The sequence below is a fragment of the Hyphomicrobium sp. B1 genome (assembly GCF_049532635.1).
In the GTDB taxonomy this organism is placed as follows: domain Bacteria; phylum Pseudomonadota; class Alphaproteobacteria; order Rhizobiales; family Hyphomicrobiaceae; genus Hyphomicrobium_B.
On the sequence record NZ_CP134871.1, the window covers coordinates 2,611,927 to 2,727,269 of the forward strand.

General features: G+C 61.0%; 101 protein-coding genes and 2 tRNA genes (2 of these 103 only partly in view). 59 read left to right on the forward strand and 44 right to left on the reverse strand.

All coding sequences use genetic code 11. The features are described from left to right. Nucleotides 1–510, reverse strand: partial view of a flavodoxin family protein gene (locus RLW55_RS12455; RefSeq protein ID WP_409560505.1) — the 5' portion only. 75 nt of this gene lie to the left of the window's left edge; the window shows 510 of its 585 coding nt (coding positions 1–510); the start codon lies at nt 508–510; its stop codon lies beyond the left edge, outside the window. Between the two features lie 94 nt (nt 511–604). On the opposite strand from RLW55_RS12455, the gene RLW55_RS12460 reads away from it, so the two are divergent. The 9 genes from RLW55_RS12460 to RLW55_RS12500 all read left to right on the forward strand — a co-directional run bounded on the left by RLW55_RS12460 (nt 605) and on the right by RLW55_RS12500 (nt 8,231). Beyond that, entirely contained in the window at nt 605–1,045 is a 441-nt protein-coding gene (locus tag RLW55_RS12460; RefSeq protein WP_409560504.1) for a winged helix-turn-helix transcriptional regulator, read from the forward strand. Between the two features lie 112 nt (nt 1,046–1,157). Then, nucleotides 1,158–1,685, forward strand: coding sequence for a transcriptional regulator NrdR (nrdR, locus tag RLW55_RS12465; protein ID WP_013948389.1), 528 nt, complete (start codon nt 1,158–1,160; stop codon nt 1,683–1,685). Nucleotides 1,686–1,690: 5 nt separating this feature from the next. Then, the gene (gene ribD / locus RLW55_RS12470; RefSeq protein ID WP_423414358.1) at nt 1,691–2,815 is read left to right on the forward strand and encodes a bifunctional diaminohydroxyphosphoribosylaminopyrimidine deaminase/5-amino-6-(5-phosphoribosylamino)uracil reductase RibD; all 1,125 of its coding nucleotides are present in this window, start codon (nt 1,691–1,693) and stop codon (nt 2,813–2,815) included. A gap of 4 nt (nt 2,816–2,819) precedes the next feature. Beyond that, entirely contained in the window at nt 2,820–3,413 is a 594-nt protein-coding gene (locus RLW55_RS12475) for a riboflavin synthase (RefSeq protein ID WP_013948387.1), read from the forward strand. Next, nucleotides 3,413–4,561, forward strand: a complete 1,149-nt coding sequence (gene ribB, locus RLW55_RS12480; protein ID WP_423414359.1) for a 3,4-dihydroxy-2-butanone-4-phosphate synthase — start codon at nt 3,413–3,415, stop codon at nt 4,559–4,561. Before RLW55_RS12475 ends, ribB begins: the two co-directional genes overlap by 1 nt. A gap of 8 nt (nt 4,562–4,569) precedes the next feature. Next, nucleotides 4,570–5,073, forward strand: coding sequence for a 6,7-dimethyl-8-ribityllumazine synthase (gene ribH, locus RLW55_RS12485; protein WP_013948385.1), 504 nt, complete (start codon nt 4,570–4,572; stop codon nt 5,071–5,073). Next, on the forward strand, nt 5,070–5,573 hold the full coding sequence (nusB, locus tag RLW55_RS12490) for a transcription antitermination factor NusB (protein WP_013948384.1): 504 nt from the start codon (nt 5,070–5,072) through the stop codon (nt 5,571–5,573). The genes ribH and nusB overlap by 4 nt, the downstream gene beginning before the upstream one ends. 57 nt (nt 5,574–5,630) lie before the next feature. Next, nucleotides 5,631–6,641 (forward strand): thiamine-phosphate kinase, encoded by a 1,011-nt coding sequence (gene thiL / locus RLW55_RS12495; RefSeq protein WP_423414360.1) that lies wholly within the window; start codon nt 5,631–5,633, stop codon nt 6,639–6,641. Between the two features lie 231 nt (nt 6,642–6,872). Beyond that, nucleotides 6,873–8,231 carry a L,D-transpeptidase family protein gene (locus tag RLW55_RS12500; RefSeq protein ID WP_409560500.1) on the forward strand — a complete coding sequence of 453 codons (1,359 nt, stop codon included), beginning with the start codon at nt 6,873–6,875 and terminating at the stop codon, nt 8,229–8,231. 112 nt (nt 8,232–8,343) lie between these two features. Here RLW55_RS12500 and RLW55_RS12505 read toward each other — a convergent pair whose 3' ends face one another. Further along, nucleotides 8,344–8,823: an Lrp/AsnC family transcriptional regulator gene (locus RLW55_RS12505; RefSeq protein WP_423414361.1), complete on the reverse strand. Its 480-nt coding sequence runs from the start codon at nt 8,821–8,823 to the stop codon at nt 8,344–8,346. Nucleotides 8,824–8,964: 141 nt separating this feature from the next. On the opposite strand from RLW55_RS12505, the gene ald reads away from it, so the two are divergent. The 3 genes from ald to RLW55_RS12520 all read left to right on the forward strand — a co-directional run bounded on the left by ald (nt 8,965) and on the right by RLW55_RS12520 (nt 11,152). After that, nucleotides 8,965–10,089: an alanine dehydrogenase gene (gene ald / locus RLW55_RS12510; protein ID WP_423414362.1), complete on the forward strand. Its 1,125-nt coding sequence runs from the start codon at nt 8,965–8,967 to the stop codon at nt 10,087–10,089. Nucleotides 10,090–10,374: 285 nt separating this feature from the next. Then, complete coding sequence (locus RLW55_RS12515) at nt 10,375–10,734, forward strand: hypothetical protein (RefSeq protein ID WP_423414363.1); 360 nt, start codon at nt 10,375–10,377, stop codon at nt 10,732–10,734. A gap of 178 nt (nt 10,735–10,912) precedes the next feature. Continuing rightward, complete coding sequence (locus tag RLW55_RS12520; RefSeq protein ID WP_423414364.1) at nt 10,913–11,152, forward strand: cysteine rich repeat-containing protein; 240 nt, start codon at nt 10,913–10,915, stop codon at nt 11,150–11,152. 82 nt (nt 11,153–11,234) lie between these two features. Here RLW55_RS12520 and RLW55_RS12525 read toward each other — a convergent pair whose 3' ends face one another. From RLW55_RS12525 to RLW55_RS12570, 10 genes are all read right to left on the reverse strand, one after another. Continuing rightward, nucleotides 11,235–12,839, reverse strand: a complete 1,605-nt coding sequence (locus tag RLW55_RS12525; protein WP_423414365.1) for a methyl-accepting chemotaxis protein — start codon at nt 12,837–12,839, stop codon at nt 11,235–11,237. A gap of 156 nt (nt 12,840–12,995) precedes the next feature. Beyond that, on the reverse strand, nt 12,996–14,492 hold the full coding sequence (locus RLW55_RS12530; RefSeq protein WP_423414366.1) for a CoA-acylating methylmalonate-semialdehyde dehydrogenase: 1,497 nt from the start codon (nt 14,490–14,492) through the stop codon (nt 12,996–12,998). Nucleotides 14,493–14,573: 81 nt separating this feature from the next. Continuing rightward, the gene (locus tag RLW55_RS12535; protein WP_409560495.1) at nt 14,574–15,896 is read right to left on the reverse strand and encodes an aspartate aminotransferase family protein; all 1,323 of its coding nucleotides are present in this window, start codon (nt 15,894–15,896) and stop codon (nt 14,574–14,576) included. Between the two features lie 69 nt (nt 15,897–15,965). Further along, the gene (gene gabT, locus RLW55_RS12540) at nt 15,966–17,261 is read right to left on the reverse strand and encodes a 4-aminobutyrate--2-oxoglutarate transaminase (protein WP_423414367.1); all 1,296 of its coding nucleotides are present in this window, start codon (nt 17,259–17,261) and stop codon (nt 15,966–15,968) included. A 93-nt stretch (nt 17,262–17,354) separates the two neighbouring features. Next, a complete protein-coding gene (locus RLW55_RS12545) occupies nt 17,355–18,809 on the reverse strand; it encodes an NAD-dependent succinate-semialdehyde dehydrogenase (protein WP_423414368.1) in 1,455 nt (484 codons plus the stop codon). 18 nt (nt 18,810–18,827) lie between these two features. Then, nucleotides 18,828–20,315 (reverse strand): aldehyde dehydrogenase, encoded by a 1,488-nt coding sequence (locus tag RLW55_RS12550; protein WP_423414369.1) that lies wholly within the window; start codon nt 20,313–20,315, stop codon nt 18,828–18,830. A gap of 12 nt (nt 20,316–20,327) precedes the next feature. Continuing rightward, a complete protein-coding gene (locus RLW55_RS12555) occupies nt 20,328–21,674 on the reverse strand; it encodes a glutamine synthetase family protein (protein ID WP_409560491.1) in 1,347 nt (448 codons plus the stop codon). Further along, on the reverse strand, nt 21,671–22,423 hold the full coding sequence (locus RLW55_RS12560; RefSeq protein ID WP_414463141.1) for a gamma-glutamyl-gamma-aminobutyrate hydrolase family protein: 753 nt from the start codon (nt 22,421–22,423) through the stop codon (nt 21,671–21,673). The genes RLW55_RS12555 and RLW55_RS12560 overlap by 4 nt, the downstream gene beginning before the upstream one ends. Then, the gene (locus RLW55_RS12565; RefSeq protein ID WP_409560489.1) at nt 22,420–23,805 is read right to left on the reverse strand and encodes an aspartate aminotransferase family protein; all 1,386 of its coding nucleotides are present in this window, start codon (nt 23,803–23,805) and stop codon (nt 22,420–22,422) included. Before RLW55_RS12565 ends, RLW55_RS12560 begins: the two co-directional genes overlap by 4 nt. Nucleotides 23,806–23,881: 76 nt before the next feature. After that, a complete protein-coding gene (locus RLW55_RS12570) occupies nt 23,882–24,031 on the reverse strand; it encodes a hypothetical protein (protein WP_013948367.1) in 150 nt (49 codons plus the stop codon). A 130-nt stretch (nt 24,032–24,161) separates the two neighbouring features. Here RLW55_RS12570 and RLW55_RS12575 point away from each other — a divergent pair, with 130 nt between their 5' ends. The 3 genes from RLW55_RS12575 to eutC all read left to right on the forward strand — a co-directional run bounded on the left by RLW55_RS12575 (nt 24,162) and on the right by eutC (nt 27,122). Next, nucleotides 24,162–24,851 carry a TetR/AcrR family transcriptional regulator gene (locus RLW55_RS12575; protein ID WP_423414370.1) on the forward strand — a complete coding sequence of 230 codons (690 nt, stop codon included), beginning with the start codon at nt 24,162–24,164 and terminating at the stop codon, nt 24,849–24,851. 107 nt (nt 24,852–24,958) lie between these two features. After that, entirely contained in the window at nt 24,959–26,344 is a 1,386-nt protein-coding gene (locus RLW55_RS12580) for an ethanolamine ammonia-lyase subunit EutB (RefSeq protein ID WP_409560487.1), read from the forward strand. Between the two features lies 1 nt (nt 26,345). Next, a complete protein-coding gene (gene eutC / locus RLW55_RS12585) occupies nt 26,346–27,122 on the forward strand; it encodes an ethanolamine ammonia-lyase subunit EutC (protein WP_423414371.1) in 777 nt (258 codons plus the stop codon). A 27-nt stretch (nt 27,123–27,149) separates the two neighbouring features. Here eutC and RLW55_RS12590 read toward each other — a convergent pair whose 3' ends face one another. The 3 genes from RLW55_RS12590 to RLW55_RS12600 form a co-directional block, all read right to left on the reverse strand. Beyond that, complete coding sequence (locus tag RLW55_RS12590; RefSeq protein ID WP_423414372.1) at nt 27,150–29,471, reverse strand: TonB-dependent receptor; 2,322 nt, start codon at nt 29,469–29,471, stop codon at nt 27,150–27,152. Between the two features lie 342 nt (nt 29,472–29,813). Beyond that, nucleotides 29,814–30,581 (reverse strand): SDR family NAD(P)-dependent oxidoreductase, encoded by a 768-nt coding sequence (locus RLW55_RS12595; protein WP_013948362.1) that lies wholly within the window; start codon nt 30,579–30,581, stop codon nt 29,814–29,816. 115 nt (nt 30,582–30,696) lie between these two features. Beyond that, complete coding sequence (locus tag RLW55_RS12600) at nt 30,697–31,941, reverse strand: PQQ-dependent sugar dehydrogenase (RefSeq protein ID WP_423414373.1); 1,245 nt, start codon at nt 31,939–31,941, stop codon at nt 30,697–30,699. A 256-nt stretch (nt 31,942–32,197) separates the two neighbouring features. On the opposite strand from RLW55_RS12600, the gene RLW55_RS12605 reads away from it, so the two are divergent. Continuing rightward, complete coding sequence (locus tag RLW55_RS12605) at nt 32,198–34,381, forward strand: CHASE2 domain-containing protein (RefSeq protein WP_423414374.1); 2,184 nt, start codon at nt 32,198–32,200, stop codon at nt 34,379–34,381. Nucleotides 34,382–34,413: 32 nt separating this feature from the next. Here RLW55_RS12605 and RLW55_RS12610 read toward each other — a convergent pair whose 3' ends face one another. Continuing rightward, nucleotides 34,414–35,409 carry a FecR family protein gene (locus RLW55_RS12610; RefSeq protein ID WP_423414375.1) on the reverse strand — a complete coding sequence of 332 codons (996 nt, stop codon included), beginning with the start codon at nt 35,407–35,409 and terminating at the stop codon, nt 34,414–34,416. Between the two features lie 226 nt (nt 35,410–35,635). On the opposite strand from RLW55_RS12610, the gene RLW55_RS12615 reads away from it, so the two are divergent. The 3 genes from RLW55_RS12615 (at nt 35,636) to RLW55_RS12625 (ending at nt 38,932) form a co-directional block, all read left to right on the forward strand. Beyond that, the gene (locus RLW55_RS12615; protein WP_423414376.1) at nt 35,636–36,016 is read left to right on the forward strand and encodes a hypothetical protein; all 381 of its coding nucleotides are present in this window, start codon (nt 35,636–35,638) and stop codon (nt 36,014–36,016) included. Nucleotides 36,017–36,140: 124 nt separating this feature from the next. Then, nucleotides 36,141–37,112, forward strand: a complete 972-nt coding sequence (locus RLW55_RS12620) for an SMP-30/gluconolactonase/LRE family protein (protein ID WP_423414377.1) — start codon at nt 36,141–36,143, stop codon at nt 37,110–37,112. Nucleotides 37,113–37,168: 56 nt separating this feature from the next. After that, the gene (locus RLW55_RS12625) at nt 37,169–38,932 is read left to right on the forward strand and encodes a c-type cytochrome (protein ID WP_423414378.1); all 1,764 of its coding nucleotides are present in this window, start codon (nt 37,169–37,171) and stop codon (nt 38,930–38,932) included. Nucleotides 38,933–39,087: 155 nt separating this feature from the next. On the opposite strand, the gene RLW55_RS12630 is transcribed toward RLW55_RS12625, so the two are convergent. From RLW55_RS12630 to RLW55_RS12675, 10 genes are all read right to left on the reverse strand, one after another. Continuing rightward, nucleotides 39,088–39,459, reverse strand: a complete 372-nt coding sequence (locus tag RLW55_RS12630) for a tRNA-binding protein (protein WP_409560479.1) — start codon at nt 39,457–39,459, stop codon at nt 39,088–39,090. Nucleotides 39,460–39,469: 10 nt separating this feature from the next. Beyond that, nucleotides 39,470–39,874 carry a tautomerase family protein gene (locus RLW55_RS12635; protein WP_423414379.1) on the reverse strand — a complete coding sequence of 135 codons (405 nt, stop codon included), beginning with the start codon at nt 39,872–39,874 and terminating at the stop codon, nt 39,470–39,472. A gap of 31 nt (nt 39,875–39,905) precedes the next feature. Further along, nucleotides 39,906–40,889 carry an MDR family oxidoreductase gene (locus tag RLW55_RS12640; RefSeq protein ID WP_423414380.1) on the reverse strand — a complete coding sequence of 328 codons (984 nt, stop codon included), beginning with the start codon at nt 40,887–40,889 and terminating at the stop codon, nt 39,906–39,908. Between the two features lie 129 nt (nt 40,890–41,018). Then, nucleotides 41,019–43,370, reverse strand: coding sequence for a DUF1989 domain-containing protein (locus RLW55_RS12645; protein ID WP_423414381.1), 2,352 nt, complete (start codon nt 43,368–43,370; stop codon nt 41,019–41,021). An 86-nt stretch (nt 43,371–43,456) separates the two neighbouring features. Next, a complete protein-coding gene (locus RLW55_RS12650) occupies nt 43,457–44,821 on the reverse strand; it encodes an NAD(P)-binding domain-containing protein (protein WP_409560475.1) in 1,365 nt (454 codons plus the stop codon). A gap of 55 nt (nt 44,822–44,876) precedes the next feature. Beyond that, nucleotides 44,877–46,004: an aminomethyltransferase family protein gene (locus RLW55_RS12655; RefSeq protein ID WP_409560474.1), complete on the reverse strand. Its 1,128-nt coding sequence runs from the start codon at nt 46,002–46,004 to the stop codon at nt 44,877–44,879. A 63-nt stretch (nt 46,005–46,067) separates the two neighbouring features. Next, nucleotides 46,068–47,108, reverse strand: a complete 1,041-nt coding sequence (locus RLW55_RS12660; protein WP_423414382.1) for a heme-dependent oxidative N-demethylase family protein — start codon at nt 47,106–47,108, stop codon at nt 46,068–46,070. A 36-nt stretch (nt 47,109–47,144) separates the two neighbouring features. Next, nucleotides 47,145–48,110: a PDR/VanB family oxidoreductase gene (locus tag RLW55_RS12665; RefSeq protein ID WP_409560472.1), complete on the reverse strand. Its 966-nt coding sequence runs from the start codon at nt 48,108–48,110 to the stop codon at nt 47,145–47,147. Continuing rightward, nucleotides 48,107–48,709, reverse strand: a complete 603-nt coding sequence (locus RLW55_RS12670) for a dimethylamine monooxygenase subunit DmmA family protein (protein WP_409560471.1) — start codon at nt 48,707–48,709, stop codon at nt 48,107–48,109. The genes RLW55_RS12665 and RLW55_RS12670 overlap by 4 nt, the downstream gene beginning before the upstream one ends. A gap of 100 nt (nt 48,710–48,809) precedes the next feature. Continuing rightward, a complete protein-coding gene (locus tag RLW55_RS12675) occupies nt 48,810–50,603 on the reverse strand; it encodes an APC family permease (RefSeq protein WP_423414383.1) in 1,794 nt (597 codons plus the stop codon). 486 nt (nt 50,604–51,089) lie between these two features. Between RLW55_RS12675 and RLW55_RS12680 the strand changes: the two genes are divergently transcribed. Next, nucleotides 51,090–51,815, forward strand: a complete 726-nt coding sequence (locus RLW55_RS12680; protein ID WP_423414384.1) for a hypothetical protein — start codon at nt 51,090–51,092, stop codon at nt 51,813–51,815. Continuing rightward, entirely contained in the window at nt 51,812–52,585 is a 774-nt protein-coding gene (locus RLW55_RS12685; RefSeq protein ID WP_409560468.1) for a FadR/GntR family transcriptional regulator, read from the forward strand. Before RLW55_RS12680 ends, RLW55_RS12685 begins: the two co-directional genes overlap by 4 nt. Here the strand turns inward: RLW55_RS12685 and RLW55_RS12690 are convergent. The 4 genes from RLW55_RS12690 to RLW55_RS12705 all read right to left on the reverse strand — a co-directional run bounded on the left by RLW55_RS12690 (nt 52,573) and on the right by RLW55_RS12705 (nt 56,955). Further along, nucleotides 52,573–53,883, reverse strand: coding sequence for an ABC transporter substrate-binding protein (locus RLW55_RS12690; RefSeq protein ID WP_423414385.1), 1,311 nt, complete (start codon nt 53,881–53,883; stop codon nt 52,573–52,575). The two genes, RLW55_RS12685 and RLW55_RS12690, sit on opposite strands and share 13 nt — an antisense overlap. 203 nt (nt 53,884–54,086) lie before the next feature. Beyond that, the gene (locus RLW55_RS12695; RefSeq protein ID WP_423414386.1) at nt 54,087–55,115 is read right to left on the reverse strand and encodes an alpha/beta hydrolase family protein; all 1,029 of its coding nucleotides are present in this window, start codon (nt 55,113–55,115) and stop codon (nt 54,087–54,089) included. 299 nt (nt 55,116–55,414) lie between these two features. Next, on the reverse strand, nt 55,415–55,774 hold the full coding sequence (locus tag RLW55_RS12700) for a hypothetical protein (protein WP_409560465.1): 360 nt from the start codon (nt 55,772–55,774) through the stop codon (nt 55,415–55,417). 257 nt (nt 55,775–56,031) lie between these two features. Then, on the reverse strand, nt 56,032–56,955 hold the full coding sequence (locus RLW55_RS12705) for a LysR family transcriptional regulator (RefSeq protein ID WP_423414387.1): 924 nt from the start codon (nt 56,953–56,955) through the stop codon (nt 56,032–56,034). A gap of 173 nt (nt 56,956–57,128) precedes the next feature. On the opposite strand from RLW55_RS12705, the gene RLW55_RS12710 reads away from it, so the two are divergent. Then, on the forward strand, nt 57,129–58,409 hold the full coding sequence (locus RLW55_RS12710) for an aromatic ring-hydroxylating oxygenase subunit alpha (RefSeq protein ID WP_423414388.1): 1,281 nt from the start codon (nt 57,129–57,131) through the stop codon (nt 58,407–58,409). Between the two features lie 15 nt (nt 58,410–58,424). On the opposite strand, the gene RLW55_RS12715 is transcribed toward RLW55_RS12710, so the two are convergent. Next, the gene (locus RLW55_RS12715) at nt 58,425–60,233 is read right to left on the reverse strand and encodes a chloride channel protein (RefSeq protein ID WP_409560462.1); all 1,809 of its coding nucleotides are present in this window, start codon (nt 60,231–60,233) and stop codon (nt 58,425–58,427) included. Nucleotides 60,234–61,102: 869 nt separating this feature from the next. On the opposite strand from RLW55_RS12715, the gene ilvD (RLW55_RS12720) reads away from it, so the two are divergent. After that, nucleotides 61,103–62,932, forward strand: coding sequence for a dihydroxy-acid dehydratase (ilvD, locus tag RLW55_RS12720; protein WP_423414389.1), 1,830 nt, complete (start codon nt 61,103–61,105; stop codon nt 62,930–62,932). Nucleotides 62,933–63,717: 785 nt separating this feature from the next. Continuing rightward, on the forward strand, nt 63,718–63,966 hold the full coding sequence (locus RLW55_RS12725; RefSeq protein ID WP_409560459.1) for a hypothetical protein: 249 nt from the start codon (nt 63,718–63,720) through the stop codon (nt 63,964–63,966). 95 nt (nt 63,967–64,061) lie between these two features. Here RLW55_RS12725 and RLW55_RS12730 read toward each other — a convergent pair whose 3' ends face one another. The 3 genes from RLW55_RS12730 to RLW55_RS12740 form a co-directional block, all read right to left on the reverse strand. Beyond that, the gene (locus RLW55_RS12730) at nt 64,062–64,583 is read right to left on the reverse strand and encodes an AAA family ATPase (RefSeq protein WP_423414390.1); all 522 of its coding nucleotides are present in this window, start codon (nt 64,581–64,583) and stop codon (nt 64,062–64,064) included. A gap of 307 nt (nt 64,584–64,890) precedes the next feature. Next, a tRNA-Asn gene (locus RLW55_RS12735) sits at nt 64,891–64,965 on the reverse strand. Between the two features lie 121 nt (nt 64,966–65,086). Further along, nucleotides 65,087–65,160: transfer RNA gene (locus RLW55_RS12740), tRNA-Cys, on the reverse strand. Nucleotides 65,161–65,512: 352 nt separating this feature from the next. On the opposite strand from RLW55_RS12740, the gene RLW55_RS12745 reads away from it, so the two are divergent. From RLW55_RS12745 to RLW55_RS12765, 5 genes are all read left to right on the forward strand, one after another. Beyond that, nucleotides 65,513–66,166 (forward strand): protein-L-isoaspartate O-methyltransferase family protein, encoded by a 654-nt coding sequence (locus RLW55_RS12745; protein WP_423414391.1) that lies wholly within the window; start codon nt 65,513–65,515, stop codon nt 66,164–66,166. 363 nt (nt 66,167–66,529) lie between these two features. Further along, a complete protein-coding gene (locus RLW55_RS12750) occupies nt 66,530–67,930 on the forward strand; it encodes a TolC family outer membrane protein (protein ID WP_409560456.1) in 1,401 nt (466 codons plus the stop codon). A 263-nt stretch (nt 67,931–68,193) separates the two neighbouring features. Beyond that, nucleotides 68,194–70,005 (forward strand): DUF2497 domain-containing protein, encoded by a 1,812-nt coding sequence (locus RLW55_RS12755; protein ID WP_423414392.1) that lies wholly within the window; start codon nt 68,194–68,196, stop codon nt 70,003–70,005. A gap of 330 nt (nt 70,006–70,335) precedes the next feature. Then, nucleotides 70,336–71,046: a DUF2497 domain-containing protein gene (locus tag RLW55_RS12760; protein WP_423414393.1), complete on the forward strand. Its 711-nt coding sequence runs from the start codon at nt 70,336–70,338 to the stop codon at nt 71,044–71,046. A 123-nt stretch (nt 71,047–71,169) separates the two neighbouring features. Then, entirely contained in the window at nt 71,170–73,938 is a 2,769-nt protein-coding gene (locus tag RLW55_RS12765) for a valine--tRNA ligase (protein WP_423414394.1), read from the forward strand. A 104-nt stretch (nt 73,939–74,042) separates the two neighbouring features. Here the strand turns inward: RLW55_RS12765 and RLW55_RS12770 are convergent, their stop codons facing one another. Next, entirely contained in the window at nt 74,043–74,645 is a 603-nt protein-coding gene (locus tag RLW55_RS12770) for a DUF2939 domain-containing protein (RefSeq protein ID WP_423414395.1), read from the reverse strand. A 72-nt stretch (nt 74,646–74,717) separates the two neighbouring features. Next, entirely contained in the window at nt 74,718–75,782 is a 1,065-nt protein-coding gene (locus RLW55_RS12775; RefSeq protein WP_423414396.1) for a M48 family metallopeptidase, read from the reverse strand. Nucleotides 75,783–76,268: 486 nt separating this feature from the next. On the opposite strand from RLW55_RS12775, the gene ilvD (RLW55_RS12780) reads away from it, so the two are divergent. Beyond that, entirely contained in the window at nt 76,269–77,993 is a 1,725-nt protein-coding gene (gene ilvD, locus RLW55_RS12780; protein ID WP_423414397.1) for a dihydroxy-acid dehydratase, read from the forward strand. Next, on the forward strand, nt 77,980–79,089 hold the full coding sequence (locus RLW55_RS12785) for a tetratricopeptide repeat protein (protein ID WP_423414398.1): 1,110 nt from the start codon (nt 77,980–77,982) through the stop codon (nt 79,087–79,089). Before ilvD (RLW55_RS12780) ends, RLW55_RS12785 begins: the two co-directional genes overlap by 14 nt. Nucleotides 79,090–79,157: 68 nt before the next feature. Here RLW55_RS12785 and xth read toward each other — a convergent pair whose 3' ends face one another. Both xth and erpA read right to left on the reverse strand, forming a co-directional pair. After that, nucleotides 79,158–79,940, reverse strand: coding sequence for an exodeoxyribonuclease III (gene xth / locus RLW55_RS12790; protein ID WP_423414399.1), 783 nt, complete (start codon nt 79,938–79,940; stop codon nt 79,158–79,160). Between the two features lie 84 nt (nt 79,941–80,024). Continuing rightward, complete coding sequence (gene erpA / locus RLW55_RS12795; protein WP_013948311.1) at nt 80,025–80,348, reverse strand: iron-sulfur cluster insertion protein ErpA; 324 nt, start codon at nt 80,346–80,348, stop codon at nt 80,025–80,027. Between the two features lie 120 nt (nt 80,349–80,468). On the opposite strand from erpA, the gene RLW55_RS12800 reads away from it, so the two are divergent. The 15 genes from RLW55_RS12800 (at nt 80,469) to RLW55_RS12870 (ending at nt 95,479) form a co-directional block, all read left to right on the forward strand. Continuing rightward, the gene (locus RLW55_RS12800; protein WP_423414400.1) at nt 80,469–81,698 is read left to right on the forward strand and encodes a deoxyguanosinetriphosphate triphosphohydrolase; all 1,230 of its coding nucleotides are present in this window, start codon (nt 80,469–80,471) and stop codon (nt 81,696–81,698) included. Between the two features lie 75 nt (nt 81,699–81,773). Then, nucleotides 81,774–83,534 (forward strand): arginine--tRNA ligase, encoded by a 1,761-nt coding sequence (gene argS / locus RLW55_RS12805; RefSeq protein ID WP_423414401.1) that lies wholly within the window; start codon nt 81,774–81,776, stop codon nt 83,532–83,534. Nucleotides 83,535–83,596: 62 nt separating this feature from the next. After that, the gene (locus RLW55_RS12810) at nt 83,597–85,330 is read left to right on the forward strand and encodes an SPOR domain-containing protein (protein ID WP_423414402.1); all 1,734 of its coding nucleotides are present in this window, start codon (nt 83,597–83,599) and stop codon (nt 85,328–85,330) included. 103 nt (nt 85,331–85,433) lie between these two features. Then, the gene (gene nagZ, locus RLW55_RS12815; protein ID WP_423414403.1) at nt 85,434–86,456 is read left to right on the forward strand and encodes a beta-N-acetylhexosaminidase; all 1,023 of its coding nucleotides are present in this window, start codon (nt 85,434–85,436) and stop codon (nt 86,454–86,456) included. A gap of 73 nt (nt 86,457–86,529) precedes the next feature. Beyond that, on the forward strand, nt 86,530–87,366 hold the full coding sequence (locus RLW55_RS12820; protein ID WP_409560443.1) for a segregation and condensation protein A: 837 nt from the start codon (nt 86,530–86,532) through the stop codon (nt 87,364–87,366). A gap of 39 nt (nt 87,367–87,405) precedes the next feature. Beyond that, nucleotides 87,406–88,257, forward strand: a complete 852-nt coding sequence (scpB, locus tag RLW55_RS12825) for an SMC-Scp complex subunit ScpB (protein ID WP_423414404.1) — start codon at nt 87,406–87,408, stop codon at nt 88,255–88,257. Between the two features lie 217 nt (nt 88,258–88,474). Continuing rightward, nucleotides 88,475–88,681 carry a twin-arginine translocase TatA/TatE family subunit gene (locus RLW55_RS12830; RefSeq protein WP_013948304.1) on the forward strand — a complete coding sequence of 69 codons (207 nt, stop codon included), beginning with the start codon at nt 88,475–88,477 and terminating at the stop codon, nt 88,679–88,681. Between the two features lie 47 nt (nt 88,682–88,728). Beyond that, a complete protein-coding gene (gene tatB, locus RLW55_RS12835) occupies nt 88,729–89,172 on the forward strand; it encodes a Sec-independent protein translocase protein TatB (protein ID WP_409560441.1) in 444 nt (147 codons plus the stop codon). 4 nt (nt 89,173–89,176) lie between these two features. Then, entirely contained in the window at nt 89,177–90,001 is an 825-nt protein-coding gene (gene tatC, locus RLW55_RS12840) for a twin-arginine translocase subunit TatC (RefSeq protein ID WP_013948302.1), read from the forward strand. 283 nt (nt 90,002–90,284) lie between these two features. Beyond that, a complete protein-coding gene (locus RLW55_RS12845) occupies nt 90,285–90,410 on the forward strand; it encodes a hypothetical protein (protein ID WP_423414405.1) in 126 nt (41 codons plus the stop codon). 216 nt (nt 90,411–90,626) lie between these two features. After that, nucleotides 90,627–90,782: a hypothetical protein gene (locus RLW55_RS12850; RefSeq protein WP_013948300.1), complete on the forward strand. Its 156-nt coding sequence runs from the start codon at nt 90,627–90,629 to the stop codon at nt 90,780–90,782. A gap of 487 nt (nt 90,783–91,269) precedes the next feature. Further along, nucleotides 91,270–92,550, forward strand: a complete 1,281-nt coding sequence (serS, locus tag RLW55_RS12855; RefSeq protein ID WP_423414406.1) for a serine--tRNA ligase — start codon at nt 91,270–91,272, stop codon at nt 92,548–92,550. An 18-nt stretch (nt 92,551–92,568) separates the two neighbouring features. Further along, on the forward strand, nt 92,569–92,814 hold the full coding sequence (locus tag RLW55_RS12860; protein ID WP_423414407.1) for a hypothetical protein: 246 nt from the start codon (nt 92,569–92,571) through the stop codon (nt 92,812–92,814). 3 nt (nt 92,815–92,817) lie between these two features. Further along, nucleotides 92,818–93,582, forward strand: coding sequence for a 5'/3'-nucleotidase SurE (gene surE / locus RLW55_RS12865; protein ID WP_024276096.1), 765 nt, complete (start codon nt 92,818–92,820; stop codon nt 93,580–93,582). 298 nt (nt 93,583–93,880) lie between these two features. Next, nucleotides 93,881–95,479, forward strand: a complete 1,599-nt coding sequence (locus RLW55_RS12870) for a LysM peptidoglycan-binding domain-containing protein (protein WP_423414408.1) — start codon at nt 93,881–93,883, stop codon at nt 95,477–95,479. A 173-nt stretch (nt 95,480–95,652) separates the two neighbouring features. Here the strand turns inward: RLW55_RS12870 and RLW55_RS12875 are convergent, their stop codons facing one another. Next, nucleotides 95,653–96,510: an ATP-binding protein gene (locus tag RLW55_RS12875; RefSeq protein ID WP_423414409.1), complete on the reverse strand. Its 858-nt coding sequence runs from the start codon at nt 96,508–96,510 to the stop codon at nt 95,653–95,655. 225 nt (nt 96,511–96,735) lie between these two features. Between RLW55_RS12875 and yajC the strand changes: the two genes are divergently transcribed. The 6 genes from yajC to RLW55_RS12905 all read left to right on the forward strand — a co-directional run bounded on the left by yajC (nt 96,736) and on the right by RLW55_RS12905 (nt 103,664). Next, complete coding sequence (gene yajC, locus RLW55_RS12880; RefSeq protein ID WP_013948293.1) at nt 96,736–97,074, forward strand: preprotein translocase subunit YajC; 339 nt, start codon at nt 96,736–96,738, stop codon at nt 97,072–97,074. A 110-nt stretch (nt 97,075–97,184) separates the two neighbouring features. After that, nucleotides 97,185–98,807, forward strand: coding sequence for a protein translocase subunit SecD (secD, locus tag RLW55_RS12885; RefSeq protein WP_414463096.1), 1,623 nt, complete (start codon nt 97,185–97,187; stop codon nt 98,805–98,807). 12 nt (nt 98,808–98,819) lie between these two features. After that, nucleotides 98,820–99,794, forward strand: a complete 975-nt coding sequence (secF, locus tag RLW55_RS12890) for a protein translocase subunit SecF (RefSeq protein WP_423414410.1) — start codon at nt 98,820–98,822, stop codon at nt 99,792–99,794. Between the two features lie 24 nt (nt 99,795–99,818). Next, a complete protein-coding gene (locus RLW55_RS12895) occupies nt 99,819–100,196 on the forward strand; it encodes an Mth938-like domain-containing protein (protein ID WP_423414411.1) in 378 nt (125 codons plus the stop codon). Nucleotides 100,197–100,279: 83 nt separating this feature from the next. Then, nucleotides 100,280–101,113 (forward strand): squalene/phytoene synthase family protein, encoded by an 834-nt coding sequence (locus tag RLW55_RS12900; protein ID WP_423414412.1) that lies wholly within the window; start codon nt 100,280–100,282, stop codon nt 101,111–101,113. Nucleotides 101,114–101,132: 19 nt separating this feature from the next. Next, nucleotides 101,133–103,664 carry a hypothetical protein gene (locus tag RLW55_RS12905; protein ID WP_423414413.1) on the forward strand — a complete coding sequence of 844 codons (2,532 nt, stop codon included), beginning with the start codon at nt 101,133–101,135 and terminating at the stop codon, nt 103,662–103,664. 67 nt (nt 103,665–103,731) lie between these two features. On the opposite strand, the gene trmFO is transcribed toward RLW55_RS12905, so the two are convergent. Both trmFO and RLW55_RS12915 read right to left on the reverse strand, forming a co-directional pair. After that, nucleotides 103,732–105,165: a methylenetetrahydrofolate--tRNA-(uracil(54)-C(5))-methyltransferase (FADH(2)-oxidizing) TrmFO gene (trmFO, locus tag RLW55_RS12910; protein WP_423414414.1), complete on the reverse strand. Its 1,434-nt coding sequence runs from the start codon at nt 105,163–105,165 to the stop codon at nt 103,732–103,734. 124 nt (nt 105,166–105,289) lie between these two features. After that, complete coding sequence (locus RLW55_RS12915; RefSeq protein ID WP_423414415.1) at nt 105,290–106,654, reverse strand: Nramp family divalent metal transporter; 1,365 nt, start codon at nt 106,652–106,654, stop codon at nt 105,290–105,292. A gap of 250 nt (nt 106,655–106,904) precedes the next feature. Between RLW55_RS12915 and RLW55_RS12920 the strand changes: the two genes are divergently transcribed. The 4 genes from RLW55_RS12920 to RLW55_RS12935 all read left to right on the forward strand — a co-directional run bounded on the left by RLW55_RS12920 (nt 106,905) and on the right by RLW55_RS12935 (nt 109,558). Then, the gene (locus tag RLW55_RS12920) at nt 106,905–107,999 is read left to right on the forward strand and encodes a DUF2157 domain-containing protein (RefSeq protein ID WP_423414416.1); all 1,095 of its coding nucleotides are present in this window, start codon (nt 106,905–106,907) and stop codon (nt 107,997–107,999) included. Beyond that, nucleotides 107,996–108,583, forward strand: coding sequence for a GDYXXLXY domain-containing protein (locus RLW55_RS12925; RefSeq protein ID WP_423414417.1), 588 nt, complete (start codon nt 107,996–107,998; stop codon nt 108,581–108,583). Before RLW55_RS12920 ends, RLW55_RS12925 begins: the two co-directional genes overlap by 4 nt. Before the next feature lie 67 nt (nt 108,584–108,650). Beyond that, nucleotides 108,651–108,998 carry a RidA family protein gene (locus RLW55_RS12930; RefSeq protein ID WP_024276090.1) on the forward strand — a complete coding sequence of 116 codons (348 nt, stop codon included), beginning with the start codon at nt 108,651–108,653 and terminating at the stop codon, nt 108,996–108,998. 206 nt (nt 108,999–109,204) lie between these two features. Continuing rightward, nucleotides 109,205–109,558 carry a hypothetical protein gene (locus RLW55_RS12935; protein ID WP_409560427.1) on the forward strand — a complete coding sequence of 118 codons (354 nt, stop codon included), beginning with the start codon at nt 109,205–109,207 and terminating at the stop codon, nt 109,556–109,558. A gap of 78 nt (nt 109,559–109,636) precedes the next feature. Here the strand turns inward: RLW55_RS12935 and RLW55_RS12940 are convergent, their stop codons facing one another. Continuing rightward, nucleotides 109,637–110,515, reverse strand: a complete 879-nt coding sequence (locus RLW55_RS12940) for a DUF937 domain-containing protein (RefSeq protein ID WP_423414418.1) — start codon at nt 110,513–110,515, stop codon at nt 109,637–109,639. Between the two features lie 281 nt (nt 110,516–110,796). Between RLW55_RS12940 and RLW55_RS12945 the strand changes: the two genes are divergently transcribed. After that, complete coding sequence (locus RLW55_RS12945) at nt 110,797–111,258, forward strand: VrrB protein (protein ID WP_423414419.1); 462 nt, start codon at nt 110,797–110,799, stop codon at nt 111,256–111,258. 279 nt (nt 111,259–111,537) lie between these two features. Then, the gene (locus RLW55_RS12950; RefSeq protein ID WP_409560424.1) at nt 111,538–113,697 is read left to right on the forward strand and encodes a sodium-translocating pyrophosphatase; all 2,160 of its coding nucleotides are present in this window, start codon (nt 111,538–111,540) and stop codon (nt 113,695–113,697) included. A gap of 82 nt (nt 113,698–113,779) precedes the next feature. Here RLW55_RS12950 and RLW55_RS12955 read toward each other — a convergent pair whose 3' ends face one another. After that, the gene (locus tag RLW55_RS12955) at nt 113,780–114,034 is read right to left on the reverse strand and encodes a hypothetical protein (protein WP_013948278.1); all 255 of its coding nucleotides are present in this window, start codon (nt 114,032–114,034) and stop codon (nt 113,780–113,782) included. A gap of 166 nt (nt 114,035–114,200) precedes the next feature. Next, the gene (locus tag RLW55_RS12960) at nt 114,201–114,677 is read right to left on the reverse strand and encodes an outer membrane protein assembly factor BamE (protein WP_409560423.1); all 477 of its coding nucleotides are present in this window, start codon (nt 114,675–114,677) and stop codon (nt 114,201–114,203) included. A 99-nt stretch (nt 114,678–114,776) separates the two neighbouring features. Here RLW55_RS12960 and RLW55_RS12965 point away from each other — a divergent pair, with 99 nt between their 5' ends. Further along, nucleotides 114,777–115,343, forward strand: partial view of a ubiquinol-cytochrome C chaperone family protein gene (locus RLW55_RS12965; RefSeq protein ID WP_414463085.1) — the 5' portion only. Its footprint extends 81 nt past the window's final position; 567 of the gene's 648 nt are visible here — the first part of the coding sequence; it begins with the start codon at nt 114,777–114,779; its stop codon lies beyond the right edge, outside the window.

Sequence of the window (115,343 nt, forward strand, 5' to 3'; positions counted from 1 at the left end):
TTGTGGCGGCGCTTTATCAGCGCCTTCGTCGGCATTCGCTTGCGTCATGAGGCCGAGAAACGATCCCAGGCGATTAATGGCTTCGGGCGTCGTCGTCGTTGAATTGTAACCCGGCATCATGCCCGTGCCGACCCAGACCATTCCGTGCTGACCGGCAAAAACCGCCAACTGGGTGAGCGTTGACAGCTTATCACCCGACCAGCTCGCCGAATTCGTAAAGCCGGCCGCGATCTTGTCTTTCCAGCCCCGCGTGTACCAAACCTTCGAGGAAGCATCCATGAACTGCTTCATGACGGCGGAAGCCGAGCCCATGTACGTCGGCGCGCCGAACACGATGGCGTCTGCATTCGCAAGCTCGTCCCAAGGCCCTTGTTCGGACGCGGTAAGGTCGTCAGCTTTATAAAGCCGGGCTGTGGCGCCCGCGACGGTTTCTACACCTTTGGCCACGTACTCCGCGACGACGGCGGTGTGGCCATATCCAGAGTGATAGACGACGGCGATAGTGGTCATTTAGCGTTCTCCGCACTTGCGATCTGCCGGGGTCGCATATACGGGTTAGAAACTGACGGTAAAGTACGCACCTTTTGGTAACTATGGGTCAAACATGCCAGGCGCCGATCCATTCAAGAGGTTGAAGGACGATGCGGAAAAGCGGGGTTCTCGCGCCGCGAACATCTATGCGGAAGCTTGCCCGTCGCGCGCCCTGCTTGAACTCGTGGCGGACAAATGGACGCTACTCGTCATGCCCGCGTTACGCCGCGGCCGAATGCGCAACGGCGAACTCATGCGGCTGGTTGAGGGTGTCTCGCAAAAAATGCTGACTCAAACTTTGCGTACTCTTGAGAGCAACGGGCTCGTGCGACGCATCGATCGCATGGAAGTCCCTCCTCATGTTGAATACGAACTGACTGAGCTTGGCCTCTCTCTGGCCGACGCGATGCGCAAGCTTGATTCGTGGGTTGAGACGCATATCCAGGCAGTCGAAAAGGCCCGTGAGGAGTTTAAAAAGCAGAATCGGCCTAAGAGCCGGCAATCGAAGCTTTGAGTTCTCTGAACTCTTTTACCCATATGAATTTGGTTCACAAATGCGCTTCCGTAAGGGATAACGCGCCACTCCGTGCTATACGACGCACGTATTGAATTAAGGAGCAATCGGGATGCGCTGTCCCTTCTGTGGAAGCGAGGATAGCCAGGTCAAGGATAGTCGGCCGTCGGACGAGAACTCCGCGATCAGGCGTCGGCGTATCTGTTCCGATTGCGGCGGCCGCTTCACGACGTTCGAGCGCGTGCAGTTGCGCGAGCTGACGGTTGTCAAACGTTCCGGCCGCAAGGTCCTGTTCGATCGCGACAAGCTCTCGAAGTCGATCTCGGTCGCGATGCGCAAGCGCCCCATCGAGCCCGAACGCATCGACCGCTTGGTGTCGGGCCTCGTCCGCCAGCTCGAAAGCTCCGGCGAAACCGAAATTACCTCGGCCGAGATCGGCGAACTCGTCATGGCAGCCTTGCGCGGCCTCGATCCGGTCGCATATGTCCGCTTCGCCTCCGTCTATCGCGACTTCCGCGATGCGGCGGATTTTCACGCCGTCCTACGCGAACTCGCGAGCGATACCCACGATCCGCTCGATCTTAACGAACGGTTCGGCACGCCCGTGCTTGATGAGCTTGCCGCCGAGAAAAAGCACTAAGCGACATGTCGCGAAGAAAAAGTTCTGCGTTCGACGCCGAGATGATGGCGATTGCGCTGCGCATGGCCGAGCGCGGGCTTGGTGCGACTGCGCCTAATCCATCCGTCGGCGCTGTGATCGTCAATGAAGAAACCGGGGAAGTGATCGCGCGCGGCACGACGGCGCGCGGCGGCCGCCCGCACGCAGAACCTCAGGCGATCGCGCTCGCCGGCGATAAAGCCCATGGCGCGACGATTTATGTGACGCTGGAGCCATGCTCGCATTATGGCCGTACCGCGCCATGCGCCGACGCCATTGTTGCCGCTGGATTGAAACGCTGCGTCGTCGCTATCGAAGATCCCGATCCGCGCGTAGCGGGCCGGGGGCTCAATCGTCTCCGCGATGCTGGCATCGAAGTCTTGCGCGGCGTCGGTGTGTCGGAAGCCCGCTGGATCACGCGCGGCCACATCGTCCGCATCACCGAGCGCCGCCCGCTCGTCACTCTGAAACTTGCGCTCGATGCCAACGGCGAAATCGCGCGCGGCTCGGGCTCTGCGCCCGTCTGGGTCACGGGCGAACTCGCCCGCCGTCACGGCATGCTTCTGCGCAAAGAATTCGATGCGATCCTCGTCGGCAGCGCCACCGTGCGCGATGACGATCCGGAGCTGACGTGCCGCCTGCCGGGCCTCATGGATCGCTCGCCGGTACGCGTCGTGCTTTCGCGTTCGCTCGATCTGCCGCTCGCAGCCAAGCTCTTCAAAAGTGCCCGCGACGTTCCCGTCTGGCTGATGACGTCGGCGGCAAGCGACGCTGCGAAGAAACGCGCCATCGCCGACGGCGGCACGGAGGTCGTCGACGTCGGTGTCGTCGGCGACACGTTATGGCTGCCATCGATCATGGAGGCGCTGGTCGCGCGCGGCATCACCCGCCTCCTGGTCGAAGGCGGCCCGGCAATCTGGCGCGGCTTCGCGGATGCAGCGCTGGCGGACGAGGTCGTGCTCTATATGGCGGGCAGCCCATCAGACGTTGCCGCCGACAGGGCCATGCGGCGGTGGGTCGGAGACCTTGGAATGACCGCAGTCGAACGACGGACAATCGGCACCGATACGATGTGGCGCTATCGTCGCCTTGCAGATAGGGAAGGACGCTGATCGCATGTTTACTGGATTGATCACCGATGTCGGCGAGGTCATAGCGCGCTCTGGCGGCTGCTTTACGCTGCGGACGGCCTATCCGCTGAAGCCGGAAGAAACAGGCCTTTCAATCTGCTGCAACGGCGTCTGCCTGACGGCGACGGACATCAGACCAATTTCGGCCGGTGCCGAATTTACCGTCGACGTCTCGAATGAAACTCTGGCCAAAACCACCCTCGACAGCTGGCAGCCTGGCCGCCGCGTCAATTTGGAACGGTCGCTCCGGGCGGGCGACGAGCTTGGCGGGCATATCGTCTCGGGGCACGTCGACGGCGTCGCCAAAATTATTTCAATTACCCCGGACGGTGACAGCAAACGCTTTCTTTTGGAAGCGCCCGAGCATCTTTCCCGCTATATAGCGCCCAAGGGTTCGGTCGCGTTGGACGGAACCTCGCTGACCGTCAATGAGGTTGCGGAAACCCGGTTCGGCGTCAATCTCATACCGCATACCTTGACGGTGACGACCTGGGGCGCGAAAACCCCCGGCGATCTGGTCAATCTGGAAGTGGATGTTTTCGCGCGCTACGTCGCGCGGCTGATGGAGTTTCGCCCCTAATGTCGGGTCCTTCAAACCTACGGACTGTGCGCAGCGACAGCGTCCTGTCGTCGATCGAGGAGATCATCGAAGACATGCAGAATGGCCGCATGGTCATTCTCGTCGATGCCGAAGATCGCGAGAACGAAGGCGATCTCATCATCCCGGCGCAGATGGCGACGCCCGATGCCATCAACTTCATGGCCAAGTACGGCCGTGGACTGATCTGCCTATCGCTGACGCAGACGCGCGCGACCGAGCTCAATCTCGATTACATGGTTCGCCACAACGGCTCGCGCAATCGCACGGCTTTCACCGCGTCGATCGAAGCCCGCGAAGGCATCTCGACGGGCATCTCAGCGTTTGATCGCGCCCGCACCATCGCGACCGCCATTGATCCGACGAAAGGGGCAAACGACATCGTCTCGCCCGGTCACGTCTTCCCGCTGATCGCGCGCGAAGGCGGCGTTCTCGTCCGAGCCGGCCATACTGAAGCCTCGATCGATCTCGCCAAGCTTGCCGGGCTCAATCCGGCGGCCGTGATCTGTGAGATCATGAACGAGAACGGCACGATGGCGCGTCTTCCCGACCTGACAGCCTTCGCGCAGTTCCATGGGCTGAAGATCGGTTCGATTGAAGATCTCATCGCCTATCGCCTGAAGAACGACCGCATCGTCAAGCGCGTCGCTCAGACGCCGGTGACGACCTCGGCCGGTGATTTCAATCTTGTCGTCTACGATACGACGGTCGAGCCAGGCGAACACTTGGCGCTGGTCAAGGGCGACCTCTCGAAGGGCGGCCCGGTTCTCGTGCGTGTGCATGCCGTCAATGTTCTCTCCGACGTCGTCGGCATTGATCAGCATTGCGAAGATGGCACCGCCATCGAGCAGGCGATGCGCGCCGTCGAAGCTGACGGCCGTGGCGTCATCGTTTTGATCCGCGATCTTCGTCCGAAGTCCGTTTCCGAATGGATTTCGCGTCGGTCGACGCCGGGCGCGGTGGCGGATGCGAGCAAGGAGCGCCGCCAGGTTGAAATCGGTATAGGTTCGCAAATTCTTGCCGATCTCGGCGTCAAGGACATGGTGCTTTTGACGACGTCCCCGCAACATGTGTACGTGGGCCTCGAGGCGTTCGGGCTGCGTGTCACCGGAACACGGAAAATCGAGTAGCCCGAGCCATGGTTCAGAAAACGCCAGCAGCGCCGCACGATGACAAGGGCGCCGGCCAGATTCGCGCCCACGTCCTCCTGATCGAGGCGCGCTTCTATGAAGATATTGCCGATCTGCTGATCGAAGGCGCCATTGCCGAGTGCGCCAAGCGTGGTGTCACGTTCGAGCGGGTTGCCGTTCCGGGCGCGCTTGAAATTCCGCAGGTGCTTGCTGCTGCCGCCGAAGCGCGCGCAGCCGGCCGCGCCACCTTCGACGGCGCCATCGCTTTGGGCTGTGTCATTCGAGGCGAAACGGGCCACTATGACATCGTCTGCAACAACGCCAATCACTGGCTGATGGATGTCGCGATGAAGCAGTGCATTCCCGTCGGCAATGCTATCCTCACCGTCGAAACGCGCGCTCAGGCACTGGCGCGCGCCGAAGGCGGCATCAACGGCAAAGGCGGCGATGCCATGCGCGCGTGCCTCCGCCTCATCGAGACGAAACGCGCATTCTGGGACGTGCAGGTATGACGGCCAAGGGCAAACCAAAGGTCGGAGAAATAACGCCGCGCACGGCTGCGCGCATTTCGGCTGTCCAGGCACTCTATCAGATGGACGTCGCGGGCACGGACGTAAACGACGTCATCGCTGAGTTCATCGAGCAGCACTTCGAAGGCGACAATCGCAACGAGACGCTGGCGACCGCAGATCGCGTTTTCTTCGCTGACATCTTGCGCGCGGTGATCCGTCGGCAGCGCGAGATTGATCCGATGATCGACGAGCAGCTCGCAGCCGGTTGGCGGCTCGTACGCGTCGATTCGATCCTGCGCGCCATTCTCCGCGCGGGCGTCGCGGAAATTCTGGACCGCAGCGATGTTCCCGCGCGCGTCGCCATCAGCGAATATGTCAACGTCGCGCATACCTTCTTCGACGAGGAAGAGCCACGCGTCGTCAATGGCATCCTGGATAAACTAGCGCGGCGCGTTCGCGGCCACGAATTCGTTTCAAAGCGCGTGACGCCGTCGTCCTGAGACGTCTCGCCCGCAGCCAAGCGTTGGGTTGAGAGCATGCCGCCAGCGCCGTCGAAAATGTCTGCCTCAGGCGATCGGATCGCGAACGAAACCGATCTGATCCAGACCTATCTCGCACCGCTGACGCGCGGCGCGCCGGGCGCATTTGAACTGCGCGACGACGCCGCGCTGATTGCGCCCGAGCCCGAAACCGATCTCGTCTTCACGAGTGATCCGATCATCGCGGGCGTGCACTTCGTTCCGACGGACAACCCTGCCGACATTGCGTGGAAGGCGCTCGCCGTCAACGCCTCCGATCTCGCCGCCAAGGGCGCGAAGCCCATTGCCTACATGCTGAACCTCGCGCTCCCCGAGCCGCCGATGCGGGAATGGATAAGCAACTTTGCGAATGGCCTGCACGCCGCGCAAGATCGCTTCGGCTGTCATCTAATCGGCGGCGATACCGACATGACGTCCGGTCCGCTTTCGATTGGCGTGACGATCATCGGAGCGGTGCCGACGGGCAAATTCGTTCGTCGCCAGGGCGCGGCATCGGGCGACCACGTGTTCGTCACTGGTACAATCGGGGATTCCGCGCTGGGTCTGCGCGTTCATGCCGATCCCTCGGCGTTTCCGCACCTGACGTCCGTTGAGCGCGCCTTTCTCGAAGACCGCTACTTGCGCCCGACGCCGCGGCTGGCGCTCGGCGAAGCGCTGCGCACCCACGCATCCGCCGCGCTCGATATCTCGGATGGCCTGATGAAGGATCTCACCCGGCTTGCGGGCGGCCTGGGGTTGAGGCTTCATTTCGATCTCATACCTTTGTCTAAGGCCGCAGCCTCGGCGTGGGCACATGATCCGGCCCTCGCTGAAACGATCCTTGGTGGTGGCGACGATTACGAATTGCTGGTCGCGGTAGCCCCGGCGGCGATCGCGGACTTCAGAAATGCGGCGCAAGCCGCAGGCATCGCCGTGAGTGACCTTGGTGTACTCGACGCGAACATTTCGCTGCAGGTCGTCGATGCGGACGGAACCCCGATGGCGATTGAGCGGTTTGGATACGACCATTTTTCCCGGTCGGCGCGATAGCAACACTCGGACCGCTTCCGCGCGGCATGTATGCCACATCGCATCGGCTTTCGCAGCGAGATCGAGACGGAAACGGCTTGGAAACGCGTCACTGTTTGGCCATATGCGTGATGACAGGTAAGTGGCTGAAATAGCACGACGGTGGCGTTTGAGGGCGGTGTGCGGCTGCAAGCCGACCGGGTGCGTATTATCTATTGGTGCGCGTCGAACGAGGTAGCCGGGCAAGCGGGGATGAAAGATTTGATTTCGACAACGCGGTTTGGGACTTCTGTTGTCAGAGCTGCGGTGCTTGGCGCCGTTGTTGCGTTCGCCCAATTCGTCCCAAGCTTCGTGACGACCGGCCACGCCCAAAGCCTATGGGAGCAGCTGCAGCGAAACTACGGCGCGGACACGAGCACCAACAGCGCACCGATTGACCGCGCGCCTCAGCGGCTCGACGACCTGCGGCCGGACTCGACGCCCTGGCGCAGCGACACGATGCTGAATGCGATTTCCGCGGCCATCGAACACTATCAGCAGATCGTTAGCGCTGGCGGCTGGCCGTTGGTCCCACCCGGCCGCATGATGCGCGAGGGCGACGACGACGACCGCGTGCCTATCCTGCGCAAGCGTCTTCGCATCACTGGCGATCTCTCCAGCAAAAGTACCTATTACGACTCGACGACGTTCGATTCCGAGCTGACCGATGCCGTGAAGCATTTTCAGAAGCGCAACGGTTTGCGCGAAACGGGTCGCATCGAGCGCTCCGTCTATCCGGTTTTGAACATCACGGCCGAGCAGCGCCTCGCTGAGCTGAAGCTCAACTACGATCGCATCAAGGGCCTGATGCAGAACGTCGAGGAGCGCTACGTCCTCGTCAACATCCCGGCGTTTCAGGCTGAGGCCGTCGACAAGTTCGAGGTGCAGCTGCGTTTCCGCACCATTGTCGGCCGCCCCGAGCGCGAAACCCCCGAAGTTGCGGCGATGATCCGGAACATCAATTTCTACCCATACTGGCACGTGCCGCAGAGCATCGCGACGCTGGACCTTATTCCGCGCCTCAAGAAAGAGCCGGGCTACCTCTCCGATGAAGGCATCCGCGTCTATACGGGTAATGGCCAAGAGCTTGATCCGAAGACTGTCGATTGGTCGTCGCCGCAGACGGCAACGTATCGCTTCCGGCAAGACCCCGGCGCGAAGAACGCTCTCGGTCTGCTGCGTCTCGATATGACGAACCAGTACGGCGTCTACATGCACGATACGCCGATGAAGACCCTGTTCGACCAGCGCAGCCGTCCGTTCAGCGCTGGGTGCGTGCGCGTGCAGAATGTCGTCGATCTGGCGGATTGGATCGCGCACAACGAGCCGGGCTGGGGAGAGCCGGGCAGCGTCCGCAAGCAGCTCGCCCTCGGCCAGCCGATGGAGCTGAAGCTGACGCGTCCCGTGCCGGTTCACTTCGTCTACATCACGGCCTGGGCCGAGCCCTCGACCGGCGAGGTGCAATTCCGCCAGGACATTTACGGCCGCGACGGCTCGGCGCTGAAGTCCGGCTACGAACGTGACGACGGCGACGCCCCCAATGCCGCCTCCGCTGCAGCGCTCGCGCCTTGATCTAATTGCTTCGTCCTCGGCCGAGCACGCCATAGGCGTGTCGAAGGCGGGGATCAGGCACAAAAATTACTTTGCAATATTGGGCCTTCGGCGCATCTCACGCTGGATCTTCTCAGCGCAGCAGGCTGGACACCGGCAGCGAGCGGCTCGCGACTTCGCGCAGTACAAAGCTCGAGTGCAGCCGCGACACGCCCGGCAGCCGTGAGAGCTGCTCCTTATGGATGCGTTCGAAATCCGATAGATCGCGCGCCAGCACCGTGATGAGATAATCGTCCTGCCCCGACATCATGTAGCAGGACACGATCGAGGGCGCCGCCGCGGCTGCCTTCTCGAAGGCCTCCAGCAGTTCCTGGCTTTGGCTTTCGAGGCTGATCTGGACCACGGCCATCATGCTGAGCCCCAGGGCCTTGCGGTTGACCCGCGCCTGGTAGCCGTCGATCACCCCGGACTGTTCGAGCGCCTTGATCCGCCGCGCGATGGCTGTCGGCGATAGTGGAACGCGCTCGGCGAGGTCGACTTGGCTCTGACGGCCGTCAACCAGAAGGGCCGCCAAGATGGCCTTATCCAGCGCATCCAGAGGAACTTCAGCCATTTTACTGCGCCTATCCCGCTATTTTCGCAGATTTTCGTCAAAAACGGTGTTGAGCACAACAAAAATCGCAGAGTAACAGCCGCGGGCCTGTGTCAACCTACACTGTAGAAGATCGGAAGCTGCGCTTTACAGGAGCGGATCATGCGCATCGGTGTTCCCACGGAAATCAAGAGCGATGAATTTCGGGTCGGTCTAGTGCCGGGCTCGGTTCGCGAGCTGGCAGCTCGCGGCCACGAAGTGATCGTTCAGTCGGGTGCCGGTACCGGCATTTTCGCCGACGATGCGGCCTACGAAAAGGCGGGCGCCCGCATCGTCAAATCGGCCGAAGAAGTTTTCTTCGACTCCCAGATGATCGTGAAGGTCAAGGAGCCGCAGAAAGTCGAGTGGAAGCGCCTCAAGCCCGATCAGATCCTGTTCACCTATTTGCATCTCGCTCCCGATGCGCAGCAGGCCATCGGCCTGATGGAATCGGGCGCGACGGCCATCGCTTACGAGACGGTCACCGACGCCAACGGCTCGCTGCCGCTTCTCGCGCCGATGAGCGAAGTTGCTGGCCGTCTTTCGATTGAAGCCGCAGCTCAGGCCCTGCGTCGCCCTACCGGCGGACGCGGCGTTCTGATGGGCGGCGTCCCGGGTGTGAAGCCCGCAAAGGTCGTTGTACTCGGCGGCGGGGTCGTCGGTACGCATGCAGCGCGGATGGCGGCCGGCCTCGGTGCCGACGTGTCGATCATTGACCGGTCGCTTCCGCGTTTGCGCCAGCTCGATGAGCTGTTTGAAGGTCGCGTGCGCACGCTCGCTTCGACGATGGAAACGATCGAGACCGAAGTTCTCGCCGCAGACGTCGTCGTCGGCGCGGTGCTAGTCGCTGGTGCGAGCGCACCGAAGCTTGTCAATCGTGCGATGCTGAAAGACATGAAGAAGGGCGCCGTGCTCGTTGACGTCGCGATCGATCAGGGCGGCTGCTTCGAAACGTCGAAGCCGACGACGCACGCGCAGCCGACGTTTGAAGTCGACGGCATCATTCACTACTGCGTCGCCAACATGCCGGGCGCTGTGCCCGTCACGTCGGCTCAGGCATTGAACAACGCAACGCTGCCATTCGTGATGAAACTCGCAGAGCAGGGGCTTGCAGCATTCGATCGCGATCCCCATCTCGCAGCAGGATTGAACGTCAAAGGCGGCCGTATCATGCACTCTGTTGTTGCTGCGTCGCTGGGCTTTGACACGGTAGAAGGCAGCCGGAACTTTCGTCACGCTGCTGAGTAGTTAGAACATCGAACCCCCGTGCCGCCGGATCCCTCACCGGCGGTGACCAGCCGGTCGCTTCTTCCCCCCGGAGCGACCGGCTTTCTTTTTTGTAATTTTGTAATTCACCGCAGCTTCATCGCGGAGAGAGTGTACTGCGCTCATCGCCTTCGAAATGTCGCGAAGCGAGTCCATCGTGTTCAGCAACGAATCATCAGGACTTGTGATCATTTCAGGGCAAGCGACGGATCTCTTCCGTCCACCGCGTTAGGCGGATCAGACACTTCGTTACGGTGGAAACGTAATATGACGAAATTCAAAAAAGTTATCGCTTCTTCTCTCATTGCCGCCACCATGACGGCGACTTTTGCTGCGACTGAGCAAGCTGCTGCCGCGCCGTTCGGAACCGGCGTTCCGGCGCTTTCGAAAGACGCTGGCGCCGTCACCCACGTTTATTGGCGCGGCCATGGCGGTTGGGGCTGGGGTCCTGGCGCATTGGTCGGCGGCCTTATCGGCGGCGCGATTATTGCGTCCGCTATTTCCGAGCATCGCGCAGCACCGCGCGACATGGATCGATGCGCACGTGACTTCCCGGACTTCAGCTATCGCACGGGCACCTACATCGATCGCCGCGGCGTCGAACGCGTCTGCCCCTATCTCCGCTAAATCAGATATTCGGCAGTGATGCCGAATGAGCGACTGTGCGCTTTCCTTAAAGGAAGGCGCACAGCGCGGGACGTGCGCCGCCAGCGAGGCGGTGCGTGCAGGATCTCGTGTGCTTCGCCCGCTCGGTTTCTCCGGCCTTGCCGAGACCATTGGCCATAACGATCAGCAAGGAGATGGTATGAAATTTTTGTTGGTGTTCGCCGCTGCCGCAACGCTGGGTTCTGCGGCATCTCTGGCAACCGATAGCGCCACGCCTCCCAACGGCGGGAAAGGTGCCTGCAGGGCCGACATCCAGAAATTCTGCACGAGCGTTCCACACGAGAAGAGCAAGATACGCGGCTGCCTGACGGAGCATCAAGCTGACCTTTCCGATACGTGCAAACAGCGCGTGGCAGCGTGGGCCGCAAAGGCCAAGTAACCGTTGCCGATTTTGCAAATGACGGCGGCGCCCGATCCCAAGGATCGCGGCGCCGCTTCTGTTTTTGTTCGGGTTTGTACGCTCAGCCGACGACGCGGAGCCGTGCGCTCTTTGCGGCGGCGTGACCGGAATCAGACGTCTTGAATGCCGTGGCGAGAGATTTGAGATCGCTCGTTTCCGACGCCAGCACGTTTGTCGACGACGTCAGCTCTTCGGCCATCGCCGCATTCTCTTGCGTGTCATGATCCATAGTCGCGACAGCGCTGCTGACTTCGGCAAGCGCGGATGCCTGCTCTTGTGCTCCCGCCGCGATCTCGGCCATGACCGTGTTCACCTGTGTGACGGCTTTGGCAATCTCTCCGAACACATGTCCGGTGCTCGTCACCAGCCTCACGCCGTCGCTGACATTTTGCTGCGCCGTCGAAATCAGATTTTTGATCTCGCGCGCCGACTCCGCCGACCGCTGTGCGAGTGCGCGCACTTCCGATGCCACGACCGCGAAGCCACGGCCATGCTCGCCCGCACGGGCAGCTTCGACGCCCGCATTGAGCGCCAGCAGGTTCGTCTGGAACGCGATGTCGTCGATGACGCTGATGATATGCCCGATCTGCTTCGACGAACTCTCGATTTTCGAGACGGCCTCGATCGCCTCGTCGACGATCTTTCCGCCATCGGACGCCTGGCTGCTGGCGCGCGTTATGATGTCCTGCATGCTGGTCGTCGAGGTCGCCGTGCTTTGCACCGAGACGGCGGTTTCTTCGAGTGCCGCCGCCGACTCTTCGAGAGAGGCGGCCGTGGTCTGGGCTCGCCGCGAAAGGTTCTCGGACGCCGCGAGGATCTGCTCGGTCGCTGCCGTAATGCCGCTGATGCGCTGTAGAACGACCTGCAAGGCTTGATCGAGCTGACCGCTCGCCGAATTGAAATCATCGCGCACGCGTTCGAACTGTGGCGGCAACGCCGCGCCGATGCGGTACGACAGGTTCTGCTTGGCAAGCTCTGAGAGGCCCGACGTGATCGCATCGAGGACGTGCGCGCGCTCGGCCGCAACCTCTTCTTCAACGCGCAGGCGGTCCGCGTCTGCTTCCCGCTGGCGCTTCGCGGCCCCGGCCTCTGCCTGCTGTCGCTCCGCCTCGGCTTTGAGCCGGGCGCTTGCCTCCGCCTCGATGTACGTCGAAATGGAATAATCCATGTCGAGCATCACCGCTTTCGTAAGCGCGATGAGCTTGTTGAGAAGGTTCTGATGAGACGTATGCTGATTGAAAGAGAGAAGGCTCTTCGGCTTGCTTTCCCCGATGATCGCCGCGAAGAGGTGTTCAAGCAGCAGCGTGTAGCCGCCGATGTACCATCGCGGCTCAAGTCCGATCCTGGCGTGTGTTTGGCCGATGCGGCGAACATTGCCGACATACGTCTCATCGATCTTGCCCGCGCTTATCGCGCCCCAGTGACCGAGCTGAGCGGACTTGGCGCGCGCGATATGCGCGTCGTCAGCGAAGAAGCGCTTGAGTTCCGGCGTGGCTTTGATCTTCGCATAGAATTTATCGAGAGCGACGGGGAGATGCCGCATGAGAAGCGGCTTGAGGTCGCGAAGCTGCGAGGTCGTAAGCTCATCCAGTTCCAGGAAAGAAAGGCGGCCGTCGAGATCGGCGCCGGAATTTGCCGGGTGAGCGGTCTTAGCAGGTTGGTGCATTGGCAAAGGATCTCGCGAACTTGAGTTCATGTTGCGATGAACTAAGGACGCAGGGCTTGTGCCAGCCTTAAAGTCAGGAAGAAATTTCTGATGTGCCGCAGTACTTTAGAATAAGGAGGGAGTGAGCGGGCTCATCTGCCGCTCACTCATCCAATTTTACTTCAGGCTCGGAAAATTAAACTCCGCACCCTTGCGGATGCCGGCCGGCCAGCGCGCCGTAACTGTCTTGAGACGCGTGTAGAAGTGCACGCCTTCCGGTCCGTAAATCGCGTGATCCCCGAACAGCGAGCGCTTCCAGCCGCCGAACGAGTGATAGGCAACCGGCACCGGCAGCGGCACGTTGATGCCGACCATGCCGACCTCGATCTTGTCTGCGAACGCGCGTGCCGTATCGCCGTCGCGCGTGAAGATCGCGGTACCGTTGCCATATTCGTGCGTGTTGATGAGATCGGCGGCTTCATCGTAGTTCTTCGCGCGCACGACCGAGAGCACCGGCCCGAAAATTTCTTCGCGGTAGATCGTCATGTCGCGCGTGACGTTGTCGAACAGTGTACCGCCGAGGAAGAAGCCGTTCTCGTAGCCCTGCAGCGTCAGTCCGCGGCCATCGACGACGAGCTTCGCACCTTCCGCGACGCCCTTGTCGATCAGCGAGGTGATCTTGCGCTTTGCGTCTGCCGTGACGACCGGGCCCATCTCCGATTCAGGGTCCGTTGCCGGGCCGACTTTCAGCGCACGCACGCGCGGCGCCAGAGCCTCGACGAGCTTGTCGGCCGTCTTCTCGCCAACCGGAACCGCAACCGAGATCGCCATGCAGCGCTCGCCAGCGGAACCGTAGCCCGCGCCCATCAGCGCATCGACCGCCTGGTCCATGTCGGCGTCGGGCATCACGATCATGTGGTTCTTGGCGCCGCCGAGTGCCTGTACGCGCTTGCCGTTCGCGGTTCCGCGGCCATAGATGTACTGCGCAACGGGCGTTGAGCCGACGAACGAGATGGCGGCGATATCGGGATGATCGAGAATCGCATCGACGATCGTCTTGTCGCCGTGCACGACGTTGAACACGCCGTCCGGCAGACCGGCCTGCTGGAACAGCTCCCAGATCAGCATCGGTGCCGAGGGATCGCGTTCGGACGGCTTCAGGATGAAAGCATTGCCGCACGCAATCGCGACGGGGAACATCCACATCGGCACCATGGCGGGGAAGTTGAAGGGCGTGATGCCCGCAACGACGCCAAGCGGCTGCCGGTCCGACCAGCTGTCGATGTCCGGGCCGACGTTGCGGCTGAATTCGCCCTTCAAAAGATGCGGAATTCCGCAGGCGAAATCGACGACGTCGATGCCGCGCGCCAGCTCGCCGAGCGAGTCGGCGTGCGTCTTGCCGTGCTCACGCGAGATCGCGCGCGCGATCTCATCGGCGTTCTTTTCAAGCAGCTCTTTGAACTTGAAAAGCGGACGCACGCGCTTCATCGGCGGCGTTGTGCCCCACGTCAAAGCGGCTTTCTTCGCGGCCGCGACGGCGGCGTTGAGATCGTCAACTTTCGACAGCGGCAGGCGCGCAACTTCTTCGCCCGTCGCCGGATTGAAGACGGGCTGCGTGCGCTCGGCGTGAGCAGGTGAGCGGCGCCCGTTGATGGCGTTCTCGATCATGTGCATTTGTGAAAGGAATCCTCGTTTTGACTTTCGTCATCCTCGAACACGAGAGCGCAGCGATCGCGTTCGGGGACGACAAGTGAATTAGTTCGTCTCCTTCAACACCTTCGTGAAGGTGTCGAACAACTGGTCGATCTCGGACTTCGAAATGACGAGCGGCGGCGACAGCGCGATGATGTCGCCCGTCTGGCGAACCAGAATGCCCGCCTCGAATGCCTTGACGAAACGGTCAAACGCCCGCTTGCCGGGCTGCTCCGGATCGGGTGCGAACTCGACCGCGCCGATGAGGCCGATGTTGCGCACATCGATGATATGCGGCAGGCCCTTTAGCGCGTGGACGCGTTCTTCCCAGTAGGGTGCCAGCTCTGCGGCGCGCGTCAGCAGGCCTTCTTCCGCATACGTGTCGAGCGTGCCGATGGCGGCTGCCGCGGCGACTGGATGGCCCGAATACGTATATCCATGGAAGAAGTCGATCATCCAATCAGGGCCGTTCATGAAGGCGTCGTGGATGTGCGATTTGACGAACACGGCGCCCATCGGAATCGTGCCGTTCGTCACGCCCTTCGCCGTTGTGATGATATCCGGCGAGATGCCAAAGTAGTCCGAACCGAACGGCACGCCGAGACGGCCGAAGCCCGTGATGACTTCGTCGGCGATCAGCAGAATGTCGTGCTTCTTGGCGATGGCTTCGAGGCGCTTCAGATATCCCTTCGGCGGGATCAGCACGCCCGTCGAGCACGCAACCGGCTCGACGATGACGGCGGCGATGGTCGAAGCGTCATGCAGCGCAACGAGGCGTTCCAGATCGTCCGCAAGCTCCGCTCCGTGCTCCGGCTCGCCGCGCGTGAAAGCGTTCTTCGCCAGATCGTGCGTGTGCCGCATATGATCAACGCCTGCGACGAGCGCGCCGAACATCTTGCGGTTGGGGCCGATGCCGCCGACCGACATGCCGCCGAAGTTGACACCATGATAGCCGCGTTCGCGGCCGATCAGGCGCACCTTGGTGCCGTTGCCCTTGGCGCGATGATAGGCGATCGCCATCTTCAGCGCCGTCTCGACCGACTCCGAACCGGAGTTGGTGAAGAACACATGATCGAAGCCCTTCGGCGCGATGGCCGTCAGCCGGTTCGCGGCCTCGAAGGCCTTGTTGTGGCCCATCTGAAACGTGCCTGCGAAGTCGAGCGTCTCGACCTGGGCTTTGATCGCTTCGGCAATCTTCGGACGGCAGTGTCCGGCGTTTACGCACCAGAGACCCGACGTGCCGTCGAGTACCTTGCGGCCATCGTTCGTCACATAGTGCATGTCCTTGGCGCCGACGAAGAGCCGCGGGTTCGCCTTGAACTGCTTGTTGGCGGTAAACGGCATCCAGAAGGATGCGAGGTCGTTGGGCTTGATCTGTACGTTCATAGGCGAGTCCTTTGTTGGCTCCCGGCGACACCCCTGCGGGACGTCAGCCGCCGGAAGCGAGTCCAAATATCAAGCTACCTTGGCGACGGCGTCGGTGAGTGCCGATTCGAACACGTCCATGCCCTCGCGAACGAGTTCGTCGCTGGCAGTCAGCGGCACCAGGAAGCGAATGACGTTTCCGTACGTGCCGCACGAAAGAAGAATGAGGCCGCGGTCGCTCGCCGCTTTGAGCAATGCGCTCGTCAATTCCGGCGCCGGTTCGCCGCTCGCCTTGTCTTTCACAAGCTCGACCGCGCACATGGCGCCGAGGCCGCGGACGTCGCCGATGCAGTTGAGGTTCGAATTGGCCTGCAGCGCCGAGCAGCGATCCATGATGATCTTGCCGATTGCGTTGGCGCGGTCGCAGAGCTTCTCGTCGTGAATGACGTCGAGCACGGCATGGGCCGACGCACACGCAACCGGATTGCCTGCATAAGTGCCGCCGAGGCCGCCGGGATTGGAAGCATCCATGACGTCCGCGCGGCCGACGATCGCCGACAGCGGCATCCCGCCCGCGAGGCCCTTCGCCATTGTGACGACGTCGGCTTTCACGCCGAAGTGTTCCATCGCGAACATCTTGCCAGTACGTGCAAAGCCCGTCTGGATTTCATCCGCGATCAGCAGAATACCGTGGTCGTCGCAAAGCTCGCGCAGCGCGACCATGAATTCCTTCGGCACGATATTGAAGCCGCCTTCGCCTTGCACCGGCTCGATGATGATACCGGCGATGTTCGACGGATCGACCGAATGCTTGAACAGCGACTTCAGGCTGCGAATGCTTTGCCCGGTACTGCCGCCGTGGAAGACGTTCGGGAACTCGACGTTATAGACGTCCGGCGGAAACGGTCCGTAGCCCTTCTTATAAGGAACGACCTTGCCCGTCAGCGCCATGCCCATCAGCGTGCGGCCGTGGAAGCCGCCCGCAAACGAAACGATGCCGGGACGTCCTGTGAATGCGCGCGCCACTTTGACGGCGTTCTCGACGGCTTCAGCACCCGTTGATGCCAGCATCGTCTTGGCCGGACCGGCGATTGGAGCAATGGCGTTGAGCCGTTCCGCAAGGCTCACATAGTTTTCGTACGGCGTCACCTGGAAGCAGACGTGACTGAAAGCCTTGAGCTGCTCCTCAATGGCCTTGATGAGGCGAGGGTGCTGATGGCCCGTGTTGACGACCGCGATGCCCGCACCGAAATCGATATAGCGCTTGCCGTCCTCGCTCCAGATCTCGGCGTTCTTCGCGGTCTTGGCAAAGATTTGCGTCACGTTTCCGACGCCGCGTGGGACAGCGGCGATGCGACGGGCCTGAAGCTCGGCTGAGGTAGCCATGGACGATCCTTCGTGGTTCGATGGGTGAGCGAAAGAGGGTTCAATGCTTTTTCGGCGGAGCATTAATCGAAATGCCCCGCCGAAACTTGACTGCTAGGCGTTGATGCCGCCAAGGGCGATCATTTTTGTCTCGAGATATTCGTTGAGGCCTTCGTCCGCGCCCTCGCGGCCGAGACCCGACTGCTTGATGCCGCCGAACGGCGCAACCTCATTCGAGAACACGCCTTCGTTGACGCCGATCATGCCGGCTTCGAGCGCTTCAGCCACGCGCCACGCGCGAGAGACATTCTGGCTGAAGAGGTAGGCGGCGAGGCCGAACGGCGTGCTGTTGGCGATGCGGATCGCGTCGGCTTCCGTCTCGAACTTGATGAGCGATGCAACCGGACCGAAGATTTCTTCGTTCGCGATCGTCATGGCGGTGGTGACACCAGTCACGATGGTCGGCTCGAAGAAGAGCGCGCCGTGATTGTCCGGCTTGCCACCGATCTCGATCTTGGCGCCTTCGGAGACCGCACCGGAAAGCAGCGACTTCACCTTGTCGATGGCTTCCGCATTAATCAGCGGTCCGACCGTCGATTTGGCATCACGGCCGGGTGCCACGACGAGCTTCGCGGCTTCCTCTTTCAGGGCTGAAACGAACTTGTCGAAGATGCCTGCCTGCACGAGGATACGGTTGGCGCAGACGCACGTCTGGCCCGCGTTGCGGAACTTCGACGCCATCGTTCCGGCGACCGCCTGCTTCAGATCGGCATCGTCGAAAATGATGAGCGGCGCGTTGCCGCCGAGTTCGAGCGTCAGCTTTTTGATGGTGTCGGCACACTGACGATAGAGAATGCGGCCGACTTCCGTCGAGCCTGTGAACGTCAACTTGCGCACGCGGTCATCCGCCGTCAGCACCTTGCCGATGCCGGGGCCGTCCATCGTCGTGATGACGTTGAATACGCCCGCCGGAACACCTGCGTCCTGCGCGAGCTTCGCAAGCGCCAGCGCACACAGCGGCGTCTCTTCCGACGGCTTCACGACGATCGTGCAACCGGCAGCCAGGGCGCAGCCAACCTTGCGGGTGATCATCGCGATCGGAAAGTTCCACGGCGTAATCGCCGCGCATACGCCGATGGGTTGCTTGATCGTGAGGTAGCGGCGCGAAGCGACCGTCGTTGGGATCGTGTGCCCGTAGGCGCGCTTTCCTTCTTCCGCGAACCACTCGATGAACGACGCGCCATAAGCGACTTCGCCGCGCGATTCCGTCAGCGGTTTGCCTTGCTCGGCCGTCATCAACTGAGCAAGCGCTTCGGTATCCGCGATGATGAGGTCGAACCACTTGCGCAGGATCTGCGCGCGTTCCTTCGCGGGCTTCGCAGCCCACGCCGGAAATGCCTTGTGCGCGGCGTCGATGGCGCGCTTGGCGTCATCCGGTGTCAGGTCCGGTACATCAACGAGCTTTTCGCCCGTCGCCGGATCGAGAACCGGAAACGTCTTGTTCGAAGTCACCCACTCGCCGTCTATGAAGGCGGCCGAGGGGAAGGGCGTTGACGATTTGATATTCATTGCACCGTCTCCAGGGCGTCAGAGTGTGATCGAGACCGATTTCAAATCGGCATACTTATGTAGTGCGTGCAGAGAGCGATCGCGGCCGAAGCCCGATTGCTTGAAGCCTCCGAACGGCATCGTGATATCGCAGCTGTCCCAGCCGTTGATCCAGACGAGGCCGGCGCGGATCTCGCGGGCGGCGCGGTGGGCCAGCGTGATGTCCTTGGTCCAAAGACCGGCGGCTAGGCCGTAGTTCGTATCGTTGGCGATGCGGATGGCGTCGTCCGCTTCGGTGAAACGCGTGATGGCGAGCACAGGTCCGAAAACTTCTTCGCGCGCCAGTGTATTCTCAGGCGTCACGCCCGAAAACACCGTCGGCTCGACGTAGAACCCGCCGCTTCCTTCGAGCGTACGATTGCCGCCGAGGGCCAGTGTGCCGCCCTCGCGCTTCGCCGTTTCGATATAGCGGAGTGCCGTCTTCATCTGTTCTTCGCTAACCATAGCGCCCGACGTCGTCGCGGGCTCCAAGGGGTCGCCAGCAACGATTTTTCGAGCAACCGATATGAGCCGATTGGTGAAATCATCGGCTATCGCGTCCTGCACCAAGAGACGAGACCCGGCAGTGCATACCTGCCCTGAATTATAGAAGATGCCCCACGCCGCTTCCGTGGCGGCGCGGTCGAGATCGGGGCAGTCTGCGAAAACGATATGCGGAGACTTTCCGCCGAGTTCCAGGCTCACGCGCTTCAGATTGCTCTGTCCCGAATACTGCATGAGCAGCTTGCCGACCGGGCCCGAGCCGGTGAATGCAAGCATATCGACGTCATTGTGCAGCGCGAGCGCCTTGCCTGCTTCTGCGCCGAAGCCCGGAATAACGTTCAGTACACCCGCAGGAATACCGGCTTCGAGCGCCAATTCACCGAGCTTTAGCGCTGTCAGCGGCGATTGCTCCGCAGGCTTCAGAATGACGGAGTTGCCCATCGCGAGTGCCGGGGCGACCTTCCACATCGCCATGTGCAACGGGAAGTTCCACGGCACGATAGCGCCGATGACACCCAGCGGATCGTGGACGACGAACGAGAACCGGTCCGGAGCTTCCGGCGCCACTTCGCCGTAAACCTTATCGAGCGCTTCCGCATAATAGCGCAGCGAGCGGATGGCGTTCGGAACGTCGCCGCCGAGCGCGTTCGAGATCGGCTTGCCAACGTCGAGGCTTTCGAGCACGGCGAGCGTTTCGATATCGCGTTCCATCAGTTCGGCGAGTTTGAACAGAATGCGCTTTTTCTCGCGATAGTGCAGTTTGCGCCACGATCCCTCATCGAAGGCGCGGCGCGCGCTTTTGACGGCGAGATCGACATCCTCCGGCCCGCATTGGGCGACATGATTAAGGACGCGCCCGTCACGCGGAGAGACGTTGGCGAACGTTTTGCCGGAAACGCTCTCCGTCAGCTTGCCGTCGATGACGGCTTCACCCGGAATTTTGATCGATCCGGCAACGGCTTCGAAGTGTGCAAGCGATGTCATGACCGTAAAGCCTTATGCAACTTGAGCGTACCATTCATAGTCGAGCGCAGTAACGACACGCTCGAAACTGATGCGTTCGGTCTCTTTCAAGCGATAGTAGACGTCCTGGAACGCCGGGCCGAAAGACTCGCGCACGATGTCGGAGGTGCGGAACGTCTGCAGAGCGTTCACCCAGGCGGTCGGCAGTTCGTTGCCGTCGAGTTCTTCCGCATTGCCTTCCGCATGCTGCCCCGGATCGACGCCGTTGGTGATGCCATGGCGGACGCCCGCCAGGATACTTGCAATAACGAGGAACGGATTGGCGTCCGCGCCTGAGACGCGATGTTCGATGCGCGTCGCAGGCCCCGAGCAGCACGGCACGCGCAGTGCCACCGTGCGATTGTTGAAGCCCCAGTGCGCCGACATCGGCACATAGGATTCAGGCACGTAACGGCGATAGGCGTTCGCCGACTGCGCCCACACCGCCATGAAGTCCGGCATGGATGTCCGCAACCCGCCGATCGCCTGCCGGAACATTGGCGCCATTGGATCGCCCGCAAACAGGTTGTTGCCCTGCTTATCGATCAAGCTGACGTGAACGTGCATGCCGGAGCCCGTCCAATCGTGGTGCGGCTTCGCCATGAACGTCGCTTCGAGATCGTGCGCATGAGCAGCCGCCTTGACCGCGCGCTTCAAGAGCACGCCGTCGAGCGCTGCCGTCATGGCCTCGCTGTGCTTCAGATTGATCTCGAATTGACCAGGGCCGGACTCCTGCATAACCGCGTCGAGCGGCAGCCCTTGTGCCTCAGCGATGCGATAGACGTCATCGATGAACGGCCCGAGCGTGTCCATTTCCTCAAAGCCGAACGTCATGGGCCGTTCGGGATCGGCGGAGAGGCCGGGCGGCGTCACGAGGCTGAAAACGCCGTCCGGCGGGCGCTTTGTCACGTAGAATTCGAGTTCGACCGCGACGATGGGCTTCTGCCCGGCATCCGCAAATCGCGACACCTGAGCGGCAAGCACACCGCGCGGATCCATATCGCAAAGATCGACAGGCACCATTACCGCTTGACCGTGCGAGCCCTTACCGACGGGGACTGGCTTCAGCGTGCCGGACAGCACGCGGAACGGAATGTCGTGATCGCCCGTCTCCCAGAGCCGGCCTGTCTCGGCAATCGAATTGCCGCGCGGATCGAGCACGTAAACGGACGCCGGAAGCAGCAGCCCGTTCCGCGCAATGCTGACGAGATCGCCGCGCCGGATGCGCTTGCCCCGCGGCATGCCGTTCATGTCGAACAGCAGAATGTCGATCCAAGACACGCTTGGATTGGCATCAAGGAAAGCTGCAGCTTCTTCGACGGAAATGAATGTATCGGTCATGCGGCCTGGCCTTTCGCGATCATACCTCTCGCGGCGTCGCCGAAGCGGCGGAACAGCGCCAGGGATGCTGGGTTGGATGTGTATTGCCATTCGGGGTGCCACTGCACACCGAGGGAGAACGTATTGCCCGCCGCGACGCGGGCGGCTTCGACCAGGCCATCCTCAGCGAATGCCTCCGCAACGAGCGGCTTGGCGAGATCGCGGATGCCTTGCCCGTGCAGCGAGTTGACGATGATCTGATCCTGGCCGAGCCACGCCTTGAGCTCACCCTTGAGCGTCACTGGGTGGCGCGGCGCGAACATCACGTCGAAGTCCGTGACCTTCGGCTCGCGATGGTCGGCATAGCCGTCGACGGTATGAACCGCCTGGTGCAGAGAGCCGCCAAGCGCGACGTTCAACTCTTGAAACCCCCGGCAAATCGCCATGATCGGCACCTTGCGTTCGACGGCCGCGCGGATAAGCGGCAGCGTCACCGCATCCCGGTCACGGTCGATGGCGTCAGGCAGAACGGGCTCTTCGAGGCCGTAGTTTTCAGGGTGCACGTTCGAGATGGCGCCCGTCAGCAAAATGCCCGAGGCAACATCGAGAACGGAGCCGATGTCGGAAAGGTTCTTGCCGACCGGCAGCAGCAACGGCTGGCAGTCGGCGCCCTCGGCCACGGCGGCGGAATATTTCCGCCCCGCCGCGTCCGAGGTCAGTCCGCTGACCGTCTCTGTACTGCAGGGTATGACGACGACGGGCCGCCTCATGCCGCCATTTCTCCCTGGACTGCCGAAAGCGTCTGATCAAGCGCCTTCTGGATCACGCGGCCCGCTTCCTCGAACTGCTGCTCTTCCCACGTCAGCGGCGGCGCGCACACCATCGTGTCCCAGACGGCCCGCATGATGAAGCCTTCCCGGAAGAAATGATCGCGACAGATAAGACCCACACGGCCGAGATTATCAAAGCGGCGACGCGTTTTCTTATCCGCCACGAGTTCGATCGCGCCCATCATGCCGACCGTGCGAACCTCGCCGACCAGCGGATGATCCTTGAAGCGATCAAACAGCTTCGCCAGAGCCGGGCCGGTGAATTCCTTCACTTTCGGAACGAGTCGGTCGCGCTCCATGATCTCCAGGTTCTTCAGCGCGACAGCGCACGCCACCGGATGGCCCGAGAACGTGTAGCCATGGTTGAAATCGTCGTCCTTGGCCATCAGCGCTTCGACGATTTTGTCGTCGACGAGCACGCCCGACAGCGGGATGTAGCCCGACGTCGCCGCCTTCGCGAAGGTGATGATATTGGGCCGGATGCCGTAGAAATCCGAGGCGAACCACGTGCCGAGGCGGCCGAAGCCGGTGATGACTTCGTCGGCCAGCAAGAGGATGCCGTACTTGTCGACGATGCGCTGAACCTCCGGCCAGTAGGTCGACGGCGCGATTTTCACGCCGCCTGCACCTTGAACCGGTTCGCCCGCGAACGCCGCGACGTTTTCCGGACCGCAACGCAGAATTTCTTCTTCAATAGCCCGTGCAGCACGCAGGCCGAACGCCTCCGGCGTCTCGCCGGGGAAGGAGTCGCCGTACCAGTACGGGTCCATGACGTGGCGGAAGCCCTCATAGACTGGATAGCTGTGCGCATGCACGTGGCTCATGCCGCCCATCGAGCCCGCCGCAATGGTCGAGCCGTGATAGGCGTTCTTGCGGCTGATGATGATACGCCGCTGCGGCTGGCCCTTGAGCACCCAGTAATGACGGATCAGGCGGATCGCCGTGTCGTTCGATTCCGAGCCCGACGAACCGAAGAAGACCTGATTGAGATGCGCCGGTGCGATCTCGGCCAGCTTGCGCGCCAGCTCGACGACCGGCGGGTGCGTCGTCTTGAAGAAGGTATTGTAGAACGGCAGTTCGACCATCTGATCGTAAGCGGCCTGCGCCAGCTCTTTGTTGCCGTAGCCGATGTTCGTCGTCCAAAGGCCGGCCATGCCGTCGAGAATGCGATGGCCCTCGCTGTCGATCACATACGGACCTTCACCTTTGACGATGACACGGACGCTGCCGCTGCCTCTCAGCGACTGATGATCGGAGAAGGGATGCAGATGGTGCTGCGCATCGAGTTGTTGGATCTGTTGCGTCTGAATACGGTTGGACACGAGGAAGCCTCCAGCAAAAGAAAAATGGCAATGAGCAGGCCTTGAGGGCCTGCTGAGAACTGAGCGCTCGGAGAGTTCAGTGCGGCGTGTAGCCGATGCGCGCGCAGAGCTTCAAAAGCTCGCGCTTGGGATGGGGAATGCTGCACATGGGACGCGGCACCTCGCGGCAGTGAGCGATATCACCGCCATCGTAATAAGCCGGAAACCCGATATGCAACAGTGTCATACGCGACGTTCCCTGGGACAAGCACGACCCGCGCCTAGCTTCGACACTCAACCATTGACACGAAAGCGTCTTGCTTCTTAGAACGCTTCGAGTGTAAAGTCTACAGTGTAGAAGTCAAGAGGCTGGACGGATGACTGAGCCAAAATCGCGGGCACGGCGGGGCGTTGAGAAATCCGAGATCCTCCAGGCGGCGTTCGATTTGTTCGCCGAGGTCGGGGAGGCTGCGTTTTCCATTCGTAAGGTGGCGGCGATCGTCGGTGTCGATCCGATGACCGTTCTGCATCACTTCGGCTCCAAGGATGAGCTGTTGCGCGCCATCGCCGATCACGGACTTCGAAGCGTTGAGATGCCGACGGCAACAGCGAACTGGCGCGACGACTTAAGAGCCGTCGCGAAGGCCTACCGGATGCTGGCTCATCATCATCCGCGGGTTTTTCCGCTGCATTTTCGCTACAATGCAACCGGTCCTGCTGACCACATTTCGAGTGAGATCGTCTACTGTGCCCTGCGTCGTGCGGGGTTGACCGATACTGCGGCGGCAGGCCTTGGCCTTGCATTCTATGCATTCGTTCTGGGATTTGCGTTGGCTGAGGCCGAGGGCCTTCTGCGCGCGATCGGCCCGGCGGAAGAGACCGAGTTGAGTGCACTCGATCCGACTATGTATCACGCCACGCTGGACCTCATTCCTGTTCTGAAGACGCTCGATCCGAGCCTTGCGTTCGAAGACTCTATGGACGTCTTCATCGCAGGCGTCGCAGATCTCGCGAAGCTCAAACCCCGTCCGAAACCGGTCGTCGAGTGCGACGCCAAGTGTGCATGAGCGAAGCTGCTCCCTGATTGGGCGGCGGGAGGCACCATTTGATGCTTGCAAGCCGCTGATTGAAGGACATTATTGAACGAGCAACCGGCGAGATTGGGAGAGCGGCCATGTATCGGGTGCACGCGGGCGGAACAACCTACACGTTTTCATCCCTGAAAGAGCTGTTGGCGAAAGCCACGCCGCCGCGCTCTGGCGACGTGCTGGCGGGTGTCGCGGCAAAGTCCGCCGCCGAGAACGTCGCCGCCAAGATGGCGCTCGCCAACGTGCCGCTGAAGCAGTTCCTTAACGAAGCCATCATTCCCTACGAAGACGACGACGTCACGCGCCTCATCGTCGACACGCATCATGGCGCGGCGTTCGCGCCAGTTTCTCATATGACGGTCGGCGAATTCCGCGATTGGCTGCTGTCAGAGAAGGCGACGCCGGAGAAGGTCTCCGCGCTGGCGCCGGGCCTGACGCCGGAAATGGTCGCCGCCGTCTCGAAGATCATGCGCAACCAGGACCTCGTGCTCGGCGCCAAGAAGGCACACGTCATCACGAAGTTCCGCGATACGATCGGTTTGCCCGGACACATGTCCGTGCGTCTGCAACCCAATCATCCCACCGACGACAAGAAAGGCATCGCCGCGTCGATGGTCGATGGCTTGATGTACGGCTGCGGTGATGCCGTCATCGGCATCAATCCGGCGAGCGACAACATCGGCGCCATCACCGATCTTCTGGTGATGATGGACGACGTCATCCGCCGCTTCGAAATCCCGACCCAGAGCTGCGTGCTGACCCACGTGACGACGACGATCGACGCCATCGCCAAGGGAGCGCCTGTCGATCTCGTCTTCCAGTCAATCGGCGGCACGCAGGGCGTCAACGATAGCTTCGGCGTAAAGCTCTCGCATTTGCAGGAAGGCCGCGAAGCCGCTTTGAGCCTGAAGCGCGGCACCGTTGGCGACAACTGCATGTATTTCGAGACGGGGCAGGGATCGGCGCTCTCGGCCGACGCGCATCACGGCTGCGATCAGCAGACGCTCGAGGCGCGCGCCTACGCCGTCGCACGCCAGTTCAAGCCGCTGCTCGTCAATACCGTCGTCGGCTTCATCGGCCCGGAATATCTTTACAATGGCAAGGAGATCATTCGCGCCGGCCTCGAAGACCATTTCTGCGGCAAGCTGCTTGGCCTGCCGATGGGCTGCGATATCTGCTACACCAACCACGCCGAAGCCGATCAGGACGACATGGACATCCTGCTGATGATGCTCGGCGCTGCCGGCGTCAACTTCATCATGGGTATTCCGGGCGCCGACGACATCATGCTGAACTACCAGTCGACCTCATTCCACGATGCGCTCTATGTGCGCGAGGCGCTGGGCCTGAAACGCGCGCCCGAGTTCGACGCCTGGCTGACGAAGATCGGCGTCACCGATGCGAAAGGTCACCTCGCACCGCATCGTCCGGGCAATCCGCTTCTCACCCACGCTCAAGCATTGGCGGCGTAACATGACAGCGGATCCCTGGGCCAATCTCAAACAGTTCACGGACGCACGCATCGGCCTCGGCCGCTCGGGTTCGGCCATGCCGACGCACGAAGTCCTGGACTTCGCATTGTCTCACGCCATGGCGCGCGACGCCGTGACGACACCGATCGACTGGACGCCGATCGAAAAAGGCTTAGCCGATCTCGGTCTTTCCACGCTTCGCGTCGGCAGCGCCACGCACGACCGTTCGGAATATCTCCGCCGCCCGGACCTCGGTCGCAAATTGTCCGATCATTCCCGCGAGGCGTTGATGCGCGCCGCCGAAATGGAGGATGGCCGGCCCGATCTCGTCGTCCTCGTCGGCGACGGGCTGTCGTCGATGGCGGTTGCCGCCAATACCATTCCCTACATGGCGGCCCTCCTGCCGCATGTCGTCAAAGCCGGCTGGAAACTGTCGCCGATTTTGCTTGCCGATGATGCGCGCGTCGCGCTCGGCGACGAAGCCGGAGAGATCCTCGGCGGCAAAGCCGTGCTCGTGCTGATCGGCGAGCGTCCCGGCTTATCGTCGCCCGACAGCCTCGGTGTCTACATCACCTTCTCGCCGCGCGTCGGTATCAAAGACGCCGACCGCAACTGCATCTCGAATGTGCGCCAGCGCGGACTGTCCTATGAGGAAGGCGCCTTCAAGACCGCATGGCTCCTGCGCGAAGCCTTCCGTCGCGGCCTGACGGGCGTGAACCTCAAGGACGAATCTCAGTTCCTGATCGAAGGCCAGAAAGGCCCCGAGCAGATCAAGTAATTGCTGTCATCTTCGGCTTTGTCGAAGCTAGAACTCCGTCGACATCGAGAGGATGAATGTCCGCGGCGCGCCAAGGCGCAATCCCGTCGACGGATCTGCCGTTTCCCAATAGTTGGTATCGAGCACATTGTAGACGTTGGCGCGAAATTCGATTGGACGGTCTTCGAGCTTGTAGCGAACGCCGAGATCGAGCCTCGCCCAAGCGGGAAGCTCAAGCTTGTTCGCCGCGTCGGCATATTGTGTGCCGGTAATGACCGACCTGGCACTTAACGTTACGCCCTTGGCGAAGTAGGGATCCCATTCCACCCCGACGTTACCGTTCCAGTTCGCGACGCCGATCGCGTCTTTCCCGTCGTTTAGACCGCCTTGTGTCTTTGTCTGCTCCGGATCGAGATACGTCACGCCGCCAAGCAAGCGGATGCTCGGCGTCAGTTCTCCGAAGACGTTGAATTCCACGCCTTTGTTAAGTTGCTGTCCATCGATCGTGTAAATGGTCGATGCGGGCGTCGAGCCGGGGATGGTAATTGCGTTCGGCTGTTCGATCCGAAACACGCCGAGCGTCCCGGTGACCTTGCCGAAATCGACCTTTACGCCCGCCTCGGCTTGCCTCGTCTTGGTCGGTGGGAAGACTTCTCCGGCATTTTCGGTTCCCGCAGGCGCGGTCATGCCTTGGGTAAGACCCTCGATATAGTTTCCATAAAGCGAGACGTTGTGCCAGGGCTTCACCACGAGACCCACGGATGGCGTCGTCGCGGATTCGTCGTAGGTTGATGTCCGCGCACCGCTTGTGACATCGTAATTGTCTTGATCGACGTATTGGCGGCGAACGCCCAAGGTCAACCACACCCGGTCATCGGCGAACACCATCGTGTCGGCAAAGGCGACGGAGGTGAGATCGGTGCTGGCATTCTTTCGAGCGTCGGAAAGGTTCGATGTATCCGGCTTTGGGATCTCCGCAACGTGATAGAGATCGGAGAGACCGCCGCCCAGGACGTCCAGGCCGTATCCGACCTCGCTGCTCAGTCGCGTCGCGCCGATATTCCATTCGTGCCGCACGCTTCCGAAACGCAGAACGCCTTTGATGCCGCCCTGGTAGGACTCGCTGTCGGAATACTGCGGATAGTTTAGAATCTGCGTCAGAAGCGAGCCGGAATTGTCGTTCAGCCTGGAACTGGTGCGCAGATCGGCTTGGTCGTTGGTTCGCCCGCCAGCGGCGGCATAGACGGTAATGTCCCGCGTGACGTCGACCTCTCCACGGACGACACCGTAGAGATCCTCATTGTCGATATATTCCCAGAGCTGCGCCGTTCGGTTGCTGGCATCGGGGGCGTCCGGAATATGCGTGACGCCGCCACCAATTCTTAGGCCGCCACCCCAACTGCTTGGAACGTCGGTGCGATCTTTCTGGTATCCGAGATCTGCTGAAAGTCGCACGGCACTGCCGCGGAAATCCAAGCCGAGCGTCGCCGATTGGACTTCGTTCGTCTGATCGTCAACAGCGGTATCGCCATTCTGATAGAGACCGTTGAAGCGCACCCCGAATTCTTTGCCGGTGCCGTACCGCCGTCCGACATCCAATTCTGCGCTCCCCGATCCCGAACTCTCAAAGCCGGTTGTCAGGCGCGTGAGCGGTTCATCGCCCGCACGCTTCGGGACAATATTAATGGTACCGCCAACGCCGCCGCTCGGTGACATGCCGTTGAGCATGGCATTTGGGCCCTTGAATATTTCGACCCGCTCCACACCCGCCAGAGAGATGGTTCCAACCGGCAGGACGCCGTACAAACCATTGAAAGATGTGTCGCTGTTCGGAACGGTAAAGCCGCGAATGGTAAAGACGTCGCCGCCACCATTATTGCTCCCCCGTCCATGGTTGTTGATTCGCACTGAGGGATCGGTGTCGACCACATCTGCAAGGGTCGAGGCCTGCTGATCGCGCAGATAATCTTCAGTATAGCTGGTTACGCTGAAAGGCGCGTCCATGACATCCCGGTTGCCGAGAATGCCCAGTTGCGCGCCGCTCGCCACCTGACCGCCGGCATACGCGGGAGGCAAATTATCGATGATCGCCGTTCCCGGAACCGAGGGAAGCTGCTCTGTAGCAGGGGTTTTCGGTGCGGCAGCCGCAGTTTTTGTCGTCGGCTTTGCCGTATGCTTTTTCGGCTGCGGTTGTTTCTCTACAGGCTTAGCTTCGACCGTGACCTCTGGCAGCGTGGTCGCTGCAGGAGCGGTCGTCGAACTGGCTGACGGAGGCGCCGGTTCGGGTGAAACAATTTGGTTCGCTTGTTGAGCACCTGCCGTGGATGCAGACAACAAAACTTCGCCCGCCAAAACGGCGGCAACAGACACGCGCATTTCCCCTCGAGCCCCCCGGCGTCGATGATTCCCCAGGGACACGTCGCCTCTCAAGGCGAGCCGTGCCTAGACCGAATGTTAAGAGATCGAGCTATATTGTCTACGAAAAAAGTATTATATATGGCCGCGACAATTTTGATGCGGTTTCAACGAAGATTGAAAACCTGAAGATTGAAAACCTATTGAAGCCTTAAGATCGCGTGTGACGACCTTTATCTGAGGCGGTCACATCGGCAAGACGATACAAAAGGGGATCGCTCCTCCGTGCGGTCTTCCCGTCAGTCCTCAGCGTTGGCGCCCCCGCATCGCAGAACCGCCAACGCCCAAGGAACAACCTCACACCGCCGTAAAGCAGTTATCGACGAAGATGGACGCGCCGTTGACGAAGCTCGCTTCGTCGCTGGCAAGGAAGAGAGCCGCATTGGCCACTTCTTCCGGCTTGCAAAGACGGCCCTGCTGCACGGCGAGCGCTTCCTCTGATGCGTCAACGCCGAGCTTTTGCAGCTCCGCCACTTCACGCAGTCCGTGTGGCGTCGCGACGAAGCCCGGTGCAACGGCGTTGCAGCGAATGCCCTTGTCGCGATATTCGACCGCAATAGACCGCGCAAACATATGGCAGGCAGCTTTCGACGTATTGTAAGCCGTCTCGAGCGGCGTCGCCGCAATCGCCGAAATCGACGACGTGCACACGATGGAGCCGCCGCCCATCTCGATCATGCCCGGCAGGACGGCCTTCGTCATGAGGAACATGCTCGTGACGTTGATGCCCATCAGCCATTCCCATTCCTTCAGCGTCATTTCGAGGAACGGCTTGATGATGATCGTGCCCGCGTGATTGAACAGCACGTTCGCCTGCCCAATGGCCGACGTCACCTTGGCGACGGCGTCGTTGACCTGGCCTTCATCCGCGACGTCCGCAGCCGCGAACACCGCCTTGCCGCCGGCGTTGTTGATCTGATCGACGATGGCTCGTCCTTCTTCCTCCCTCCGGTCGATAACTCCGACCGTGGCGCCTTCGGCCGCGAACAGCAGCGACGACGCCCCGCCCATTCCCGTCGAGCCGCCTGAGATGATCGCAATCTTGCCTTTGAGCCGGTCTGCCATCGTCAACACTCCTTGTCGTAGTCGTTTGGCTGAGCGGGTGTAACAGAAACGGGCCGGATCGTTTGATCCGGCCCGTACGATTTCTTGACATCTGACAGCGTGCCGCGGCGCGGTCTTACTGCGGCTTCATCCTGGCGAGCAGATCGGTGGTCGGCTCGAGCCGGAAAAGGGCCGCCTCGCTGCTGTCCTGCAGCAGGTAGATATAGCCATCGGGCCCGATTGCGACGTCGCGGATGCGCCCCATCGTGTGATGCAGGTAGCGCTCTTCTTTCACAACGCGGCCGGAGTCGATGTGCAGCCGGATTAGGCATTCACCCGCGAGCGAGCCGATCAGGAAGTCGCCGCGCCAGTCGTCCGGCATGATGTTCCCGTAATAGGAAACGAGGCTTGCAGCGGCGACCGACGGCACCCAGTAGTGAACAGGGTCGATCAGCCCAGGGGCTGACGTCTTGTCTGAGATGATGGTCTCGTCGTAGTTGGTGCCGTAGGTCACGAGCGGCCAGCCGTAATTGCCGCCGGCCTTGATGAGGTTCAGCTCATCGCCGCCCTTCGGGCCTTGCTCGATCGCCCAGATCTGACCGTCGCCGACATTGCCGATGATGCCCTGAGGGTTGCGGTGGCCGTAGCTGTAGATCTCCGGTAGTGCATCGGGGCGTCCAACAAACGGATTGTCCTCGGGGATCGAGCCATCGACGTTGATGCGGATGATCTTGCCGCCGTCGTCCAGCAGGTTCTGCGCCCGCTCCATCTGGAAGCGATCGCCGATCGTCAGATAGAGCTTATGGTCGGGACCGAACGCAAGGCGGCCGCCGATCTGATCGAGGCCCTTCGCAGCCGGCCGGCTTTCGAAAATAACCCGATTGTCGATAAGCGAATTGCCATCGAGTGTGGCACTCATAATACGGATTGTGCCGGCTTCCGCAGTCCCGTGCATATAGGTCAGGAATAGACGGTGATTGTCGGAGAAATCGGGATCGACCAAAACGTCGAGCAATCCCGAATGACTGCAGCACAGAACAGTCGGTACGCCGGAAATCGGCTGCGACTGTAACTGATCGCCGATGACGACGCGCAACCGGCCGGGCCGCTCGGTGACGAGCATGCGTCCGTCGGGCAGGAAGGCCATCGACCAAGGGCTTTCGAGCTTGTCGGCAACCTTGCGTAACTCATAGGGAAAATCCTTATCCGCGACGTCGCGCGGATCTTCCGGCGGCTGCAGGGCGTCGACCCGCGGCTCGTCCGAACCAATCTCCGCCCGGCTGACGTCCGGCGTTCCCAGGAGGAGAGCTGCGAACAACGCTGTTACGAAACCGGAGTGAATTCCGAGGCGCCTTCCAAGGGCTAATGTTCTATTTTCCAATTTGCCCCATCCCACAATGAAAAATCCGCCGTATGCGGATTTGTGATAGTTTTAAGACTATTCGGAATGTGGGCGTGAGCAAGCCCAAAAAATGAACGTTCAGTCACCCGCTTAGCTTAGGAGAGTTCGCGTATCTTGCGCACGTGTCTTTCCGTCCTAATACCGCACGTGCAGACCAAAGTTCCACGTCGGATGAATGCGTTAAGCTGAGGACCATGCCGCGGCCTTTGCCGTGGAGCAAAACCTGGATCGGAGCATGACTGCCGGATCGAATCGCCTTTCGCTCGCTCTGGTCATCGCCGCGATCCTGTTAACCGCTTGCGTCGCGATTCGCATTGCCGATCCCGAGCCGGTCGCGCGGCTTCGGCTGTCGATCTTCGATACCTATCTTCGTAGTGCCCCCCGAGCCCTGGATACGTCTTTTCCGGTTCGGATCGTCGCGATCGACGAAGCGTCTCTCGCGCGCATCGGACAATGGCCGTGGCCGCGCGATCGGCTCGCCGCCATCGTCACTAAGCTCGCAGCAGCCGGATCTGCCTCGATCACGTTCGATATGGTCCTCGCCGAGCCCGACCGGCTGTCGCCCGACGTGATTGCTGAAGCCCTCGCAAGCAGCCCGCGGGCGACGGCAATCGCGTCCGAACTGGCGGGCCTGCCTTCGAACGATGAAATTCTCGCCAAGGCGATCGCCCCGGCGCCCGTCGTGCTCGGCGTCGCTGGTGACAACGGCCGCGCGCGGAAGCAGGGGATCGGCCGCTACCCCGGTGCAATATCGTTCGCGGGTGACGATCCGGCCTCTTTCGTTCACGCCTTCTCCGGCGGCGTCGAGAACCGTCCGGAGCTGACGAAAGCCGCCCGCGGTGTCGGCGCCGTCAACTGGCTGCCGTCCAGCGATCAGGTCGTACGCCGCATTCCGCTGCTCGTTTCGATCTCCGGCGCGCTTTACCCATCGTTGGCGCTGGAAGCCTTTCGCGTCGGCACCGGCCAATCCACGATTTTCATCAAGTCGTCGGGAGGCAGTGGCGTGCTGGCCTTCGGGCAACAGACCGGCATCGACAGCATTCGCGTCGGTCAGACCGTTCTGCCGACCGACGGACGCGGCGAGCTTTGGCTGAAATTCTCGCGCAGCGATCCGCGCCGCGAGATTTCGGCTCTCAAGATCTTGGACGGCACATTCGATCCGGCAGACGTGAAAGGCCGCCACGTCATCATCGGCGCAACGGCGACAGGCCTGCTCGATTTGCGCGCCACACCACTCGACGTTGCCGTTCCGGGCGTCGAAATCCATGCCCAAGCTTTGGAACAAATTCTGTCAGGTGATCACCTCGTGCGGCCGGCTTATGCGACCGGCGCTGAGATCGCATTCATCCTGCTTGTCGGCGGCTTCGTCGCATGGCTGATCGAACGTTCCGGCGCGCTTGTCGCCGCCATCGTCGGCGCAAGTGCGATCGCGCTGATCGTCGCTATATCGTGGTTCGATTATGCGTACATGGGCATGCTGTTCGACCCCGTCTATCCGTCTCTCTCAGTTGCGTTGCTCTATCTCGGTGTCTCGCTGACGAGTTATCTCAAATCGGAGGTGCAGCGCGCCGAGATTAGATCCGCATTCGGACACTACGTTGCAGCGCCTCTGGTCGAAGAACTGGCGCGCAATCGCGACAAGCTTAAGCTCGGTGGCGAGACGCGTGAGGTGACGCTGCTTTTCGCCGACGTGCGAGGCTTCTCGAAAATATCAGAAGGCATGCGCGCGGAGGAATTGATCCGCTTCGTCAATCGGCTCTTTACGCCGCTGACGGACGAAATCCTGAAGCGCAACGGCACCATCGACAAATTCATGGGCGATGCCGTCATGGCCTTTTGGAATGCACCGTTGCCCGATCCCGCGCACGCTGCGAATGCCTGCCGCACAGCGTTAGCGATGCTGGATGCGCTGGCGCGCTTAAATGAAGCGTTGGAATCCGAATGCCTGGCCGGCGGCCAACCCTTCGTCCCGGTTCGCATAGGTATCGGCCTGAACACGGGGGAATGCGTCGTCGGCAACGTCGGCTCGCCGCAGCGCTTCGACTATTCCGTTTTGGGCGATGTCGTGAACGTTGCTGCCCGGTTCGAAGAAGCTACGAAGACATATGCCGCCGGCATCATCGTCGGCGAGCGGACGGCAGCCGAAGCGCCACAATTTGCATTGCTTGAACTCGGCGCCGTAACGCCACGCGGCAAGGACAGGCCCGAAATCATCTTTGCGTTGCTCGGCGACGAAGCATTTGCACGTTCGGAAGATTTTCGTCGCTGGGAAACGGCGCATGCAGACTTTCTGTCCGCAAAAAGTGACGGCGATGGAGATCGGATGCACGTCGCTATCGCCAATTGTTTGCAGTACGCAACGGGCGGCATGGCCGACTACTACCGCAAGGCGCTCGCGGACGGCACGGCGCGCTGCTAAAGGCCAAGCCGCGCGCGCCGAGACGCTCCTGCTCAACGGCCGCGATTGCCGCCATACCTACCGCCATCGGACCCGCCGCGATGTCCGCCCCCGAATCCGCCCATGCCGGCGCCGATGGCGATGCCCATTCCGGTCATGCATCCATCGCAGCCGCCACCGTACGCGCCGTCACCATTCTTCGGCTTGCGCGTTGCGACCTTCTTCTTCGGCGGCGTCTTTCTGGGCTTCTCGGCCTTCTTCGTCTTGATCGGCTTGGTCGGGATGATCTGCAGGTGCGGATTGAGGCACTTCTGATCCGGCTCGTCCGCAAAGTTTGCTTCGATGATCTGCGCGCGTGACAGCAGCGGATTGGGATCAATCGACGGCGTGTTGATCACGAACGGGAACGCGGTGTCGAACGCAACCGCTTTACTATCCGGCATTTTCGACCAGTTGAACGGCCCGGTCACCGCGCCGTTCGCGCCGATGTGCATCATCTGGCCCGGACGGTCGAGCACGCGGCACACGTTTCTCCTTCCGGTCGCTTCGATGGCGCCTTCGTGCAGCAGCACCCACACCGATTTGTCCGGCAATACGTAAACGTCGAAGATGGTCCCGCGCACGGTGATCGACGCATTCGGCGTGTTGATGACGTATGTCGGCTTCGTCGCGACGCCGGTAATAAAGCGGAAGGCGCCCTTCGCCATGTTCAGGATGATCGAGCCGGATTTCTTGTCGCTGTCGTAGACGAACCTGTCGAGCACGAGGCGAGAGCCGGGGCCGAGCGCGAGCTTAGTGTCGTCGTCGAGCTTGAACTCGCCTTGAGCGTCGGTGTTGACCTCAATGATCTCGTCCTGCCGGACATCGTCGCCGCGCGCGAGGCGCCGCTCTTCTTTGGCGAAATCCGCCATGACGATGTTGGTGATCACGACCGCATCGCCGATCCGATCTCCGGACGCAGCGAAGGCCGGCAAAGAAAAAGCCGCCAGCGAACCGGCACTCACTGCGGTGAAGGCGAATGCAAACGACATCAACGAAGATCGCGGCATGTCACGGCTCCAGGATCAATGAATCCGAAACGCTATGCGCTTCCTGAATACCACAGTTGCGCAGCGTCCGCTCGTTTATGCCGAAGTTTGCGAAACCGCTGTGCCGGAGGTGACACGCGGTTTTCGTTCACCGGGAGCCGCGAAATTGCGATGAATTCGAGATAGTTTACAGACTATAGCAAACGCAGTCATCAATCGTAACTGAACGACGTATCGGAAGCGGCGCATGCGCATCGACGTGCAGGATCTGACGCAATTCGACGTTGAAATAGACGGCTGCAGCGTGACGCTTCATGTCATTGATACAAAGGGAATGCCCGCAGCCGTCAATCTTCGGGTGGCGCAGCTCGGAATGCTGGCCACGTCGTTGCCGAACCTCATCGATGCTGCGATCCAAGTCCAATATGGCGATGCGAGCTGCCGCTTCACGTATCCGCTGGCGTCGTGGGTGGTTGATCAGGCGCTCGATCCGTCTCTCTTGATTGTGACCTTGAAGACCTCGGACGGCTTCGGTGTCCGCTTTTCGTTGCCGCGACAGAAAGCGGACGAAATGTCGGAATCGCTGGCGATGGCGGCGCAAAAGGAAGTCGAATTGCTCACCCACTGAGGGATCGTTCTGCGAAGATTTGCGTTTTTTGTTAATCGGCTCGTTGTAGCGAATATAAATGTCGATTATAATTTAAATAAAAAGCGCGTTCCGAATGGAAACGCCACGGCTCCTTGGAGGAAGCATGAGGTCACGGAAGCGAAAGGGCTGTCTCGCAGCCCTCGCCATCGTTTGTTCATCTGCAGTTGCTGCTTCGGCGATGGCAGGGGACATGAAGCCGCTCGAGATACCCGGCGATCAAGCTTATCCGGAAAGTATGTCGGCATCGTCTGACGGCACGATCTATATCAGCAGCATCGCGTCCGGTGGTGTCGCGCGTGTCAAGCCCGGCGAATCCAAAGCAGAGATGTGGGTCAAGCCAGGCGCATTCGGCACGCGCAGCACATTCGGCGTTCTGGTTGACGAAAAAAACAGCACGCTCTGGGTCTGTTCAAACGACGTATCGGCGATGGGCGTCCCGGGCCCCAGCACGGTTCCCGGCGCTTACCTGAAGGGTTTCGATCTGAAGACGGGAGAGGGGAAATTCAGCGCCGCATTCCCCGGCAAGGCCCATGTCTGCAACGACATGGCGATTGCATCTGACGGCACGATGTACGTAACGAACACGGCTGCACCGCAAATCCTGCGCCTGAAGCCGGGCGCCAAGGAACTTGATGTCTGGCTTGAAAACGATCTGCTCGCACCGAAAAATGGAGCGGGGCTTGACGGCATCGCGTTCGGTAGCGATGGCAATCTTTACGTCAACACCTATGGCGGCAACGAATTCTTTCGTGTCACGTTGAAGGATGGCGCAGCGGGAAGCGTCACAAAGCTTGAAACATCCAGGCCCATTCAGAACCCTGACGCGCTCCGTCCTCTCGACGGCAACACGTTCCTGATGGCCGAAGGCGGCGGCACTGTCGATCGCGTAACGGTCAACGGCGATAAAGTCGATATCGAAACCTTGAAGGATGGCCTCAGCGGACCGACATCGGTTGCGAAGGTGGGCGATACGGTCTGGGTCGGCGAGGGCCAACTCGCACATCTCTTCGGCGCCAAAGAGAACGGACCGCCGAAACTGCCGTTCCAGGCCGTGCCGGTTCCTCTCGGCAAGTAAATACCGCCGAGGCTTCATGGGCCTCGGCTTCCACTCGGACTTCCAGGAGAATGAACATGCAACCTGTTGCAACCGTACGCACATGGGTGTCCGCAGCACCGATGGCGTTTGTGCTCGCGCTTGCCATGCCATTTGTCGGGGCGACATCGTCGCGTGCCGCCGAATGTCCGGGAGACAATGGCGGCCTCAATCTGCCGAAAGGTTTCTGCGCTTCGATCTTCGCCGACAAAGTCGGCCATGCCCGCCAGATGGCCGTGTCGCCAGACGGCACGCTCTATGTCAATACGTGGAGCGGGCGCTACTATCGGAACAACGATTTGCCTCCGGGCGGATTTCTCGTCGCGCTGAAGGATAGCAAAGGCACGGGCAAAGCCGATGTCATCAAGCGCTTCGGCGAAACGCAGGCCGAAGGCGGCCACGGCGGCACCGGCATCTATCTCTATAAGAATTACGTTTACGCCGAGATCAACGATCGCATCGTTCGCTATCCGCTGAAGGACGGCGAGATCGCGCCGGAAGGCAAGGGCGAAACGGTGCTGTCGGGCATGCCTATCACCGGCGATCATCCGATGCATGGATTCATCATCGACGCAAATGGCAACCTCTTCGTAGAGATGGGTTCGGCGACGAACACCTGCGAAATCAAAAATCGCATGCCGCACTCGAAAGGCCACGAGCCATGTATCGAGCAAGAAACGCGCGCCGGCATCTGGAAGTATGACGCCAACAAGCTCGATCAGAAATTTTCGCCTGCCGAGCGCTATGCGACGGGTATCCGCAATGGCGAAGGCTTCGACTTCGATGCCGCGGGCAGGCTCTACGTCACCCAGCACGGCCGCGATCAGCTACATGAAGATTGGCCCGAGCTTTATACCGCGCAGCAGGGTTTCGATCTGCCTGCTGAAGAAGTGTTGGAACTGAAAGCAGGCGGCGACTACGGCTGGCCGCACTGCTATTACGACGGCTTCCAGAAGAAGCTTGTTCTTGCGCCGGAATACGGCGGTGATGGCGGCAAGACAGTCGGCGTTTGTGCCGACAAGCTCGGTCCCGTTGCAATCTTCCCAGCTCACTGGGCGCCGAACGACATGAAGATCTACAAGACATCGGCATTCCCCGAGCCTTATCACGGTGGCATGTTCATTGCGTTTCATGGCTCGTGGAATCGCGCGCCAGGTCCGCAGGGTGGCTACAACGTTGTCTTCCAGCCGTTCGCTGACGGCAAGACGACGGGCAACTTCATCGTCTTCGCCGACGGCTTCGCGGGCACGCAGAAAAATCCGGGTAGTGCTCCGCACCGTCCATCGGGTCTCGCGGTTGCACCCGATGGTGCGCTGTACGTTTCGGATGACGTCGCCGGTCGCATCTGGCGCATCACGTACGTCGGCGATCCGAACGCGAAAGAGCTTGAGGCAGCACCCGAAGTGCAGGCTCAAGCATCGGGCGACAAGAACGTCCTGCCGCCGGAAGGCATTCATCCGGATGCAGGCGTTGCGGCATCGCTCCCCGTTCCGCCTGGTGCGACTGCCGATCAAGTCGCGCTCGGCAAGAAGATCTTCGACGGCGAGGAAGCCGGCGCAACGTGTGCAGGCTGCCACGGTGCAGGCGGTGTTGGCAGTCCGGTCGGTGCCGATTTGACGGCCGGCAAATGGCTCTGGAGCGACGGTAGCCTTGCAGGTCTCAAGAAGACGATCCTAGACGGCGTCGAAACGCCGAAAGAGCACGCCGGTGCCATGCCACCGAAAGGCGGTGTGGACTTGACGGATGCACAGGTGGACGCCGTCACCGCCTATGTCTGGGCAATTGGGCATGTGAAGAAATAGATTGCGTCATCTTCGGCCGAGCGACGCGAATGGCGCGTCGAAGGTCGGGGATCGAGCGTGAACCTCGCCGGAGGCGCGAAACATGAGGCGTCTCCGATGAACTTTATGTTGGATACTCGAATGCGCTCGCGACGCTCACGCATTCGAGGACGTGTCTAGAAAAGTCGAGCACCGTTCGGCACTTTGATGTCGGGCGCGAACAGCACGACTTCGCCGTTTGTGTCGGGAAAGCCGAGCGTCAGCACTTCCGACATGAACTTGCCGATCTGGCGCGGCGGAAAATTCACGACCGCCGCCACCTGTCGCCCGATCAGCGTCTCGCAATCGTAATGCCGCGTGATCTGCGCACTCGATTGCTTAATGCCGATACCGGCGCCGAAGTCGATTTTCAGTTTCAATGCCGGTTTTTTCGCTTCCGGATAAGGCTCGGCTGCGACCACGGTGCCGACGCGAATATCGACCGTCAGAAACTGATCGAACGTGATCGCGGGAGATATCGGCGCGTTGGGATCATGCACGAGATGCATCGTAAATTCGTTACTCCGGCTTGCCGCCAAGCTTGCCTGTTAGGAACTGCGCCTCGCCATTGCCGAACGACCAGTCGGCGTCGGTATTGGTGACGAAGTTCACCATAACGTCACTCGGCGCGATACTGCAACGCTTCGACAACGCGTCAGTCAGCAGGCGGTAGAACGTCGTCTTTTCTTCGGTCGTACGGGGCCGCGTGGTCACAGAAACGAGAACAACCTTGTCTGTGCGCGGAATGTCGAGGCCCGTATCCTCAATGCGGACGCGGCATGGCTCGTGCTCGTGCACGATCTGATAGCGGTCGCGCACCGGAACCTTGAAGGCTTCGAGCATCGCGTCATGTGCAGCATCGAGCAGCGCTGCGAGTTCGGCGTCCGTGCGTCCTTTGATGAGGTCGAAGCGAAGAAGGGGCATTGCAGTATCCTTGCGAAGCGGAGGGAGGGAGCTAGCGGGAAACGTCGATGACGACGCGGCCGCGGATCTTGCCTTCGATGAGATCGCGAGCAGCATCGATCGCGTCGGAAAGAGGGATCGTCTTGGTCATGGCATCGAGCTTGGCGAAGTCGATCTCGTCGGTGAGACGGTTCCAGGCTTCGATGCGGTCAGCGATCGAACGGTAGACCGAGTTGATGCCGACAAGCGTCACCCCTCGCAGGATGAACGGCGCGACGGTAGCGGGAAAATCCATCCCTTGCGCGAGGCCGCAGGCGGTCACGACACCCTCGTCCTTTGTTTGCGCACAGACGTTTGCGAGGGTGTGACTTCCGACGCTGTCGACGGCGCCTGCCCATCGCGCCTTCTGCAGCGGGCGGCCGGGTGAGGACAGTTCGTTGCGGTCGATGATCGTTTTTGCGCCCAGGCCTCTGAGGTAGTCGGATTCTCCGATGCGGCCCGTGGAGGCTGCGACCTCGTATCCAAGGCGCGAAAGAAGAAGCACCGCGACGCCGCCGACGCCGCCAGCGGCCCCCGTCACGATCACCTCGCCCTTCGCCGGCGTCACGACTTGGCGCTCGAGCGCCATGACGCACAACATCGCCGTATATCCGGCAGTGCCGAGCGCCATCGCGCGTGCGGCGGTCATGCCCGGCGGAAGCGGGATTAGCCAATCGCTTTTGACGCGCGCATATTCGGCGAGGCCGCCCCAGTGGTTCTCGCCGACGCCGAAGCCGTTGAGAAGCACCGCTTCGCCCTTTTTGAAGCGCGGGTTTGCGCTGTCTTCGACGATGCCCGCGAAATCAATGCCGGGTACCATCGGGAAGCTGCGAACGATCGGCATTTTGCCGGTGATCGCAAGGCCATCCTTGTAGTTCAGCGTCGAATGGCTGATGCGGACAGTTACGTCGCCGTCTGGCAGCGCCGCTTTGTCGACATCTGCGAGGCGGGGCCCTGAGTGCTCGCTGCTTTTTTCAATGAGAATGGCTTTGAACATCGATGTCTTCTCCTCAGAGTTACGGGGCGTTTAGCCCTCGAAGACGGGAGACGCAACACGGACGGCCTAAAAAAAACGCGGCCGGGAGTGATCCCAACCGCGTTTTGCATGCGTGCTATGCGTGGCGCTTCACATCCGGACGCGTTCTTTCTTTGGATCGTAGAACGGGAACGGCACGACTTTCGCCTTGAAGCGCTTCTGCAAGCCATCGAGGCGGCCGATTTCAACGGCCGTGTCGTTGGCGGCGTGAATGGCTTCGATACGTGCGAACGCCAACGTCTTCTTCAATAGCGGCGAGCGCATCGCGCTCGTCACGATGCCAATCTGTGCCCGGCCGATGAACACCGGATCGCCGTGCGACGGCTTCTCGTTGCCCTCGATTTCGAGACCGACCAGTTTGCGCAGCGGATGTGCGCGGCGGTTCTCAATAGCGGCCTTGCCGATATAGTCGTCTTCCTTCTTTGTCGGCACCGTAAAGCTGATGCCGGCTTCAAGTGGATCGGTCGTCGAGTCGAAGTCATGTCCACCAAACACGAGGCCCGCTTCGATGCGCACCATATCGAGCGCGTCGAAACCGAACGGCTGGATCTTGAATGGCGCGCCGGCAGCCATGATCGCATCCCAAACCGCAGGCCCATCTTTTGGATGGCAGAATACTTCGTAGCCGAGTTCGCCGGTATAGCCCGTGCGCGACACGAGCACCGGAATGCCCGCAACGCCGCCGATGCGTCCGATTGTGAAGCGGAAGACCCCAAGCTCCTGCATCGTCGGCCGGCTCGGCGCCGTCTCGACGATCGACGCCAGGATCTCGCGCGACTTCGGGCCTTGGACGGCGACGTTATTGAGTTCGTTCGTTGCCGTCTTGAGGTTCACCTTATAGTTCGTCTTGGCGAGTTGCTCTTTTAGCCAGATGAGACTTGCGTCGTCACCGCCGATCCAGCGGAAGTTGTTTTCGCCCAAGCGGAACAGCGTGCCGTCGTCCACCATACCGCCGTGCTCATAGCACATCGGCGTATAGTAAATTTGACCGACCGCAAGCTTGCGCACGTCGCGCGTGATAATGCCGTTGAGGAATTGCTCGGCATCCGGTCCAAGCACCTCCATCTTGCGCAGCGGCGACAGGTCCATGATGACGGCCCGCTCGCGGCACGCCCAATATTCCTCGATAGCGCCGGCGTTCGCATAGCAGTGCGGTACCCAGAAGCCGCGATAATCGCCGAAGTTGCGAGTGAGGGCTGACGTGCGCGGGTGAAATCCCGATTCTCTTGTCAGCTGCATTGGAGCATCCGGTGCCATTCTGTATCCGATCGAGCGCTTGAACGGGGTGTCCTTCGGGTAGACCCGAACTTGGATTTCAGTGAGGTTCCAGCCGTTCGAAGCGTCGATGTCGGCCGGGCAAGAGGATGTGCCGCAGACGAGATCGGTCAGCGCGCGCATCATCACGTAGTCGCCTGGACGCGACCACGGTTCGTCGGACCATATGTTGTTATGGCAGTCGACGTTGGTGTTGAAAAAGAAGTTGATCGCCGGCCAGCCTTTATAGCTGCCGATCGGATAGTCCTTCAGCGCCTCGTTGAAGTTGTCCGAGCAGTTCGGGTGGCCGAAGTAGCCCATGTCTTCATAATAGCGCGTGGTGCATGCAAGGTTGAATGTATCATGCCGTCCGACCGTGTCCTGCACGACTTCGACGAGAGGGTTGCGGTCGCGATCGAAGAACTTCGAGAACAGTCCGGGCTTCGGATAAGCCATGCCTGTCATCGTCCGCGTCGTCGTCGAGTCGAGGCCGAGCACATTGCCCTTGTCGAGCTCCTTGCGGTTGAATGCCAGGAAGTCCGAGCACTGACGGCCTTGCACGTCGATGATCTGAATATATTCGCCTTCGTGAACCTCGAAGCTTTCCGCACTTGCGATGTTGATTCGAATGTCGAGGCGCGGCTCGGCAATCGGATCGGGCAGTCTTGCTTCGTTCAGAAGTTTCGGATTGGCGCGCTGAATGAAAACAAGAACGTCGGTCGCAGGCGTCTGATCCCAGACGATCATCGGCTCCGCCGGTGCGCCGATAACAACGAGAACCGGTTTTTCAGCCTGAAGAGAAACGACGTCGCCGGGAGCGGATTCGGGGCCAAGCACGCGTGCAGCTTTGACCCGTCCGAGATCGAGGCCGCGCCGGAAAAGCCCAAAGCGCACGCGTTGTGCATCCTCGCTGTCGGCTTCAAGTGCCTTTTGGATGCCGGTCGGCGTCCCTTCGCCTTTGAGGCCGATTGCGCCGAGGTCACTTTTTCCGCCCGGTGCGAAAGCCGCGATCTCAACCGTCTGTCCGCCTTCGAGCGGACTGATTTCCACGCGGTCGCCCTTGTCGAGTTCGTAGACGGCCGTGCCACCGCCTTTCAAGACATAACGCTCGACACCGGGCAGCAGTGAGGATTGGCCCGGAACAAAAAGCTTGGGTCGTGCGGGGGACGTCAGAACATTGTCGCTCATGGTGTCCTCATCTCGCTGAAAACGATCGGTGGACTGACCGCTCCGTTGCGGCCAGTCCACGATCGGTCGTTGGCGTGTCGTAGGGCTTACTCAGCAGCCACCTTCGTGCCTGGCTGGTTGAGGAACGCTTCCATCGAGTCATCGAGTGCACGCATCCATGGCGTATGATGAACCGGTGCCTGCGTGCCCGTCAGAACCGATTTGTGCGAGCGGTCACGGTAGGTCAGGATGTCTTCCATCTTGTGATGCTCCCACTCCTTGAACATCTTCGCGACGGCGTCGACGTCGAGGCGCGGATAGTCGGTCGGAGCAAGAAGATCGCGCATGTATTCCGTCTGGAAATCGATCGCGCCTTCCGCATCCGGAATGGCTTCTTCCATCTCCGTCCACTTGTGGATGTCTGCCATCATATCCGACTTCGACGGCAGCTTGATGCGGCCAAGCACGACGTCACGCGCATACCACGCCTGAGCATCGAACATGTTGAACGTGTAGAACTGATCCTGCATGCCGATGTACATCAGCTTCGGATTGTCGATCCAGAAGATGCCCTTGTACAGGTTCGGCGGATAGAGACGGTTGCGCGACTTGAGACGCAGCGAGTCTTCCATGAACGGGTGATGGTGCAGGTAACCCGTGCACAATACGATGGCGTCGACTTCCTTAGACGTGCCGTCCTGGAAGAACGCAGTCTTGCCTTCGACCTTTTCGAGGAGCGGACGCTCGTCCATTCGCGCCGGCCATTTGAAGCCCATCGGCCGCGTGCGGAACGAGAACGTGACAGACTTCGCGCCGTACTTATAGCACTGAATGCCGATGTCTTCCGACGAGTAGCTTGCGCCGACGCACAGAACGTCCTTGCCGGCAAACTCGTCCGCCGAGCGGAAATCGTGCGAGTGCAGCGTACGGCCGAGGAACTTTGTGAGGCCAGGAAATTCCGGAATGTTCGGCGTCGAGAAGTGGCCGCTGCCGCAGAAGACGTAATCGAATTCCGACGACGAAATCTGATCGGTTACGAGATCCTTCACCGAAACCGTGAACTTCTGCGTCGTCTCGTCGTAGCTCACCCAGCGAACCGTATGGCTCATCTTGATGTAGTGCATGATGCCGCTGCGCTCGATGCGGCCCTTGATGTAGTCATGCAGCACGGCGCGCGGTGGGAACGACGGGATCGGCCGGCCGAAGTGCTCTTCGAACGAATAGTCGGCAAATTCGAGCGCTTCTTTCGGGCCGTTCGACCACAGATAGCGATACATCGAAGCGTGAACCGGCTCGCCGAACTCGTCGGTTCCGGTGCGCCACGTGTAGTTCCAGATGCCGCCGCAGTCTTTCTGCCGCTCGTAGCAGACCATCTCCGGAATGTCCGCGCCCTTCTTCCGGGCGCTTTCGAATGCGCGCAAAACTGCCATCCCGCTCGGGCCGGCGCCGATAATCGCAATACGCTCTGCCATGTGTTGGTGTCCTTCCGACAAATACTTTGGGTTCAAGTCCTGGGTCAAAATTGGGTTACGCCGCTTCGCGCGGATGCGTGCGCAAGCGGAGCGGATCGTAGAACGGCATGCGAACGACGGTCGCTGGGAAGTCGCCCTTATCGTGCACGACGAGTTGCGTTCCGAGCTTCGTATAGGCCGGCTCGACCTGCGCCATTGCCAACGATTTCATCAGATACTTGCTGTAGGTCGTGCTGGTGACGACGCCGACTTCCTTACCGTCGACGGTGATCTTCGCACCCGGCTCGATCGCGCGATCGGTATCGACTTCAAGGCCAGTCACGAACGAGCGTTCCTTGCCCTTCTTTTCTTCCAGCGCCTTCTTGCCGATGAAATCTGGCTTGGATAGATCGACAGTCCAGTCGGCGCGAACCTCCCACGGCGTCGTGTCTTCGTTCGACATTTCGTAGGGGAAGAACAACAGGCCGCCTTCGACGCGGACGATGTCGAGGCATGCCCACGAAACCGGAATGAGGCCCTTGTCCTTGCCCGCCTCAAGAATGGAATCCCACATCTTGTGCGCGTCGGATGCCTTGCAGAACACTTCGTAGCCGCGCTCAGCCGAATAACCGCCGCGTGCCAGGCGCACCGGCGTGCCGAACAGTGTCGTCGGCTCATGCTTGAAGTAGCCGAGGCCGGCGAGATCCATCGGCGTATGCGGCGCGAGGATTTCAAGCGACAGCGGACCCTGCAGCGCAAGAATGTGGACGTCGTCGTCCTTCTCGACCTTCACGTCGTACTTCGGCGCAAGCGAGAACAGAACTTCTTCGAGCTTGCCCGCGCCGTGCGAGAGCCGGAACTCCGTCGGGCTGTCGACGTAGACGAGGACGTCGTCGATTAGTCCGCCGTTTTCGTTGACGATATTGGAGATGTGCGAGTCGCCGGGCTTCGCCTTCGAGAGGTCCGACGTCAGCATGTAGTTCAGAAGCTTCTGCGCATCCGGACCCGACACGTTGATGATCTGCAACGATGAGACGTCGAACAGACCTGCGCGGTTGCGGACGGCTTCGGTCTCGAAATAGGGGTCGGTCTGATAGGTCTGCGGCAGCGGCATGTTGTTCCATGAAACCGAATCCAGATCGGCTCCGTTCGCCCGGTGGCGATCGTTCAGGATGGATTGCCGGGGCAGATGAGCGAGTGACATGAGCATTACCTCTTGGCTGTCTTTAAACTGGTTGTGGCTGACGTTTCTTTGGGGACGAAGGATTCAATCCGGGCCGCCGCCGGGCGAGGTCGGCGCGCCGTCATCGTATTTCTCCAGCCAGTCGATTGCCGTCTGGCGATAGCGGACGAGACCTTTGTACTCGACGAGCTCGGGCGGCAGCGTCTTCAGTACGCGCGGCAGACGGCGGCCCCACTTCGGCACCGTGACGATCTGTTCGAGGCTCATGAGATAGCCGCGGATTGAGAACAGGATTGCGTTCGAACGCGGCAGGCGGAAGAGGCCCTGAAGCTCGACGCGAAGATGCAGCTTCTCTCCGACGTTTTCCGGCGTGATCGTCGTCCGGTCCTTGCCCCACTTGGGATAGTTTTCCGGGCTCGTATCGAGGCGTGGATTGATGGTCATGGTCCAGTTGAGGCGGCGCACAGGACTGCCGATCTGCAGGTTCAAAAGGAATTTCAGCGCGCGTTCGAACACGCCAGCTTCATGCGCCAGTGGTACGGGACCGTGCCATTCGAAGAAGTTCATGCCGACGTCAAAATCGAGCGACCAGTCCGCCTGCGAGGTAATGATGCCCGCATCCATCCAGAGTTGATTGTCGCGCTGGTCCTGGATCGAGAAATCGCCCTGTACCTGACGGCCGATATATTCCATCGGTTCGTAAGGCAGCGAGTTGACTTCACCGAACGTGAACTTCTGGTCGATGTTGAGCGGCTTGTTGATCCAGTGCCAGTGTGCGCCGTCCCGGTGCAACGTAAAAAGATCGGGATAGTCGCGTGCAAGCGAGACCATGACCAGTTCGAGCATGTCCCATTGCGCCGTCATCATGTGCGGCATGGCCTGGCAGCGGCCGGGATCTTCCTGCAGCACCATCGCCCGATCGCGCATTTCCGAGACGTAGTGCTCGTCGATGTCGAAGGCGTTCTCGTAGACCGAACCCTTAGGGCCCGGCGTGTGCGGCTCGATGTTCACCGAATAACGGTACTTGTCTTCGATGAACGGAAACGGAAATCGACGGATGGTCGACGGGCTGTTCTTATAGGTGAAATCGTCCCGGAACGTCTCGTCTTTGAAAGTCAGCGCCATGCCGGTGCCTCCCCGAATGCGAATTGAAAGATGCCGTCAGAGGTCGAGTGTGATCGACCCGGTTTGAATGCGAGACATGCAGATCATGATCTTCTTGCCGCTGACCCGTTCGGGCTCGGTCAGGAAGTGGTCGTTGTGCTCGATGTAGCCGTCGCATGCGACCACTCCCGTTTCGCACTGGCCGCAGGCGCCGCCGCGGCAGAGGAATGGTGCGTCGACGCCGTGTTCTTCGAGCGCTTCGAGAATGCTCTGATGGCCTTTGACCATGATCTCGCGGCCGGATTTCGCGAGCTTGACGATGAACGGTTTGCCTGGCGGCGGGGCAGAGAACTGTTCCGAATGAACGTTTTCTGCAGGCCAGCCGAGCAGCTCCGCCGTCTGCAGCGCCCAGTCGATCATCGGCTTGGGGCCGCATGCGTACATGTGCGTGCCGAGCCGCTGATTGCCGAGGATGCTTTCGAGCGGGATCATCTGGCCTTGGTCCTGGCGATAAACGTTCACCCGTGCGCCGTACCGCGACTGCAGATATTTACAGTAGGCTCCTTCTTCGAGCGAACGCACGCCGTAGTGCAGCTCGAAATTCGATTTCAGGCTGTCGAGGTCGTTCATCATCGACATGAACGGGGTGATGCCGATGCCGCCTGCAATAAGAACGTGCTTCTTCGCGAGCTTCACGGGCGCAAACAGATTGAGCGGCTCGCTGATCTCAAGCTCGGTGCCGACCGAGACGTTCTCGTGCATGAACTTCGAGCCGCCGCGCGAGTCAGCACCGCAATTCAGGACGCTGATCTGGTAGCTCGATGTGTCGAACGGCGATCCCATCAGCGAGTAGGGGTTGCGCATCATGCGGTCGCCCGAATGCATGACGACGGAAATGTGCGAGCCGCCGGAGAATTCCGAAAGCGGCGCGTTGTCGATATCGACTAGGCGAAAGCGCTTGATGCGGGCGGCGACTTGCTCAACCTCGGCAACGCGGACGCGGCGAAGAGGGGAACCGCTCATTGATAAAGTGCCTCCGTCGGTGGAACATCGCCTGGAATTTCAGCGTCGATGCAGACGCCTTGGAATGCCGCGAGGCGGCGGGAATAGTGGTCGCGAACGAGAAGCGTCAGGCCGCAGTGTGTGCAGGTCACGGGATTGGTCGTGACGTTCTCGATGAAGCCTTTGCAATGCACGCATTGCACGCGGCGCATCAGCGAGCCGCGGTGTTCTGTCCGGATCGAGAGATGGTCGATTGAATAGTCGGCCGCGGTCTGTACGACCGAGCCGATCAGCGGCTCTGTTCCGGCGGCGTACAGCCGGAGACCCATCGGCGCCTCCTCGAGCAGCTCGCGAAGTCGCGTGATCGCTGGCGCAAGTGAAGGAAGAAATTCGGTTGTCGCCGGCGAGAGCTCGGACTTCGCTGTTTGCATGTCAGCGTCGCTCAGCGTGTCGGCAAGAAGCACCGTGGTGCGCTTTGCAAAGGCGGTGTCGGCGCGCGAAAACAATTCTGTGACGGCGGCCGCGCCGCCCTTGTCACATACGATGATGTTGCTGCGGGCGTTGAGGTCCGGGCTGAGGCCCGGATAGATCGGACGGCTTTTATTCGTGCTGATCGTCATCAAGTGCTCCTTAATTCCGGTGAGCTTCCTGCCGGAAACTTCCGGAAGCGATTTGACCAGACCGGAGCGGCGATGTGAACCGCTCCGGTCCGCTCTTTCTTTAGGCAGGCAACTGGAAGAACCAGTTGGAAGCCAGGACCACAAGGAAACCGGCTACGAGCACGATGTAGGGCAGCGCGCCGGCTTTCTTTTTCTTGAAGTCAGCTTCGTGCAGTCCGAGGTCTTCCAGCATGTGTGCCGGGAAAACGCCTTTGTCCTGCACGTAGTGGCGGAAGCAGAAGACCGGGATGATCAACGCTGCCGTGAACAGGCCGGCCCACAGAGCCGACGGATTCCACACCTTCGCGCCCGCTCCCATGAACACGGCGTTCACGAAAGCAAACACTGCGCCGATGGCAAGCACCCACGTCGGCGCCCGCCACGGACGCGGAACGTCGGCGTTATCGATGCGATGCAGCCAGCCCGAGTTGAGGTTCAGGAAGTTGAAGATGATGTAACCGCAGTTCGAGACGGCGAGGATGAAGAAGAAGCTCGTGGCATCCGCGCAGGCAATCGCCAGGACTGCGAGGTTGATCACGAGATCGGTCCACATCGCGCGCGTCGGTGCACCGTGCTCGTTGACGTGGCTGAGGTAACGCGGCAGCCAGCCGTCACGCGAGCCCTGATAGAGCGTGCGCGAGGAACCCGCCATCGCCGTCATTAGGCAGAGCATCAGGGCGAGGATCATGAGCATGACGAGCAGGTTCGTGACGAACGCGCTGCCATGACCCACCATGTTGGCCATCGCCGCCGCGACGCCCGAACCATCGACGATGGATGGCTCAAGCATACCCGACAGGCCGAGGACGCCCTGGAACGTGAAGGGCACCAGCGTGAAGAGCACAAGGCAAAGGAGACCCGAATAGAAGATCGCCTTGAACGTGTCGGTGCCGGGATTGCGGAACTCGCTCGTGTAGCAGACCGCCGTCTCGAAGCCGTAGGTTGACCACGCCGCGATGAACATCGCGCCGAGGATCAGCGTCCATCCGCCGATATCCCAAGAGCCCATGTCCGGCGCATACGCCGCTTTCAAGGGTTCAAGGGGGGTGAAGTTCGACCAGTCGATCTGGCCCGTTATGATTGGCACGACGCCGACGATCAGCATCGGGATGATGACCGCGAGGCCGATGTACTTCTGCACGCTCGCAGTGCCGAGAATACCCCGGTGCTGAATAGCGAAGGTAATCAGCATCAGGATTGCGCCGATGAAGAACGCGGCGTTGAACGAGAACGACACCGGGCCGAGGGTGCCGTGGAACGCCGACCAGTTGCGAATTGCAGGCGTCAGCGCCGCGACGGCATCCGACGAGAGCAGAGCGGTAACGGCGTCGGCGGCCGTTTTGCCGTGATTGGCAGCAAGCCATTCGGCGATACGCGGAGAATCGGCCGGGATCGAACCTGCGTGCGCACTGATCCAGGCCGCCACTTGCGGCGCATCTGCCGGCGGGATCGGAGCCAGTGCGTTGAGGATGTAAGCGGCGGCAATGGAGCATCCGAGCGATAGCACGGGCGACCAAGCGAACCAGTTACACCAGACGGAGAGCGGTGCGATGAGCTTGGAATAACGCACCCAGGCGGCCGCGCCGTAGACTGAGGCGCCGCCTGATTTGTTGGGAAAGAGACCGGCGATTTCTGCGTAGGTGAAGGATTGAATGAATCCCATGATCATCGACGCGAACCACACGAGAAAGGCGACCTTTCCCGCAACGCCCGCGATACCGCCTATCGAGAAAAGGACGAGAGCCGGGACGCCGCTGGCGACCCAAAACGCACCTCTCCAATCGATCGCCCTAACAAGTTGACCGGACGTGGCGCTTGGCCCGTCCGCAGTAAGCGTTCCCGTTTCTGTTGCCATGTTCTCTCCCGATTGAGCCTTATCGGTTGATGAAAAACGAGCACCTCCCGGTTTCGCGGCTCAAGCCCTTGAGGGCCTTTGCCGATCGAAGCCGAAAGAGCGGCGGACTGCCGTCGAGCGCGGGCTTGGTTTGATGCAACCGGATGAAATGCCCGGAAACCAATTTAAACCAGAAAACACCGCAATTGCCCAACGGCGGCCATGTTAGGGGAAGGTGAATTACCCGCAAGTCAAAAAAATCACCATCAAGAAACCCTAATTGATTATTTCGCAGGCACAAAAAGCATATTTTATCGCAATACTTAGATGTTATCGCGGTTATCGCAGTTGCGAAACCAAATTGGGTATTTTTGGTCAAATGCGGTTGCATTTTGGTCCGCAAAGAGCGATTGCTGTGGCATGGGAGTGAGATAGAGAAGGATTTTCGCAATCGAGATGCGAAGCGCAGCGGCCAGCAAGTCTCGGAATTTGTGGGTGGAATCGACGGTGAGTGGGTTCGATCGGATATCGCGCGCCCGGACCGAAGAGGCTGCGCGTTGCTGGCTCGAAGCCGACGCCGTGTCGGCTGAGGAGCAAAGCGAATTCGATTCCCTGCGCGCCGTCTGTCGATCCAACGCTGGCGCTGCGCGCCTGCTTCTCGGGCACGAGCACGAAGCTGGGAACTGCTTTGAGGCGGCCGAGCTAACGTGGCGAAATGTTATCGCCGGCGTCGCCACACTCGATGTGCCGATGGGCGGCGCGAGTTCGTCTTTTCATTTCCGGCTCGCCGCAAAGGCGCCGGACGTTTTGATGGGCGCGCAACGGGAGCGATATCGCCGTCTTGCAGAAGCGGCTCTCGCGATCACCCAATTCAATCGCACGCTGATCGGTCGCCGAACGCCAGACGCCGCATGCACCGCGGAGTGTGCGGCCGCGTTGAGGGCGACTTTACGAGACGTGCTAGGCTATGCGGCGCCGGAAGCGCGACTGCTCTCAGCTTGCATCGAGCCGAACGGCGACGCTGATATCTACGCGATTTATGCCGACAAACTCTACGATATTTCCACGCGTCAGCTGACGTTGTCGGCCGCGCTTTCCGAGACGTGCGCAAATTTGGAAAGCGCCGTGGCACTGACCGCACTTCTCGCACCCATGATTTTAGAGGCGATCGATCGTTCCGCTGACGACCCGTGCGGCGCCGCCAATCCGAACCAGCAGCTTGAGTTTGAATGATGTCTGATACCTACGACTTCGAAACACCGCCTTGGATCCATGACGTCTCGCGTCATCCGCTCGTCACGCCACGGGTCAAGGAGATTGCGACACGTCTTTTCGGGCGGCTCGCGTCGGGAGAATTTCCGTTCGGAACGCGAATCCCTGCCGAACGAGACTTAGCGGAAGCGTTCGGTGATAGCCGCGCAACGATCCGTCAGGCGCTCGAATTTTTGTCGGTTTACGGCATTGTTTCGCGTCGCCCTGGCAGCGGTACGTTCGTTTCATATCAGCGAAAACCACATGCGAACGGCAATGCGGGGGGACACTCCTCGTCACATATCAACGTCGATCAGCTTGCCGAGACGGCCTCGCCCTTTGCCATGAACGTCGCGGGCTCCATTCTCGCGCCCGAGATGACGCGCCTCGCGACGATCTATATGTCGACACGCGATATCGCCGACCTCCAGAGTCAGCTTCAGCGCCTCGAAGCCATCGTCACCGAAGCTGAAATATTTGCTGCGCTTGAAGAAGAATTCATGATGACGATCGCGCGCGGCACGCATAATTCGCTCATCGTCGCGATGTACGCGATCCTCCATGAAGTTCGTCGCCATCCGCAATGGGCGGCCGCCAGGCGGCAGGTGCTTACGCCGGCCAAGATCAAGAGCATCCAGTTGATGTTTCGATCGCTTTACGATGCTATTGCTCGGCGCAACGTCGAGACGGCCGTCGAGATCATCAAGCTTTACGTGGCGAACGCCCACGAAGATATGATCTACGAATCCTGAGCGGTCAGGCGTTCGAGCGTTTCCGCTGACGCCGCCAAATGCTCGCGCTGGTCCCACATCAGATCAAGCGCACGCATATGCTTGACGAGCAACGAGCGGTTCTTTGCCCACCAATCGGCAATCGAACCGAACTCCTGGATGCGTGCTTTGCCGTCAACGATGGCGACGACCGGCCAATCGCCGACTAGCGCATTGTCGATGCCGAACAGATCCTTGCCCCACCATCGCGCTTCGCCAAACGCGTGCTGGCCGATGCCGCCGATCTTCATGGCGGCGAGCACCGAGAAGGGCTCGAACGCGCGGGCGCGCTGCACGGCAGATTTCCAAAGCTCGAGCGTCGAGGCGTATTCCCACGACACCGCGCTCCATGTGCCCGGAAAGCGCCGGCAGAATTCATCGTAGAAGGCGCCGGGATCTTCGAAATTGATGTGCCCTTCGTTGAGGCGCGGATCGTCGAAATCAGGGAACTGAAAGACGAAACCTTCCATGAAATCGCTGCTCGTCCGCCGGATCAGCTCCTCGTAGTTGTCGCACGTGCACGATAGCAGCCGGCCGCGGAAGCCGCGCTTGAAGGCTTCGATCGTCAGCGCATGGACGAACGGCTCGTAGGCGGTGTCCCAGCATAGAATGTCCGGGTTCTTCGCCATCAACTTATCGACGATCGGACCGAAATCGCTCGTATCCGGCTCGAACAGGTGCTCCGCAACGAGTTCAATGCCGGCCGCCTCAAAGGCCGCCCGATAGGTCGCAATCGACGGCAGGCCAAGCAGGTCGCGCTGCGCGCAAAGGGCCGCTGTCTTGATGCCTGGATGCGTCCGCTTGAGCCACTCGACTCCCGTCACATTATAGATCGGATGCACTTCGCTCGGCGCAACGAGGGTTGGCGCATCGGGAGACAGATCGCTCGGCAACAGCGTCGCGACGAGCATGCGATGCTGCTTGATCAGCTTGCGAACGTCCGTCGTGAGATCGTTGCCGCCGATCATCAGGATGAGTTTGACGCCTTCCTCCACGATCAGCTTCTTGGCGCCCTGAAGCGCCCGGTCGGGCTGATACATCGTGTCGTAAGGCACTAGTTCGAGCATGTAACGGCGGCCGCCGACTTTCAGTCCGCCGGCAGCATTCACGCGCTCGGTCCAGATGAGGCTGCCGTTATATCCGGGAACCGCCCATGCCTTCAGCGGGCCTGTAAGAGGCGCGAGAACGCCGATCTTGAGGACGGTTGAAGACCCCAACCCTAGGTCTCTCATCGCAACCGCCAGAGCCGATACAACGGCACTTCGGGGTCTAGCGGCCATAGCTTGAAATTACCGGACTTTGAGTTTGTTGCCGCACGAGGATTAACGTCATTGCATTCCAAAAGGCCCACGCTTGCACGGCGGGCGACAACTCTTCACACGCAAGAATGTTTAGCTACGCTAAATCGCAGCACGCATCTTGTCGATAGCGCTGGATCAATGACAGACCGTCCCGATTAGAGGAACGGCCTGTTGTGCGGTCGCTATCGCGTTGCGCCGGTTGTTGCAATGGCCGAAGTTGCCAATGCCGTCGCAGGTTGCTCGGCGGGCTCTCCTGCAACCAGCATCTCGCTGCCGCGAACCGTCGTCAGAAAATGGTCCAGGCTCGTACCCCAGATGTCCCAGCCCTGGCGATCGTCCGCAATGGTGTGTCCGTCCGAGCCGTAGGGCGGCAGGATGTGTTCCTCGACGTTGCCGCCGCCGCTGCTCCAGGCGTGCGCCAGCTTCACCGCGAGGTTGGGTCCGAAATAACTGTCGTTTTCGGAATAGAACCAGATCGTCGGCTCGCGTGCCGTCTCGCCGTAGAAATGCGCCGCCGACAGAAGATCGCTTTCACCGCAGATCGCATTCGGCTGGCCATACGCGTGCCCGCCGCGTCCGCCGGCGAAATTCACGATGGCCTGGACTTGCGGAAGGTTGCGAGCCGCAACGGCCAGCGATGCCCATCCGCCGGTTGAGATGCCGGCGACGATGGCGCCGCGCTTGGCGATAAAGGGTTGTGCCGTCATGTAGTTGATCGTCGCCACGATGTCGTCGGCGGCGATGTTGCCGGATTCATAGTGATTGGGATTGGCGCAGGTGCCGACGGCCTCCGACAGTTGGCCGCCGGTGGCGCCATGTCCGCGGCGCTGCGGAAGGATGACGGCATACCCACGCTCGACGAACCACCGCGACAGCCAATAATAAACCGGCATCGAAACGGCGAGGCGCGTGGATTCATCAGTGCCGTGATTGATGACGACGAGCGGAAACTGTTTGCCCGGCGCTTTGGGATCTTCCGCGGGCCGGAAAAGGGTCGCGCGCAGCGAACGTCCGGGTTCACCGCTCGGCAGGATCCAAAGCTGCTCGCGCATGCGCGGACCTTCGGGACCAAAGCCGCCATAGGTGTTGTCCGCCGCTGATGCCGTGCCGCAAACGAGGGCGGTGAGGCCGATTACGGCGATGAGAAAAACCAATATTCGCAATCCGTCCCCCGCGTCGCGCGACACGCAAATTCCCTTCAAGAAAGCCATCAGAGGTTCCCCGTCTCGCGCAACTTCCGCGCTGCAACATTGGATGGCGGCGCGCCGCCATCGTCAAGGGCTGTAATAATGATCGCGGAATTGCGATTTATGCCTGTTTTTATTGACGAATTTTGACGTTCGCGCCGATGGCCCGCGACAGGCAGCCACCGAATTTCCCCAATTGCAATGGCCAAGCTTCGCTGTGCGCGGCGCGGCGGACGCTGCGATTCGCTTCCAATTTGCTCCGCCGACGTCAAAAAAATGAAAGCGCCGGAGAGCCTCCGGCGCTGTTCGTTCGTCAGATGTGATCACCACCAGCACAGGCCGATGCAATAGCCCGGACGATAGCGGTAGGCGTACGGGCGGCGATAGGAATTATAGTAATAGTGGCGCCGGTATACGCTGTGATGGCGGCGATAGTAGCGGTTGCGCCAGTGGCGGTGACGCCAAGCGCGATGATGACGCCAGTAGCCATGCCGGTAGCCGCAATGGCGATATCCGTTCCGCCACCAGCAGCGGTAGCGGGCCTTTTCGACGAGATTGGCCTGATCGCCTTTCAGCGCCAGCACGCCGCTCGTCAGCGCACCGGCGCGCGCACTTGGTGCGTAAGCGCCGAATGCCAAGGCCATCGCGCAGCTGAGCGCGATGATCGAAAGCAGTTTCCTCACATTGTCCCCCTTTTACCCAACACGTTCGTCCCGAAGAAATTGTGATCCGTTGTGCTCCGGGTCCGGCGATACTGCATTCGCGCCATGTCAGTACAACCCTAATCCGTCCGTTCAGCCCGCGTCGACGCGCACTTGTGGCGAGAGTGTGGCATGTGCGCGCCACCGCATGGCTCAGACGAGGGGGCTATCCACAGGCCGCGAAGTATCGCAGGGGGGCGCCGGATGGTGCTTGGCGATGTGCTGCCCCGGTTCCGGCGCTAAATTGCTCCGCCGCGAGCCGACAGCCGTCGCCGAATTTCGCGTAGAAAAATCTGCGTCGGCACGGTCTGTTGTGCCTCGGGATGCGTGATCAGGTAGAGGCAGTAATTCGGCAGCGTCGCCGACGGTAGCAAGGGCCAGAGGTGATCGCGTTCTTCGCGCGAGACGAGAATGGTCGGCAGAAAGCCAAGTCCGACGCCCATGCGGATCATGCGCTTGGCTTCATCCAGGTTTTCCGCTTCGCCTGATGGTCTCAGTCCCAGTCCATAACGCAGGCGGAAATTCTTCACTTCCATCGGCTCATCCGTGCCGGTCACAACGAAGCGTTCTGTGGCAAGCACTTCCGGACGGTTGACCGTCGCGCCATAGAGGGGGCTGGAGCGAGCGCAGTAGAGCTGCTGAAATTCGCGCACCAGCGGCTCGTGAAGCAGCTCGGCGCGCGGCGCGGCATCGAAAGAAATGCAGACTTCCGCGCGGCCCTTGGCCAAGGCCTCGACGACGATCGGACAAGGTGCAACTTCGATCTTCAGGCGGATGCCAGGGTGACGCCGCCGCATCGTATCGAGCGTTGCATCGAGTTCCGGCGAGACAACGCCTGAGACGGAGCGGATCGTGAGCAGGCCCTGCACGTCGCCGGACGTCCTGGCGATATCGTTGGGCAGGGATTGGATGGAGTCGAAAAGGGTGTCGCAAAACTTGGCCAGGACGTGCCCCGCCGCCGTCAACTCGACGCCCCGCGGTGTTCGAAGGCATAATTTTTCACCAACGTGCTCTTCGAGACGGCGAAGCGCCAGGCTCACCGTCGGTTGCTGCAGATTGAGCCTTCGGGCCGCTGAACCGATGCCTTCCGAGCGGCATATTTCGCGGAAAATCTTCAGTAAATTGAGGTCCAAGCGCCTGAAAAGCGAGGCGCCCGACGACATCGTCTTTTTCCGCACAGCCAATACTACACCACTCTTGATCGAGCCAACCCACTCATAAATTCTATTTATGTCACAGATTGTAAAGCGATGGGTTCCCGGTCTCGGCCCGGCCGCTGATGATGCGCGCGCCTTCATCAGTCGAATTCGACCTCCCGGGAAAGGATCGAAATTCCATGTCCCCTTCAAATATCGTCGGGTTTTCCTCGACGGAAACAATTGCCGACAAGCTCGCGACGATCACCGCTAAAATCGAGCAGGCGGCCGCGCAGCCGCTGGCCCGTGCGGTGACGTTTCCTCCGGCAGCCTATACCGACGAGGATTATTTCGCCTTCGAAGCCAAGCGCGTTCTTGAGACCGGCTGGCTTTGCGTCGCGCATGTCTCCGAGCTCAAGGAGCCAGGCAGCTTTCTCGCCGTCGATCTGCTTGGTGAACCGCTGGTCGTGACGCGCGACGAACGCGATCAGATCCACGTGCTGTCGCGCGTTTGCCCCCATCGCTCTATGGACATCATCCCGGAGGGCTTTGATTTTCCGCGCCGTGGCACCGCGAAGCGTCTGACGTGCCCTTACCATCTTTGGGCGTTCGATCTCGATGGGCATCTCAAGGGCTGTCCGCACATGCAGCGCGTCGAGGATTTCAAAAAGGACGACTGGCAGCTCGCGGGTTTCCGTACCGAAGTCTGGAAGGGCTTCGTCTTCGTCAACTTCGACGGCAACGCGGCGCCTGTCGCCGAGCAATATAAAGACCTCGCGACGATGCTCGCGCCATGGAACACGGAAGACATGGAGGTCGTCATCACGCTCGACTGGGAGTGCGACTTCAACTGGAAGGTGATGATCGAGAATTGGATGGAATCCTATCATCACATCGGTGCGCACGCCGAAACGCTCAATCGCACGATGCCTGGCCAAAACACCTGGAGCGAGCCCGAGCACCCGCATTTCATTCGCGCCCATCTTCCCTTCAAGGAACGCATTCGCGAGGAGATGGAGGAGGCACTGGCCAAAGGCGAAACGCTACCCGGTTTTTCGCCGATCTCCGGTCTTTCGATTGAGGATCAGGTCGAATGGGGGCTTTATGTCGGCTTTCCCTGCTTCATGCTTCTGACAACGCACGACCGCGTGCTGTGGTATCGGCTGCTGCCGCTATCGGCCGGAAAGTGCAAGCTGCAGACAATGACGCTCGTCACGAAGGCCGCGATGGCCGCGCCCGACTACGCTGAGACACTCGCTGCCGAAACCAAGATGCTGAGCGACTTTCACAAGGAAGACATGCTCGTGAACGTCGGCGTGCAGCGCGGGTTAGCGTCACGGAAAGTCGTGCAGGGGCGCCTCAGTCATCTCGAGGAACCGGTCTGGCTTATTCAGCGCTACGTTGCTGCCCGGCTGAAAGGGACGTATCCCGAACGCGCCAAGCGCGCGCCCTATAGCGGTCCGCTCGCGGCTGCTGAATAGACGATATGGTCTCGGCTAGTTGCCGAAGATCTCGCGCTGACGGGCTTCGAGCTCCTGGCGATAGCGCCGGAGCGCGAACGCTTCCGTGATGTAGCCCAAGGCGTGCCTCGACGTTTCGTTGTCGACGATGACCAGTCGCTCTGTTTCGCGCTGTTCAAATAACTGCACGAGCATGTCGAAGCGCGTCGAGGCCATCACCCAGTCATTGCTATGCTCAAGCGACGACTTCAGGTCTTCCAGCGTGCTGCCCGGATTGTCGTTCAATTGGTCGACATGCAAGGCAGCGACATCAAGGAGGCCAACGTACGCCGCCTTTTGGTCCGCGACCGCTACGTACTTCGTCGAGCCGACAGGAAAGCGTGCGCAAAAGTCGGCGAGCGACATGCTGATCGGCACTGTATTCAAATCGCGCCGCATCAGATCGCGGGCCGTCGTCTGCCGTGCCCAGCCGACGTCTTCGCCGCCGAGGATCGCTTCGCCGCGCAGATGAAAACGCCACGTCGCAAACGAGTATCCGAACACTTGCCTGACGGTCAGTGTCGCGGCCAGAACACCGAGCAGAACAGGTTCGACGACCGTCAAGTCGCCGGTAACTTCGATCGCGAGCAGCGCCATCGCCATCGGTGCTCCGACGACTGCAGCGCCAAAGCTTGCCATGCCGACAAGGCTGATGATCGCCACATCGTTCGGCGCGACCACGCCGGCCATCACGCCGACGTTTCCGGCAATGGCGCCCGTGACGGCCCCGAGGAAGAGCGATGTCGAGAACAGGCCGCCACGAAACCCCGAGCCGAGCGACAGCGCCGAAGCCACAATCTTGCCAGCCAGTACGACGGCCAACAGCTTTACCGGCCATTCGTTATTCAGGATCAGCGCCATCGCATCGTGGCCGGAGCCGAGCAGATGCGGCACGAAAATGGCCATTAAACCGACCAGCAGGCCGCCAGCCCATGGCCGGAAGACGTCACGCATTTTGCTCTGTCGGAATATGCGCTCGACACCCGTCACGCAGCGCATCAAACCGACCGACAGTAGTCCGCAAGCGACGCCGAGAAACAGTGCCAGAATGGCGTAACCATCGCTGCCAAAGCCATTTGGATTGAGCGGAATGTGATAGGAGTGGCCGACCAAAAGTCGCGACGCCAGATGTCCCGCCACGGCCGCCGCAACGACGGGTGACAGCGTCGCGACGGTATAGCTGCCGACGATGAGTTCGAAGCCATAAGCGGCTCCTGCGAACGGCGCCGCAAAGGCTCCCGCGATGCCGCCTGCGCATCCTGCGCCGACGAGCATGCGCACGTCGTGACGACGACGGTTCAAGAATTGTCCGACTTTCGAGCCGACGGCTCCGGCAGCCTGCGTAAAGCCGCCTTCGATCCCGAGCGACAGGCCGAAGCCGCTCGATAGCAGCGACTGCAAGGCCACGAACGCGCTGTCCCTGAACGACATGCGGCCGCCGTAAAGCGCGTTGGCTTCGATCGGGTCGACGATCACATGCCTCAGCCGCGACTGGTGCAAGTACGTTGCGCCGACAAGGACGCCGCCCAGGGTTACGATGAAGATCACCTGGGTGGGAGAAAGGTCCAATGCCGAGCTGAGCCGCTCTCCCGCATTAAGCCCAAAGAGATATTGGTGCGCGGTTTCCGAGATGAGGATCATCAGCGAAGCGATGGCGCCGCTGGCCGCGCCGACACACGCTGCTGCGACGACCAGGATAAAGGTGTTGTCGCGGAGAAGCTTGCGCAGGGACCCCCGGTAAACGCGGATAACGGCAACAGCCCATCTGAGCGGTCTGCGTTTCTGGCCGAAGGGGAAAAGGCGCATATGGAATTTAAATCGACATGAGGCTCCCAGCTGAGCCGGACCTAGCATACGCCGATTGTCTCTGTCATTGCAGAAGATGCCGTATTCGGGCGGGCGAAAGGCAGCCGAACTTGTACGCTGGGTCGCTTGTGCCAGTCTCCAGCAGAAGACAATGAGCGGTGGAGAGACAGCGCGAGAAGAAAAGAGTAGCTGGACAACTATGACGAGTCGTCGCACCCTGACGCTCTCTATGCAGACCATCAGGAGCCCCGGCCGAAATCCCCTGAAGTCAGGCCGGGGCTTTTCTCTGCCGATTGACGGTACGCCCCAGGACCTATTTCGTTTCCGCGCTCATCCCATAGTATTGCGCTAGAGAATGCATTTGCTCGGCCGTCAGATCTTTCGCGATCGAGCGCCTCCGCGCAAATGTATCATTGTATCTCTCGCCTCTCGCAAATTTCGGAGACGTCTTCGATCTGCCGATCTGTCAGAGCGTTGCCACCGGCGCCATGATATCCGACCGCCGTGCAGACTCCCACGACGCTCCGCCGGCGTGTCGGTGCTGTCCGAAAAGGCCGGACAGATTTTCCGAGCAGGGTACGGTAAATCCCAGAGCTCAGACGGCAAATTCGCTATGTAATTTGACCTTCCGGACGCTTCTGCTTAATGCGGCATCGCTGCAATGCATTCGGGCCTGCCGACAAGCAGTTCTCGCGGGAGGCGGCGACCGCCGCTGCGTCATTGGCGCTCGGCGCGAGACCCTGTTATCTTCGGCATTCGGCGCCAGTTATGCTATTGGCCAGCCCACGAAAAGCGGCCGGGATGGCGAGCCATCGTCCGCTTGATCTCCAGACGACCCTTACGAGCCCATTACGAGAAAGACCCTCGATATGCCTCCTTATCGTTCCAGGACGACCACTCACGGCAGAAACATGGCTGGAGCGCGCGGCCTATGGCGCGCAACCGGCATGAAGGACGAGGATTTTGGCAAGCCGATCATTGCCGTCGTCAACTCGTTCACGCAGTTCGTTCCGGGGCATGTGCATCTCAAGGATCTCGGACAGCTCGTGGCGCGTGAAATCGAACGCGCAGGCGGGGTCGCGAAAGAGTTCAACACCATCGCCGTCGATGACGGCATCGCGATGGGCCACGACGGCATGCTCTATTCGCTCCCCTCTCGCGAGCTGATTGCCGACAGCGTCGAATACATGGTCAACGCCCATTGCGCTGACGCCATGGTCTGCATTTCCAATTGCGATAAGATTACGCCCGGCATGCTGATGGCGAGCCTGCGGCTCAACATTCCGACCGTGTTCGTTTCGGGTGGACCGATGGAAGCCGGAAAGGTCGTCCACGACGGCAAGGAGACCGCGATCGACCTTGTCGACGCGATGGTCGCTGCCGCCGACGATCGCGTGTCCAACGAGGCCGTCATGGCGATGGAGCGTTCCGCCTGTCCGACGTGCGGTTCGTGCTCGGGCATGTTCACCGCGAACTCGATGAACTGCTTGACCGAAGCGCTCGGCCTTTCGCTGCCCGGCAACGGCTCAATCGTCGCGACGCATGCTGGTCGCAAGCGATTGTTCGTTGAAGCTGGCCATCTCATCGTCGATCTGACCCGCCGCTATTACGAGCAGAATGACGAGACAGCACTACCGCGGACCATTGCAGGCTTTGCCGCCTTCGAGAACGCTATGACGCTCGACATTTCGATGGGCGGATCGACGAACACGGTGCTGCATTTGCTTGCCGCTGCGCAGGAAGCCGAAGTGCCGTTCACGATGAGCGACATCGATCGGCTGTCGCGCCGCGTGCCATGCCTGTGCAAGGTCGCGCCCGCGAAGTCCGACGTGCACATGGAAGACGTTCATCGCGCGGGTGGCATCATGGCGATCCTCGGCGAACTCGATCGTGCGGGCCTGCTCCACACCGACGTTCCGACCGTCCACGCCGCCACCCTGGGTGAGGCCCTGTCGCACTGGGACGTCGCTCAGTCCAACAGTGAGACGGTCGCAGATTTTTATCTCGCATCGCCCGGAGGCGTGCCGACGCAGGTCGCATTCAGCCAGGATCGCCGCTACGCCGAACTCGACCTCGATCGCACGAAGGGGGTCATTCGCGACAAGGCTCATGCTTTCTCGCAAGACGGCGGCTTGGCCGTACTGTTCGGCAATCTCGCCGAAGACGGCTGCATCGTGAAAACCGCGGGCGTCGACGACAGCATCCTGAAGTTCACCGGACGTGCCCGCGTTTTCGAAAGCCAGGATTCGGCCGTGTCAGACATCCTCGGCGGCCGGGTTAAGCCGGGCGATATCGTGCTGATCCGTTATGAGGGACCGCGCGGCGGACCTGGCATGCAAGAGATGCTCTATCCTACGAGCTATCTGAAATCGAAAGGCCTCGGCAAGGCTTGTGCCCTCGTTACGGACGGGCGCTTTTCAGGCGGATCGTCGGGCTTGTCGATCGGCCACGTATCGCCAGAGGCGGCAGCCGGCGGCGCTATCGCGCTCGTGCAGGAAGGCGACGAGATTCAGATCGACATCCCCGAGCGCCGCATTCATCTCGCGATCAGCGACGAGGAAATGGCAAAGCGTCGGGCCGCGCAGGAGCGGATCGGCTGGAAGCCCGCAGAAGCCCGAACGCGTAAGGTTTCGAAGGCTCTGAAAGCCTACGCCAGCATGGCGACCAGCGCTTCCCGGGGTGCCATTCGCGAAATTTGAGCCTTCAAAATCGGCGCCGTCTTCCTGAGAGGGAGGACGGCCGCTCTGGGCTTGCGGGAATAGGCCGTTTGATGCCTCGACGTTCCGTTCCGTTCCGTTTCGACTGCGGCGGCAAGCCATTATGCCATTCCTATAACGTCGCCCCTTCCGCCTTCTCGATTCCAAATATGGCCATCGCTACCTCTTCGTCACGAAAGGAGATGAGCCATGACATATCCAGGCATAGTACTGATTGGGCGTAACACTTGGGATCGACAAGACAGCGATAAGGGCGCGGCCCGCAAGATCGCGTACAACTTGTTCGCGGTCGTCGCGCTGATGGTTGCGGCAGGCGTTATCACAACTGCATATCATCCAACCAACGGTTCGGTCTCAAATCCGCGCTTCGAGTCGATGGGCGTGAACCATATCCCCACAACGTTTCGAGGCGCCCCACCGCCAAAACACGGCAGCTGATTGCGGCCAAGCTTCTTTAATGGCCGCTAGCCAGAAAGGTCGGACGACTTTGCTACGAACGGCGTCCGGCCTTTTTGTGCGTTGTTATTCCGAGCGCCAAGCGGCCGCCAGGGTTCTTATGGGATCCTTAGGAGATGACCCGGTGCCCCGCATGGCTTTCGAACATTGGTCACCCGAAATGAAAGTGGTGATGATGACGCGTTCGGAGGCTGCAGATGCTATTTAAGTCTAATTCTGAAAGCGCAGATCGACATGACTCAGCCGCCCTCTTTTGCCAAGCCCGTTTGATCGAACTGACATCGATCACGGATCGCGCGAGAGGCAGTGTTGTGAACCCTCCCACGGATGTCGCCGAGGAAGACCTGCGGAATAAGGGCCATGCCATCGGTCCCACGCACGATAGTCCGGCCGCACAGATATTCCATATGATCGCTCATCGGTCGGGGTCGTGGGAAATTCGCAACGACGAAGGCAGCAAGGCAGGTCTATTTCGCTCGCGCCAAGCCGCAATCAAGTTTGCCCGCGACGAGAGCCCTGACGGACAGTTTATCATCATCGACGACACGACGTGGGCGTAGCGCCTTCCACAGGGCCACGCGGGAGGTAGCGCTGCCCCGCATCGTTATGCCGTGCTGACTTTAACCGCCGACGACGCGGTTTCTGCTGCCTAGGGCTATAAGCGGTCTACGGCGGCGACGTCGATCAACTCCCAAGCTTCGCACTCCGCTTCGGAGGGATGCTCCCAAGCGTCGGACGCTGCTTCAAACAGGGCCGGCGGGACAATCTGGGTGAAGGGCTGAGGATATTGATTGCGTCGCGCTACCCGCTCCCGCCGCTCGTTGCGCGGCGCATCCAACAAGTGAACGCGAAGAGGCAAATCCTGTGCGCGCGCTTTATCATAAAAGGCGTAGCGCTCTTTCGCGCTTACCAAGCCGATCTCAAGGAGCACATCGATACCCACGGCCAGTATGCTGACAGAAACATCCCAAAGTAGGCCACGGCAACGCTCCCGGCGCTCAATGTACCAGTCGATAACTTCGTTCGTCGGACGCGTGTCCGCGCCATACAACCGAACCATGGAGCTATCGAGATCCAAGAATACGCCGCCTGATCTTGCGACGCACTGGCAGGCGTAGGTGGTTTTGCCGGCTCCGACCGGGCCGATGAGCAGATGAAGCGTTCCGCGCGGGTTCATTTGAATCCTCCCACCTGAAACTTGGCGGTAGTGCGACGTTCGATGTCATCCGACCTAGTCCGACGAGGTCACAACGAGACCTCGTTCCCGTAGGCGCGCCTCTATCCGCCCCCATTCGAATACGGCCTCTCTCAACGAGAGCCACGATGTGACTTCGCGGGAGGCTCATACCTAGCCGATTGGATGTTTTTACCGTTAGGCCAGCCAACCAAAACTCGGCTGAACATACTTCCGGCTTGACATCGGTGCTCAGCGCCAGAGAGGCGTGATCCTGCATTCAGATAAGACGTTGAAAAATGCGATTTTTTGGCTCCGCGGGTAGGGCTCGAACCTACGACCATCCGATTAACAGTCGGACGCTCTACCACTGAGCTACCGCGGAATACCGGGGCTGTGCCCGGAAAGCGCCCCGCATAGCAGAACGAGTCTGCGCTGGCGAGAGGCTAGCTCGATTTTCTTTAGCGCATCCAACGACGCCGGACGGCGACAAGTCGAAGCACGCTTGGAGGCCACGGCCGGAATTGAACCGGCGTTCACGGATTTGCAATCCGCTGCGTCACCACTCCGCCACGTGGCCCCACTCGTATTCGTCCAACCGCCTCTCCAGACCGCAATGTGGTCGTGCAATCCGGGCGCCAATCGATCGAACGGGCCGTCTAACACAGACGCCGCGCTTCTTACAAGCCGTTACGAAGATCGATTGAAATTGTTTCGGATGAGGCTGCCTCGCCAGGGTTCGAGACGCAACCGGAGCAAGGCCCACGTGGCCGGCACGCGGATGTTTCCTCCCCCAGGGGCAAATTAGTCAGTGAGTACCGTAGATAAGCGTTGCAAACCGCCCACATGCGACCGCTTTCCAGTCGCGCTAGGCTCATGGACTGCGTATAGAAAGATTTAACACAGGCAAGAACTCGGGCGCGGAGACAAGCGTGACGAACACTGCTTTGCAACGCAAGAATATGGTCGAAAGCCAAATCCGCCCGAGTGACGTGACGGACAGGCGCATCACGGCGGCCATGACGGTCATTCCGCGCGAAGCCTTTCTGCCCGCGAAGCTCGCAGACTTGGCGTATAGCGACGAAAGTTTGATGATCGCGCCCGGACGCGAGGTGCTGGCGCCGCGCGTTCTCGCCAAGCTCATTCAATTGGCCGAGATCGAAGAGGCCGACAATATCCTCGTCATCGGTGAAGCCGGTTATGGCGCGGCACTCGTCTCGCAGTTCGCGGCCAAGGTCGTCGCACTGTTGCCTGATGAGGAAAGCGCCAAGACCGCTCAGGCGGCGTTTGCGGCGAACGGCATCACGAACGCTATCGCCGTATCTGGCCCGGCAGCCGCTGGCTGGTCGGCCAAGGCACCATATGATGTCGTCCTTGTCGAAGGCGGGATCGAGCAAGTGCCTGAGACGCTGAAACCGCAGGTTCGCGAGAACGGCCGTTTAGTCGCCATCGCAACGAATGACCGGATCGGCAAGGCCGTCGAGTTTCATAAGCGGGGAGGAATCTTCGCTCTGCGTGAGGGGTTCCAGGCGTCGGCTTTGCCGCTCGCTGGCTTCTCGGTCGAGCGGCCTGCTTTTGTATTCTAAATGGGGATTTCTGGTGCAAAGGGGGCACAGTCGGAGGTCTTTTGACCGAGCTGATGCAGAGTTGCGCTGGAAAACGGATCGCCGAAGCTTTTGAAGAAAGACAGGGAAGTGCATTTCCTGCAACGCTTACAAACAAAAGCGCAGGCGAACACTGGCGTGACGTAAATACCGCCATAGATTACGCAGTGCGTTTATGAAGGGGAAACCCTTTAGTCGGTCGGGATCGAATCGGCTAGACGGGTTACAAACGGGGGTCCGCTCGCTTGTTCGGGGCAGCGAGTGGAATGCAGGTGCACACAATTGGCTAAGACAAAATCAAATCAATTGTCCCGTCGCGACGTGACTTCGGTCCAACGTCGCGCGTTGACTACATTCATCGCTTTAGCGGCCTATGCCGCTTTTTCGACTGACGTCAGCGCCGAGACGCTGATCGATACGCTCTCAGCGACGTACCAGTACAGCCCGACGCTCGATGCGGCCCGCGCCCAGCAGCGTGCGCGAGACGAAGACATTGCTCGTGCGAACTCCGGCTATCGGCCCGACATCAACGCCTCGGCGAATGTCGGCCGTGAGCGCACGAGAACGGTCTCTCCGGTGCCAGGAGCGACGGGGACGAACGTCGGCTCGCCGCGTGGATATGCAATTGATCTCGTGCAGCCGCTGTTCACGGGGTTTCAGGTCACCAACGCCGTCAACGCGGCCGAAGCGAATGACCGCGCCGGCCGTGAAACGTTGCGGAGCACCGAACAGCAAGTTCTGCTCGATGCGGTGACAGCCTACGGCGACGTCACCCGTGATCAGGCGATCGTCAAGCTGAATGAAAACAACCTCAAGTTTCTCGACGCCGAACTGAAAGCTCAAAGAGACCGTTTCGCCGTCGGTGAAGTGACGAAGACGGACGTTGCGCAGTCGGAAGCTCGCCGCGCTCTCGGTCAGTCGGACCTCGATCAGGCGCGCGCCAATTTGAAGTCGAGCCGTGCGATCTTTGAGCAGGTCGTTGGCCATCCGCCTTACAACTTGATTGAGGCCAATCCGAACACCAAGCTTGTGCCGCGAACGCTGCAGGACGCTATCGCGATCGGTACGAAAGAAAATCCGATCGTCGTGCAGGCGCTCTATTCGGAACAGGCCGCCCGCTACACAGTCGATCAGGTTCGTGGCCAGTTGCTGCCCCAGGCGCAACTCGAAGCCAACTACACCGATCAGTACGACGGGTCGGAAGGCATCGATCAAGGAACGTCCGCATCCGTTGTCGCCAGCGTTACTGTTCCGCTTTATGCGCAGGGCGGCGAAGTCTTCGCTCAGGTTCGCCAAGCCAAGCACAACCATATTGCTGCGCTTCAGCAGATTGAGGTGCAGCGTGCTTCGGCCCAATCGCAGGTGGTTCAGGCTTGGTCGCAGCTCGTCGGCTTCAAGGCCCAGGCTGAATCGGACAAGGCGTCGATTGTTGCCAACACCACCGCTTTGAACGGCGTCCGCGAAGAAGAGCGGGTCGGTCAGCGTACGGTTCTCGACGTCTTGAACGCACAGCAGGAATTGCTGCAGTCCCAGGTCAACCTCGAGACCACGAAGCGCAACATTCTCGTCGCGTCGTATACGCTGGTTTCGGCAATCGGACGCCTCAGCGTCTCGGAAGTCGGCGCCGCAACGGCCGTCTACAATCCCGAAGTCCACTACCAGCAGGTTCGTAGCAAGTGGTGGGGTATCGATATCACCCACGGCGACGGCCGCCGGGAACACGTGGATGTCGCACCGGCCAAGTAGCCGGATAGAGTTCTCAAGGGTTTATCGAGGCCGGATTTTTCCGGCCTTGATGCTTTTTTGCATTTCAGCGTCCCCTCGCCGCCTTGAGAGTGCCGCTCTCCGGGGATAACTTCGGCGGAGATTGTTGCGGTTTTTCCGCAACCTGCCACCATTATGGCAATCGTTGATGGCGCGATGATTCTAGGCGAAACACCGGGCCTTTATGGTGCAGTCATCGCGTACGCTCGCGCATGCGGGCGGCTCAGTTGCGAAAAAGGTAGGGTATGTCGAGACTTGAATCCAACTCTGAGCCGAGCATGGAGGAGATCCTCGCCTCGATCCGCAAGATCATTGCGGAGGATTCATCCGGCCTAAGAGCGCCATCGGCGGCACCCAAACCAGGCACGCCCTATTCGCCAGCGCCGAAATCAGCCTCGCCTCAGCCGACCCAGGCTCCAGCGCCGACACCGCAGCGCGGGTTCATGTCGCGGGAGGCTTTTTTGAAATCGCCGCCGCCCTCGGAGCCTGAGACGCGGAAAGACACAGATGCGCCGTTTGGAGGTCCGCGTTCTGCTGCGGCGGAGCGCGCTGACCTTTCGCCATCGTCGCGGCTTCGTCCGCGTGATGAACCGTCGCCCTTCGACAGAGTTTCGCCCTCTCTTCGCGATCGTGACGCGGCGTCGACGCGAGAGCCCTTCCGGGCGCGCGGTGACGAACGGTTGACTGAATCTGCGCCGACGAACGAATTCAAGGCCGAGCCGCAGTCGTCCGCATCATCGCAGCCGTCCATCTCGCGCAGCGACACGCTTTCGATCGACGCTCAGATTGCGGCCGCTCGGTCCGTGACGATCGAAACGGTCGAGGTTGTGCCCGTCGAGGAGGCGCTTCCGATCGTCAAGGAAGACTCGCCTGCAATTCTCAAGGTCGAGCCTGAGCCCGCAGCCGCCAAGTCCGTCAGCAAGACCGATACCGCAAGCATTATTGAAGCGCAGTTGACGGAACTCCTGAGCGAGGACCTTAACGCGCTCCGCCAGGGCCGCGCGAAGGCGCAAGCAGACGAAACGGCCGCAAAGCCCGACGAGCCGAAAATCGAGGCAGAAGAAACAGCCTCGGCGGAAGCGGCGAAAGACACGGCGTCGAAACCAGAGACCAGCGATCCATTCGCGTTCGATCTTGGCCCATCGCCGTTTGCGCCGAAGCCCGCTCCGCCGCAGCAGAAAACCGAAACGCAGGAAGCGTCAGCGCCTACGCCGAAGACCACATCGGCTCCTGCTGCGGAGGCGGAGCCAGCTCCCGTCGCAAAGGCCACGCCGTCACCGCAAGCATCCGCTCCCGTAGAGCCCGCGCCGCTGCCGAAATTCGAACCCGTCGCTCCGGCGCCGCAGCAGCTCCGCACTTCGGAACCTGCCTCCGAAGAGCCGCCGCACCCTGCGCCGCGCGTCACATCTCCTGAACCGAAACCGGTTGAGGCAAACAATCCGTTTGGGAGCGCTCCGTATTTCGGCCCGTTCGGGCCGCAAAGCGCCAGCCCGGCTGAAAAAGCCGTCTCGCCAGCGGCGATGACGGCATCGCCAATCGCAGCGCCTCCGCCGAAGTCCGAGCCGGAAGCGCCTGCGCCGCGCGGACGGCCTACCTTCGCGGTTCCAAGCGTATCGGCGACGCTGGGTCCGTCCCGCAAGCTGGAGCCGCTTGCAAACGCCTTCCAGCCTGCGCCGCCACCGCCGCCGAGCGTGATGGAAACGTTCGCCCCGGCCGCCGAAAGCGCGCTCGAGCGGCGTTCGTCCGCGGCACAGCAGTCTGCGCCGGAGCCGCCCTGGGCCGCGATTGCTGCCCGCACGGCCTCGCCCGAGCCGCCGTCGTCATCTGCGACGCCGACTATTGACGACAAGCGCGACGAAACGGTTCTGCATTCGACGCTTCCCGCGACGACATCGGAAACAGCGCTTGACCGCCAGATAGAAGATGCCGTCGCCGATCTTCTCAGGCCGCTGCTCAAAACGTGGCTCGCCGAAAATATGCCGAAGATCGTCGAGCGCGCGCTTCGTCGTGAAATGTCTGAGCGTCTCTTGCCTGGGCAAAAGAACCCACGCGACTAGCCCATTGACCGAAGTGGAGAACGTCGTCTCGGAGACTGTGCTCTCCAGGACGCGATAACGCGCGGTTTGTCAGATCACGGGCCCTACAACAATTTTATTCTTGCACGTGACTTTCGCCACACGGTTGCCTCGACCCCGTCCTAGCGTTGCCTCCAGCGGGGGGCCGCATCGACCGACAAGTGCGAAGTTCGGCTGCCCGTGACGTCACTGGGTTGGGCACGCGCGCTGCGGCGAACATCTCCAATCCAGCTACGACGAACCGGAGGGGCAACAACGGGGCTGCCGACGCGGTTCTGCGATTTGAAGTTTGTACGCAGAAGAGGATGCGTCATGACACAGATGAACGGAGCGAAACACGACGTTGAGGACATTCTGGCCTCGATCCGCACGAGTATTGCCGATCGCGCGCCCATGTTCGAAAGCGAGAAGCGGGAGGCGCGCATGACGGCATTGCGCGGCCGAAACGCCCTCGCGGAAGAAGCTGCGGATTTCGAGCTGCCGGCGATCTTCAAGTCTTCGGCCCAACCGACCTCCGTGCGACCCAACTTACTCGGGAGGCTAAGTGAAGCTTTGGCATCAGCACCACCAGAGCGCGAGAGATCGCGCACGGTTATTCCATTCGAGCCGATCCACGGCCGCATGATCGAACCGCCGCCGGTCCGGCGCGAGCAGGCGGAGAAAGAGATTTCGTCGGTCGCAGCCGAGAAGATTGCGGCTGAAAACGACAGCCAGAGACGCAATATGCCGTCGTTCTTCGATACCCGCATGAACCGCATGAGCGCGATGTCGCAGCAGGCTGCCGAACCGCCGCCGGAACCGGAGCCCGCGCCGCGCGCTCCAATGACCGATATGGCCCAGCCGCCGCGCCTGCCGGATTTCCCGTTTGGTGCTGAATCCGGCGGCGATGTCGAAGACGCCGCGGCCCAGCTTCTGCGGCCGATCCTGCGCCAGTGGCTGTCGGAAAACATGCCTAAAATTGTCGAGAAGGCGCTTATGACGGAAACTGGCCGGCCGACCCACGTCGGCCCCGTGCGCCGCTGAGGCATGTCGCAAACGCGCGATGACAGGGTAGAAGGGAGCGAAGGTTGACAGCTGCCGAAGGTCGGCCTTACGACCGTGGTCCGAAAATCACGGCCTGACAGCTGAAAAGCGACGCTCCCTCCAATGCTTGAAAAGACATTCCGACCGGCCGACATCGAGCCGCGTATCAATTCCGAATGGGAGAAGGCCAACGCCTTCAAGGCCGGGCGCGCCGCGTCCGGCGGAAAGAACGCGGCGTACTCGATCGTCATCCCGCCGCCGAACGTGACGGGCTCGCTCCACATGGGGCACGCCCTCAACAACACCTTGCAAGACATCCTCGTCCGTTTCGAGCGCATGCGCGGCCGCGACACGCTCTGGCAGCCGGGCACCGATCACGCGGGCATCGCAACGCAAATGGTCGTTGAGCGCCAGCTCTCCGCCAACAAAGAGCCGTCGCGCCGCGAGCTTGGCCGCGAGGAGTTCTTGAAGCGCGTCTGGACGTGGAAGGAAGAATCCGGCGGCACCATCATCACGCAGTTGAAGCGTCTCGGCGCCTCCTGCGATTGGAGCCGCGAGCGTTTCACAATGGACGAGGGCCTGTCGAAGGCCGTCGTGAAGGTCTTCGTGCAGCTCTACAACGAAGGGCTGATCTACAAGGATAAGCGCCTCGTCAACTGGGACCCGAAGTTCCAAACCGCGATTTCCGATCTCGAAGTCGTGCAGGTCGAAGCGCGCGGAAAATTCTCGTGGTCGAAAGACAGCGGCGAGCCGTTCGATGCGGCGGCGCTTGCAAAGGTGCTCGCGAAAGATCCGAGCGGCCACATGTACCATTTCCGCTATCCGCTCACGAAGAAAGTGCCGGGCTACGACAAGGATTACATCGTCGTCGCCACCACGCGTCCCGAGACGATGCTGGGCGATACCGGCGTCGCGGTGCATCCGGATGATGAGCGCTACGCTGCGCTGATCAAGGCAGGCGCAAAGGTAAAGCTGCCGCTGGTCGGCCGTGAAATTCCGATCGTCGCCGACGAATACTCGGACCCTGAGAAGGGCACCGGCGCGGTGAAGATCACGCCCGCGCACGACTTCAACGACTTCGAAGTCGGCAAGCGTCACGACCTTGCGCAGATCAACATTCTCGACGCCTTCGGCAAGATCAACGACGAAGCGCCCGAAGCCTATCGCGGTCTCGACCGTTTCGATGCGCGCAAGAAAGTCGTCTCTGATATCGACGCGCTGGGCCTGCTCGAAAAGATCGAGCCGACCGGCCACACCGTTCCGCACGGCGACCGTTCCGGCGTCGTCATCGAGCCGTGGCTGACGGACCAGTGGTACGTCAACGCGGGCGAGCTTGCAAAAAATGCCGTCTCTGCCGTCGAAAACGGCAAGACCGTGTTCGTGCCGAAGAACTGGGAAAAGACCTACTTCGAGTGGATGCGCAACATCCAACCCTGGTGCATCTCGCGCCAGCTGTGGTGGGGGCATCAGATCCCGGCGTGGTATGGGCCTGACGGCAAGTTCTTCGTCGCCGCGACCGAAGAAGAAGCACAAGCTCTTGCGAATAAGCATTACGGCAGCGACGTTGCGCTCACCCGCGACGAAGACGTGCTCGACACGTGGTTCTCGTCCGCGCTGTGGCCGTTCTCGACGCTCGGCTGGCCCGACGATACGCCGGAGCTTGACCGCTATTACCCGACGTCCGTCCTCGTCACCGGCTTCGACATCATCTTCTTTTGGGTCGCCCGCATGATGATGATGGGCCTCCACTTCATGAAGGAGGTGCCCTTCAAAGACGTCTACATCCATGCCCTCGTCCGCGACGAGAAGGGGCAAAAGATGTCGAAGTCGAAGGGCAACGTCATGGACCCGCTCGTCCTGATCGACGAGTTCGGCGCCGACGCGCTGCGCTTCACGCTCGCCGCGATGGCAGCGCAAGGCCGCGACATCAAGCTCGCGAAATCGCGCGTCGAAGGCTATCGCAACTTCGCGACCAAGCTCTGGAACGCCTCGCGTTTCGCCGAAATGAACGAGTGCGTGCGCCAGCGCGACTTCGATCCGAAGACGGCGGTGCAGACGTTCAACAAATGGATCATCGGCGAAACCGAGCTGACGTCGAAGGCCGTCACCGCCGCGCTTGAAGCCTACAAGTTCAATGAAGCAGCTGGCGCGATCTACGATTTCGTCTGGGGCCAGTTCTGCGACTGGTATCTGGAACTCATCAAGCCGGTGCTCGCGGGCGATGAAGAAGACGCGAAGTCCGAGACGCGCGCCGTCACGGCCTGGACGCTCGACCAGATCTTAAAGATGCTGCACCCGTTCATGCCCTTCATCACCGAAGAGCTGTGGGCGCACATGGTCGAGCACGGCGTGAAGCGCGATGTGCTTCTCTGCCTCAGCCAATGGCCGAATCTCGATGGTCTCGTCGAAGTCGATGCCGTCAACGAGGTGAACTGGCTCGTCAACCTCATCTCGGAAATCCGCTCGGTCCGCACCGAGATGAGTGTGCCCGCTGGCGCAAAAATTCCGCTCGTCATCGTCGGCGCCGATGAGGTCACGCGTCAGCGTGTCCGCCGCAACGACGAGACGCTGCGGCGCATCGCACGCGTCGATGAAATTGACTTCGAAGACGCCGCGCCGAAAGGTGCAGCCCTCGTTGTCGCCGGCGAGACGACGGCGGCCCTGCCGCTCGCCGGCATCATCGACATGGATGCCGAAAAACGCCGCCTCGCGAAAGCGATCGAGGGCGCAGAAGGCGATCTGAAGAAGATGGACGCGAAACTCTCCAACCCGCAGTTCATCGAACGCGCGAAGGAAGAGGCGATCGAGGAAGCGAAAGAGCGCAAGGCCGAGCTTGAAGCCGAGATCAAGCGCTTCTCCGCTGCCCTCAAACGCTTGAGCGACGCGGCTTAGGTTTGCTCAATCGGTCATCCCGGCGAAGGCCGGGATCTCGAATGCGTCAGTTGGAATGCTGGCTGTTGCCGCAGGTGGCTCAGAGGTAGCCATCCGCGCAAATCTCAATTGAGATCGGTGAATTTCTGCGCCGCGCTCTTCTCTGGCGTCAGGAACTTCACGCGCAACGACGTCAGCTTCCAGCCGGTGAGGCGTAATTCCAGCTTCCCGAGATAGAGACGCGACGCATCGTGCTTGTCTTCCATGTCGATCTCGAAGCTTGTCAGGCTCGTGAACTCGGCGCGCTTTACACGCGCCCACGCTCGCGAAACGCGCTCAAAGATCGGCAGCTTGCTCGCGTCATCATCGCTCTCGACATAGCTGCGATAGGTCTGGCGAAGTTTGAAAAGTTTAGGCAGCCCTTCGGGCGTCACATACTTATCGACAAGACCATCGACGACGCCCTGGCCCCAATAAGCCTTGAAGCGTGTCCAGTACCCTGGCTTCTCCGACGCGTATTTCTCGCTATCGGGAAGGCTCAAGGCGATCTGCGCAATGGCCGGCTTTAGCGTTTCGCGCACGCTTGGCCACTCGATCGCCGTTGCCAGATAATCGGAATCGCCGTCGCGCACCGCCTCGCGAATACCCCAAGCCGTCACGAAAGGCGAGCCGACGTATGCGACCGCGATGAAGGCGAACAGAGCGGCAATGACGGCAAATGGCTTCATCGTAATTCAATACCAACCAACGCGCGGTTATCGCAAAAGTCGCAAGCAATTCCGGCCAACATCGGGCTGAAATCAGCTCTTGTCAGCATCCTCTTTTGGATCGCGCGTCACCCGGCATATGGATTTCAGGTCCTCCCATTGCGTGGCATTGAGCGCAGGCGTCGCCGGATAAGCCGCCTGCGCCCGAACGAGCCGCACGCGTTCTGCCGGGAGCGGATGCGTGCGCAGCCACGATACCGCGCCGGTCGGGCTGCCGCCCTCCGTTTCCATCTTCGTGACGCGCGTGAAAAAATCGCCGAGCCCTGTCTGAGAAATGCCCGCTGCCTTCAGAAGCTCCAGTGCGTGAATGTCGGCTTTGTGCTCGGCGCCGCGTGAATAGCCAAGCTGAGCCAGCATCAGCCCGACATTGGCGAGGCCGCCGCCCGCCGTTCCTCCGAGCATGATCTGCAGCGCCGCGCCAAGGCCGACACCGCGAATGAGGGCCGCCTCTGGGTCCGTCTCGATGCCGTGTCCCATCTCGTGCGCCAGAACGCCTGCGACTTCGTCCGCGCTTCCCGCTTTGTCGATCAGGCTTTTCGTCAGAACGATTTGCTCGCCCGCCACCGCAAACGCATTCATCAGCGGCCAGTCGTAAACGTGAATGTCGAACGTCGTTCCCGCAGGCACGCCTTTGGAAAGGCGCTCACTGAGCGTCTTGAGCGCTGCGACGCCCGCCGGATCGACGCATTCCTTGTAGCCTTCGGTCATCGAGTCGCGTGCCGCATTGCCGAGCCGTTCGCGCCAGCTGAGCGGCAAAGTCTTTGCGATCCATTTGGCTGGGCTCCAGCTCAGCACGAAGCCAGCCGCGACGAGCCCGGCGAAAAGCGCAAGCAGCGCTATCCAGATCCGCTTCCGCCGCAGTTGCCGCGCACGTTGGGACAGATGCGGCGCGCGCTCGCGCAAACCCGCCGCGAACGCCGAACCCTGCACGAACAGCGATGCATTCGGTTCATCGCGCGACGTCAACAAGACGTCGATGGCGTTGGGCCTGATCGGCTCGTCGACCTTCAGCCCCGCATAGTGCCAAATGCGCCGTGGATTTCGGTCGGCGAGATCGACCTCGACGCCCCTCAGTCCAAGATAGGCGGTGCCGTCCATCGGTGCCTGTCCACGTCCCGGCGTGAACCGGCAATAGCTTGAGGCGGGGAGGGGCACTGCGGAACGGCCAGATGACGACATAGGGCTTGGCGCTGTTTCTCGATGCGGTGATCCGCCATGTAAGCACGGTCATCGGTGAAGGAAATGTCTTGCCGGTGACAAAGTCGAGCCTTTGTGCGGACTCAGTCCTAGGCGAAATGCGCAGGAGCCCGACCAAAAATTCGCAGACCGTCAGGCTGCCGGGCAACGCAACATTAAGCATGAAGTGCCGGTCCGATGACCGATGTTGCCGTTAAGCAACTTCCCGAAAGGGCTACGCCACTTTCGAGCCACAATGACCGCGCACGTGCTGGACGTTAGTCCCGGCGACGCGGCAGCGTTTTTTTTGTTCGCTGTGCCTGTACAGCGGCTCCGCGACTGGCATCCTGGCGTCGTTTCGATCGCCGGATGAGAAACGGACATCGGCAGATGTCCGAAGAGGAATGAATGGACGCAAAGACGTTCGACAAATCGAAACTGCCGAGCCGCCACGTGACGGAAGGGCCGTCGCGCGCGCCGCACCGTTCCTATTACTATGCGATGGGCCTCAAGGAAGAGGACATCCACCGACCGTTCGTCGGCGTTGCCTCGTGCTGGAACGAAGCCGCGCCCTGCAACATCTCGTTGATGCGCCAAGCCCAGTCGGTGAAAATCGGGGTGACAGAAGGCGGCGGCACGCCGCGTGAATTCTGCACCATCACCGTTACCGACGGCATCGCGATGGGCCACCAGGGTATGAAGTCGAGCCTCGTTTCGCGCGAGGTCATCGCCGATTCGATCGAACTCACGATGCGCGGCCATTGCTACGACGCACTCGTCGGCGTCGCAGGCTGCGACAAGAGCCTGCCGGGCATGATGATGGCGATGCTACGCCTCAATGTGCCGAGCGTTTTCATTTATGGCGGCTCGATTCTGCCGGGCCGCTTCAAGGGCCGCGACGTGACCGTTGTCGATGTTTTCGAAGGCGTCGGCATGCACTCCGCGGGCAAGATGTCGGATGCCGAGCTTCATGAGCTTGAGTGCGTCGCCTGCCCATCGGCAGGTTCGTGCGGCGGCCAGTTCACCGCGAATACGATGGCCTGCGTTTCAGAAGCGATCGGCTTGGCGCTTCCCGGTTCGGCCGGAGCGCCCGCGCCGTACCAAAGCCGCGACGCGCTTGCCATAGAAAGCGGCAAGGCTGTCATGCGCCTCGTCGCCGATGGCCTCCGGCCGCGCGATATCTGCACGCGCAAAGCTTTCGAGAATGCGGCAATTGTCGTAGCCGCGACCGGCGGCTCGACCAACGGCGCGCTGCATTTGCCCGCCATGGCGAACGAAGTCGGCATCGACTTCGATCTGTTTGACGTCGCCGAGATTTTCCGGAAAACGCCGTACATTGCCGACCTGAAGCCCGGTGGCAAATACGTCGCGAAAGACGTTTACGACATCGGCGGCGTGCCGCAGATTTTGAAGGCTTTACTCGAAGGCGGTGTATTGCACGGTGATTGCCTCACCGTGACCGGGAAGACACTCGCGCAAAATCTCGAAAGCGTGAAATTCAATCGCGACCAAAAAGTCGTTTTTCCGGTTTCCAATCCGATCTCGAAAACGGGCGGTGTCGTGGGCCTCAAAGGCTCGCTCGCGCCTGACGGCGCAATCGTGAAGGTCGCCGGCCTCAAGACGCTGAAGTTTCGCGGCACGGCGCTGTGCTTTGACTGCGAAGAAGATGCGTTCCAGGCCGTCGATGACCGCAAGTACAAGGACGGCGACGTGATCATCATCCGCTATGAAGGTCCCAAGGGCGGACCCGGCATGCGCGAGATGCTCTCGACAACCGCGGCGCTCTATGGCCAGGGCGCGGGCGACAAGGTCGCACTCATCACCGACGGACGCTTCTCCGGCGCAACACGCGGACTTTGCATTGGCCACGTCGGTCCCGAAGCTGCTGTCGGCGGACCGATTGCACTCATTCGCAACGGCGACGTCATCGTGATCGATGCCGAAGCAGGAACGCTCGATCTTGAGGTGGGAGAGGAAGAGCTGAAGAAACGGCGCGAGGCATGGAAGGCGCCGTCGAACATGTATCAGTCAGGGGCACTGAGAAAATTTGCGGACCAAGTGGGACCGGCCAGATTCGGCGCCGTAACCCATGCGGGAGGAAAGGCGGAAGTTCACTGCTATGCGGATATTTAAGCTTGCAGTTGCAGGAAGCGTTGCGTCCATTCTGATGTTGGGCACGGCGATGGCGGGAACCGTGGTATTCCGCTCGTCCGACGACGCGATGAAGCAAGGCATTTCGGCGTTCAACGGCGGCTATTACGAATTGGCGCTCCCGGCGCTGGAAGCCTTGGAAGCCACCAAGCCTCAGATCGCCCACTTTTACGAGGCGCGCATCTACGCCGACAACGAGGGCGCGTACACAGATCATGGCAAGGCCTTCCATCTCTACAAGGAGCTGGCAGACGAACTGCAAGACGTCGACCCAGACGACGATGATCTGGCGCCAATCGCCGCCAAGTCTCTGACCGCGGTTTCGATGTATTTGCGCGATGGCATTCCCTCGGCGGGCATTCAGCCGGATGTCGAGGAAGCCAACCGCGATCTTCAGCGCGCCGCGCTGACCTTCAACGACGAGGACGCGCAATTCGAACTCGCCAAGGTTTATCTGCGCGGCGAGGGGCCGGACATGACCGTCACCGGTTACGACGATCCGGCCAGCAAGATCGAGAACGGCCGCCATTGGCTGTCGCGGCTTTCGCAGGCCGGCCATCCTGGCGCTCAGGCGTTCCTCGCCGACTTGATGTGGCGCGGAAAGTTCGTCCAGAAAAACCAGGCGGCGGCGTTGAACCTGATCGACGTTGCGGTGGCCAATGCACCGCCAAGCGAGCGCGTGTGGATCGAAGACATCTACCAGAACATTTTCTGTAATGCCGGTGAAGGTGTTCGCCAGCAGGCCACAGGCCGCGTCGCCGAGTGGCACAATCGCTATGGCCGCAGCCCGGATCTGCAGGAAAGCCGCGATGGTTTGGACGATCTAACGGTCGAGCCGGTGCGGACTTGCGCGAATGGCGAACTCGTCCGCCCAATGAGCGTCTTAGCGACCGATCCGAAAAAGCCTGTTCCGCAACCGCAGATGATCAGCACGCCGACGGCGCCGCAGCCCCGGCGCAGCTCGCTCATTCCAGCAGGCGCGGCCAGCATCCAGCCTGCTTCGGAGGCTGCCGCCGTCGCTGCTCCGGCACCGGCACCCGTCGTCGGCCTGACACCGAACGGAGAGACTGCGCGCTAGCTCGAACAGACTTGATCGCTTTTTCCGAATGTCATCCTCGGGCTTGTCCCGAGGACCATCGACCATGCTCAAGCGGCGAGCTTTACCCACACCGGCACATGATCGGACGGCTTTTCCTGCGCACGCGTTTCCCGGTCGATGCCGGAGGAGTGCAACAGGTCGGCGGCCTGGCTCGAAAGCAGCATGTGATCGATGCGAATGCCGTCGTCCTTCTGGAATGCGCCCGCTTGATAATCCCAGAATGTGTAGATGCCCGGCCCCGGATGGCACGCGCGCGTCGCGTCCGTAAAACCGAGATTGACGAGCGCCCGCCATGCCGCCCGGCTCTCGGGCTGGAATAGTGCGTCGTTCGCCCACGCTTGCGGCCGCTTGGCGTCTTCGGGCTCCGGAATGACGTTGAAATCACCCGCAAGGATCAGTGGCATTTCCTCGGCAAGCAGCGCTTTGGCGCGTGCCTGCATGCGTTTCATCCAGGCGAGCTTGTAGGCAAACTTCTCTGTCCCGATGGGATTGCCGTTCGGAAGGTAGAGCGACACCACGCGGACCATTTTCGGCCCGAGCGCCACCGATGCCTCGATCCAGCGCGAATGCTGGTCGCTATCATCGCCCGGCAGTCCGCGCACCACATCTTCAAGCGGGGTCTTCGACAGGATCGCGACGCCGTTAAAACCCTTTTGTCCGTTCGTCGCAACGTTGTAGCCGATGTCCTGAAAGGCTTGCGCTGGGAAGCCGTCATCGACGGACTTGATCTCCTGCAGGCAGACGACGTCGGGCGCGTGGTTGCGCAAATAGGTCAGCGCCGCTTCGAGCCGCGCCTTGACGCCGTTGATGTTCCAGGTGGCGATGATCATGCGTGCGCTACGTCCGTTGAATTTGAATACATCATGGCCGGGCTTGGCCCGGCCATCCAGGAAAATAGCGCTAAATGAGAAGGGTCAGATCGAAAAGCTCGTGCCGCAGCCGCAAGAGGCCGTCGCAACCGGATTGTTGATCTTGAACGATGCGCCGATCAGGTCATCGACGAAGTCGATCTCGGCGCCTTCCATATATTGCTGGGAAACCGGATCAATCACCACGGTTGCGCCGTTGTGCTGGATCACCAGATCGTCGTCGGCTTTGTGACCGACAAGATCGAACTTATATTGGAAGCCCGAGCAGCCGCCACCTTCAACCGAAACGCGCAACACCGGCGCGGCGGCCTCGTTGGCAACGATTTCCGCGATGCGGTTTGCGGCACGGTCTGTGACGGTGATTGTCATCGTACGATCAAATCTTGAGCGGTTAAAAAGCCCCAATCGCCGGCCGAGAAAGCTGGCATCCGGAACCCTCAAAAGATAGGAAGGCGGCAGTCGAAGTCAAATGCTTAAAGCTCGCGGATAATGGCAACCCAGGCTAAATCGCTGCCGGACCCTTTGGATTATGGGCAGAACCTCCGGCCGGGAGAGCGTAGGCCCGCGCCTTATGCCGCGAATGCTGTGCCGTCGCGGGGGCGCTACTTTCCCGAATCGGATTGCCCGACCCGCAGCCCCTTCCAGCGCGACCGCGACCGCATTTTGCACGCGACCGCCTTCCGGCGTTTGACCTACAAGACGCAAGTCTTCCTGCCGCATGAAGGCGACCATTTCCGCACCCGGCTGACCCACTCGCTGGAGGTCGCGCAGATCGCCCGCACCGTTGCCCGCCAGCTTCGTCTCGATGAAGACCTGGCCGAGACGATCGCGCTGGCGCATGACCTCGGGCATTCTCCATTCGGGCATGCGGGTGAACGCGCACTCGACGACGCTATGGAAGCCTACGGTGGTTTCGACCACAACGCCCAATCGCTGCGTATCGTGACGACGCTTGAACGCAAGTATCTGGCCTTCGACGGCCTGAACCTCACCTGGGAAACGCTCGAAGGTCTCGCCAAGCATAACGGACCGCTGTCGAAGGCCGATAGCGCGGTTGCGAAGGTCGTGCGCCACATTGAGGCTTGGAAATCGTTGCACCTCGATGCGTGGCCGTCCGCCGAAGCGCAGGTTGCAAGTCTCGCCGACGATGTCGCTTATCTCTCGCATGACGTCGATGACGGTCTGCGTGCCGGATTGATTACGTTCGACATGCTGTTCGACGTGCCGGTGGCCGGGCCGATTGCGCGAGATGTTCAGGCCGTCGCGCACGGTGCCGAACCGAGCCGGGCCATCTACGAGGTGACGCGCCGCATGATCACCGTCATGGTCGCCGACATCGTCACTGAAAGCCGCTGCCGTCTCGCGGCCATTGCTCCCAACAGCCCGGACGACATTCGCGCCGCAGGCCGAGCTGCGGTCGCGTTCTCCGCCGGCATGGCTGCCGATCTCGGCCGTCTCAAGAGCTTCCTGTTCCAAGCCGTCTACCACCACGGGCGCGTTTTGGGCGTCATGAAGCAGGCGGAGAAGGTCGTCCGTGACCTCTTCGAGAAATATCACGCCGACGCCGAAACGCTTCCCACAGGCTGGCGCGAAGCGCTTCCCGGCCTCGATGAGCGGCAGCGCGCGCGCCTGGCATGCGACTTCCTGGCCGGACAGACCGACCGATACGCGCTTGCCGAACACCGCCGCCTATTTGACGTCACCCCGGAACTGGGCTAGGCGCGAAGCCCCATTTCCGCGCTGGCGGCCGGCTCCCCGGAGGGGCGTTGCCAGCGCGCATCAAAAAGGCCTTTCATGAACGTTTTTGCCGAAGTCGCCGCCCGCGTAACGACCGCGCTCGAAGCTCTGAAATCAGAGGGCGTTCTGCCTGCGGATCTTCCGCTTCCATCCTTCGACGCCGAACCGCCCCGCGATGCGAGCCATGGCGACGTCGCCGTTAACGCCGCGATGATGCTGGCGAAGCCCGCTAAGATGAAGCCGCGCGATATCGCCGAGGCATTAAAGGCAAAGCTCAAAACCGCGCCGGACGTCGAGAAGGTCGAAGTCGCCGGTCCGGGCTTCCTCAACATCACGTTCAAGCCGGAAGTCTGGCAGCAGCTCGTCCGCACGATTTTGAAGTCCGGCCAGCGCTACGGTTCAGGCAGCGCCAGCCAAGGCGGCAAGCTCAATGTCGAATACGTGTCCGCCAATCCGACCGGACCGATGCATGTCGGTCATTGCCGCGGCGCCGTGTTTGGCGACGCGTTGGCCAACCTTCTCGTCTTTGCTGGTTTCGACGTTACGCGTGAATATTACATCAACGATGCGGGCGGGCAGGTGAACGTGCTCGCACGCTCGGCTTTCCTGCGCTACCGCGAAGCGCTGGGCGAAGACATCGGCGCCATTCCGGAAGGTCTCTACCCCGGCGAATACCTGAAGCCGGTCGGAGCTGCGCTCGCCGCCGAGCATGGTCCGTGGCTTCTCAATATGCCCGAAGAACGCTGGCTTCCGCTCGTGCGCTCCTTCGCGATCTCCAAAATGATGGAGATGATTAAGGATGATCTCGCCGCGCTCAACATCCGCCATGGAGTCTTCTTCTCCGAAGCCTCGCTCACGTCGAACGGCCGCGACCAGGTCAAGGCCGCCATCGAGGTCCTGCGGGCCAAGGGCCTCATCTACGAAGGCACGCTCGAAAAGCCGAAGGGCCACGACGACGATGAGTGGGAAGACCGCGTCCAGACGCTGTTCAAATCGACCGCCTATGGCGACGACGAAGACCGGGCGCTGCAAAAGTCCGACGGCAGCTACACCTACTTCGCGGGCGACGTCGCCTATCATTACGACAAGCTGCAGCGTGGCTTCCGCCATCTGATCAATGTTTTCGGCGCCGATCACGTCGGCTACATCCCGAGGATGAAAGCCGCGGTCGCCGCACTATCTGACGGCGAAGCCGACCTCGATATCAAGGTCGTCAATCTCGTTCGCCTGTTCAAAGGCGGCGAGCCCTACAAGATGTCGAAGCGGGCAGGCACCTTCGTGACCCTTCGCGATGTGGTGGACGAAGTGGGCCGCGATCCGGTCCGCTACATGATGCTTTACCGCAAGAACCAGGAAACGCTCGACTTCGACTTCGCCAAGGTCACCGAGCAGTCAAAGGACAACCCCGTCTTCTACGTGCAGTATGCTCACGCCCGGGCCGCCAGCGTCTTGCGGAACGCAGCCGAGCAGGTCGCCGGCATAGACGTGTCGACCCAAGCGCTTCAGAACGCTGATCTCTCGATCCTGACGGATGCGGGCGAAATTGATCTCGTCAAACGCCTTGCCGGTTTCCCACGCCTGATCGAGGGTGCCGCGGCCGCGCACGAGCCGCATCGGATCGCGTTCTACCTCTATGATCTCGCGAGCGCTCTCCACACCCAATGGACGAGAGGCAACGATTCGCCACATTTACGATTTATTCAGGCAAATGACGGGGTTGCGACTTCAGCCAGACTCGCGCTGATTTCCGCGACAAAGACGGTGATAAAATCGGGGCTTGGGATCCTAGGCGTCGAGGCGCCCGACGCAATGCGTTAAAGTCTCGACTCGACGATTAGGCGCAACCACTGCTTGCGCCCCACTCTAAGGGGGTTTCCGCGATGTCCTCGCAGAACGCATTTCCCGGGCAGAATTCCGGCAGGCCGCTTGCCCGCCCCACAACGCAGACGAGCAATTCCCAGCCATCCTGGGTCAATCCGCAGGCGCAGCCGGTCGGCCGGCCTCAGCAGCAGCCACAGCAGGCGAATGCGTGGCCACCGCAGCAGCAGCCGGCACAGAATTACCCTGATTACGGTCAGCAGGGGTTCGGTGGCCGCCAGCCCGCGCCTCAGCAGCCGGATTACGGCCAGTGGAGCGAGCCGCAGCGTGGTGGCACACAGTCCGGGTCACAGACCGGATACGGCGGCTATCCACAGGATAACGGCGGCCAGCACGACCCTTATGCGCCGCAGTTCGAGCCTTACGTTCCGCCGTCACGGCCCAATTACACCCCGCCGCCGCAACAGCGTCAGCCGCAGTCGGCGCCAAGCTTCACCCAGCCGCAGCAAACGTCGGATTACGGCACGCAGCCGCCGCAGACCCGCGCCCCGCAGTGGCCCGCCCGCGAGCCGGAGCCGCGCGGCTTCGATCCGGGCGGTTTCGGCACGCCGCAGCAGCCGTCCTATCCGGCGCAACAGCCCGCCCATTCCGCGCCGACGTTCGGCCAGCAGCAGTATCACGAGAACGAGCTGAGCGCCGCCGACTGGGCCGGGCCGCATGATTCGTTCGGTCACGATCCCTATCAGCAGCAACAGCATGGTGACCCGCAGCTCGGTTTCGCCCAGGCCGAGGGCGGCGAGCTGGAGCCCGTCTATAGCGACGAAGAGTACGAATACGAGGACGAGGAGGTCGCGCCGCGCAGTCGCCGCCCCATGTTGATTCTCGCGGCTTTGGTCGGCGCCATCGTGATCGGCGGCGGCGTCGCCTACGGCTACAAAAAATTGACCGGCGGGAGCCATCCCGAAGGCGAGCCGCCGGTGATCAAGAGCGATGATTATGCCGCAAAGACCAAACCGGCGGACGCCGGCGGCAAGCAGTTCCCGTATTCCGATACCAAGATCATGGGCCGCCTCGGCGACGGCACCTCGTCGGCATCAGCCGAGGCCGCAAACGGTTCGTCCGATGGCGGCACGTCGCAAGACCAGGACGGCCCGCGGAAGGTTTCGACACTGGTCGTAGGCCGCGACGGCAGCATCATGGCGCCTGCGACGCCGACCCAAGATCTAGCGGCGCCGCCACAGCAAGGCGGAACTGCCGTGCCCGGTACCGCCCTCGTGGATGTCTTCGGCCAGCAACAGCAGCAGGCAGCAGCCGCTCCGTCTCCGCCGCCCGCCGCAAATGACGCGCCGTCCGAACCCGATGACGCCGCTCCGCCGCAGAAATCAAAGCCGGTCAAGATTACGACGATCAATTCGCCGACCAGCGACAGTGCGCAGGCGCCGCCGAAGAAGAAATATAAGAAGGTCGCGCGCGCTGAGCCGACGGTCGAAACAGATGCGAACAGCGATGCGCCGCCCGTGACGACGCATAGCGGTACCGGCTTCGTGGCAGTTCTCGCCTCGATCCCGCACTCGTCTTCGAGCCGCATCGATGCTTTGAAGCGATTTGCGGATATGCAGCAGAAATATTCGACGGCGCTCGCCGGTAAAACACCAGACATTGCTTCTGCAAATTTGTCGAAGGGCGTTTATGATCGTCTCGTAGTCGGGCCGCCGGGCTCGCGCGAGCAGGCCAGCAACGTTTGCGTGCAGCTGAAAGCTGAAGGCTATCAAGGCTGCTGGGTAACGTCGTACTGATCTTCTGCCGCACCGAATATCCGCCCGGCTGGTGCCATCGCGCCGGCCGGTTGCGTTTCGTCTGCTGGCTTTGTTCCGAACGGCCTTGGAGGGCCAACTTGCAATGACGGCAAGTCTGATCGCCGGTCTTTCTGGTGTCACACTCACCGATGACGAGCGGCGCTTCTATCGCGACGTCCAGCCTGCCGGTGTGATCCTGTTCCGCCGCAACGTCTTCGACCGGGGGCAGATCGCGCGCCTGATCGACGAAACAAGAAACGCGGTCGGTAGCGATGATTTCCTCGTTTTGATCGATCAGGAAGGTGGTCGCGTTCAACGCCTCAGGCCGCCGATCGCACGCGCGCTGCCGCCCGCTGCGGCCTTCGCAGATTTGTTTGCAGAAGACCCAGAGGAGGGGAAAGAAGCCGCCTTCGCGGTTGCACGCTTGACCGCGGAAGAGCTTCGCGCCTTCGGCGTCACGATGAACTGCGCACCGGTCGCCGACCTGCCCGTCGAAGGCGCCCACGAGATCATCAGCGACCGTGCGTATGGCCGAGGCGTCTCCCAGGTCGTGGGGCTGGCGCAGGCGGTTGCCGACGGTTATCTGGCGGGCGGTGTCGTGCCGGTCGTGAAACACATCCCAGGCCACGGCCGTGCGACTGCGGATAGCCATCTGGCGCTGCCCGTCGTCATGACCTCGCACAAGACGTTGTCGGCGACCGACTTTGCCCCCTTCAAGGCGCTGGCCGCGCTGCCGGCCGCGATGACCGCCCACGTCGTCTATGCCGATATCGACGCCGAAAATCCCGCCAGTACGTCGGCTATCGTCACGCGTGATGTCATCCGCGGCGAGATCGGGTTCGACAACCTGCTGATGAGCGACGATCTGAGCATGCAGGCGCTGAGCGGACCCATGCGGGCTCGGGCCGAAGCTGTGATCGCAGCGGGCTCAGATCTAGCCCTTCACTGCAACGGCGACATCGACGAAATGCGCGCAGCCGCTGAGGGCGTACCGAAGCTTTCGGGCCGCGCCGCCGAAAGATTTGCCGCAGCCTGCGCTTGCGTCACGCCCCCGGAGCCTTACGATAAAGAGCGGGCTCTGCAACTCTTGGCCGCACTCCTGGACGAGCAGACTCCGACCGTTTGAATCAGTGTAGTGTCCGGCGGTGCGCCAGTGATTGGCCGCAGGCGCTTTGCTGCGACAACGAAACCGAGATCCAATGGACGAGATGGCAGCCGAGGGCGAAGGAGAGGCTCCCGAATGGGAGGCTTCCAGCCTGGATGACATGCCGGCTGCAGGCGAAGCCTTCGTCGTCGATATCGACGGTTTTGAAGGCCCGCTCGATCTGTTGCTCGCCCTGGCACGGACGCAAAAGGTCGACCTCGCGAAGGTTTCGATCCTGGCGCTGGTCGAGCAATATCTTGGCTTCATCGCCGAGGCGCAGCGCCTGAGGCTCGAAATTGCGGCCGATTATCTCGTCATGGCGGCATGGCTCGCCTACCTCAAATCGCGTCTGCTGCTGCCCAAGGAAAAAGACAGCGCCGATACGGCGACCGCTGAAGAGCTGGCGCAGAAGCTGTCTTTCCGTCTCATGCGCCTCAACGCTATGCGCGACAAGGCCGCCGTCCTGATGACGCGCCGCCGGCTCGATCGTGATGTCTTTGCGCGCGGGCTGCCTGAGCACATCAAGGTCACGCGCGATACGACCTACACGGCCGCCGTCTATGATTTACTGAAGGCGTATTCCGACCAGCGAAAGCGCACCATTCGCGTCGTTCACGTGGTGAAGGCGCGCCGCGTATGGTCGATCAAGGAAGCGCGCCTAAGGCTCGAAAAGCTGGTCGGTGCAACCGAGGGCCACTGGGCGCAGCTCGATCTCTTCCTGGAGCAATACCTGCCGAAGAACGAGGAAGAGCGCTCCGCGCTTGCAAGTTCCTTCGGCGCGACGCTGGAAATGGCCCGAGAAGGGTTAATCGAGCTTCGCCAGGACGAGCCGTTCGCGCCGATTTACATGCGCAAGCGCGAGGAAGGCGCTCAGTGGGAAAAGATCGGCTAATTGCGCCGCAAAGATCGTTATAAGGGGGCTGATAAAGCCATGGTTCCGCCGAGACTGACATTGGTGTCGGACAATACTCGCGAGAAGAAAGAAACGCCCGCAAGCGGCGCCTCGTCAGAGACGCGCGCTGACGCTCCGCCTGCCGCTTTGAGCGATCCGGAGAAGGTGGACGCGCCGGAGGTACAAAGCCGCAATCGCGAAAAGCTTCGCCATCTCGAAGCCATGCTGTTTGCAGCTTCCGAACCTCTCGATGTCAAAGCACTCCTGCGTGGCCTCGATGGTGATGACGACGTCAACGCGCTGCTGACCGAATTGCAGGCCGAATACTGCGATCGCGGCGTCAATCTTGTGCGCGTCGCCGGGCGCTGGCAGTTCCGCACGGCGGATGACCTTTCCTTTCTGCTCGAACGCCAGCAGAAGGATGAGCGCAAGCTTTCCAGGGCCGCCCTCGAAACGCTGGCGATCGTCGCCTACCACCAGCCGGTAACGCGCGCCGAGATCGAGGAAATCCGCGGCGTCTCAACGTCGCCCGGAACGCTGGACGTCCTAATGGAGACGGGCTGGATTCGCCCGCGTGGCCGCCGTCGCGCTCCTGGCCGTCCGCTGACTTATGGAACGACCGAGGAATTCCTGGTCCACTTCGGCATGGACAGCATCAAGGATCTACCGGGTCTTGCCGATCTCAAGGCATCGGGCCTGCTCGATGCCAACCTGCCGCCCGGCTTCACGGTGCCGTCGCCGACCGACGTTGCCGCCCTGATGCCGGACGAACTTCCACTGACCGACGATGGCGACGAGGAGGAGCAGGAAGAACTCGCGCTCGACGAGGCGGATGAGCCTGAGACCGACGGCCAGACCGAAGCTCAGGCGCCTGACGACAGCGAAAAGTAATCCGGCGAAAATTACTTTTCATTAATTTGCGCCGAGCGGCGCCGCAAATGGCCAAATCCACAGCAATTCGAGCGAACCTTGGCATTTCGCCTGAGCTCCCTGAGCCGCGGTGAGGCGATGCGAACCTTGCCGCGCCTTGGAGGTTCTGCGATAAAGCCTTAAATACGTTGAGCAGCAGCCTTCCATCAACTCCAGGCTGCCGCCGAAAGGTCTTACGATGGGTTTCAGCGCGCAACACATTCTTTTGCTCTTGATCATTGCCCTGCTGCTGTTCGGCCGCGGCAAGATTTCCGAGTTGATGGGCGACGTTGCCAAGGGCATCAAGAGCTTCAAGAAGGGCATGGCCGAGGACGATGAGCCTAAGCCCATGCCGCGGACGATCGAAAACGAAGCAACCAATCCGGACCGTTCGAAGGTCGGGTGACCGCTTCAGGCTCGCAGCGTTGCGGCTGATCTCGACAGGGTTGCTCGATGTTTGACATCAGCTGGAGCGAGCTTCTGATCCTCGGGATCGTGACGCTGGTTTTCGTTGGTCCAAAGGAATTGCCGGTCTTCCTGCGCACCCTCGGCCGCTACGCCGGGATGGTGCGTCGGCACGCGAACGACTTCAAAGCTCAGTTCGACGCCGCGATGCGTGAAGCTGAGCTTGATTCGATGCGCAAGGAAGTCGAGCAAATGCAAAGCTCGATCAATTCCGAAGTCATGAAGGCCAAGAGCACGATCAACGATGCGGCGTCCGCTGCGAAGATCGAAGCGCCAGCCGCGCCGATATCGGCCAGCGCCGCAGCTCCTGCCATTCGGCCCGACACCACTGCTCCGCAGATGACTCCCCTTCCATCGCCGCCGATGCCCGCATCGCCGTCTGAGATGGCGGCCGCCGACGTACGGCAAGCCGCCGCAAAAGCGGAGTCCTGACGTCATGCAGGAACGGCTGCCGACATCCGGCTCCGAGACGGAAGCGCTGCGCGATGGTCAGGATGAGATCGACGCCAGCAAAGCGCCGTTGCTCGATCATCTGATCGAACTGCGCCAGCGTCTGATCTACGCGCTCGGCGCCTTTGTCGTGATGTTCTTCATCTGCTTCTCGGTTGCGGGCCACATCTACAACGTGCTCGTCTGGCCCTACATGTGGGCGTCCGGCAACGATCACGTAAAGCTCATCGCGACGCACTTCCTCGAACAGATCATGACGCAGGTGAAGCTCGCCATGTTCGGCGCGGCGTTCCTGTCGTTTCCCGTCATCGCCACGCAGGTCTACAAGTTCGTCGCGCCCGGCCTCTACAAGAACGAGCGCCGCGCCTTCCTACCGTATCTCATCGCAACCCCGGTACTGTTTCTGCTTGGCGCGATGATGGTCTACTTCGTCGCGATGCCGGTCATCATCAAGTTCTCGATCGGCCTGACGCACACATCCGGGCCGGGCACGCCCGAGATCGAATTGCTTCCGAAAGTCTCCGAATATCTGTCGCTCATCATGACGCTGATTTTCGGCTTCGGGTTGGTGTTCCAGCTGCCGGTTGTCTTAACCCTGTTGGCGCGCACCGGCATCGTCACGTCTCAGGCTCTTGCCGCCGGACGGCGCTACGCAATCGTCGGGATATTCGCAGCGGCCGCGCTTCTGACGCCGCCCGACGCACTCAGCATGTGCATCATGGCTTTCCCGACGATCGGGCTTTACGAAGCTTCAATCCTCGCCGTGCGCTTCGTCGAGAGGCAGCAGGCCAAGGCCAAATCCGACGCATAGCTCCTATTCGCTCATGAGGGTTTATGCGCCGTCATGGCTGCGATGCGCGCTCGCTGCGCAATCTCGAAGCGTGCGCATCCCGCGATGAAACGGGGCATGCTGAGCGCCTTGTTCTGGATCAACAGAACAAGGCATATCTCCTATTCAAGTCAGCACCAAAACCTGTCGTGCGATCTCGAAATCCGAGCCTAACGGATCGAGATGACAATGCGTACATGTCTGCAAGAGCGGTCGCCAAGATGACGTCGCTAAGACAACGAACAGAATATCGAGGAGCAATCCGATGTCCGCATTTCTCAAGGTTTTTGTTGCAGTCGCTGCACTGACTGCAGCTTCGAGCGACCTCGCTTTCGCGAGCTATGAATCAAACCAGGTCTGTCAGGATCACGCCTACACGCACTGCCGTTAAGCTTTGCGTTTGATGGCGACCGCCGCCGTTACCGCGATGCGAAACTCTCCGCCCGACAGCAGAAACATTGCAGCAGCAGGAAACGAAGCCTGCTGCGGGACGAAGATTGACTTGTCGCTGAGCGTGGCAAGTTACGAGGACCGGCCGCGAGATGTTCGGCGATTGAAGCTAATTCGAATGGCTAGAGCCAAAGGCCACTACTAAGGAACAATACCAATGACCAAAACATTCAAAGCAACATTTGTTGCACTCGCGTTTCTCGTCAGCGCCACCCCGGCGACGATGGCGTTCGCCGCTACGGGCGGAAACGGTACGTATCAGGCGTGCGAGAACCACGAATATACGCCTCACGGCATCTGGGACTGCCGTTAATCGTCCCGCGGAATGATGGTGCGTGGACACCATAAGTTCGAAGACGTTGCAGTGATCCAATCGCGCGACAAAGACGCGAGGGACGCTCCCAAAAAGTAAAAATGATGCTGTACGCCGATCTTTTGAGATTGGCCGTCGGCGGGGAGCGTGACTTGCGAGTGTGAAAGGACTGCGAGGCGTTCGAACGTTTGAGACTAACGTCAACTCAAAGGACCACGCACATGTCTAAAGCTTTGAAAATCGCCGTTGCAGTCTTTGCACTGTCCATCAGCGCCGCGCCGGCCACCGTCGCATTTGCGGCTTCGGCTGGCGATCAGGCCTCATGCACTTCGAGCCAGCCCACGCCGCACGGCGTCTGGGATTGCCGATAAATTGTTGAAATTGGATGGCGCTCGAAAAACGGACGCCATCCGATTGTCCCGGACTGGACCGGGTGCAGCGCATCGTATAGGACGGCCCCACAGTTACGACCGTGAAGGGGCCACCCGTGTTCGACATCAAGTGGATCAGAGATAACGCCGAGACTTTCGATGAGGGTCTGCGTCGCCGTGGACTCGAACCGCAAGCCGGGCGCATCATCGCGCTCGACGATAAGCGCCGCGCACTGCTGACATCGCTCCAGGAAGCCCAGTCGCAGCGCAACGCCGCCTCCAAGGAAATCGGTAAGGCGAAAGCCGCCAAGGACGATGCCACAGCCTCGCGGTTGATGGCAGAGGTCGCCGCACTCAAGGATACGATCGCCAGCGGTGAAGAAGAAGAACGCGTTCTCGATGCTGAGATCCGCGATGTCCTCTCCGTTATTCCCAATACACCGCGCGCCGATGTTCCTTTCGGCACGGACGAAACCGGCAATGTCGAAGTTCGCAAGGTCGGCACGCCCGGCACATTCGATTTCGCGCCGAAGCAGCACTTCGAAATCGGCGAGGCGCTGGGCCTCATGGACTTCGAAGCCGCGCAGAAAATTTCCGGCGCGCGTTTCGTCGTACTGAGGGGCGCGCTCGCGCGATTGGAGCGCGCCATCGCGAGCTTCATGCTCGATCTGCACACGGGCCAATTCGGCTACACTGAAGTCAACCCACCGCTGCTCGTGAAAGATCAGGCCGCCTACGGTACCGGCAACCTGCCGAAGTTCGCCGAAGATCTGTTCAAAACCACCAACGACTTCTGGCTCATCCCGACAGCGGAAATTTCGCTGACGAACCTCGTCCGCGAGCAGATCCTCGATGAAGCGCAACTGCCGATGCGCATGACGGCATGGACGCCGTGCTTCCGCTCCGAAGCCGGTGCCGCGGGCCGCGATACGCGCGGCATGATCCGCCAGCATCAGTTCTCGAAAGTCGAGCTTGTCTCCGTCGTCACGCCCGAGACGGCGCTCGAAGAACATGAGCGCATGACCTCATGCGCCGAGGAAGTTCTGAAGCGCCTCAGCCTGCCATTCCGCACGATGCTTTTGTGCACGGGCGACATGGGCTTTGCCTCGCAGAAGACGTACGACATCGAAGTCTGGCTGCCGGGACAGAATGCCTATCGTGAAATTTCTTCGTGCTCTGTCTGCGGTGATTTCCAGGCCCGGCGTATGGATGCGCGCTATCGACCGAAAGACGGCGGCAAGCCCGTCTATCCCAACACGCTGAATGGTTCGGGTCTCGCGGTCGGCCGCACGCTGATCGCCGTGCTTGAGAACTACCAGCAGGCCGATGGCACCGTTGTCATTCCCGATGCACTTCTTCCCTACATGGGCGGATTGGCGCAGATCCAGAAAGCGTAGTTCTCTGAGGTCCGACGAGTGCTTCGCCCTTACGACATTGTTGTCGTCAATCAGGATGTTGATGACGAAGACATTCGCGGCCTTGAGGGCTATGTCATCGGCGAAGTGTCGCCTGAGCAAATTGGCGTCTTCGTGTATGAACGAGAGCGGGTCTGGTGCCTCCATCCATCCAGCGTCCGTGCTACAGGCGCAAGCGACGAAGGTGCACGGCATGAACGTGGAACTCCGCTTCGCGTGAATTCAAAGGGCGAGATCATCGGCTGAACAATGCGTATCCTCATCACCAACGACGACGGCATCAACGCTCACGGGCTTGAAATTCTAAAAGCGATCGCGCTGGGAATTTCGCCCGATGTCTGGACGGTTGCGCCGGAGACAAATCAATCCGGCACGGCGCACTCGATGACGCTGCACACGCCGCTGCGTCTGCGCAAACTCGACGAGCGCACGCACGCAATCACCGGTACGCCGACCGACTGCGTGATCATGGCCGTTCGTCATATCTTGCTCGATCAGCCGCCGGATCTCATTCTGTCCGGCGTCAATCACGGCTCGAATCTCGCCGAGGATGTGACCTATTCGGGCACTGTTGCTGCTGCGATGGAAGGTGCCATTCTTGGCATTCCCTCGATCGCACTGTCGCTGATGATGGGCTTCGAAGAAGGCGCCCGCCGCGCGCTATGGGATACGCCGCTTGCTCACGCGCCGTCGCTGATCCGGAAGCTTCTTGATGAAAAGTGGGATCCAAAGACGCTCATCAACATCAACTTTCCGGACGCCGCCCCCGATGAAATCAAGGGCGTGGCCGTCACTTCGCAGGGCGTACGCGATCAGGGGCTGCTCGATATCGACAGCCGGATAGATCCCTGGGGCACGCCGTACTTCTGGTTCGGTTTCGAGCGCCGCATGTCGACGCTCGTTCCCGGAACTGATATTGCCGCGATTGCCGAAGGCAAAATTTCCGTCACACCACTGAGCATTGATCTCACCGAATATCGTGCGTTGGACGCGCTGAAGGGCAAGCTGGCCTAAGGCGCTCGTCGCCCGCGCGGCGATACCACTTCAAGCGCAAAAGCCGCGGGTTTGACGAAATCCTTCCGCGAAGTGAGCGCAATTGTCATCTAAGCAGAGAAAACTCGGAAGCGGTGTGCAACGCATCGGTTCCGACGTCTTCGACTTCTCCAAATGGACCGTTCACTCTGTGGGGCAGGGGCGGATGGTTCTCAGCACGACACGACAACTCGGGGCATCGATTTAAAATCGCGCGGCGGTGTTTACCGCCTGTTAACCGGTTAAAGGTTAATAGATGGTGCGAGTAGAGGTGCGTACCATGATGAGTTGTTTTGGCGTTGGCCAGTGCGGTCGCTTGTGCCTCAAGTCCGCGACGGCTTTTTCTCTAATATTCGCAAGCATTTCCATGGCCGGTTGCAGCGCGGATATCACGCGCTTCGACAGTACGTCATTTGCCCTTAACGATCCTCCGGAAACCGGCAGCAATCCGGCGCCGCGAGAATCCGTATACAGTAATTCACTTAGCGATAACCAACCCGTCGAAGGTTCGACACCGCGCGGCCCCTATGGCGCAGGCGCTTCGTCTGTGCAGGTTGCTGCTCTTCCTGATGCGAACAACGACCGCTCTTACGCGCCGCCGCCAGCGTATCGTCAACCGACGTATCAGCAGCCGGCATATCAACAGCCTGCCTATCGCCAGCCGACCTACAACGCGAAGCCGTCTATCCAGCCGCGCAGCGCCAGCGTGCCGTCGCATGGCGCTCCGATTGCCAAGGGCGAAGCTATTGAGGTGCAACCGGGCGACACGCTTTACGGTCTGTCGCGTCGCCATCACGTCTCTCTGGCGGAGCTGACGACACTCAACAATCTGAACAATCCGAACATTCATCCGGGCCAGAAGCTCTATCTTCCGGCTGCCGATGGCGGCGGTTACACACCGCGCTCGAGCGCTGCTGCCGCGAGTGCAGCGGTCGAAGCTGCGCGTCCGGCACCTGTTCCGCTTGCCCAGGCGACGCCCGACGTCGCCGTTCGCTACAATGCGAGCTACACGGTGCAGCCGGGTGACTCTCTCTATGGGATCTCCCGTGCGCACGGCGTGAAATTTTCCGAGCTGCAGCAGGTCAACGGCATCAGCGACCCACGTCGCGTAAAGCCCGGCACCGTCTTGCGCATTCCGGGACGTGGCGGCAACGAAGCACCCGCACGCATGGCCGCCAACACGCCGCCTGCGCCGCCTCTGCCGCCTGCCGCGCCGAGGCAACCTGAGCCGACTGCGCCACCGCCGCCGATCGCCGATGCGCAACCATCCGAACCGCAGCGCTATGGCGAGGCGACGACGACGCAGCCGACGATCATCAATGGCGAGAAGCGTGTCGCATCTCTATCAAATCAGACGAACGACGCATCTCCCGTCGTACCGCCCGTGCAGCCGTCGCCGCCTGAGCGGAAGCCCGAAGCGGCCGCGCAACCCGTTGCGCCTGAGCAGAAGGTCGCCATCGCAGCTCCGCCGCCGTCATCCGGCCTGGCGACGGTCGATAGCGTCAAACTGCGGTGGCCCGCGAGCGGCAAGATCATTGCTGGTTTCGGCAGCCGCCCGGATGGCACGCATAACGACGGCATCAATCTGCAAGTGCCGCTTGGAACGGATGTTCATGCCGCCGAGTCCGGTGTCGTCGCCTACGCCGGCAGCGAGCTCAAGGGCTACGGCAATCTCGTTCTGCTTCGTCACGACAACGGCTGGGTCACGGCATATGCCCATAACGACGAGCTTCTCGTGAAGCGCGGCGACAAGGTCAGGCGCGGACAGGTCATCGCGAAGGCCGGCAAGACCGGCTCGGTTGATCGGCCGCAGCTGCATTTTGAATTGCGTCAAGGTTCGAGGCCGGTTGATCCGATACCGTATCTTGAGAAGCTTTGACGCCACGATCTAGCGCGGGGGCAACGCGCTGGCACAGAGGGAAGCATGGGGGCCGGGTCGCAAGATCCGGCTCTCTTTATTGATTGGCGCTTGCGACTCCGCTGCTGCATAGTCTGCGCTCGGCGGCCGGCGCGCGGAACGCGTGTCGCCGAGCGCCAACTATCGAGCGCCAACTAAATAGAAGTCTTATTCCGGCCTGCCAAATCCTGCACGTATTGCCAGGCGACACGGCCCGAGCGTGCGCCGCGCGTCGTCGCCCATTCGAGCGCATCGCGTTCGAGTTCTGCGTCGCTCACTTTGATGCCGAAATACTCGACATAGGCGCGCACCATCGCGAGGTAATCGTCTTGGCTTGCGTTGTGGAATCCGAGCCAAAGCCCGAAACGATCAGACAGTGAGACTTTCTCTTCCGTCGCTTCGCCCGGATTGATCGCCGTCGCCCGCTCGTTGTCGATCATATCGCGCGGCATCAGGTGCCGCCGGTTCGACGTCGCATAGAACAGCACGTTTTTCGGACGGCCCTCGATACCGCCATCGAGCACGGCCTTAAGCGACTTGTAGCTCGTGTCGTCGTGATCGAACGACAGGTCATCGCAGAACACGATGAACCGGAGAGGGGCCGCCGCCTTGAGCAGAGACAGGCACCTCGGCAGCGAGGCGATATCTTCGCGGTGAATCTCAACAAGCTTCAAACCGCCGCTGATGGCGAGAGCATCCGCATGGGCGGCCTTGACGAGGCTCGATTTGCCCATGCCACGCGCCCCCCAGAGCAGCGCGTTGTTGGCAGGAAACCCGGCTGCAAACCGGCGGGTGTTGTCGAGCAGGATGCCGGCCGTCCGGTCGATGCCTTTCAACAGCTTAAGCGGCACGCCGCTAACCTCCGGCACCGGCTCGAAACTGTTGCTCTCGGCCTGCCAGATGAACGCGTCGGCGGCATCGAAGCTGACGGCGCGCAGCGGCGGCGGGCTCAATCGTTCCAGGGCATCTGCAATTCGCTCCAGAAGCGGGCGGTAGGCGTCGGCATCAGACATCAGGAAATCCAGAAAGGCGAAAACCCGGCTCGCTAGTGGCCGGAAAAACCGTGTTTAATCACTATGAAAGGCCGTGCCAACGCCATTTTGCCGGGGTTTGTGTGGTTGCAAATGGGCCTCGGACCACTATAGTCCGCCCGAATTTGAGGGGCTCTTTCCCCCGGCCCATTGGGTTTCGGGGCGGCAGTGCTTATTTCAATCGCATCAAGAGGACGTTCCTTCGCAATGTTTACGACTCCCGCGTTCGCACAAGCCGCAGGCGCTTCAAGTGCCATGGATCCGCTTGGCGGACTTCTGATCCCCATGCTCCTGATGCTGGCGATCTTCTACTTCCTGTTGATCCGCCCTCAGTCGCAGCGTGCCAAGCAGCTCCGCGAACGCCTGAATGCCGTCCGTCGCGGCGACACGGTCGTTACGTCCGGCGGTATGGTCGGCAAGGTGATCAAGGTCTCCGACACCAGCGACGAGATCGAAGTCGAACTCGCAGACAACCTGAAAGTCCGCATCGTGAAGAGCACATTGATGGAAGTGCGCTCCAAAGGCGAACCCGTCAAAGAAGGCTAAATCTGTCAAAGTCGCAACGTGATCGCGATCGGTCCGTGTGCGAAAAGTAGGATGCGCCCGGTGTGCGGCTGTTGATCCGCACATCGCCTAATGCACGAGATCCGTTTCCGATGCTGCACTTTACCCGCACCAAAGTTTTTCTCATCCTGCTGACCTGTCTCGCCGGGATCTTGGTCGCGATGCCGAACCTCTTCTCGAAAGAGACGGTTGCGTCGTGGCCCTGGTATATCCCGCATAAGCAGATGCCTCTCGGCCTTGACCTGCAAGGCGGCGCGCACTTGCTGCTTGAGATGGATCAGAACGAAATTAAGAAAGATTGGCTGAACAATCTCCGGGATGAATCGCGCAAAGTGCTGCGTGACGCGCGGATCGGGTTCACCGGCATTGGCGCTCAGGGTTCACAGCTCGTCGTGAAGCTTGCAAAGCCTGACGAGCGCGACAAGGCGATCAAGGAACTCTACAAGGTCCGCCAGACGATCGGCAGCGCCGTGCTCGGAACCGGCGGCTACGATGTTGATGTCAGCGAAGGCAGCGATCCCGGCACGATCATTATCAAGCCGACCGAAGCCGGTTTGCGCGCCCGCCTTTCGAATGCTGCCGCTGCGTCGATCGAAACGATCAACCGTCGCGTCAACAATCTCGGCACCTCGGAATCGACCATCGTCCGCCAGGGTACCGATCGTATTTTGATCCAGTTCCCCGGTCTGAAAGACACCAAAGAACTGAAAGCGCTCATCGGTGAAACTGCGAAGCTGACGTTCCACGAAGTCAATCCGTCGATGTCCGCTGACGAAGCCCAGCAGACCAGCATTCCGACGGGCTACAAGATTTATCCCGCCGACAAGGACGACGGCGGTCCGCGTTCCTATTTGTTGCGCGAAACGCCGGTGGTGCAGGGTGAAGACCTCGCCGACGCCCAGCCGGGCTTCGACAGCCGCACCGGCGAACCCGTCATCAACTTCCGCTTCAATCAGGTTGGCGCGCGTAAGTTTGCGAACTTCACGAAAGACAATGTCGGCCGTCCGTTCGCCATCGTGCTCGACGACAAGGTTCTCTCTGCGCCTGTCATCCGCGAGCCGATTCTCGGTGGTTCCGGCCAGATTTCCGGTAACTTCACCGTCGAAAGTTCGACCCGTCTCGCCGTTCAGCTCCGCTCGGGTTCGCTGCCCACGAAGTTGACCATCGTCGAAGAACGTACGGTCGGCCCGTCGCTCGGCGCTGACTCCATCGCCGACGGTAAGCTGGCCGGCACGATTGGCGGCATCGCTGTCGTCGTCCTGACCATTCTTGCGTATGGGACGTTCGGCATTTTTGCCTGTGTCGGCCTCATCGTGCATTTGATCATGACGGTGGCTTTGATGACGCTCATCGGTTCGACGCTGACGTTGCCCGGCATCGCTGGTCTCGTTCTTGGCGTCGCGATGGCTGTCGACGCTAACGTTCTGATCTATGAGCGTATCCGCGAAGAACTGCGCACCGGCAAGACGCCGGTTGCAGGCATCGACGCCGGCTTCCAGCGCGCCTTCGTGACGATCGCCGATAGTCAGCTGACGACGCTGGCTTGCGCCATCATCATGTTCTGGCTCGGCTCCGGTCCGATCCGCGGCTTCGCTGTCACGCTCACAATCGGCATTCTGACTTCGATCTTCGCGTCTGTGACGGTCGTGCGAATGCTCATCTGGTTCTGGCTCAGGGCCCAGCCCAAGGGCCGCATTCAGACCGTTCCGGTCTAGGAGACGCCTTCCGTGTTGATGAAACTCATTCCCGTCTTCAAGGGCGTCGACTTCTTCCCGCACGACCTTCGCTTGCCCTTCATGAAGTTCAAGGGCCCGGCGCTCGCGGCGTCGATCATCGCCATGCTGATCTCCCTGGCGCTCTGCATGACGCTTGGCTTGAACTATGGCGTGGACTTCAAGGGCGGCTCTCTTGTCGAGCTGAAGACGAAATCCGGAAAAGCCGATATCAGCGCACTGCGCGAGAAGCTTAACGGCCTCGGGCTCGGCAACGTGCAGATTCAGGAGTTCGGTACCCCGGACGACGTTCTCGTCCGCCTCGAAGAGCAGCCCGGCGGTGAAGCCGCTCAGCAGGAAGCTCTGAAAAAGGTGACTGCGGCGACGGATGCCGACTATGTCCAACGGCGCGTCGAAGTTGTCGGCCCGGCTGTTTCGAGCGAACTCCGCATGACCGGCTTTATCGCCGTCGCGGCCGGCATTCTCGCCATCGTCGCCTACGTCTGGTTCCGCTTCGAATGGCAGTTCGCGCTCGGCGCCGTCGTCGCGTTGACGCACGACGTGCTGGTTACGGCGGGTATATTCTCGCTGTTCCGGTTCGAATTCGATCTCTCGACCGTGGCAGCACTTCTGACCATTCTTGGCTATTCGGTGAACGACACCGTCGTCGTCTCGGACCGCATCCGCGAAAACCTGCGCAAGTATAAGAAGATGGAGCTCAACGAGCTTTTGAATCTCTCGATCAACGAGACGCTGTCGCGCACGATCCTGACGGGCGCCACCGCGGTCGCAGTGTTGCTTTCCCTCTATATCTTCGGCGGCGAGGTGATCCGCAGCTTCAACCTTGCGATGCTCTTGGGTGTCGTCATTGGCACCTACTCGTCGATCTTCATCGCCGCGCCGCTGTTGGGCTACCTCGGCGTCAAGCGCGACTGGAGCGATGCTGCCGCAAAGGCGATGGCTACGACGAAGTCGAAGGCCAAGGCTTAAGGTCGAAAGCAGGGCGGCGCCGTCATGACACGCGACGTCGCCCGCTATCCCTACGAGACGCCGATAACCGCGTATGGCAACGGCGGCTTTCGGTTCGCCGACATGAGCCATCGCGGCTCAGTCCTGTGTCTGCCGTCGGGTGTCTGGGCATGGCAGGCGACGAGCGTCGACACACTTACCGGCAGCGATATTGCATTCCTTCTGAACCTCGTTGAGCCGCCGATCACCGTGCTGTTCGGGACAGGCGAGAAGCAGCTCTGGCCCAAACCGGAAATCTACGAAGCGTTCGCCAAAGCGGGCATCGGTCTGGAGCCGATGTCGACAGGGTCAGCGGCCCGCACCTACAACATTCTGATCGCCGAAAAACGCCCAATTGCAGCAGCACTGATCGCCGTTCCCTGAGACGTCTCCATCATCCGGCCGCGCAGAGATTGAGTCAGGATGCTATTTACGCCCCGTAGTCTCCATCGAGCGGAAGCAACCGCGTGACCGACGCCGTAGCAACGACAGCATCCTTCGACACGGTGCGCACGAGCGCCCGCACCCACGCGCCCGACCGCTTCTATGCGGCGCTTTTTGCGCCTGCTGCCGCCCGCGATGACTTGATCGCGCTCGCAGCCTTCACCGGCGAAATCGAGCGCATCTCGCGTCAGGTGAGCGAAGCTATGCTCGGCGAAATCCGTGTTGCGTGGTGGCGCGACGCCTTTCTTAGCCGCGGCGAGAGCGGCCGTTCCGGCAATCCCGTTCTCGACGCCTTCGCCGAGGTCATCCGCCACCGCTCCCTGTCGCTAGGGCGGATTGAGAGCTATCTGGAGGCCCATGCAGATGCGCTCTACGCGGAGCAACCGGCGTCCGACCAGGATCTCATCGCCCGCCTACGCATCATCGACGGCACGCCGTTTTTACTCGCGGGCGCGATCCTTGGCGTTGACCTTGATGAGGCGCTCGTTGATGCCGCCGCCCGCGCGTCGGGCTTTGCCCGGCTCGGGATCGAACTGCCCTATGCACTGATGCACGGCCGCGCGCCCCTGCCGATGCCCAGATCGCCGAACCCTTATGATCAAAAAGAGGTGACCGACTGGCGTCCGCAAATCGCCTGGATGGCGGCAGAAGGCAGGCGCGGACTTGCCGACGTGCGGCGTCATCTCACGGGCAAACCAAGGCTATTTACGACCGCGCTTTTGCCGCTTGCCCTCGTCGAGCCCTATTTTCGCGCTTTGCAAAGGCCTCGGCATGAGCCGGCGCGCGAAATCGTAGACGTCGCGCCGATGGCTCGATTGTGGCGTATCGCACGCGCGCAGTGGTCCGGCCGCATTTGACGGCCGACGAAGAGGGCTGATGGCATCGATGTTGAAACGGGGGCTGCGAGCGATCGCAGCGGGGCTGTTCCTTCCGCTGGCTTGCATCATTGCAGGACTTGCAATGCCGGGCCGCGCCGAGGCTGCACCTACGATTACGTGGCGTATCGAAAATCCGTTCCGCTTCTTCATCGACCCAAACGACACCAACGCCCATCGCGAGACCTACCGTTCATTGGGACCGCGCGAAAAAACGACGCCGATCCTCTCAGAAGAGCATTCCCTTCAGCGAGACGATCGCGACGGCTGGGCCGCGTCGATGTTCGACAAGACCTGCTGGAGCAACAATCGCTTCAAGTGCAAAGCCTACGACGATTACATCAATCCGACACATCATGCCGTCATCGCCAAAATTTCCGGCATCGACAGCCCGTCGATGCTGTCGTGCACATGGCTGTCGGCGCCTCGCGGCGACACCAAGAATCCGCGCGGGGACGCCATCACGCAGCCGTGCAGCGAGCCCGCGCGCTTCGTGGTGCCGTATCCGGGCAGCGCAATGGTGACCGTCCAAATCGGCGGCCGTCAGATCGCGCAGATCGACATCAAGGTGCGCGACATTCTAATCGCCGGGATGGGCGATAGCTTCGCGTCGGGTGAGGGCAATCCCGATATGCCGGTGCGTTTCTCACGCGAGCGAACGGCCGACTACAGCACGCTGGGTATGTACGCCAGCTTGACGGGCTATCCTGCTCGTATCGGGCCGTGGAAAGAGTTGGGCGACGCCGCCTTCATCAAGGAAAATGCCCGCTGGCTCGACCAGGCCTGTCACCGCTCGCTCTATTCCGAGCAGCTTCGCACGTCGCTTCAGCTCGCCATCGAAGACCCGCATCGCGCCGTCACCTTTGTCGGCGTCGCTTGTGCCGGCGCCGAGATCACGGACGGCCTTTTCTTGCGTTACAAGGGCAACGAATGGGTGCCCAACCCGCCACGCTATTCGCAGCTTTCAGCCGTCGCCGAAGCGCAATGCGGAAAGAGCAAAACCCAGTTGGTCAAGCTCACCGAAGCCTACGACCAGAACGGCGCGGTGCCGGAGCTACAGGATCTGATCATGCATCAGTGTCCACAGGATTCCGCGCGCAAGATCGACCTCGTATTGCTCTCCATAGGCGGCAACGACATCGGCTTCTCTCGCATTCTTGCGAACACGGTGCTCTCCAACGAGTCCCTGCTGCGCGAGCTTGGTGGCTGGCTCGGTGAAATTCATAGCGACGCCGAAATCTCGACCGCGCTTCAGAACCTCGGACCCCGCTATAAGGCGCTCAATCGCGCCATCCACGCGCTGCTCTACGTGCCGTGGGAGGAAAGCGATCGCATTTTGCTCGTCGCATATCCGGGCCTCGCGCTGCAAGGTGACGGCAGTCAGATCTGCGCCAGCGGCAATGCCGGCATGGACGTCGTGCCTGATTTTCAGCTCGATCGGACGAGGCTGAAGCTCGCGATGTGGTTCGCCGACAAGCTCAATCGTCAGATGCGGGATAGCGCGCAAGAGTTCGGCTGGACCTACGTCGAAACGCATCGCCGCGACTTCATCGGCCGCAGCATCTGCGCGGGCCTTAGCGTCGAAGGCGTCAGCGAAGTCGACGATCTACGCCTTCCGCGCAAGCTAGATGGCATGTGGACGCCCTACAACCCGGCTGACTATCGGCCCTATGCCGCCCGCCAGCGCTGGTTCCGCACGCCGAACGATGCCTTCATGACCGGCAACTTCCACGCCGCCGCCGGCTTCCTGACGAACTATCTGAAGATCGAACCGTTCGCGCCCTTCCAGGCGATCCTCGCCTCGACCTATTCAGGCGCCTTCCATCCGACTGCGGAAGGACAGGCTGCCATCGCCGACGCTGTGGCGGACAAGGCGAGGGCCATTCTCGCGAAATACGGCGACGGTCCTGACGCTGCGACGGCAACGGGCTATACCGTGCCGCCGCCAGTCGTCGCCGCACCGCCTGTCGCCGAGCCGAACGTCGAGATCCCGGACGTCAAATCGGTCCTGTCGAAAAGCCCTGCGGGCAGCGGAGGCGCGGTCACCGGTGCAATTCCGCCGGCCGCGACGGCACCCGCGCCGTTCGACGATAACGACATCGGCGCACCCGATCCCGAGGATACGCCGAAACCGATGGAAACGATTGGCGTGACATCCGGGCCGCCGGGCAGCGAGCCCCCTCCCGCGACCACTCCGAGCATCGGCACGCCAAGCATCACGGTACCGAGCACCGCCGCCGCGACGCCGGCCGAAGTGCCTGGCCAGACCATCGAACTGAGGCGCTCGGCCATTCCGGCCCCGGCGGCACCAACGGCGGCACCGCCGAATGCACCCGCTCCCGTCGCGACGACTGTGACGCCCGCAGAGAGCACGCTGCCACCTGTTGCCGCGCCCGCCGCGGGCCAAGCTCCCGCTGTCTCGCAATCGCCTCCGGCTGCTGTCGAAAGCAAGCCGCTTGCGCCGCCCGCTCCGTCAGCGCCCGCCGCCGATGATGAGTTCGCGCCCAAGCCGTTCGCGCCGGCAGGCCAATAGTGGCTCTGCCAATTCCCCCTTGCGGGGAGGGGGCAGGGGCAGGTTCGCTTCGGTAAGGAAGACGATTTTACGCCGACTTCTTCACGGCCGCATCGTCGCTAAGCCACAGAGCGAGATCGGCAAGCGCTCGTCGCGACATGAGCCGCTTCTTCTCGCGTCCGCGCTCCGGTCCCTTGAGCTTCTGTCCGCTCTTATCGTGTGTCGGATTGGCGTCGAGATCCGGCAGCAGGCCGTAGTTGATGTTCATCGGCTGGAATGATCGCGCCGCGCCACGCTCGCCGTCATCAACGCTAAGATGGCCGCCCGTGATGTGATCGAGGAGCGCCCCAAGCGCCGTCGTCGGTGGGGGTGCAGCGGCGGCGACGCCGACTGCATCGGCTGCCGCGAACCGCCCCGCGAGCAAGCCGATGGCGGCGCTCTCGATGTATCCCTCGACGCCGGTCACCTGTCCCGCAAAGCGCAGCCTCGGCATCGCTTTGAGACGCAGCGAGCGGTCGAGAAGCTTCGGCGAATTGAGATACGTATTGCGATGCAGGCCGCCAAGTCGTGCAAACTCGGCATTCTCCAGGCCGGGGATCATCCGGAAGATGCGCACCTGTTCGGCGTGCTTCAGCTTGGTCTGGAAGCCAACCATGTTCCACAGCGTGCCGAGCGCATTATCTTGCCGAAGCTGTACGACGGCATACGGCCAACGCCCCGTGCGCGGATCATCGAGCCCGACCGGCTTCATCGGCCCATAGCGCAGCGTATCGCGTCCGCGCTCGGCCATCACTTCGACGGGCAGGCAGCCGTCGAAGTAGGGGGTCGAAGCCTCCCACTCTTTAAAGACCGTTTTTTCGCCCGCCAGAAGGGCATCGACGAAGGCATTGTACTCGTCCTTCGACATCGGACAGTTGAGATAGTCAGCGCCCGTGCCCGCCGGTCCCGCCTTGTCGTAGCGTGACTGGAACCATGCAATCGACGTGTCGATGGAATCGCGATGAATGACCGGCGCGATGGCATCGAAGAAGGCAAGCGAGTCTTCGCCGGTCAGCTTGCCGAGTGCTGCGCTTAGCGATGGCGACGTCAGCGGCCCCGTGGCGATGACGACGTTATCCCAATCTTCGGGCGGCAATCCTTCGATCTCGCCGCGTTCGATGGTGACAAGCGGATTGGCAGAAAGCCTTGCCGTGACTTCCGCGGAAAATGCATCGCGATCGACAGCCAGCGCGCCACCGGCAGGCAGCTTGTGTGCGTCGGCCGCCGCCATGATGAGCGAGCCCGCGCGGCGAAGCTCTTCATGTAAAAGTCCGACGGCGTTGTTTTCCCAGTCGTCCGACCGAAACGAGTTCGAGCAGACAAGTTCAGCGAAACCGTCCGTCTTGTGGGCTTCGGTCGAGCGCATTGGCCGCATCTCGTGCAGCACGACGGGCGTGCCCGTCGCTGCGATCTGATGGGCGGCTTCCGATCCGGCAAGTCCGGCGCCAATAACGTGAACAACAGATGAGCGAACGGTCTGCACGGCGGTCCTTCGGACGTGGAATGAGGATGGGTTCGTCGGCCGAAGGGGGGCAGGGGTAGCCCGGCATCGTCAGCCTGACGCGCCTTCTTACGCGTGGGCGCGGCGCAAGGCAAATCACGCGCAATTAGCCGATGAAATAGTCGTAAACCAGCTTCGCGTTGAGAATGACGATGGTGGCCGCGATCACGACGGCCACGGCCGTCAGCCAGCGCGGCGCAACGAGGTCGCCGAGCTTGCCGCGGCTCGCCGTGAATTGCACGAGCGGGATCACGGCAAACGGCAGCTGCAGGCTTAGGACGACCTGTGTCAGGATCAGAAGTTTACCCGTCTCCGCTTCCCCGTAGAGCAGCGTCACGCCTGCGGCTGGAAGCAGTGCAACGGACCGTGTAATCAACCGGCGCACCCAGGGCGCCAGCCTGATGTGCAGGAAACCTTCCATTACCGTCTGTCCGGCAAGTGTCGCAGTGACGGTCGAATTCAAACCGCAACAGAGCAGCGCGATGCCAAACAGCGTCGGCGCGATGGCCGAGCCGAGGAGGGGATGCAGCAGCGATTGCGCTTCGCTGAGTTCGACCACGTTTGTCTTGCCGGCCGTATAGAACGCCGCCGCCGCGAGGATCAAGATCGAAGCATTGATGAGCAGCGCGAGACACAGTGCCAGCGTCGAGTCGATCGTCGCAAACTTGAGGGCTTCATGCTTCTGTTCCGACGTCGTGCCGTAGTCGCGTGTCTGCACGATCGCGGAATGCAGATAGAGATTATGCGGCATTACTGTCGCGCCGATGATGCCGAGCGCGAGATAGAGCATCTCGGGGTTTTTCAAAATTTCCGTCGTCGGCGCAAAGCCGCGAATCACGGCGCCCCATTCCGGATCGGCCATGGCGATCTGTACCGCAAAGCAGATGGCGATGACCCCCAGCATCGTAATGATGAAAGCTTCGAGATAGCGAAAGCCGAGCCGCTGCAACAACAGTACGACGAAAACGTCGAGCGCCGTCAGCAGCACGCCGATTTCGAGCGGTATGCCGAACAGCAGGTTGAGGCCGATGGCCGTACCAATGACTTCCGCTACGTCGGTCGCGATGATGGCGATCTCGGCGAACAGCCATAGCGGATAAGCCGCCCACTGCGGATAGCCATCACGGCAGGCCTGCGCGAGATCGCGCCCCGAGCCGATTGCAAGGCGCGCGCACAGCGACTGCAAAACAATCGCCATGATGTTCGAAAGTAGCGCAACGAAAAGCAGGGCATAGCCGAATTTCGAGCCGCCTGCGATCGAAGTCGCCCAATTGCCCGGATCCATGTACCCGACGGCGACCATGTAGCCGGGGCCGAAAAACGCCGCGAGGCGCCGCCAGCTGGTGTTGTGGTCTGAGACACGGACAGTGCGAAAAACATCCGATAAGGATGGATCTTTAGCCGGACTGCGCCATGTTCCCTGATTGGGACGTTCAGATACTGTCGATGTCGGTTCTGCGCGGGCGTCCACGATCCATCCTGCTGTTGTCGCAAATGACAATCATTTGCAACTAGAGTGGTCGAGAAGCGTGGCCCCGTCAAGGCCTGCACAACTCTCTATCCTGTGACAAATTTGAAAATAAGAGCGAAATTGCGGATAATTGCAGCGAGCGTTACGCAACGACCGGCAACCACGAGACCGCCGCACTCTGGTCAACGGATTGTCGGCGTGCTCTTCAATCTCATAGCTAAAACGTATGTCGCTCCGGTGAAGAGACGAAATGTGGTCCCCTTACAAAAGACGCCTTCTCCGTGATCTTGATCGTTGGCAGTCGAACGGCTGGCTGAGCACCGAAGGGCGTGCGGCGATCGCTGCGGACGTTGAGAACGGTGCGTACGCCTTCAATTTGGCGTCGGCGCTTGGAATTCTGGCGAGCGTCCTGTTCGGCTTTGCGGCGCTGTCGTTCGTTGCGGCTCACTGGGAGGACGTTCCGCGCCTGGCGCGCCTCGCGCTGCTGCTGGCGTCGATCTGGGCAGGCTATGGCCTCGCCGGTTGGTTCGGCACGCGCGGACAACCCTACCTGGCAGACGCGGCCGTTCTGTTTTCCGCGGGCATGTTTGGCGCTAGCATCATGCTTGTCAGCCAGATGTACCACATCGCAGGCGACCCGTTGGATGGCCTTCTGCTGTGGTGGATAGGAACGCTGGTATCGGGCGTCGCGCTGCGCTCCAATCCGGCGCTGGCCCTGACGATGATCCTCGTCTGTGTCTGGTCGTCGATGCATGTCTCGGCAAGTGGCGACGTGCACTGGCCGTTTTTGATCGGCTGGGGCTTGGTGACGATGGCGTTCGTTTGGCAGCGCTGGTGGCCAGGGCTGCATCTGTCTGCTCTGACGCTGACGGTCTTCATCGTGTCGCTCGGCTACCTGATGGGACACGGGCATTCGCACGATCTCGTCGCCATCATCGGCGTGCTGGCAGCGCTGGGTTTCGTCGGCCTCGAAAAAAGCAGGCCCGATCTCGGACACATCGTAGCGCCCTTATTCGTCTATGCGATTGCCATCACCTTCGCCGGGCTGTTCGCACTGCAATTTTTTGAAAGTCCATCGGTCGGGCGGCTCATCGTGCTCGCGATTATCACGCTCGTACTGCTGATCGCCGCCATTTCGCATGCGCTATCGACGGGCAATCGCGGCGCGCTTTGGCTCGGATACATCGCGTTCTCAATTGAAATTCTGGCGCTCTACGGCCAAACCGTGGGCTCGATTCTCGGCACGTCGCTCTTCTTCTTGATTGCGGCCCTGATCGTTGCGGCGCTCGCGTATGCAGCACTCCGCTTGGCCCGCAGAAGCACGACCGGAGGCCTGCCCGCATGATCGCCACCGGCAAATGGATGTGGCCGCTTCTCGGCGGCGTCGCGCTTCTTCAATCGGCGGCGCTGTTCAACATGATCCACGAGCGCGACCGCCTTTTGAAGTCGGGCCGCGAGGTGACCTTGGCGGTTCAGCCGCTCGACCCCCGCGATATCTTCCGCGGTGATTACGTGACGCTCGGCTACGACATCAGCCAGATCAAGACTTCGGCCACCGCAAGCGATCCTGTATTCACCGGCTTTGTGCCGGGCGGCGAAGTCTTCGTGACGCTGTCGGCAAAGCCTGAAGGTGGATGGCTGGTCAGCCACGTCAGCACCGTCTTTCCGCCGAAACTGGCGGCCGGAGATCTCGTGCTGAAGGGCAAGGTGCAATCGGCCTGGACAACCCAGAACCCGCCCGAAACCAACGCCAGCGTCCGTTACGGGATCGAGCAGTACTTCGTGCCCGAAGGTACGGGCATCGATCTGGAAAAGAAGGTCCGAGACCACAAAATCGAGGCGATCGTCGCAGTTGGCACCGACGGCACCGCGGCGCTCAAAGGTCTCGTCATCGACGGCGAGCGGCACGAAGACCCACCGCTGCTTTGAGGCTTCTGGCCGGAGCGGGCGCCTGCTATGAGGCGCCGGCAATCCATCCGCATACAGGAGACCTCAAGTGACCGTTACCCGCTACGAAACCTCCCCCGTCTATTCGAAGGTCACGGAGGCCAACGGCTTCGTCTTTACCGCCGGTGTCATCCCGACCGACCTTTCCAAGGATGTCGAAGGCCAGACCGCCGAAGTTCTGGCCGAAATTGACCGCCTGCTGGCGCTTGCCGGTACCGGCAAGGCGAAAATCGTGCAGGCGACTGTCTGGCTCAGCGACATCCGCAGCCGCGACGGCATGAACAAGGCCTGGAGCGCATGGCTCGGCGGCGAAGGCGCTCCGGCGCGCGCTTGCGTCGAGGCCAAGGTCATCGACCCGCGCATGCTCGTTGAAATCTCGGTCGTCGCCGTGAAGTAAAAGACAGCCAAACTCGGGCGCAGAAATAGAGCTTGTCCAAATTGCGAAACGCGTTGGCGACGTAGGACAAGAAAGCTGTGCCCGGATTGCCTCTCTCCTCCAATTTCTTTTCTCTCCCTTCGACAAAGCTTTCTGAACGGCTGTTGAATCTGCGAAATAGCCGGAATGGGGAACTAGCCCCCATTAGTCTTCGGAGACGGGAACAGATGAATCGGTTCGGATGGGTGAAGCCGGCGCTCGCCGCCGCTGTAGTTGTGGCCTGCGCAGTTCCTGCGCTCGCGGATGAGACGGGATTAGCCGCAATTCACGCGCAGCAGCGCGAACGTGGCAACAAGACATGCTTCGTTGATCACTACCACTACGGTTCAAGCTCGGGCCGAGCCACGAAAAAGGCAGCAATCGCTTCCGCGATCAAGTCGTGGGCGGACTTCACCGACTTTGAATATGGTTCGACTTGGGCGCACTGGGGTCTGGCTTCGAGCAAGACTGTTACCTGCTCAGGCGGCGACGGCTCATGGGGCTGCGATATTAACGCTCGCCCGTGCCGCAAGGGCCGCTGACACTTCTGCATTTCGCCAATCTATCAAAGGGCCGGCCTTCGGGGCGGCCCTTTGCATGTAGGGGGGCTTTTCCCCGCGTTATCGCCGACTAAGTGCGCCCGCGAGAACCCGCCGGACCAGCGAGACGATCCAGCGGACGAGAAACAGCTTGATCATCGTCCCGACGACGCCGCTGTTCGACCCGAGCAGATTGCCCAGGATCGACCGGATGACGCTCTCCAGCGAGCCGCCGTCCGGGCCCGGCACGCGCTCGCCCCCGCGACGGACGATATCGGGCAATCGGCTATACGGATTATCGTCCTGACCCGGTTGGGGGTAGCGATTGCGACGTCCGACGCCCGGTATCGTGTCGCCAGGTACCGGCAGCGGATTGCCGGCATCGATCGGCCCGCGTGAGGCGCTGGATGCCGGTCCGCTTGGCAGATCGGACGAGGAATTGGAGTTCGACCCCCTGGGCGGGAAAATATCTCCCGGTAGCGGCAAGGGGCTGCCGCCTGCACCGCCAAATCCCGGAAGACTTCCCGCGACCTTGGCGATCGCCGGGCCCGATTGCCGCTGCAATTCGCCGACCATCAGATTAGCGACCACCGGCAGCAACTTCTGGACCGTTATCGGATCGAGCCCGGTCATCCGCGCCGTGCGCTGGGCGATGCCCCGGCTCACATGTTTGCTGCCGATAAGCACGTCGAGGATGTCGTCGCCGTCCGCAGCGACCCCCGAGGTGGCAAGCGCATCAGGACGCGTAAGCGCTCGCTGCGCTGCCGGGGCTGTCACCAGCGACACGACATCGGCCACCCCCCCGCGGGACAGCATGGCGCGTTGGATCCGAGCGCTGAGCTCATCGGTAAGCAGCTGTACAGCCTCGGCCGCCTTTTGTTCGTCGATACCGAAAGCTGAGGCAACATTTGAGATGAGCTGCTGTCCCTCGGCACTCCGCAGACTGTTTTCGATCGTCACGCCCCGCCTCCGGTCGCTAAAGCGAATATCGAGCTTAACTATCACGGCTCGCGCTGCCTGACAGCAGGCGCGAAAAGACCGTGCGACGCACAACGAAAATGCGATCAGACATTCATCGGCTGTTCACAACAAACGGAACTTAATCCGCCTCAGGTCGAGACAATTTGCGATGTGTCTGTGAGGTTCGTGAAACGTGCGCGAACTCACGAGCGTTTGAAGTTCGCCGGCCCTGGGTCGATCCCATAGCCGTCCGAGGGCGACTGTCCCTTATGGAGAGACCAATGCGAAAACTTGTCATGAGTTTATCCGTTCTCGCCGGACTCTTTTTTGCGGGAACACTCCCGGCTTCTGCCAACGCTGCAGCCGGCTTGACGGCCATGCATGTCGACAAGGCCTCAAGCGTTGTCACCAAGACGGGTTGGCGTCGTGGCGGTTGGGGCCACCGAGGCTGGGGGTGGCATCGCGGCTGGCGCCGAGGCTGGGGCTGGCGTCGTCGCTGGTGGGGACCCGGCTACTACGGATACGGCTGGCCCTATTATTACGGTGGCTACTACCCGAGCTATTATTACGGCGGCTACTACGGCGGCCCGTATTATGGCTATCGCCGTTGGTATGGGCCCGGCTGGCGCTATCGCCATTGGCGCGGTGGCTACTGGGGACACCGCGGCTACTGGCGCGGCGGGCGCTGGGGCCATCGCGGATGGCGCGGCGGCTGGGGCCACCGTGGTCATTGGCGCCGCTGATTCGCTAGCGTCTGCTGCTAGCTCCTGTCAGGCGAACGTTCGAATGCGGCTCGCGCGGGTCTCCCGTCCGGGCCGCTTCTTTTTGGGACGGGAGTACGTCTCGCACGAGTTGCAACCCTGCGACACTTTTGGCATGGTCCGCCGACCAAAACCGATACTGCAACAATCACAGAATAAAGAGTCGGGGCGGAAAAGCTGTTTCGGCAGCACCTGGAAGCACCGGCGATAGGGGTCCGATCAAAACGGGCCTCATAGGAAGCGTGCCAAAAGGGACCACTCATGACCAACATACTTTGGGCGATCATCGCCTGCGGGGCGTTGTCGATCCTCTACGCTGTCATCACTGCGAATGCGGTGTTAAGTGCCGACCAGGGCACCGCCCGCATGCAGGAGATCGCAGCCGCCGTTCGTGAAGGCGCGCAGGCCTATCTCAGCCGGCAATATCGCACGATCGCTATCGTCGGCGTCGTCATCTTCATTCTCGCTTGGCTGCTGCTCGGACCTCTGCAGGCCATCGGCTTTCTGATTGGTGCGGTTCTTTCCGGCGCCGCCGGATTCATCGGCATGAACGTTTCCGTTCGCGCCAATGTCCGCACGGCTCAGGCGGCGACGATCTCGCTGGGCAAGGGCCTCGACATCGCGTTCAAGGCCGGTGCCATCACCGGCCTTTTGGTTGCGGGCTTGGCGCTACTCGGCGTCGCCGTCTACTACACGGTGCTAACGGTCGGCCTCGGCAAGGAAGCGGGCAGCCGTGAGGTCGTCGATGCGCTGGTGTCGCTCGGCTTCGGTGCATCTCTCATCTCGATCTTCGCGCGTCTCGGCGGCGGTATTTTCACGAAGGGCGCTGACGTCGGTGGCGATCTTGTCGGCAAGGTCGAAGCCGGCATTCCCGAAGACGATCCCCGCAACCCTGCAACGATTGCCGATAACGTCGGCGACAACGTCGGCGACTGCGCCGGTATGGCGGCCGACCTGTTCGAAACCTACGCCGTGACGGTCGTCGCAACGATGGTGCTCGCCGCGATCTTTTTCGCAGGCCAGCCGAACCTTGCGGCGCTCATCACGTATCCGCTCGCGATCTGCGCCGCCTGCATCGTCACGTCGATCGTTGGCACGTATTTCGTAAAGCTCGGCAGCAACGGCTCGATCATGGGTGCACTCTATCGCGGCGTGATCGCTTCCGCTGTGCTTTCGATCCTCGGTCTGTACGTCGCGACGCAATACGTTCTCGGCGGTTTCGGGGAAGTCGGCACCGCAGCCGGCCAGACCATCACCGGCGGCAACTTGTTCCTGTGCGGTATCGTCGGACTGGTGCTGACGGGCCTGATCGTCTGGATCACCGAATACTATACCGGCATCGGCTATCGTCCGGTGCGCTCGATTAGCCAGGCGTCGGTGACAGGCCACGGCACGAACGTCATCCAGGGGCTGGCTGTTTCGCTTGAAGCCTGCGCCCTGCCTACGCTTGCGATCGTTGCCGCGATCATTGCCACCTACCAGCTCGGCGGCCTGTTCGGCACCGCCATCGCCACGACGACGATGCTCGGTCTCGCCGGCATGATCGTCGCGCTCGACGCCTTCGGCCCGGTGACGGACAACGCGGGCGGCATCGCTGAAATGGCCGGACTGCCGAAGGAAGTCCGCCGCTCCACCGATGCGCTCGACGCGGTCGGCAACACCACGAAAGCCGTGACCAAGGGTTATGCCATCGGTTCGGCTGGTCTCGGCGCTCTCGTGCTGTTCGCGGCCTATAACTACGATCTGCATCACTTCATTGATGAAGCGAACAAGGCAGGCGCCACGGGCTATCAGTTCTTCAAGGGTGTCGAAGTCAATTTCGGTCTTGAAAATCCCTACGTCGTCGCTGGTCTTCTGCTCGGTGGTCTCATTCCGTATCTCTTCGGCGGTCTCGCCATGACGGCCGTCGGCCGCGCAGCGGGATCGATCGTTGAAGAAGTGCGTCGCCAGTTCAAGGCCGATCCAGGCATCATGAAAGGTACGTCGAAGCCCGACTATGCGCGAGCGGTCGATCTACTGACGCGTGCCGCGATCAAGGAAATGATCGTGCCGTCGTTGCTGCCGGTGCTGTCGCCGATCGTGCTGTTCTTCGTCGTCAATGCCATCGCAGGCAAGGGTGCCGCCTTCTCCGCGGTCGGCGCGATGCTGCTCGGTGTGATCGTTACGGGCATCTTCGTCGCAATCTCGATGACATCGGGCGGCGGCGCATGGGACAACGCCAAGAAGAGCTTCGAAGACGGCTTTGTCGATAAGGACGGCGTCAAGCATATGAAGGGCTCGGAGGCCCATAAAGCGTCCGTTACCGGCGACACCGTCGGCGATCCTTACAAGGACACGGCAGGTCCCGCCGTGAACCCGGCGATCAAGATCACGAACATCGTTGCGCTGCTGCTGCTTGCCGTGCTCGCACACATGGCGTGACGATCGCAGACGAACCTACAGACAGAAAAGGCCCCGCGGTCGTTCGCGGGGCCTTTTTGCGTTCAGCACACTGTACAGATGTTTATCCGACGAGCTTGGGATCTTCGCTGTCGTGGACATGACCGATCGCGGCCAAAATGCGCTTGTCGAGAAGCTCAGGCTTCAAGAGCACCTTTTGCGAGTGCACGTCTTTCACCGCCGATAGCGGCACGACGAATTCACCTGCGTTCTCGACATAAAGCACGAGTGAGGTCGGCGTCACTTCGCGGATCGCGCCGATACCGTCTTTGCCGTCCACGAGAAAGGCCATGAAGCCCGCTTGGATTTTTTCGGTCATGGAATACCTGGATTTGTTGCGTTGGCCGACGTCTGGCCCTGCGCGCCGGCCATCCGTTTCATTTGCTGCCGGCTCACGTTTTTTCGAGCGCGACCCGGCGGCACCCATCGCGATATAGCAGGTGCTGCCGCGCGAAACGAGCCCCCGGCACGGAGCGAAGTAAACGTCAGCCGCCGCCGAAGAGCTGTTGCTTGCCGAGATTGCGGAAGAGTCCTTTCAGAATGCCTTCGTCCTTGCCGCCCGGCGCCGGGGTCGTCCGGCTGATGAAGTCGAAGACCTTGCCGTCTTTCAAACCATAGTTCGCGATGTGGTCGACAGTCGCGCCCTGGTTGAAATAGACTGCAACTACCTGCCGGTTCTCTTCCGTCGGCAAGAAGAACGACTTTTCAGAGTCGGTACTGGAAATATAATAGAACGCGCTGCCATCACCCAAGACCGCCGTCGTGCTTGGCGTTCCGAGCGCGCTCCGCACTTGGTCCTTGCTCATGCCGGACTGGATGGCCTGCAGATCTGTCGGCCGAAATTCAATGCCGTGCTTGGTGATCGTCGGCGCGCCGCAGCCTGAAAGAACAGCAGCCGAAGCCAGCAGGCTCAGCAGAAGCGCTCCTGCACGGTACTGGCGCCTGGTCCCGTTCTGTTTCATTTGTACTTTCATTAGCGGGAATCACCTCGCCCTTTCGGCCACGCGTGTTTAGATTGAGTGCCGAAAAGCAGCAACTGCGCCCCCCCGTGGCCGCACGGCATGTTCCCCAGAATTCACTGGGTCACGCCGCAACCCTCTAGCTTATTAACAGTTGCCCCCAACATGTTGCGATGGCTGAACAAGCGGACGGAAACCGGGCGCAGAGCAAAAGAGCTTTATGGCAGCGTCGTGACCGCTGCGAGACAGCCGGACTTTTATGGTGCGATTGGCGTTCCGGACACACCTGAAGGCCGGTTCGAACTGGTCGCACTGCACCTTTATCTCGCCCTGGAGGGATTGCGCGGCACCGTGCCCGATGCCGCGGGCCTCAGCCAGCGCATGATCGAAATTTTCGTCGAGGACATGGACGATTGCATGCGCGAAATGGGTATCGGCGATCTTGCGGTGCCAAAGAAGGTTAAGCGCGCCGCCGCGGCATTTTATGAACGCGCCACGATTTACCAGAGCAGCGTCGCCGACATAGAAGATGGCCGCTTGGCTGCAAACCTTGAGCATTATGCATTGCCCGGCGCCGCAAAACGGCAGGATGCAGAGCGCGCGCTGGCAAACTATGTTCGCGCTGCGTCATCGGCGCTAGCTGTGGTGCCTTTTGACGTCTGGGTGCAA

Excerpts from the sequence above, each read along its gene's own strand:
- RLW55_RS12525 (WP_423414365.1), bottom strand. The coding sequence starts at position 12,839 with ATGCACCAACCTGCTAAGACCGCTCACCCGGCAAATTCCGGCGCCGAT.
- RLW55_RS12595 (WP_013948362.1), bottom strand. The coding sequence starts at position 30,581 with ATGGCAGACCGGCTCAAAGGCAAGATTGCGATCATCTCAGGCGGCTCG.
- RLW55_RS12690 (WP_423414385.1), bottom strand. The coding sequence starts at position 53,883 with ATGGCCGCTAGACCCCGAAGTGCCGTTGTATCGGCTCTGGCGGTTGCG.
- RLW55_RS12775 (WP_423414396.1), bottom strand. The coding sequence starts at position 75,782 with ATGGACGGCACCGCCTATCTTGGACTGAGGGGCGTCGAGGTCGATCTC.
- RLW55_RS12535 (WP_409560495.1), bottom strand. The coding sequence starts at position 15,896 with ATGAACGTACAGATCAAGCCCAACGACCTCGCATCCTTCTGGATGCCG.
- RLW55_RS12575 (WP_423414370.1), top strand. The coding sequence starts at position 24,162 with ATGACTGAGCCAAAATCGCGGGCACGGCGGGGCGTTGAGAAATCCGAG.
- RLW55_RS12505 (WP_423414361.1), bottom strand. The coding sequence starts at position 8,823 with ATGGCTGAAGTTCCTCTGGATGCGCTGGATAAGGCCATCTTGGCGGCC.
- RLW55_RS12660 (WP_423414382.1), bottom strand. The coding sequence starts at position 47,108 with ATGGCGCTGACTTTCAAAGACGAGACGTTCCGGGACGATTTCACCTAT.
- RLW55_RS12905 (WP_423414413.1), top strand. The coding sequence starts at position 101,133 with ATGGCATCGATGTTGAAACGGGGGCTGCGAGCGATCGCAGCGGGGCTG.
- RLW55_RS12755 (WP_423414392.1), top strand. The coding sequence starts at position 68,194 with ATGTCGAGACTTGAATCCAACTCTGAGCCGAGCATGGAGGAGATCCTC.
- RLW55_RS12920 (WP_423414416.1), top strand. The coding sequence starts at position 106,905 with ATGTGGTCCCCTTACAAAAGACGCCTTCTCCGTGATCTTGATCGTTGG.
- RLW55_RS12730 (WP_423414390.1), bottom strand. The coding sequence starts at position 64,583 with ATGAACCCGCGCGGAACGCTTCATCTGCTCATCGGCCCGGTCGGAGCC.
- tatC (WP_013948302.1), top strand. The coding sequence starts at position 89,177 with ATGCAGGAACGGCTGCCGACATCCGGCTCCGAGACGGAAGCGCTGCGC.
- RLW55_RS12630 (WP_409560479.1), bottom strand. The coding sequence starts at position 39,459 with ATGCATCTCGTGCATGATCCCAACGCGCCGATATCTCCCGCGATCACG.
- RLW55_RS12555 (WP_409560491.1), bottom strand. The coding sequence starts at position 21,674 with ATGACCGATACATTCATTTCCGTCGAAGAAGCTGCAGCTTTCCTTGAT.
- RLW55_RS12810 (WP_423414402.1), top strand. The coding sequence starts at position 83,597 with ATGTCCTCGCAGAACGCATTTCCCGGGCAGAATTCCGGCAGGCCGCTT.
- RLW55_RS12785 (WP_423414398.1), top strand. The coding sequence starts at position 77,980 with ATGCGGATATTTAAGCTTGCAGTTGCAGGAAGCGTTGCGTCCATTCTG.
- ald (WP_423414362.1), top strand. The coding sequence starts at position 8,965 with ATGCGCATCGGTGTTCCCACGGAAATCAAGAGCGATGAATTTCGGGTC.
- RLW55_RS12570 (WP_013948367.1), bottom strand. The coding sequence starts at position 24,031 with ATGACACTGTTGCATATCGGGTTTCCGGCTTATTACGATGGCGGTGAT.
- RLW55_RS12670 (WP_409560471.1), bottom strand. The coding sequence starts at position 48,709 with ATGACGATCAGCACGAATAAAAGCCGTCCGATCTATCCGGGCCTCAGC.
- RLW55_RS12645 (WP_423414381.1), bottom strand. The coding sequence starts at position 43,370 with ATGAGCGACAATGTTCTGACGTCCCCCGCACGACCCAAGCTTTTTGTT.
- argS (WP_423414401.1), top strand. The coding sequence starts at position 81,774 with ATGAACGTTTTTGCCGAAGTCGCCGCCCGCGTAACGACCGCGCTCGAA.
- RLW55_RS12550 (WP_423414369.1), bottom strand. The coding sequence starts at position 20,315 with ATGACATCGCTTGCACACTTCGAAGCCGTTGCCGGATCGATCAAAATT.
- erpA (WP_013948311.1), bottom strand. The coding sequence starts at position 80,348 with ATGACAATCACCGTCACAGACCGTGCCGCAAACCGCATCGCGGAAATC.
- surE (WP_024276096.1), top strand. The coding sequence starts at position 92,818 with ATGCGTATCCTCATCACCAACGACGACGGCATCAACGCTCACGGGCTT.
- gabT (WP_423414367.1), bottom strand. The coding sequence starts at position 17,261 with ATGGCTACCTCAGCCGAGCTTCAGGCCCGTCGCATCGCCGCTGTCCCA.
- RLW55_RS12655 (WP_409560474.1), bottom strand. The coding sequence starts at position 46,004 with ATGTCACTCGCTCATCTGCCCCGGCAATCCATCCTGAACGATCGCCAC.
- RLW55_RS12945 (WP_423414419.1), top strand. The coding sequence starts at position 110,797 with ATGCGAAAACTTGTCATGAGTTTATCCGTTCTCGCCGGACTCTTTTTT.
- RLW55_RS12500 (WP_409560500.1), top strand. The coding sequence starts at position 6,873 with ATGAAAGATTTGATTTCGACAACGCGGTTTGGGACTTCTGTTGTCAGA.
- RLW55_RS12955 (WP_013948278.1), bottom strand. The coding sequence starts at position 114,034 with ATGACCGAAAAAATCCAAGCGGGCTTCATGGCCTTTCTCGTGGACGGC.
- RLW55_RS12830 (WP_013948304.1), top strand. The coding sequence starts at position 88,475 with ATGGGTTTCAGCGCGCAACACATTCTTTTGCTCTTGATCATTGCCCTG.
- nusB (WP_013948384.1), top strand. The coding sequence starts at position 5,070 with ATGACGGCCAAGGGCAAACCAAAGGTCGGAGAAATAACGCCGCGCACG.
- xth (WP_423414399.1), bottom strand. The coding sequence starts at position 79,940 with ATGATCATCGCCACCTGGAACATCAACGGCGTCAAGGCGCGGCTCGAA.
- RLW55_RS12765 (WP_423414394.1), top strand. The coding sequence starts at position 71,170 with ATGCTTGAAAAGACATTCCGACCGGCCGACATCGAGCCGCGTATCAAT.
- RLW55_RS12620 (WP_423414377.1), top strand. The coding sequence starts at position 36,141 with ATGAGGTCACGGAAGCGAAAGGGCTGTCTCGCAGCCCTCGCCATCGTT.
- RLW55_RS12685 (WP_409560468.1), top strand. The coding sequence starts at position 51,812 with ATGATGTCTGATACCTACGACTTCGAAACACCGCCTTGGATCCATGAC.
- RLW55_RS12625 (WP_423414378.1), top strand. The coding sequence starts at position 37,169 with ATGCAACCTGTTGCAACCGTACGCACATGGGTGTCCGCAGCACCGATG.
- ribD (WP_423414358.1), top strand. The coding sequence starts at position 1,691 with ATGTCGCGAAGAAAAAGTTCTGCGTTCGACGCCGAGATGATGGCGATT.
- secD (WP_414463096.1), top strand. The coding sequence starts at position 97,185 with ATGCTGCACTTTACCCGCACCAAAGTTTTTCTCATCCTGCTGACCTGT.
- RLW55_RS12715 (WP_409560462.1), bottom strand. The coding sequence starts at position 60,233 with ATGCGCCTTTTCCCCTTCGGCCAGAAACGCAGACCGCTCAGATGGGCT.
- RLW55_RS12560 (WP_414463141.1), bottom strand. The coding sequence starts at position 22,423 with ATGAGGCGGCCCGTCGTCGTCATACCCTGCAGTACAGAGACGGTCAGC.
- eutC (WP_423414371.1), top strand. The coding sequence starts at position 26,346 with ATGACAGCGGATCCCTGGGCCAATCTCAAACAGTTCACGGACGCACGC.
- RLW55_RS12650 (WP_409560475.1), bottom strand. The coding sequence starts at position 44,821 with ATGGCAGAGCGTATTGCGATTATCGGCGCCGGCCCGAGCGGGATGGCA.
- RLW55_RS12960 (WP_409560423.1), bottom strand. The coding sequence starts at position 114,677 with ATGAAACAGAACGGGACCAGGCGCCAGTACCGTGCAGGAGCGCTTCTG.
- RLW55_RS12850 (WP_013948300.1), top strand. The coding sequence starts at position 90,627 with ATGACCAAAACATTCAAAGCAACATTTGTTGCACTCGCGTTTCTCGTC.
- RLW55_RS12615 (WP_423414376.1), top strand. The coding sequence starts at position 35,636 with ATGCGCATCGACGTGCAGGATCTGACGCAATTCGACGTTGAAATAGAC.
- RLW55_RS12875 (WP_423414409.1), bottom strand. The coding sequence starts at position 96,510 with ATGTCTGATGCCGACGCCTACCGCCCGCTTCTGGAGCGAATTGCAGAT.
- RLW55_RS12950 (WP_409560424.1), top strand. The coding sequence starts at position 111,538 with ATGACCAACATACTTTGGGCGATCATCGCCTGCGGGGCGTTGTCGATC.
- RLW55_RS12895 (WP_423414411.1), top strand. The coding sequence starts at position 99,819 with ATGACACGCGACGTCGCCCGCTATCCCTACGAGACGCCGATAACCGCG.
- RLW55_RS12710 (WP_423414388.1), top strand. The coding sequence starts at position 57,129 with ATGTCCCCTTCAAATATCGTCGGGTTTTCCTCGACGGAAACAATTGCC.
- RLW55_RS12675 (WP_423414383.1), bottom strand. The coding sequence starts at position 50,603 with ATGGCAACAGAAACGGGAACGCTTACTGCGGACGGGCCAAGCGCCACG.
- RLW55_RS12610 (WP_423414375.1), bottom strand. The coding sequence starts at position 35,409 with ATGCCGCGATCTTCGTTGATGTCGTTTGCATTCGCCTTCACCGCAGTG.
- RLW55_RS12695 (WP_423414386.1), bottom strand. The coding sequence starts at position 55,115 with ATGGCTTTCTTGAAGGGAATTTGCGTGTCGCGCGACGCGGGGGACGGA.
- thiL (WP_423414360.1), top strand. The coding sequence starts at position 5,631 with ATGTCTGCCTCAGGCGATCGGATCGCGAACGAAACCGATCTGATCCAG.
- RLW55_RS12520 (WP_423414364.1), top strand. The coding sequence starts at position 10,913 with ATGAAATTTTTGTTGGTGTTCGCCGCTGCCGCAACGCTGGGTTCTGCG.
- RLW55_RS12545 (WP_423414368.1), bottom strand. The coding sequence starts at position 18,809 with ATGAATATCAAATCGTCAACGCCCTTCCCCTCGGCCGCCTTCATAGAC.
- RLW55_RS12705 (WP_423414387.1), bottom strand. The coding sequence starts at position 56,955 with ATGTCGTCGGGCGCCTCGCTTTTCAGGCGCTTGGACCTCAATTTACTG.
- RLW55_RS12925 (WP_423414417.1), top strand. The coding sequence starts at position 107,996 with ATGATCGCCACCGGCAAATGGATGTGGCCGCTTCTCGGCGGCGTCGCG.
- RLW55_RS12665 (WP_409560472.1), bottom strand. The coding sequence starts at position 48,110 with ATGAGCGGTTCCCCTCTTCGCCGCGTCCGCGTTGCCGAGGTTGAGCAA.
- RLW55_RS12820 (WP_409560443.1), top strand. The coding sequence starts at position 86,530 with ATGGACGAGATGGCAGCCGAGGGCGAAGGAGAGGCTCCCGAATGGGAG.
- ilvD (WP_423414397.1), top strand. The coding sequence starts at position 76,269 with ATGGACGCAAAGACGTTCGACAAATCGAAACTGCCGAGCCGCCACGTG.
- RLW55_RS12515 (WP_423414363.1), top strand. The coding sequence starts at position 10,375 with ATGACGAAATTCAAAAAAGTTATCGCTTCTTCTCTCATTGCCGCCACC.
- RLW55_RS12845 (WP_423414405.1), top strand. The coding sequence starts at position 90,285 with ATGTCCGCATTTCTCAAGGTTTTTGTTGCAGTCGCTGCACTGACTGCA.
- ribB (WP_423414359.1), top strand. The coding sequence starts at position 3,413 with ATGTCGGGTCCTTCAAACCTACGGACTGTGCGCAGCGACAGCGTCCTG.
- RLW55_RS12935 (WP_409560427.1), top strand. The coding sequence starts at position 109,205 with ATGAATCGGTTCGGATGGGTGAAGCCGGCGCTCGCCGCCGCTGTAGTT.
- RLW55_RS12870 (WP_423414408.1), top strand. The coding sequence starts at position 93,881 with ATGATGAGTTGTTTTGGCGTTGGCCAGTGCGGTCGCTTGTGCCTCAAG.
- tatB (WP_409560441.1), top strand. The coding sequence starts at position 88,729 with ATGTTTGACATCAGCTGGAGCGAGCTTCTGATCCTCGGGATCGTGACG.
- RLW55_RS12475 (WP_013948387.1), top strand. The coding sequence starts at position 2,820 with ATGTTTACTGGATTGATCACCGATGTCGGCGAGGTCATAGCGCGCTCT.
- RLW55_RS12640 (WP_423414380.1), bottom strand. The coding sequence starts at position 40,889 with ATGTTCAAAGCCATTCTCATTGAAAAAAGCAGCGAGCACTCAGGGCCC.
- RLW55_RS12800 (WP_423414400.1), top strand. The coding sequence starts at position 80,469 with ATGGCAACCCAGGCTAAATCGCTGCCGGACCCTTTGGATTATGGGCAG.
- nagZ (WP_423414403.1), top strand. The coding sequence starts at position 85,434 with ATGACGGCAAGTCTGATCGCCGGTCTTTCTGGTGTCACACTCACCGAT.
- RLW55_RS12580 (WP_409560487.1), top strand. The coding sequence starts at position 24,959 with ATGTATCGGGTGCACGCGGGCGGAACAACCTACACGTTTTCATCCCTG.
- RLW55_RS12460 (WP_409560504.1), top strand. The coding sequence starts at position 605 with ATGCCAGGCGCCGATCCATTCAAGAGGTTGAAGGACGATGCGGAAAAG.
- nrdR (WP_013948389.1), top strand. The coding sequence starts at position 1,158 with ATGCGCTGTCCCTTCTGTGGAAGCGAGGATAGCCAGGTCAAGGATAGT.
- RLW55_RS12530 (WP_423414366.1), bottom strand. The coding sequence starts at position 14,492 with ATGCACATGATCGAGAACGCCATCAACGGGCGCCGCTCACCTGCTCAC.
- scpB (WP_423414404.1), top strand. The coding sequence starts at position 87,406 with ATGGTTCCGCCGAGACTGACATTGGTGTCGGACAATACTCGCGAGAAG.
- RLW55_RS12770 (WP_423414395.1), bottom strand. The coding sequence starts at position 74,645 with ATGAAGCCATTTGCCGTCATTGCCGCTCTGTTCGCCTTCATCGCGGTC.
- ribH (WP_013948385.1), top strand. The coding sequence starts at position 4,570 with ATGGTTCAGAAAACGCCAGCAGCGCCGCACGATGACAAGGGCGCCGGC.
- ilvD (WP_423414389.1), top strand. The coding sequence starts at position 61,103 with ATGCCTCCTTATCGTTCCAGGACGACCACTCACGGCAGAAACATGGCT.
- yajC (WP_013948293.1), top strand. The coding sequence starts at position 96,736 with ATGTTTACGACTCCCGCGTTCGCACAAGCCGCAGGCGCTTCAAGTGCC.
- RLW55_RS12635 (WP_423414379.1), bottom strand. The coding sequence starts at position 39,874 with ATGCCCCTTCTTCGCTTCGACCTCATCAAAGGACGCACGGACGCCGAA.
- RLW55_RS12605 (WP_423414374.1), top strand. The coding sequence starts at position 32,198 with ATGACTGCCGGATCGAATCGCCTTTCGCTCGCTCTGGTCATCGCCGCG.
- RLW55_RS12760 (WP_423414393.1), top strand. The coding sequence starts at position 70,336 with ATGACACAGATGAACGGAGCGAAACACGACGTTGAGGACATTCTGGCC.